The 115343-nt window shown below is 60.5% G+C and carries 86 protein-coding genes and 2 pseudogenes (2 of these 88 only partly in view); 40 read left to right on the forward strand and 48 right to left on the reverse strand.

All coding sequences use genetic code 11. The features are described 5' to 3' along the window. The 3 genes from cysC to msbA all read right to left on the reverse strand — a co-directional run. A protein-coding gene (gene cysC / locus QMK51_RS25910; RefSeq protein WP_320392444.1) for an adenylyl-sulfate kinase crosses the window boundary here: on the reverse strand, positions 1–33 show its start. The gene continues 573 nt to the left of window position 1, outside the view; the window shows 33 of its 606 coding nt (coding positions 1–33); its start codon is at positions 31–33; its stop codon lies beyond the left edge, outside the window. Then, the gene (locus QMK51_RS25915; RefSeq protein WP_258697859.1) at positions 26–730 is read right to left on the reverse strand and encodes a sulfotransferase family protein; all 705 of its coding nucleotides are present in this window, start codon (positions 728–730) and stop codon (positions 26–28) included. Before QMK51_RS25915 ends, cysC begins: the two co-directional genes overlap by 8 nt. Positions 731–915: 185 nt before the next feature. Beyond that, positions 916–2718 carry a lipid A export permease/ATP-binding protein MsbA gene (gene msbA / locus QMK51_RS25920; protein WP_320392445.1) on the reverse strand — a complete coding sequence of 601 codons (1803 nt, stop codon included), beginning with the start codon at positions 2716–2718 and terminating at the stop codon, positions 916–918. 151 nt (positions 2719–2869) lie between these two features. On the opposite strand from msbA, the gene QMK51_RS25925 reads away from it, so the two are divergent. Both QMK51_RS25925 and QMK51_RS25930 read left to right on the forward strand, forming a co-directional pair. Beyond that, positions 2870–4735: an O-antigen ligase family protein gene (locus tag QMK51_RS25925; protein ID WP_320392446.1), complete on the forward strand. Its 1866-nt coding sequence runs from the start codon at positions 2870–2872 to the stop codon at positions 4733–4735. Further along, positions 4735–5958: an acyltransferase gene (locus QMK51_RS25930; RefSeq protein WP_320392447.1), complete on the forward strand. Its 1224-nt coding sequence runs from the start codon at positions 4735–4737 to the stop codon at positions 5956–5958. The genes QMK51_RS25925 and QMK51_RS25930 overlap by 1 nt, the downstream gene beginning before the upstream one ends. 4 nt (positions 5959–5962) lie before the next feature. Here the strand turns inward: QMK51_RS25930 and QMK51_RS25935 are convergent, their stop codons facing one another. From QMK51_RS25935 to glnE, 17 genes are all read right to left on the reverse strand, one after another. Continuing rightward, positions 5963–6511, reverse strand: a complete 549-nt coding sequence (locus QMK51_RS25935) for a CatB-related O-acetyltransferase (protein ID WP_413817545.1) — start codon at positions 6509–6511, stop codon at positions 5963–5965. A 78-nt stretch (positions 6512–6589) separates the two neighbouring features. Next, the gene (locus QMK51_RS25940) at positions 6590–7474 is read right to left on the reverse strand and encodes a glycosyltransferase (RefSeq protein ID WP_258697864.1); all 885 of its coding nucleotides are present in this window, start codon (positions 7472–7474) and stop codon (positions 6590–6592) included. Further along, complete coding sequence (locus tag QMK51_RS25945; protein WP_320392449.1) at positions 7471–8625, reverse strand: glycosyltransferase family 4 protein; 1155 nt, start codon at positions 8623–8625, stop codon at positions 7471–7473. Before QMK51_RS25945 ends, QMK51_RS25940 begins: the two co-directional genes overlap by 4 nt. Beyond that, entirely contained in the window at positions 8622–9506 is an 885-nt protein-coding gene (locus tag QMK51_RS25950; protein ID WP_320392450.1) for a DUF6625 family protein, read from the reverse strand. The genes QMK51_RS25945 and QMK51_RS25950 overlap by 4 nt, the downstream gene beginning before the upstream one ends. A gap of 51 nt (positions 9507–9557) precedes the next feature. Then, positions 9558–10991 carry a PIG-L deacetylase family protein gene (locus tag QMK51_RS25955; RefSeq protein WP_320392451.1) on the reverse strand — a complete coding sequence of 478 codons (1434 nt, stop codon included), beginning with the start codon at positions 10989–10991 and terminating at the stop codon, positions 9558–9560. Between the two features lie 8 nt (positions 10992–10999). Continuing rightward, entirely contained in the window at positions 11000–11896 is an 897-nt protein-coding gene (locus tag QMK51_RS25960; RefSeq protein ID WP_258697868.1) for an antimicrobial resistance protein Mig-14, read from the reverse strand. Then, positions 11896–13026, reverse strand: a complete 1131-nt coding sequence (locus tag QMK51_RS25965) for a glycosyltransferase (RefSeq protein WP_320392452.1) — start codon at positions 13024–13026, stop codon at positions 11896–11898. Before QMK51_RS25965 ends, QMK51_RS25960 begins: the two co-directional genes overlap by 1 nt. Beyond that, positions 13010–14767 carry a carbamoyltransferase gene (locus QMK51_RS25970; RefSeq protein WP_320392453.1) on the reverse strand — a complete coding sequence of 586 codons (1758 nt, stop codon included), beginning with the start codon at positions 14765–14767 and terminating at the stop codon, positions 13010–13012. Before QMK51_RS25970 ends, QMK51_RS25965 begins: the two co-directional genes overlap by 17 nt. Positions 14768–14941: 174 nt before the next feature. Further along, positions 14942–15277 carry a YceK/YidQ family lipoprotein gene (locus QMK51_RS25975; RefSeq protein WP_258700799.1) on the reverse strand — a complete coding sequence of 112 codons (336 nt, stop codon included), beginning with the start codon at positions 15275–15277 and terminating at the stop codon, positions 14942–14944. Between the two features lie 240 nt (positions 15278–15517). Next, positions 15518–16969, reverse strand: a complete 1452-nt coding sequence (locus tag QMK51_RS25980) for a lipopolysaccharide kinase InaA family protein (protein ID WP_320392454.1) — start codon at positions 16967–16969, stop codon at positions 15518–15520. After that, on the reverse strand, positions 16969–17721 hold the full coding sequence (locus QMK51_RS25985) for a lipopolysaccharide kinase InaA family protein (protein ID WP_320392455.1): 753 nt from the start codon (positions 17719–17721) through the stop codon (positions 16969–16971). The genes QMK51_RS25980 and QMK51_RS25985 overlap by 1 nt, the downstream gene beginning before the upstream one ends. Further along, positions 17718–18452: a lipopolysaccharide kinase InaA family protein gene (locus QMK51_RS25990; protein WP_320392456.1), complete on the reverse strand. Its 735-nt coding sequence runs from the start codon at positions 18450–18452 to the stop codon at positions 17718–17720. Before QMK51_RS25990 ends, QMK51_RS25985 begins: the two co-directional genes overlap by 4 nt. Beyond that, entirely contained in the window at positions 18452–19258 is an 807-nt protein-coding gene (gene rfaP / locus QMK51_RS25995) for a lipopolysaccharide core heptose(I) kinase RfaP (protein WP_320392457.1), read from the reverse strand. Before rfaP ends, QMK51_RS25990 begins: the two co-directional genes overlap by 1 nt. Beyond that, on the reverse strand, positions 19258–20379 hold the full coding sequence (locus tag QMK51_RS26000) for a glycosyltransferase family 4 protein (protein ID WP_320392458.1): 1122 nt from the start codon (positions 20377–20379) through the stop codon (positions 19258–19260). Before QMK51_RS26000 ends, rfaP begins: the two co-directional genes overlap by 1 nt. Continuing rightward, on the reverse strand, positions 20379–21440 hold the full coding sequence (gene rfaC, locus QMK51_RS26005) for a lipopolysaccharide heptosyltransferase RfaC (protein WP_320392459.1): 1062 nt from the start codon (positions 21438–21440) through the stop codon (positions 20379–20381). Before rfaC ends, QMK51_RS26000 begins: the two co-directional genes overlap by 1 nt. A 1-nt stretch (position 21441) precedes the next feature. Further along, positions 21442–22476, reverse strand: coding sequence for a lipopolysaccharide heptosyltransferase II (gene waaF / locus QMK51_RS26010; protein ID WP_320392460.1), 1035 nt, complete (start codon positions 22474–22476; stop codon positions 21442–21444). Positions 22477–22771: 295 nt separating this feature from the next. Continuing rightward, on the reverse strand, positions 22772–25711 hold the full coding sequence (gene glnE / locus QMK51_RS26015; protein ID WP_258697878.1) for a bifunctional [glutamate--ammonia ligase]-adenylyl-L-tyrosine phosphorylase/[glutamate--ammonia-ligase] adenylyltransferase: 2940 nt from the start codon (positions 25709–25711) through the stop codon (positions 22772–22774). Positions 25712–26095: 384 nt separating this feature from the next. Between glnE and aceE the strand changes: the two genes are divergently transcribed. From aceE to msrA, 5 genes are all read left to right on the forward strand, one after another. Beyond that, on the forward strand, positions 26096–28741 hold the full coding sequence (aceE, locus tag QMK51_RS26020; RefSeq protein WP_253417082.1) for a pyruvate dehydrogenase (acetyl-transferring), homodimeric type: 2646 nt from the start codon (positions 26096–26098) through the stop codon (positions 28739–28741). An 11-nt stretch (positions 28742–28752) separates the two neighbouring features. Then, positions 28753–30732, forward strand: coding sequence for a dihydrolipoyllysine-residue acetyltransferase (aceF, locus tag QMK51_RS26025; RefSeq protein WP_320392461.1), 1980 nt, complete (start codon positions 28753–28755; stop codon positions 30730–30732). 408 nt (positions 30733–31140) lie between these two features. Continuing rightward, positions 31141–32535: an alkaline phosphatase D family protein gene (locus QMK51_RS26030; protein WP_320392462.1), complete on the forward strand. Its 1395-nt coding sequence runs from the start codon at positions 31141–31143 to the stop codon at positions 32533–32535. 232 nt (positions 32536–32767) lie between these two features. Continuing rightward, the gene (locus QMK51_RS26035) at positions 32768–35461 is read left to right on the forward strand and encodes a putative bifunctional diguanylate cyclase/phosphodiesterase (protein ID WP_320392463.1); all 2694 of its coding nucleotides are present in this window, start codon (positions 32768–32770) and stop codon (positions 35459–35461) included. Positions 35462–35645: 184 nt separating this feature from the next. After that, positions 35646–36293 carry a peptide-methionine (S)-S-oxide reductase MsrA gene (msrA, locus tag QMK51_RS26040; protein ID WP_052965113.1) on the forward strand — a complete coding sequence of 216 codons (648 nt, stop codon included), beginning with the start codon at positions 35646–35648 and terminating at the stop codon, positions 36291–36293. Between the two features lie 149 nt (positions 36294–36442). On the opposite strand, the gene QMK51_RS26045 is transcribed toward msrA, so the two are convergent. From QMK51_RS26045 to putP, 8 genes are all read right to left on the reverse strand, one after another. After that, positions 36443–37282, reverse strand: a complete 840-nt coding sequence (locus QMK51_RS26045) for a 23S rRNA (adenine(2030)-N(6))-methyltransferase RlmJ (RefSeq protein WP_010464314.1) — start codon at positions 37280–37282, stop codon at positions 36443–36445. Positions 37283–37529: 247 nt separating this feature from the next. After that, the gene (locus QMK51_RS26050; RefSeq protein ID WP_320392464.1) at positions 37530–37853 is read right to left on the reverse strand and encodes a hypothetical protein; all 324 of its coding nucleotides are present in this window, start codon (positions 37851–37853) and stop codon (positions 37530–37532) included. Positions 37854–38612: 759 nt separating this feature from the next. Next, positions 38613–38885 (reverse strand): hypothetical protein, encoded by a 273-nt coding sequence (locus QMK51_RS26055; RefSeq protein ID WP_320392465.1) that lies wholly within the window; start codon positions 38883–38885, stop codon positions 38613–38615. Continuing rightward, the gene (locus tag QMK51_RS26060) at positions 38885–39301 is read right to left on the reverse strand and encodes a hypothetical protein (protein WP_259695921.1); all 417 of its coding nucleotides are present in this window, start codon (positions 39299–39301) and stop codon (positions 38885–38887) included. The genes QMK51_RS26055 and QMK51_RS26060 overlap by 1 nt, the downstream gene beginning before the upstream one ends. Then, positions 39301–44100: an RHS repeat-associated core domain-containing protein gene (locus QMK51_RS26065; protein WP_320392466.1), complete on the reverse strand. Its 4800-nt coding sequence runs from the start codon at positions 44098–44100 to the stop codon at positions 39301–39303. The genes QMK51_RS26060 and QMK51_RS26065 overlap by 1 nt, the downstream gene beginning before the upstream one ends. Next, entirely contained in the window at positions 44100–44837 is a 738-nt protein-coding gene (locus QMK51_RS26070) for a DUF4123 domain-containing protein (protein WP_320392467.1), read from the reverse strand. Before QMK51_RS26070 ends, QMK51_RS26065 begins: the two co-directional genes overlap by 1 nt. Further along, positions 44827–46845, reverse strand: a complete 2019-nt coding sequence (locus QMK51_RS26075) for a type VI secretion system tip protein VgrG (RefSeq protein ID WP_320392468.1) — start codon at positions 46843–46845, stop codon at positions 44827–44829. Before QMK51_RS26075 ends, QMK51_RS26070 begins: the two co-directional genes overlap by 11 nt. Before the next feature lie 367 nt (positions 46846–47212). After that, positions 47213–48697, reverse strand: a complete 1485-nt coding sequence (gene putP / locus QMK51_RS26080) for a sodium/proline symporter PutP (RefSeq protein ID WP_320392469.1) — start codon at positions 48695–48697, stop codon at positions 47213–47215. A gap of 460 nt (positions 48698–49157) precedes the next feature. Between putP and putA the strand changes: the two genes are divergently transcribed. Together putA and QMK51_RS26090 are read left to right on the forward strand one after the other, a co-directional pair. Then, complete coding sequence (putA, locus tag QMK51_RS26085) at positions 49158–53111, forward strand: trifunctional transcriptional regulator/proline dehydrogenase/L-glutamate gamma-semialdehyde dehydrogenase (protein WP_320392470.1); 3954 nt, start codon at positions 49158–49160, stop codon at positions 53109–53111. Positions 53112–53367: 256 nt separating this feature from the next. After that, positions 53368–55170 carry an acyl-CoA dehydrogenase gene (locus QMK51_RS26090; protein ID WP_320392471.1) on the forward strand — a complete coding sequence of 601 codons (1803 nt, stop codon included), beginning with the start codon at positions 53368–53370 and terminating at the stop codon, positions 55168–55170. Positions 55171–55304: 134 nt separating this feature from the next. Here QMK51_RS26090 and QMK51_RS29075 read toward each other — a convergent pair whose 3' ends face one another. The 4 genes and pseudogenes from QMK51_RS29075 to QMK51_RS26105 all read right to left on the reverse strand — a co-directional run bounded on the left by QMK51_RS29075 (position 55305) and on the right by QMK51_RS26105 (position 57869). After that, positions 55305–56150: a methyl-accepting chemotaxis protein gene (locus QMK51_RS29075; RefSeq protein WP_413817546.1), complete on the reverse strand. Its 846-nt coding sequence runs from the start codon at positions 56148–56150 to the stop codon at positions 55305–55307. Between the two features lie 21 nt (positions 56151–56171). Beyond that, positions 56172–57284, reverse strand: a pseudogene (locus QMK51_RS29080) (cache domain-containing protein); the annotation flags it as partial. A gap of 55 nt (positions 57285–57339) precedes the next feature. Beyond that, positions 57340–57642 (reverse strand): cell division protein ZapA, encoded by a 303-nt coding sequence (locus QMK51_RS26100; protein WP_258697894.1) that lies wholly within the window; start codon positions 57640–57642, stop codon positions 57340–57342. Then, positions 57639–57869 (reverse strand): hypothetical protein, encoded by a 231-nt coding sequence (locus QMK51_RS26105; RefSeq protein ID WP_258697895.1) that lies wholly within the window; start codon positions 57867–57869, stop codon positions 57639–57641. Before QMK51_RS26105 ends, QMK51_RS26100 begins: the two co-directional genes overlap by 4 nt. A 290-nt stretch (positions 57870–58159) precedes the next feature. Between QMK51_RS26105 and QMK51_RS29085 the strand changes: the two are divergent. From QMK51_RS29085 to trxC, 6 genes and pseudogenes are all read left to right on the forward strand, one after another. Continuing rightward, positions 58160–58915, forward strand: a pseudogene (locus tag QMK51_RS29085) (MCP four helix bundle domain-containing protein); the annotation flags it as partial. Then, entirely contained in the window at positions 58907–59770 is an 864-nt protein-coding gene (locus QMK51_RS29090) for a methyl-accepting chemotaxis protein (protein ID WP_408980646.1), read from the forward strand. The pseudogene QMK51_RS29085 and the gene QMK51_RS29090, both read left to right, overlap by 9 nt. 287 nt (positions 59771–60057) lie before the next feature. Further along, complete coding sequence (locus QMK51_RS26115; protein WP_320392474.1) at positions 60058–61800, forward strand: potassium/proton antiporter; 1743 nt, start codon at positions 60058–60060, stop codon at positions 61798–61800. A gap of 33 nt (positions 61801–61833) precedes the next feature. Then, a complete protein-coding gene (gene mscK, locus QMK51_RS26120) occupies positions 61834–65184 on the forward strand; it encodes a mechanosensitive channel MscK (protein ID WP_320392475.1) in 3351 nt (1116 codons plus the stop codon). A gap of 48 nt (positions 65185–65232) precedes the next feature. Further along, on the forward strand, positions 65233–66696 hold the full coding sequence (gene selO / locus QMK51_RS26125) for a protein adenylyltransferase SelO (protein WP_320392476.1): 1464 nt from the start codon (positions 65233–65235) through the stop codon (positions 66694–66696). A 114-nt stretch (positions 66697–66810) separates the two neighbouring features. Next, positions 66811–67245, forward strand: a complete 435-nt coding sequence (gene trxC / locus QMK51_RS26130) for a thioredoxin TrxC (protein WP_320392477.1) — start codon at positions 66811–66813, stop codon at positions 67243–67245. Positions 67246–67375: 130 nt separating this feature from the next. Here the strand turns inward: trxC and QMK51_RS26135 are convergent, their stop codons facing one another. Further along, entirely contained in the window at positions 67376–68146 is a 771-nt protein-coding gene (locus QMK51_RS26135) for a ParA family protein (RefSeq protein WP_320392478.1), read from the reverse strand. A 359-nt stretch (positions 68147–68505) separates the two neighbouring features. Between QMK51_RS26135 and QMK51_RS26140 the strand changes: the two genes are divergently transcribed. From QMK51_RS26140 to QMK51_RS26240, 21 genes are all read left to right on the forward strand, one after another. Further along, positions 68506–69231 (forward strand): beta-ketoacyl synthase chain length factor, encoded by a 726-nt coding sequence (locus QMK51_RS26140; protein ID WP_320392479.1) that lies wholly within the window; start codon positions 68506–68508, stop codon positions 69229–69231. After that, entirely contained in the window at positions 69207–70019 is an 813-nt protein-coding gene (locus QMK51_RS26145; protein ID WP_258697903.1) for a lysophospholipid acyltransferase family protein, read from the forward strand. The genes QMK51_RS26140 and QMK51_RS26145 overlap by 25 nt, the downstream gene beginning before the upstream one ends. Further along, entirely contained in the window at positions 69997–70272 is a 276-nt protein-coding gene (locus QMK51_RS26150; RefSeq protein ID WP_320392480.1) for a phosphopantetheine-binding protein, read from the forward strand. The genes QMK51_RS26145 and QMK51_RS26150 overlap by 23 nt, the downstream gene beginning before the upstream one ends. 9 nt (positions 70273–70281) lie before the next feature. Then, positions 70282–70536 carry an acyl carrier protein gene (locus QMK51_RS26155; protein ID WP_007936741.1) on the forward strand — a complete coding sequence of 85 codons (255 nt, stop codon included), beginning with the start codon at positions 70282–70284 and terminating at the stop codon, positions 70534–70536. Beyond that, complete coding sequence (locus tag QMK51_RS26160) at positions 70533–71078, forward strand: hypothetical protein (protein ID WP_258697905.1); 546 nt, start codon at positions 70533–70535, stop codon at positions 71076–71078. The genes QMK51_RS26155 and QMK51_RS26160 overlap by 4 nt, the downstream gene beginning before the upstream one ends. Beyond that, a complete protein-coding gene (locus QMK51_RS26165; protein ID WP_320392481.1) occupies positions 71075–72757 on the forward strand; it encodes an AMP-binding protein in 1683 nt (560 codons plus the stop codon). The genes QMK51_RS26160 and QMK51_RS26165 overlap by 4 nt, the downstream gene beginning before the upstream one ends. Before the next feature lie 131 nt (positions 72758–72888). Continuing rightward, a complete protein-coding gene (locus QMK51_RS26170; protein WP_320392482.1) occupies positions 72889–73623 on the forward strand; it encodes a glycosyltransferase family 2 protein in 735 nt (244 codons plus the stop codon). Further along, on the forward strand, positions 73620–74567 hold the full coding sequence (locus QMK51_RS26175; RefSeq protein ID WP_258697907.1) for a glycosyl transferase: 948 nt from the start codon (positions 73620–73622) through the stop codon (positions 74565–74567). The genes QMK51_RS26170 and QMK51_RS26175 overlap by 4 nt, the downstream gene beginning before the upstream one ends. Next, a complete protein-coding gene (locus QMK51_RS26180; RefSeq protein ID WP_320392483.1) occupies positions 74548–76092 on the forward strand; it encodes an aromatic amino acid ammonia-lyase in 1545 nt (514 codons plus the stop codon). Before QMK51_RS26175 ends, QMK51_RS26180 begins: the two co-directional genes overlap by 20 nt. After that, a complete protein-coding gene (locus QMK51_RS26185; protein ID WP_258697909.1) occupies positions 76085–76510 on the forward strand; it encodes an acyl-CoA thioesterase in 426 nt (141 codons plus the stop codon). Before QMK51_RS26180 ends, QMK51_RS26185 begins: the two co-directional genes overlap by 8 nt. Further along, the gene (locus QMK51_RS26190; RefSeq protein WP_258697910.1) at positions 76507–77109 is read left to right on the forward strand and encodes an outer membrane lipoprotein carrier protein LolA; all 603 of its coding nucleotides are present in this window, start codon (positions 76507–76509) and stop codon (positions 77107–77109) included. The genes QMK51_RS26185 and QMK51_RS26190 overlap by 4 nt, the downstream gene beginning before the upstream one ends. Then, the gene (locus QMK51_RS26195; RefSeq protein WP_320392484.1) at positions 77093–79432 is read left to right on the forward strand and encodes an MMPL family transporter; all 2340 of its coding nucleotides are present in this window, start codon (positions 77093–77095) and stop codon (positions 79430–79432) included. The genes QMK51_RS26190 and QMK51_RS26195 overlap by 17 nt, the downstream gene beginning before the upstream one ends. Further along, positions 79432–80589: a sodium:proton antiporter gene (locus QMK51_RS26200; RefSeq protein WP_320394565.1), complete on the forward strand. Its 1158-nt coding sequence runs from the start codon at positions 79432–79434 to the stop codon at positions 80587–80589. The genes QMK51_RS26195 and QMK51_RS26200 overlap by 1 nt, the downstream gene beginning before the upstream one ends. Then, on the forward strand, positions 80576–81823 hold the full coding sequence (locus tag QMK51_RS26205; RefSeq protein ID WP_320392485.1) for an NAD(P)/FAD-dependent oxidoreductase: 1248 nt from the start codon (positions 80576–80578) through the stop codon (positions 81821–81823). The genes QMK51_RS26200 and QMK51_RS26205 overlap by 14 nt, the downstream gene beginning before the upstream one ends. Then, a complete protein-coding gene (locus QMK51_RS26210; protein ID WP_320392486.1) occupies positions 81820–82545 on the forward strand; it encodes a class I SAM-dependent methyltransferase in 726 nt (241 codons plus the stop codon). Before QMK51_RS26205 ends, QMK51_RS26210 begins: the two co-directional genes overlap by 4 nt. Before the next feature lie 122 nt (positions 82546–82667). Continuing rightward, the gene (locus tag QMK51_RS26215; protein WP_320394566.1) at positions 82668–83165 is read left to right on the forward strand and encodes a DUF3261 domain-containing protein; all 498 of its coding nucleotides are present in this window, start codon (positions 82668–82670) and stop codon (positions 83163–83165) included. Next, on the forward strand, positions 83162–84358 hold the full coding sequence (locus QMK51_RS26220; RefSeq protein WP_320392487.1) for a beta-ketoacyl-[acyl-carrier-protein] synthase family protein: 1197 nt from the start codon (positions 83162–83164) through the stop codon (positions 84356–84358). Before QMK51_RS26215 ends, QMK51_RS26220 begins: the two co-directional genes overlap by 4 nt. Then, positions 84355–84813: a hotdog family protein gene (locus tag QMK51_RS26225; RefSeq protein ID WP_258697916.1), complete on the forward strand. Its 459-nt coding sequence runs from the start codon at positions 84355–84357 to the stop codon at positions 84811–84813. The genes QMK51_RS26220 and QMK51_RS26225 overlap by 4 nt, the downstream gene beginning before the upstream one ends. Further along, positions 84813–85541: a 3-oxoacyl-ACP reductase FabG gene (gene fabG / locus QMK51_RS26230; RefSeq protein WP_258697917.1), complete on the forward strand. Its 729-nt coding sequence runs from the start codon at positions 84813–84815 to the stop codon at positions 85539–85541. Before QMK51_RS26225 ends, fabG begins: the two co-directional genes overlap by 1 nt. Continuing rightward, positions 85541–86767, forward strand: coding sequence for a beta-ketoacyl-ACP synthase (locus tag QMK51_RS26235; protein ID WP_320392488.1), 1227 nt, complete (start codon positions 85541–85543; stop codon positions 86765–86767). The genes fabG and QMK51_RS26235 overlap by 1 nt, the downstream gene beginning before the upstream one ends. 29 nt (positions 86768–86796) lie before the next feature. Next, complete coding sequence (locus QMK51_RS26240) at positions 86797–87243, forward strand: excinuclease (RefSeq protein ID WP_320392489.1); 447 nt, start codon at positions 86797–86799, stop codon at positions 87241–87243. 141 nt (positions 87244–87384) lie between these two features. On the opposite strand, the gene QMK51_RS26245 is transcribed toward QMK51_RS26240, so the two are convergent. Continuing rightward, the gene (locus tag QMK51_RS26245; RefSeq protein WP_008009190.1) at positions 87385–88287 is read right to left on the reverse strand and encodes a LysR family transcriptional regulator; all 903 of its coding nucleotides are present in this window, start codon (positions 88285–88287) and stop codon (positions 87385–87387) included. A gap of 118 nt (positions 88288–88405) precedes the next feature. On the opposite strand from QMK51_RS26245, the gene QMK51_RS26250 reads away from it, so the two are divergent. Beyond that, positions 88406–89680, forward strand: coding sequence for an MFS transporter (locus QMK51_RS26250; RefSeq protein WP_258697925.1), 1275 nt, complete (start codon positions 88406–88408; stop codon positions 89678–89680). Positions 89681–89854: 174 nt separating this feature from the next. Here the strand turns inward: QMK51_RS26250 and hemE are convergent, their stop codons facing one another. The 11 genes from hemE to QMK51_RS26305 all read right to left on the reverse strand — a co-directional run bounded on the left by hemE (position 89855) and on the right by QMK51_RS26305 (position 105784). Beyond that, a complete protein-coding gene (hemE, locus tag QMK51_RS26255) occupies positions 89855–90922 on the reverse strand; it encodes a uroporphyrinogen decarboxylase (protein WP_258697926.1) in 1068 nt (355 codons plus the stop codon). 235 nt (positions 90923–91157) lie between these two features. After that, positions 91158–92576 (reverse strand): FAD-dependent oxidoreductase, encoded by a 1419-nt coding sequence (locus tag QMK51_RS26260; RefSeq protein ID WP_105340576.1) that lies wholly within the window; start codon positions 92574–92576, stop codon positions 91158–91160. Positions 92577–92609: 33 nt separating this feature from the next. Next, positions 92610–97055: a glutamate synthase large subunit gene (gene gltB / locus QMK51_RS26265; RefSeq protein WP_320392490.1), complete on the reverse strand. Its 4446-nt coding sequence runs from the start codon at positions 97053–97055 to the stop codon at positions 92610–92612. Positions 97056–97561: 506 nt separating this feature from the next. Continuing rightward, positions 97562–99145, reverse strand: a complete 1584-nt coding sequence (locus tag QMK51_RS26270) for an AAA family ATPase (RefSeq protein WP_320392491.1) — start codon at positions 99143–99145, stop codon at positions 97562–97564. Positions 99146–99155: 10 nt separating this feature from the next. Continuing rightward, positions 99156–100256, reverse strand: coding sequence for a 3-dehydroquinate synthase (aroB, locus tag QMK51_RS26275; protein ID WP_258697929.1), 1101 nt, complete (start codon positions 100254–100256; stop codon positions 99156–99158). Between the two features lie 150 nt (positions 100257–100406). Next, positions 100407–100925, reverse strand: a complete 519-nt coding sequence (gene aroK, locus QMK51_RS26280; protein WP_258697930.1) for a shikimate kinase AroK — start codon at positions 100923–100925, stop codon at positions 100407–100409. A gap of 4 nt (positions 100926–100929) precedes the next feature. Further along, the gene (gene pilQ, locus QMK51_RS26285) at positions 100930–102996 is read right to left on the reverse strand and encodes a type IV pilus secretin PilQ (protein WP_320392492.1); all 2067 of its coding nucleotides are present in this window, start codon (positions 102994–102996) and stop codon (positions 100930–100932) included. A 13-nt stretch (positions 102997–103009) separates the two neighbouring features. Continuing rightward, positions 103010–103537, reverse strand: a complete 528-nt coding sequence (locus tag QMK51_RS26290) for a pilus assembly protein PilP (protein WP_320392493.1) — start codon at positions 103535–103537, stop codon at positions 103010–103012. Then, positions 103534–104157, reverse strand: coding sequence for a type 4a pilus biogenesis protein PilO (gene pilO / locus QMK51_RS26295; RefSeq protein ID WP_320392494.1), 624 nt, complete (start codon positions 104155–104157; stop codon positions 103534–103536). The genes QMK51_RS26290 and pilO overlap by 4 nt, the downstream gene beginning before the upstream one ends. After that, complete coding sequence (locus QMK51_RS26300; RefSeq protein WP_320392495.1) at positions 104154–104720, reverse strand: PilN domain-containing protein; 567 nt, start codon at positions 104718–104720, stop codon at positions 104154–104156. The genes pilO and QMK51_RS26300 overlap by 4 nt, the downstream gene beginning before the upstream one ends. After that, positions 104720–105784 (reverse strand): pilus assembly protein PilM, encoded by a 1065-nt coding sequence (locus QMK51_RS26305; RefSeq protein ID WP_320392496.1) that lies wholly within the window; start codon positions 105782–105784, stop codon positions 104720–104722. Before QMK51_RS26305 ends, QMK51_RS26300 begins: the two co-directional genes overlap by 1 nt. 218 nt (positions 105785–106002) lie before the next feature. Between QMK51_RS26305 and QMK51_RS26310 the strand changes: the two genes are divergently transcribed. Then, a complete protein-coding gene (locus QMK51_RS26310; RefSeq protein WP_413817547.1) occupies positions 106003–108441 on the forward strand; it encodes a penicillin-binding protein 1A in 2439 nt (812 codons plus the stop codon). Between the two features lie 259 nt (positions 108442–108700). Here QMK51_RS26310 and QMK51_RS26315 read toward each other — a convergent pair whose 3' ends face one another. The 3 genes from QMK51_RS26315 to rpmE all read right to left on the reverse strand — a co-directional run bounded on the left by QMK51_RS26315 (position 108701) and on the right by rpmE (position 111195). Then, a complete protein-coding gene (locus QMK51_RS26315) occupies positions 108701–109969 on the reverse strand; it encodes a malic enzyme-like NAD(P)-binding protein (protein ID WP_258697937.1) in 1269 nt (422 codons plus the stop codon). 183 nt (positions 109970–110152) lie between these two features. Continuing rightward, positions 110153–110935, reverse strand: coding sequence for a thermonuclease family protein (locus QMK51_RS26320; RefSeq protein WP_320394567.1), 783 nt, complete (start codon positions 110933–110935; stop codon positions 110153–110155). 41 nt (positions 110936–110976) lie between these two features. Then, a complete protein-coding gene (gene rpmE, locus QMK51_RS26325) occupies positions 110977–111195 on the reverse strand; it encodes a 50S ribosomal protein L31 (protein ID WP_258697938.1) in 219 nt (72 codons plus the stop codon). Positions 111196–111485: 290 nt separating this feature from the next. Between rpmE and QMK51_RS26330 the strand changes: the two genes are divergently transcribed. Then, positions 111486–113705 carry a primosomal protein N' gene (locus QMK51_RS26330; protein ID WP_320392498.1) on the forward strand — a complete coding sequence of 740 codons (2220 nt, stop codon included), beginning with the start codon at positions 111486–111488 and terminating at the stop codon, positions 113703–113705. A gap of 239 nt (positions 113706–113944) precedes the next feature. Next, a protein-coding gene (gene argS, locus QMK51_RS26335; protein WP_320392499.1) for an arginine--tRNA ligase crosses the window boundary here: on the forward strand, positions 113945–115343 show its 5' portion. The gene runs 338 nt beyond the window's last position; 1399 of the gene's 1737 nt are visible here — the first part of the coding sequence; its start codon is at positions 113945–113947; its stop codon lies beyond the right edge, outside the window.

Below are 115343 nucleotides of genomic sequence, written 5' to 3' on the forward strand. Positions count from 1 at the left end.
CCGGGGAATCGGCATCGACCGGCCCTCATTCATAACCGAGCATTTCGTAATCGCGCTGGTACACCCGGCGCACCAGCCGACGGGTACGCACCGAGCAGAAATCACGGGCAAGCATCGGGCGCCGCTGCTGCGAACCGTTGACGTGGGGCAGCACCGCCGAGTGGCCCAGCTGTTCGCAGACCAGCCGGAAATCCCGCTCCAGATGCTCCTGATAGCCAATGAAATCCAGCGCCAGATGCCCCAGGGAATCGGTGAGAAAGTCTGTTTGCGCGGCAAAATGCATTTGGCGGCTGATCGTCTCCGAATGCAGCCAGCGAGCGACGAAATCATCGAAGTCACGGTAGTGGCTGACCAGCTTCTGCGCCGCCTGATCGCGCCGGCCCAACTCGTTGCCCCGCAGAAAAGCATAAGCCGAGTAAGCCCTTTCCAGAGGATCACGAACGAAGGCGAACTTGAAACTGGCGGCAAACTGCTCCGGAAATTGCTGCTCGTACCAGTACAACGGCAGGTGCCCCGGGCTCCAGCCATCGAACATCGCGGCACACACGCTGCTCCCGGCACATTTGGGAACATGAATGAATAGACAGGAACGCTGTTCGAAGGCCTGGGGGAAACTCAGGTTGGCCGACATCGACTTGTTGATCACCTGCCGATCCACGACCGACAGGCGCCCCAGCAAAAAAGCCCGCTGCGGCTTGGGCAAGAGCTTCCAGAGATAACGTTGCAGCATGGCAATACCCGCGCGAAAGGGATGGCCCCCTCGATTGAAGTCAAAGTTCGTTCAGGAACCTTAACAAGCGCGTTGCCGAGATTTATTCCGGTTTGGTCAAGAAGCGTAAAGGTCTGGATACAATCCACCGGACGCGTTGCACGCCGGTGAATGCGAGGGTAAGCCAGGCTTACCCTCGCATCGGGTCAGGCAATGTCTTCAGCCGGGGCGTCGAGGCCCATGGCGTTCAGGCGGGCGTAGTAGCCATTCTGCGCCAGAAGTTCGGCATGGGTGCCACGCTCGACGATCCGGCCCTGATCCATGACCAGAATCAGGTCAGCCTTCTCGATGGTCGACAACCGGTGAGCGATCACCAGGGTGGTCCGGCCTTTCATGACTTGGTCCAGCGCAGCCTGGATATGCCGCTCGGATTCGGTATCGAGGGCCGAAGTCGCTTCGTCGAGGATCAGCAACGGCGCGTTCTTCAGCAGGGCCCGGGCAATCGCCAGGCGCTGGCGCTGACCGCCGGACAACAACACGCCGTTCTCGCCGACCTGGGTGTCCAGGCCTTCGGGCAACTGCGCGATGAAGTCCATCGCGTAGGCGTCTCTTGCCGCTTTTTCGATGTCTTCGCGGGGTGCGCCAGCCAGATCGCCATACGCGATGTTGTTGGCCACGGTGTCGCTGAACAGCGTCACATGCTGGGTCACCTGAGCGATGTGCTTGCGCAGGTTCAGCAATTTGTATTGTTCCACTTCAACGCCATCGATCAGGATCTCGCCCTTGTCGTGGTGATAGAAGCGCGGAATCAGGTTGGCCAGGGTCGACTTGCCACTGCCCGAGCGCCCCACCAGTGCCACCATTTGCCCCGGCTCGACCGAGAAGCTGATGTCATCGAGTACCTGGCGCTCGGTGCCCGGGTAGGTGAAGCTCAAGTGACGCACGTCCAGCCGACCGCTGACCGCATCGCGCTCGATGGTGCCGGTATCGACTTCGGGTTCGACATCCAGTTGCTCGAAGATACTCTCGGCGCCGGCCACACCTTTCTGGATGGTCGAGCTGACTTCGGACAATTGGCGGATCGGCTTGGGCAACAGGCCCGCCAAAGTGATGTAGGCCACCATGTCACCGGCGGACGCATCGCCACGCAGGAACAGTACCAGGAACATCAGCACCGCCATGGCGCTGTAGATCACCAGTTGCAGCAGCGGCGTATAGATGGCGCCGGTGCGGGTCATGCGCAGTTGCTTGTCGGTATTGCCTTGGCTGGCGTTGAAGAAACGCTTTTCTTCGTAGACTTCGCCGCCGAAACTACGCACCACGCGATAGCCCTGGATGGTTTCCGAAGCCACATGGGTCACGTCGCCCATGGCAGCCTGGATCTTCTTGCTCTGTTTGCGAAATTTCTTGCTCGCGGTGCGCACCATCAAGGCGATCAACGGCAGGATCGCAACCATGACCAGCGTCAGGCGCCAGTTCATGAACAGTAGCGAGATGAATAGAAAGATCACCGTCATACCTTCACGGATTACGACCTTGATCGCATCTGTCGCCGCCCCCGTGACCATAGTCACGTTGAAGGTGATGCGCGAAATCAGATGACCCGAGTTATGCTTGTCGAAGTAGCGGTTGGGCAAGACCAGCAGGTTGTTGAACAACTGTACGCGCAAGTCATGGACCAGCCCGAGGGAAACCTTGGCCAGGAAGTAGTTGCCCAGATAAGATCCCAGCCCCTGCCATGCCGCAATCAGGATGATCAGCAAAGGCACAGCCTGCAGCAGTTGCAGGTCACGCAGGTAAGGCACGCTAGGAAATAGCGCCGCTTCAGGGTTGGACAGGCCGTCGACGAAGTATTTGAGGATGTAGCCAAGCATTGGCTGAGTCGAAGCGAAAATCAGAAAACCGACAATGCTGATCAGGAACAGACTGATGTACGGCCGGACATAGCCGAGCAGGCGGAAGTAGATTTTCAAGCTCGATGGGCTTGCGCAGAGACTGGAGTCGGTCATATCACGCGAATGTCGATAAAAAGGACGCTGACTTTAGCACAGCTTCTTCAGGGTTCTGGCAATCGCATAAAGGCTGTTATTGTAAGCTTCACAATCAACATCAAATAGCCATCATCCCGAAATGACCGATCACAGGATTGAATCTCTCAGCATGCAACTCAGTGGTTTCAACAGCACGTCCAATCGAGTATTCGATTTCATTTGCCTCTGGATTCTTCCACTCGGCTACTTCCTGCTCCTGTGTGCGCTGTTCTTTCTGCCGGGGCGCAGCCTGCATCACAAGCTTTTTTATGGCCTGTTCAGCATTCCATCGTTTATCGCCCTTTGCCTGCGTCCCCGTGAACTCAAAGAGTTGCTGCGCGAACCGATTGTCGTCGCGGCGCTGCTGTTCGCCGCCTGGGCCTTGCTCAGCCTGAGCTGGGGACCGCCGATGGAGCACAGCGTGATTGGCCAGTTCAAACCCGCCGTGCACACACTGTTGCTGTTCGCTGGCTGCTACCTGCTGGTGCGCCACCGAAGCGAGATCGTCCAGCCCTTACTGTTCAGTGCCGCGATGGTCGGGCTGATCGCTTCGGTCTACAACCTGTTCATGTTTGCCCGCATCTACGAGCCGGGCATGCGCCTGATCGGGGGTGGCGCATTCGACAATCCACTGCTCAGTTCCCACGCATTCGGCTTTTTTTGTACCTACTGGCTGAGCTTGAGCATGACCAGCAAGCGTCGCCAGATGCTCTGGCTGAGCGTCCCGGCGATGGCAATCATGTTCGCCGCAGTGATCGCCACCGGCTCCAGAACTCCGCTGGTTGCATTGACACTGGCTGCGCTCTGGCTGAGCTTCATCAGCTGGAACCGTCGCTCTTTTGTATTGCTGAGTGCCCTGTTGATCAGCGGCGCAGCGGTTGCCGTACTGTTTTCGCGGATGATCATCGAACGCGGCGACTCCTATCGTTTTGAAATCTGGCAGCTGGCCTTGCACAAAATTGCCGATCACCCGTGGATCGGTCATGGCTACAACGCCACCCTGACCCTCGATCCCGGCATCGGTTACACCTTGCAAGAGCCTCATAGCTTCGCCTTGGGGGTGCTCTATTACGTCGGTATTTTCGGCTTGCTGCCGTGGCTGTTCTTCCAGGTCTGGAGCTTGCTGAACAGCTGGCGGTATCGCCTGCAACCGTTGTTCATCATCACCTCGACCTGGCTGGTATTTGGCATCGGCGCAGGCCTGACCGAAGGTGGCGGGATCATCTCCCGGCCCAAGGAGCACTGGTTCCTGCTGTGGATACCGCTGGCACTGATCGCCGCCCTGAGCATCAACCAGCGTGCCAGACGCCTGTTGGCGATGCCGATCAAGATGTTGACGCCGACGGCCCTGCAACAGTTGACCGCCAATGCCCAGGTGATCGAAGAAGACGGGCTGGGGCCTAAAGTCCTGCGTCTGGTCGATGGTAGCTTCCTCAAGCTGTTCCGTCGCCGCCGCTGGTACACCTCGGGCAGCTTCAACCCCTATTCCGAACGTTTTGCCACCAACAGCCAGCAATTGCGCAACATGGGTATCCCGACCCCGCAAATTCTGGACCTGTACCGACTCAAAGACGGTAGCAGTGCCGTGCACTATTCACCGCTGCCGGGCAGTACCTTGCGCCAGGTTCTTCAAGGCATAACCGCGCCCGCGGTGCGTCAGGCGCTGGTTGAGCGTTTCGGCAAGTTCATGGCGCAACTGCATGAACAAGGCGTCTATTTCCGTTCCCTGCACCTGGGCAACGTACTGGTACTGGATGACGGTGAATTCGGCCTGATCGATCTGGCGGATATGCGCATCTATCCGTCATCGCTGAGTCTGTCCCTGCGTCGGCGCAACCTGCGTCATATGCAGCGTTACACCGAGGATCGACGCTGGCTGTTCGAAGACTACTTTGACGCGCTACTCCAAGGCTACGCCGTGATAGCGTCGAAATCCGCTGCGGATAACCTGCACAGGCAAGTGCTGGCCGGGAGCCATCCGGCCCGGGCTCATTAATGGTTGAAACCAACCCGCTTATTGCGCTGGCAGCCTACCTGTTGGCCATCGCGACCGCCGCGCTGCTGTTGCGCGCCGTTCCGAAAATCGCCCGACACCTCTGGCATGCCGGTGAGAGCCGCTATGCCAGCATCGATGGGCTGCGCGGCTATCTGGCTTTCGGCGTGTTCGTGCACCATTCAATCATTACCTGGATCTTCCTGCGGACCGGCGTGATCGAATTTCCACCGAGCAATTTCTACTCACAGCTTGGTCAGGCCAGCGTCGCGCTGTTTTTCATGATCACCGGCTTTCTGTTCTGGAGCCGATTGCTCACCCAGGGGCGCCAACACGACTGGCTGGCCTTCGCGATATCGCGGCTGTTTCGTCTCTACCCGCTGTACCTGCCGCTGATGTTGATTGTGTTTGTCACCGTGTTCTACCTGCAGAACTGGGAATTCAACGAACCCGCGACGCAACTGATCGGCCAGACGCTGGCCTGGCTGACCTTCGACCGACCGGACGTCAATCAGTACCCGCAAACCGGCATGCTGATCTCCAACGTCACCTGGACACTGGGCTACGAAGTGTTCTTCTATCTGGCCCTGCCGCTGGCCGCCATGGTGTTCATCTATCGCGGCAGCTGGCTGCAAGTGGGGCTGTGCCTGATCGGCATTTATGCCCTGTATCAATTGGTCGGCTGGGAGCACTCGCTGAAAAAGCACTTCCTGGCCAGCTTCCTCGGCGGCATCGGCGCCGCGTACTGGATTCGCCGGCCGCACCTTGTGGCCTGGAGTCAGACCCGACTGGCGGGGATCATCGCCTTGCTGGCCCTGGCGATTGCATTTACGGCATTCAACCGCGCGTTCGACCTGATGCCACTGCTGTTGCTCTCGCTGTTTTTTGTGATCGTTGCGTCTGGCAACACACTGTTTGGCGCCCTCAAACCGCGCAGCATTCGCTGGCTTGGAGAAATCAGCTACAGCGTCTATCTGCTGCACGGGTTCGTGCTCTGGGCGATAGTGCAGCGCCTGCCGTTGGTACTGCAGCTGGATACCCGGGAAACCTGGATATTCCTACCGTTGCTCGCCCTGTGCAGTTGCCTGCTGATCATCATCAGCAGCCTGACATTCCTGTACATCGAAAAGCCGGGCATCAATGCAGGAAAGAAAACCGTGAAGTGGCTGCGCCAAAAAAGGAAAGGGCAGAAAAAGCTCTCGGAGACAATCGCTCAACAACGTTGAACAATCATTGGGGCTGCCGCTGACGGGCATACGCAAGGAAGCCTTCGATATCATCGCTGCAAAGTTTGTCGGCCAGGCCGCACAACTCAGCCTCCGGCCAGTCCCACCAGGCACTCTGGAGGAGCAGCAAACGCTGCTCCTCGGGGAAACGCCAACGCAGAAAGCTCGCCGGATTGCCACCGACCACCGCGTAGGGCTCGACATCGCGAGTCACCAGCGCACCCGCCGCGACGATTGCGCCATCCCCCACCGTCACACCCGAGAGTATTGTGCTGTTGGAACACAGCCACACATCGTTGCCGATGTTCACATCGCCGTTGGTGCCACTGTAACCACTGATATGCGAGGCCTGTGCAACCATCGCCGGGAACGGAAACGTGGTGACCCAGTCCGCACGGTGATGCCCACCGAGAAAAATCTGCACGCCTTCAGCGATCGAGCAATACGCGCCAATGCTCAGCGTCGAACCTTCCTTCCAGTCATGAACGTGCGGCAAGCCGTAACTGCCACGACCGAAGGTGTACTCCGGGTATCGCAGCTTGAAACGCGCCATACCCCGCTCGATCTTCGGCAACTTGCGAATCGCCCGCTTGGCGCGCTTTTCTCGATAGCGTTGTATCCAGCCCATGTCTCAGTCCTTTTCCAAGGGTGAGAAAAACAACCGCCCCAGCCCTCGCCAGGTCTTCTTGTTCCAGGCCTTGAACGGTATCTGCGCCAGCAGCTCCCGCGCCAGCTTGCGGTCGCGATTGGCGGTTTTCAGAAACATCGAGCTGAGGAATTTGTAACGCACCTCGTCGTACAGCGGATGATCGCTGAACAGCGCGTAGGAGCGCAGGATGTTGTCGACCATGAAGCGGTGATTCTTGTAGGAGTTGGTGGCGTGCTTGCGATAGCGCGCCATCAGCACATTCAGGCCATCGATGAAGTAACCGGCGCGGGTCACTTTCAACTCGATCAGCAAATCCTCCAGACGAATGTTCGGATCGAAGCCGCCTACCTTGTCCAGCGCTTCACGACGGATCATCAAGGTCGGTGCCGGCGGATAGGGCTTGCGCTCCAGGAACATATCCTCGAAATCCAGACGGCGGAACGGCACATCGCGGCGCTGACGCTTCTCCGGGTAGAGGTTGCCGTCAGCATCGATCAGCTCGATGTTGCCAGCGCAGATCCCGACCTCGGGCTTGCCATCCATATAGGCCACCTGAATGGCGATCCGCTCCGCCAGCATGATGTCGTCGGAACCGAACGGCACGATCAGGCTGCCCTTTGAACGAGCGATGGCGCCATTGAGGGTGTTGGTCAGCCCCTGGTTCTGCTGAACCCGAAAATCGAAGCCGTGCAGCGCCTGCAAGGCATTGATCCGCTCGACGCTGTCATCGCTGGAGCCGTCATCGACGACCAGCAGTTCGATATTTTCGTAGGTCTGGTTGAGGACGCTGAGAATGCTTTCCTCGATATAGCGGCCGTGGTTGTACGACGCAATGATGACCGTGACGAGAGGTTGCGCGTCGCTCATGGTTGTTCCTTGCGGGCCAGGCTCAAGCCGGAGTCGATCAGGTTCAGGTATTCCTGACGGAACACCTCGATGTCGTGTTGTTCCTGCAGATAACGGTAGGCCTGTTCGCCCTTGGCCTTGAGCTCGTCGTCCGACAGGCTCAGGTAGTTATCCAGTGCCGCGACCAGCGTCGGCACGTCCGCCGGGGTAATCGCCAGACCGCCCGCGCCCTGAATCAGCGGCAACATGGCCGGCACGTTCGAGGCGATCACCGGTAGATGCCCGCTCATGCCCTCGAGCAACGCCAGCCCCAGGCCTTCAGCCAGGGATGGCATGGTCCAGATGTCGAACGCCCGAACATACTGCAAGGCGTTTTCCCTGAACCCCAGCAAATGCGCGCGGCCGGTCAGCCCCAGGCGCTCGATTTCGGCGGCCAGGCGCGACTCTTCGCGCCCCGCCCCGATGATTGCCAGTTGGGTGTTCGGGTATTTGTCCTTGAGGGCGGCAAAGGCCTGCAACAGATAGGTGTGGCCCTTGACCGGCACCAACCGGCCCAATGCGCCGATCAAACGCACCGACGGGTCGATGCCCAACAACTCCCGGGCACGCTCGCGGCTGTGCTGCAAACCTTCGGCCTGTTCGATGTCGATGGCGTTGGTGATCGCGTAGGTATTCTGATCGGTAAAGCCGCAGTCACATTCGAGCAGGTACTGTTTGACCGCTGGCGACACGCCGACAAAGCGCCAATGGCGATCGATCAGGCGTTGGGTCTGGCGACGCCGGTAAAACCGGTCGTACTCGCCAAAACCGTGGGAGATGCCGATGCACAGCGGTACTTTCAACCAGCGATTGAGCGCCAGCATCATGTTCACCGGTTTGAAGCGGTTGCAAATCACCACATCGAATTTTTCTGTGCGGCAGAACTTGTACAACTCCCACATGGCGCGCAGGCGCATGCCCTTGAGGGACTTGTCGGAAAACTCGAAATACACCGAACGGTCCGCGCGGCTCACCGCCTCGCCAGGCCCGGGTTTGCCGCGCAGGAACGCCGCGGTCACTTCATAGCGATCGTTCGGCAGGGCCTTGACGATCTGCTCCGCGAGGTCGGCAAAATCATGGGCTTTGACGTTGTAGTCAGGTTGCAATTGCAGAACCTTTGACCGTTGACTCATAACTCTCCCCGGTGAAAACCAGTCGCATCGATGACCCAGGCCGGTTCGGCGGCGAGGCGCCTGATCTCGGCCGGATCGGGTGGGGGCAACCGTGACCATTCGTTGCGTTTCCAGCAGACGAAGTGGAAATACGGAAACCGGCGATCGCCATCGCGATCGTTACTCAAACAACCATTGCGCCAGTACCAGTGATGTGGAAAGTCATCCGTGCCGTCATGCCACTTGATGCAGCCACCCGGAGTGCTGAACGCTTCGGTGAATTCGCTGCGTCGACGCCACGGATTGAACTTGCCCACCAGGGAGAACAAAGGCTCGGGGAAATTCTTGCGCCAGAGGAAGATTCGACTGAACGCCCCCTCGTCCAGCGCGTGATGCGCCTGATCGGCAAAGCGCGCTTGCCAGTCCTTCATCTGCATGAACAACTCACGCTTGCGGGCGGTGTTGCGCATCAGGCAGAGATGCCCCGCCACCCGTCGTTCATGGGTGGAGAACAGGTCATAACTGGCCAGCCGATCGGCAGTGAAATAACTTCGCAGGTCACCATACACCAGATCAATATCGCCGAACGCCCAGAAATCATAGCCTTGCAGGCGGTCGACATGGATATGCCCCAGGGCCGGCTTGATGTCGCAGAGCTTGTACGCGGTATCAGGCGCAAAGTCGATATTCAGTCGCCGCGACACCAGCGCGCAGTACTCACTGAAGCTCATGGCCTCGACAGTCACATTGGGCGGCAGATTCTCGGGCGTACCACAGTCACTGAACAGCAACCAGTCGATATTGGCGTTGCGTCGGCAGCTCTCGAGGAAAAACGGCATCCAGAACGGCCAATGACCGAAATACGGGATCAAGAAAAGAATACGCGGGCATGGATTGATCACAGAAATACTCACTGCTGCTTATATACGGGCCATGCTAGGCCGCGTTGTACTTCATTTCTGTCGCCCAAATGTTTCATCATGCTTCAGAAGCCAGAACAACTCGTGGCGCCTGACCGCTTTGCGAAAGAAATCGTTCTCTCCATAGATAGCTGGCACTCTACTGGCCAGCAACCACTGTATCAACCGTCGCAAACGTCGCTTGAACGGCAGGGTCGGTTGCAGATCGTGCATCATGCCCAACGCCATGGCCTTATCACGCTGAAGCGCCAAGGGCATTGGCAGGCAGCAAGGCTGCATCGACGTTGCCGAATCGAATGCCGGCGGCAGGGCGATGCCATGCCCGGCGTCGCCCATTGGCCAGCGATCGTTGTCATGCAGATGATTGGCGTAGCCGAGCACGGTGGTCGGCTGCCATTCAAGCCCCTTTAATGCCTCAAGGACCGCTTCCTGTGCACAAATGTGGTCGGGGTGCGGATCGAGGGTCGGGTGTGGCAATACGATCACTTCCGGACGGGCTCGCAGCAACAATTCACGCAGATCGGCCAGCAAATTGTTCCAGGTCGGCGCACCGTTGACATCGCCCGGCAGAACAAATGGATTCAACTGACGGAACAACCGGGTGTCGCTCAAGTCTGCTTCCCGCGACCCCACAGGCGTGTCCGGCGCGGCCTGCATCGCTGCCAGTTGCAGACAGAAATACCCCAGCTGTACGCAATGGGCTTCAGGCACCCCGGCCCAGCGCGGCACGGCGATACTGTCCCAGGCGCGCAAACGGCCCTTGAGACGAGCCGACTCGACCTTGTTCAGGCCCATTTGCTGATAGTGTTCGGCTTCGATCTCACCCGCGGTCAGGGTGACGATCCAGGCTTCGTCGGCTTGGCTGTACAAACCGTAGGCGGCCAATTCGGCGTCATCAGCATGGGGTGCAATCACCATCACTCGCTGACGACGGTAGTCCGGTTGCTCGAACGCCCAGAGCACAGGTTCGCCAAGCAATCGGCAGAATCGCCCGCGCAAACGCAGCTCGCCTTTCGACAGCACGTGCGCCTGACCACTGAGGTTGAGGTAACGCAGGCCGTTTACACCGCGTTCGAAGGTTTGTCGGTCGGGATTATCGCCCCCCGACAATTCGACCACCGGATCGATAAAGCGCCCCAGCCAAGTGCTTTTCACCCGCAGCGCCAGCACCAGCGTAGCGTCATCGACCAGCATGACGCCCTCGTCCAGCCGCAGCCGTTCACCGTCCAAGTGAATTTTTGGCTGCGGTGTGTACGGCGGGAAGCTGTATTGGTAATCGTCTTTGGGCGAATAAAACAGATGGTCGGCGAACCACGCCTCGTGGGCGATCCAGCCCAGCACCGCGAGCACCAGCGGCAGCCACCAGGCCACCAGCACACCGATGGCGATCAACAGCATCAACGCGATCAACAGACCGATACGTTTGTTGCGCCGATGGCGTTTGAGCAGTTGCTGTTTGCGGCTCATGGGTTGGCTCATACGGTGAAGACCGGCACAGAATTGCACCAGCGGTCCTTGTACTCACGGTCGGTCCGACCAAAGGAAAACCGCAGGGGCTTACCCAACGCGCGTGCGTGCTCCCAGGCGCTTTGGGTGTTGAGGAAGCTCAGTACGCTGCCGGGGCTGAACTCGCGGGTCTCGGGATCGACACCGCCGTTGACGTACTCGACGCTGATCCACTCCGGCGCCTCGACGCGGTACACCAGTTGAATCGCAATCGGTGCGTCGTTGAGGAAAATCACCGAGCCGATCAGCAACTCACGCAGCAATTCGATCACTTCGCCCATGCGCTCGGCACCGGTGGCCGGAAACCCCCAGCGACGCTGGAACAGGTCACAATAGATAACCGCCAGTTCACGGCTGGAAAATTCGGCAACCGGCCGCACCACGCCGCCCGCCTCTTCCAGCAGACGCAATTCCCGGCGCTGGTTGTAGCGAAACTTCTTCGACAGCTCTTCAGGTGTCCGGGCCAACGCCAGCTGTTCGGTCTGCAACTTGATGCCGGTGAAGCGGCCTTCGCTCAGCGCCGACAGGTAACGCCCGCGATGGCGCAGCGGTGCCTGGGCATCAGCGGCGGCCGGCAGGATCAACTCGGCATTGCCGAGGTCAAACAGGCCTTTTTTACCACTGCGCTTGAGCACGTCCTTGGACAGCGCCAGGTCGCGCCCCCAGGTTGGAATGGCGGCTTTCAGTTCGCCGTCCTGCTCCCACGCCAGATAGCGCACCGGGATGTCGGCCAACTGTGCCAGACGTTCGACCACCAGAGGATGAGTTGCGACGCTGCCGCCAAAACGTTGCCAGGCCTGTGCATAAGCCGAGGCGTCGACCTGCGCCCAGCCACGTTCGCGCCAGCTTTGAAATCGGTTGAGCATCAGCCCCTCGGTGCCAGTTCGGTAACGTGCGGCAAATGCCAGAAAGCGTCGCGCACCGCGCGATCGGAGAAGCGCTCACGCAAGCGGTCAAACATCAGCTCGGCACATTGGCGACGTTGCTGCTCGTCCATCGCGGCCAGATGCTGCAACCCTTGCGCCAGGTGCTCGGCATCACCCAGCGGGAACAGAATGCCCACGCCTTCGACCACTTCCCTGGCCCCACCGCACGCGGTGGCGAGCAACGGCACACCGGCGGCCATGGCCTCCAGCAACACCATGCCGAACGGTTCGTGATCGGAACTGAGGGCAAACACATCGAAGGCGCGGAAGTAACGACGCGCCTCTGGCACCTGACCGAGGAACAACACGCGATCACCGATACCCAGTTCACGCGCCAGGGCCTTGAGGTCCTGCTCCAGCCGACCGCTGCCCAGGATCACCAACTGACTGTTGGCCGGCAACCCCGGCAATGCCGCGGCGAAACCATGCAGCAACGTGGTTTGGTCCTTGTCCGGATGCAGGCGCCCGACGTTGCCGACAATCCAGGCATCCATCGATAGACCGAGGGTTTCCCGGGCCTCACGAACCGATACCTGACTGGTCTGCAACGCTGGCACATCGATACGGTTATAGAGCGTCTGAATCCGCCCGGCCGGCCATTTCGGCAAGCAACGGCGCATGTCGTCACGTACCGCATCGGAGACGCCGATCAGGCTCAGGCGCTTGCGGAAAATATTCGCGAAAAATTTGCGGGTGCTGCGCTGGTAATCGCCAAACGCATGATGCACGCCAATGACCGGCAACGAAGTACCGAGCAAGGCGATGTAGATCGGTTTGAAACGGTGAGCAATGCAGAAGCTGAAGTTGCGCGACGCGGCGATCTTGCGCAGATCGCCGATGGCGCCCAGCTTCAGGCCACGAATGGCCTTGGAGCTGTACTCCATGAACAGCACTTCATCGGAAGCGCAGCTCGCGGCGACTTGGCTATCTGCAGCCCCGGTCAAAAACACCGTGGTCACGCGATAACCGGTCCCCGCAAACAGGCTGGCGTACTGCCGGGCGCAGTCCAGAAACGGCCCGTCATAGCCGTGACAAAACTGCAGCACATGGCGTTCAGCCGAGCGTGTCATAAGCGTCCGCGCCCTCTTTGACCACCAGAATGTCTTCCATGATCAGGTACTGCAGGTCGGAACCAAAGAACATGTTCAAGGCGTCGGTCGGCGAGCAGATCATCGGCTCGCCACGACGGTTGAGCGAGGTGTTCAGCGACACGCCGTTACCGGTCAGCACTTCCAGCGCCTTCATCATGTCGTAGTAGCGCGGGTTGTATTCGCGCTTGAGCACCTGGGCCCGGGACGTGCCATCCTCATGGACGACTTCCGGCACACGGGTTTTCCACTCTTCAGCCACTTCGAAGGTGAAGGTCATGAACGGCGCCGGGTGATCGATCTTGATCATCTGCGGAGCCACGGTGTCGAGCATCGACGGGCAGAAAGGCCTCCAGCGCTCGCGGAACTTGATCTGATGGTTGATCCGGTCAGCCACGCCGACAGCACTCGGGCAACCGATGATCGAACGACCACCCAAGGCGCGCGGACCGAACTCCATGCGGCCCTGGAACCAGGCCACCGGGTTGCCGTCGACCATGATTTTGGCGATGCTTTGCGGCATGTTCTCAAGCTTGCGCCACGCGGGCTTGCTCGGGTGACGGGCACAGGCAGCGAGCACGTCTTCGTTGCTGTAGGACGGGCCGAGGTAGACGTGTTCCATCTTCTCGACCGGTACACCACGGGCGTGGGACACGTAAGCCGCAGCGCCGACCGCGGTACCGGCATCGCCGGAGGCAGGCTGAACGAACAGTTCTTTGATGTCGTCGCGGGCAATGATTTTCTGGTTCAGCTTGACGTTCAACGCACAGCCACCGGCGAAGGCCAGTTTGCCGGTTTCCTTGAGCACATCACCCAGGTAGTGGTCGATCATCTGCAACGCCAGTTTCTCGAACAGCGCTTGCATGCTCGCGGCGTAGTGGATGTACGGCTCGTCGGCGATATCGCCTTCACGCTTCGGACCCAGCCACTCGATCAGTTTCGGCGAGAAGTAGAAACCCTTGCCCTTCTCTTTATAACGACGCAGGCCGATGACGTTGGCGTAGTCGGTGTTGATCACCAGCTCGCCGTTCTCGAACGAGGCCAGACGCGAGAAATCGTATTTGCTGGCGTCGCCGTATGGCGCCATGCCCATGACCTTGAACTCACCGTCGAGCATCTCGAAACCGAGGAACTCGGTGATTGCGCCATACAGGCCGCCGAGGGAGTCCGGATCGAAGAATTCCTTGATCTTGTGGATCTTGCCGTTTTCGCCGTAACCGAAGAAGGTCGTGGCGTACTCGCCCTTGCCGTCGATCCCCAGGATCGCGGTTTTCTCTTTGAAACCGGAGCAGTGGTAAGCGCTGGAGGCGTGGGCCAGGTGGTGCTCGACCGGCTCGATCTTGATTTTCTTCGGATCGAAGCCCAGTTGCTCGAGGCACCAGACAATCTTGTTGCGATAGCGCTTGTAGCGACGATTGCCCATCAGGATCGCGTCGAGGGCGCGGTCCGGGGCGTACCAGTAACGCTTGGCGTAGTGCCAGCGCGCCTTGCCGAACAGGCTGATCGGCGCGAACGGAATCGCCACCACATCAACGTCGGACGGCTTGATGCCAGCCTGCTCGAGGCAGAACTTCGCCGATTCGTAAGGCATGCGGTTCTTTGCATGTTTATCGCGCACGAAGCGCTCTTCTTCAGCCGCCGCGACCAGCTTGCCGTCGATATACAAGGCTGCGGAAGGATCATGGCTAAGGGCGCCGGACAGGCCAAGAATCGTCAATGCCACAGGGGTCTAGCCTCTTTAGTCTGCATGCAGGCGCAATGCGCCTCAAAAATTAATGTGCCCTCGCAAGGGGCGAGAGACAGCTAAAGGGCGGGATTATAGCGTAAACGTGGCGGGAATGACCCTGCCCTTATCAGCGCCGTGAAGATGACGCCGAGCCCAAGCGTTCTCCTTTGCTCATCCAGGACCCGCCCGCCAGTAAATCCTGATATTGCCGTCCGTAGCCTGCCGGTAAATCGTGTAGGGCAAGGAAATCGTGTCGAAGGCACCCGAAAGGGTCAGATCCAGCAATACGAACGGCACCAGAATACCGGTGGGATCGGGCGGTGCGTTCAATACGCAAAAATCGTGAGCCAGACCGCTATAGATGCGAGGGATGGACTGGCAGTAGGTCTTTTGCTTCCTGAGGCCACGGGCGACCTCTTCGTCATCCTGCAGCACCGTGACAGCGGTCCCGCAGCCGGATAACGCCAGTGAGAAAGTGCTCAGCAACACAGCCATTTTTATCGTCAAAATCTGCCCTCCGGGAACGTCGGGCAAACTAGCATCGTGGCTATTCAGGGCACAGTTCATGGGCTCTGCAGATCATGTAGGACGATTCATAAAAACTTGTCCGTCTCTACCAGCAGGGGACTTGGCTGACAGTTCCGGCCTCTTCGCGAGCAGGCTCGCTCCCACACTGGATCGGTGTCGTACACCTATTTTGTATACGACCGAGAACTACTGTGGGAGCGAGCCTGCTCGCGATGGGATTCAGGCAGCGCTAGAGATAGCTTTGGGCAACCGCTGATCAATCACTTGGTACAGCGCACTGCCCTCGGGCCAGTTACGCATGAACCGCGCCCGGTCCCGCGCATAGGCAGGGGCGAAACTACTGACCGAGGCATGCTGACACATCGAATCCAGATCGATCAGCGCCCAGCGATCCTGCTGCCAGAACAGGTTATGGCCTTTGAAATCGCCATGGCTGATCCGCTCGCGAATCAGCTCGGCAAACAGATAATCCAGGGCCTGCAACTCGGCCTGCGGCGCTTCACCGCTTTCAACGTACGGCGCAAAGCGCTCGATGATGTCCGGCCCCGGCAAATACTCGGTCACCAGGTACGCCCGACTGCGCAGCCAGAGAAAACGCTTCTCCAGCAAGGCCAATGGCTTGGGCGTGGCGATGCCCAGGAACGCCAGGCGATTGCCTTCACGCCATGAGTGCCAGGCGCGACTCGGGCGCCAGAAACGCTTGAGCCAGTGAGCAAAGCCTTTGATGTTGTAACGCTTGATCACTAACGTGCGCCCCGCCACGTCGACCTTGCCGACGCTCGCCGCGCCGCCGGTCTTGTACAGATGGCCCTGATCGAGCAAGGCATCGGCCTGCTCCAGCACTGGCAGCATCGCGGCCTCTTCGTCACGGCGAATCGCCCGCAAGCCGAACGCTCCGCGCTGGACACTGAATAGCGTGCATTCGCGGCCGACCTTGATCAGGAAGTCCTTCAAACGCCAGCGGCGAACCTTGTCGATCTGCTTCTGCAACGCTTCCATGGGCAAGGCATGCTCACCGTTGCCCAGCAAGTAATACACCAGCAACTCTTCGGTGAAGGGCTCCAGCGATTTGGGCAACTGGGCGAAAAACACCCCGAGGTTTTCCAGGACTTTGTGCTGCGACAGCGGCTTGCCAGCCGTCTCGGCACAGATCCCTGCACCATCGATCAAATACAATTGACCGCCGTGGCGCAGCAGGTTGTCCAGGTGCAAATCTTCCTGCCACAGGCCTTTGCTGTGCAGTTGCCCAATGGCGCCCAAGGCGTCGGCCAGCACCGCCGATTGTTCATCCGCCAACGCGGGCAAGTGTTCGACCTGTTTCCAGGCATCCCCCAGGCTCTCGGCGCCCTCAAGGAAATCGAACAATAGCCAGCCACCCTCACCGTCCTTCAGGCCATCGGCCAATAGCAACGGCGTGGTTAGCCCCTGCGCAGCGAGCAAACGCACACCATCCAGCTCACGCTGAAAATGCCGCGCCGCTTTACCGCCAACCAGCAACTTGGCCAACACCGGCCGGCCGCGCCAGACGCCAGCGCCAACGTAACGCTGCCCCGGCAACACCCGCAGCAGACTCAGCAACTGCAACTCGGCAGGCCCCGCGGCATCGGCCAGTGGAATGCTCAGCGGCAGGCTTGGGCTACGTCCGGCGTTTTTCAGTTCGGACAAACGCATCAACGCGCCTCCTTATGACTGCGCCGTGCACTCAGGCGCGATACCCAGCGGTCCACCAGCGAACTGTTCAGCGGCTGATCCAGATATACCGCCAACAACTCGCGCAGCTGACTTTCGCTCCATTCCGGCGCCCGCCGCAGCAACGGCTCCAGGTCCTTGATCCGATCACGCTGGCCGAAAAACAGCGGCCGGGTTTTTTCCAGGTCGATCAACTGAGCCTGATAACCGTCACCGGTGGCCTGAAGAAAAATGTGCTTGGGGTAGAAGCAACCGTGAACCTGACGTACCTCATGCAGGCGTCGCGCCAGTCGCCCACAGGCCTTGAGAATGGCCGAGTGCTGTGCCGCGCTCAGATCCGACCAGCGCTGCAACAGCGAATCCAGATCATCCCAACCATCCAGCGCGCGGGTCAGCAGAATCGCCCGGACTTCGCCGTCGACCTTACGCTCGCCGAAGAACGCCGCCTGCAGCGCCGGAACACCCAACTTCTGATAATGGCTGATGTTGCGAAACTCACGGGCAAAACTCGGCTCGCCAAAGGGTGAATGCCAAGTGCGCGTCAGGTAGTTGCTCTGGCGCTTGAGGTAGTAGCCATGGCCTTCCAGATCCAGCCGAAACACACTGCTCCAGCCACCCCGACCGGTGTTGGGTTCGTCCACCGCGTCGAGCTGTTTGGCCCAGAGCGCGTCAAAGGTGCCGAGGCCATGGCGCTCGAACAGCGCACGCTCTTCAGCAGCCAGAAAATCAGTCATTCGCGCCCCTCGAAAAATCTCACCACGTGCCGAATCCGTTTTTTGTCGGCGGCATTCAGCCGGTCACACTGACGGTATTGCAGGTAAAAGCGCAGGCGCTGGGTGGCCGACAAGTGATACTTGGCGACCTTGTCCAGGCAGGCCAGGTCTTTGGTGATCCGGTACTTGAGCCAGAAGCCGTGCCAGAAATCGCCATTGGGACAATCGATCAGAAACAGCCGGGCCTCATCGTCGATCAGCAGGTTGCGCCACTTCAAATCGTTATGGGTAAAACGGTTGTCGTGCATGGTCCGGGTATAACCGGCCAATTGACGACTGACGCTGTCGACCCAGGCGCGGTCCGCCAGCTTCGGATCATGCCGGTTGGCCAGGGCCGACAAGTCTTCGGTATGCGGCAGCTCGCGAGTGATCATCGCCCCACGGGCGTACGCCACACCGTGCCGCTCCAGCCCCCAGGCCACCACTTCGGCGGTGGGAATGCCCCACTTGGCGAAACGCTTGAGGTTCTGCCACTCGGCTTTCACCCGGGGTTTGCCCAGGTAGCGGCGCAGGCCTTTGCCGGCACTGACGTAGCGTTTGACGTAATAGTTGAGGCCATTGCGCTGGACGCGAATGACCTCGGACAGCGGATCGCAGGTCACTTGCTCGCCCTTGAGGGCAAACACCGCGTCAAGACTGCCGAAGTCCTCCGCCAGATCGCTGTAAGCCGGTTCCAGAGTCCACCCCGACATCAGAGCGCATCCCCGTATCGCTGTTTACGTGCGTAGAGCTTGTTGGCCTTGCCTTCGAGCCACGCCAGCAACCCGGCTTCTTCAGCCAGAATCTGGCGCAGGGGTTGCTGGAAGTAACCCTTGAGAAAACGCAGCTTGTCGCGACGGGTCAAACCGATATCCAGGGCCGAAAAATACAGCGCCGCCAGGTCCTTGTTGCGCCAGCGCGTGGTAATTGTCGGGCGGGTCTGGGCGCGGTGCAGGTCGATCACCGACAGCTTGAAATCATCGCATGTCACTGGTTTGTCGGTGTGCAGCAGGAAGTGGCAGATGTAGCAATCGCGATGGTTGACCCCGGCGCGGTGCATCATGCCGGTCATGCGCGCGACTTCGGCGATCAGGGCACGCTTTAGCTTTGGCTCCGGCGGGTGCTTAACCCAGTCGATGCTGAAATCTTCAAGGCTGACGGTGGGTGCCAGCTCTTGCGTGACGATGAACGAATGCTGGTCCGCCGGGTTGCTGCCCTTTTCGCCATAAGCGACGGCGGTCATGGTCGGCACGCCGACTTCCTGCAGACGCTGAATGGCCTTCCACTCCTGGCCCGCGCCCAGCACCGGCAGCTTGGCGGTCAGCAGGTTCTTGAAAATCTCACCCCAGCCGATGCCCCGGTGGATCTTCACAAAGAACCCGTAGCCGTCCACTTCAGTACGCAGTGTCCGGCGCGCTTCAAGCTCGCGGTACACCTCGCCCTTGAGGCCCTCGACTTCGGCGAACGGGTCGCGTCCGGCCCAGAGGCTCTTGAACGGTTCAGCCAGCATCAACTTCATTAAGCGTGCTCCGCCAGAATCACATCGGCCGCGTGCTGCGGCATGCTGTAGAGGTCGGCCGTCTCGGCGAAGGCCAGACCGTTGCGGCTCCAGGCCGCCCGTGCATTTGCGTCGTTCAACATGCCGGTCAGGTATTGAATCAATTGCGCCTGATCGAAGGGCTCGTCCAGCACCAGACCCGCGTCGGCCTCGGCGATGTAATGGGCGTAGCCGCACACCGCACTCACCAGCACCGGCAAGCCAGCCACCAGAGCCTCAAGCAATACCGTCCCGGTATTTTCGTTGTACGCCGGGTGGATCAACAGATCGGCACCGAGCAGGAAACGCGGGATATCGCTGCGCCCCTTGAGGAACTGCACGTTGTCGCCGAGCCCCAATGTGGCGCTCTGCAACTGGAATACTTTGGGGTCGTCCTGGCCAATTACAAACAGTCGGGTGCGTTTTTTCAGCTCGGCGGGCAGCGCGGCCAGCGCCTTGAGACTGCGGTCCACGCCTTTGGTCTTGAACCCGGAGCCGATCTGCACCAGCAGCAGCTCATCGTCCTTCAGGTTGAATTCGGCTCGGAACCCGGCGCGAATGTCATCCGCGTCCGCTGGGCGACGACGGTCCTGGGCGATGCCCGGTGGCAGCAGATGAAAACGTTCGATCGGCGTGTCGTAATGCTTGATGAACAGCGGCTGCTGGACTTCGGAAATCATCAGCACTTCGGTCTTGGCGTCCTTGGCGAACACCGCGCGCTCGTACTCGGCGAAGTGCCGGTAACGGCCCCAGCGACGGTACAGGGAGTTGCGCAGGTTCTGCGCCTTGTCTTCGAAGCAGCCGTCGGCGGCGTAATAAACGTCCAGGCCGGGCATTTTGTTGAAACCGATCAGGCGGTCCACCGGACGCTTGGCCAGATCGGCCTCCATCCATTCGGTGAGTTTCTCATTGCGCCGATGATTGAAGAACGCCTTGACCGGCGCCACCAACACTTCGAAACCCGGCGGAACGTCACCTTCCCAGATCAACGTGTAGACGCGAATCCGATGGCCGCGCTGCTGACACTCCAGGGCGATGCGCATGAAGTCGCGCTGCAAGCCCCCGAATGGAAAGTACTTGTACAGGACAAATGCCAATTGCATCAGCGCAGCTCCTCAGCCAGTAACAACGTGCTCAGTCGGCTCGCGACACGCTCGGGATTCAGACGCGTGAAGCACAGGGGCCACTCGCGCTTCAGGTCGAACCGACGGGCATCGTCGGCCGTCGGTTGATAGGTGCATTTCTTTTGCAGGCACGGCGCGCAAGGGAAGTCGCTGGCCATGTGAATCTGCGACTTGCCGTACGCGCCGGTCAGGCCCGGGTTGGTCGGACCGAACAGCGACAGGGTCGGCACGTCCAGCGCTGCGGCCAAGTGACCGAGACCGGTGTCCACCGCCACGCAGGCTTGCGCCCCGGCCAGGACTTTGCCGACACCCGCCAGGTTCAGCTTGGGCAGCACTTCGACGTGTTTCATGTCTTTGGCTATGCGCTCGGCGCGGGCCTTTTCGATTGGGTTGCCCCACGGCAGCTTCACCGCCACGCCGAGATAACCCACCCGCTCGGCCAGCTCACGCCAATAGGCTTCGGGCCAGTGCTTGGTGTCCCAAGTGGTGCCGTGGAGAAACACCACGTACGGATTCTTGCGCGGCAATTCCACCAGCCGTTCGACGCTCAGGCCATAGTCGCCCAGCCCTTTAGGCAGGTCGTAACCCAGGGCCACCGCGAACAGCTGACGCACTCGTTCAACCGCGTGCTGCCCACGGGCCACGGCCAGACGCCGGGAATAGAAGCGCGCGGCGATCGGCTCACGGGCCGAGTTCTTGTCCAGCCCAGCCACCGGGGCTTTGGCATAGCGGGTCAGCAACGCGCTTTTCAGCAGGCCCTGGGCATCGATCACCAAGTCATATTTCGTTGCGCGAACGCTTTGCTTGAAGCGCTTCCACTCGCCACTCTTGATGGCCTGCCAGATGTTCTTGCGCCAGCGACGGATCGCCACCGGAATCACCTTGCCCACGGCAGGGTGCCAGGTCGGGATCTCGGCGAAGCCTTCTTCCACCACCCAGTCGAACTTGATGCCGGGGATCGCCCGCGCCGCGTCGGTCAACGCTGGCAACGCATGAATCACGTCGCCCAGCGAAGAAGTCTTGATCAACAGTACCCGCAAACTATTTGACCTCGACCACAGTGCCCAGCAACCGCTGCAAGGCTTCGTTCACCGCTTGCGGCATGAGTTGGCGCAAGCAATTGTAATGACCGAAACGGCAGGTGCGATCGAAGCACGGACTGCATTCGATGCCCAGGCGCACGATCTCGACATGTTCGGCCAGCGGTGGCGTGAAACCCGGCGACGTCGAGCCGTACACCGCCACCAATGGACGGTTCAGCGCCGCTGCCACGTGCATCAGGCCAGAGTCGTTGGAGACTACCGCATCGGCACAGGACAGCAGATCGATGGCCTCGGCCAGGGAAGTTCCACCACTGAGGTTCACCGACTCTTCACGCAGACCGGGAATCAGCCGCGCTCGAATGTCTTCGCCCACCGCATGATCGTTTTTCGAGCCGAACAGCCAGACCTGCCAGCCCTCACGAATCCTCGCTTCGGCGACCTTGGCGTAGTGCTCGGACGGCCAGCGCTTGGATTCGCCGAACTCGGCGCCGGGGCATAGCGCCAATACCGGACGGTCGAGGGCCAGACCGAACTTGGCCAGTGCGGCGTCGCGGGTCACCGGGTCGATCTGCAGGCTCGGCCGTGGATACGGCTTCGGCAGGTCAATACCGGGATCAACGGCCAACACCATGAAACGCTCGATCATCAGCGGGTAGCGTTCTTTGTCGAGCGTGCGCACGTCATTGAGCAGGCCGTAGCGGAACTCGCCGCGCCAACCGGTGCGTTTCGCAATACCGGCAAAAAATGGCACCAGCGCCGATTTCAGGGAGTTGGGCAGCAGGATAGCCTGGTCGTATTGCCCGGCCAGGGATTTACCGATGCGCCGACGCGTCGCCAGCTCCAGCACGCCATGGCCGAGCGGAAAGCTCAAGGCCTGGCGCACTTCGGGCATGCGTTCGAGAATCGGCCGGCTCCACTCGGGGGCCAGCACGTCGATTTCGCATTGCGGGTGGCGCTGTTTAAGACACTGAAAAAGTGTCTGCGCCATCACCATGTCACCGACCCAACTGGGCCCAACGATCAGAATTTTCATGTGGTTTCCAAAAACGAGCCGGGGAGGCATACGCCTCCCCGCCTCGAGAATCCAGCACCTTCGGGGTGAGCCGTCAGGTCATTTGGACGAGCCGATTGGGGCTCGTCGGATCAGTTTTGTGCACATCCAGTGCGGTGCAGCTTAACTCCTCAATCTATCAAACACCGCAGATCCAGTGTGGGAGCGAGCCTGCTCGCGATGGCGGCCTGACAGTCAGCATAAATGTTGAATGTGACGGCCTCATCGCGAGCAGGCTCGCTCCCACAGGGGTATCAGGTGTTGCAAATATCCCGTTTCAGCTTAACCCCAGCTCGCGCCAGATCCGCATGACCTGCCGCCGTTCATCCACGAACTGGTCGCCCGGTATCACCCCGGCGTCCTTCTGCAAGGCCTCCCGGTGAGCGGCGGAGCGGTAGGCTTTATAGGCCTCACGCAACAGGCTGGCGTCTTCGGCGGGTATCAACCCCTCCTCTTCCAGCCCTTCCAGAATGCGGATATTGTCGGTATAGCGCAGTAAGGACGGATGCGCCTCAGACCACGCCAGAGCCGCGTATTGCACCATAAATTCAATATCGACGATACCTCCGGCGTCCTGCTTGAGATCGAACGGCGCCGTGGCCTCGAAGGCATTTGCCGCCGTGCCGGCCGCCGTGCTCTTGCTGCCGAGATTATCGCGCATCTTGGCGCGCATCTCGCTGACCTCCTGGCGCAAGGTCGACAGATCCCGCGATTTGGCCAATACCGTCGCGCGAACCTTCTCGAACGCCTGGCCGACATCCTGACTGCCCACCAGCACCCGCGCCCGCACCAGCGCCTGATGTTCCCAGGTCCAGGCTTCGTTTTCCTGATATCGGGAAAATGCCCCCAATGAACTCACCAGCAAACCGGACGCACCGGACGGCCGCAGGCGCATGTCCACTTCATACAGCTGACCGGAGTTGGTCTGGGCCGTCAGCAAGTGAATGATCCGCTGCCCGAGCCGGGTAAAGAACTGTGCGCTGTCAATGGGTTTCGGGCCGTCGGTTTCCGCTTGCGGATCCGCGTCATGAATGAACACCAGGTCCAGGTCCGAACTGTGCCCCAGTTCCAGACCGCCGACTTTCCCGTAACCGACAATGATGAAGCCAGGGTCGCACAAGGTGCCGTCGGAGCACAGCGGCGTACCGTACTTGGCCACGGTCTGGCGCCAGGCCAGGGCCAGCACTTGTTCGAGGATCGCTTCGGCGAGCCAGGTCAGGTAATCACTGACCTTCATCAATGGCAGGCTGCCGGCGATTTCCGAGGCCGCGACGCGCAAGCGGTGCGCCAGTTTGAAATGTCGCAGCGCCTCCATTTGCTGCTCAAGGTCGTCTTCGGGAATCCGCGTCAAACGCTCGCGCAACTCGGCCGCCAGTTCCGGCGCCAACGGCGGCTTGAACAACCGGCCTTCGTTGAGTAATTCGTCGAGCAGCAACGGGAAGCGCGTGATCTGTTCGGCAATCCACGGGCTCGCGGCGCACAGTGTCAGCAAGCGACGCAAGGCGCCGGGGTTCTCGGTCAACAACACCAGATAGGCGGAGCGACGCGCCACGGCTTCCACCAGCGGCAGCACCCGCTCCAGCACCAGATCGGGATTGGCATGTTCCACGGCCTGAGCCAGCAAGCGTGGAATAAAAGCATCGAGACGTTCACGCCCCAGGCGCTGCATGGCGCGCAATTGCGGACTGCTGCGCAGGCTGGCCAGGGCTTTCAACGCCTTGGTGGCATCGGCGAAACCGCCCTCTTCGAGTTGACGGCACGCGGCCTCTTCATCCTGCGCCTCTTCCCATAGCGGCAGCCATTCCCCGCCGACTACCACCTCGTTCCTGGCACCTTCCTCTTCGTCGGGATCGGCGATCACCTGACCGAAGTGCCAGGCCACCCGTCCACGCCAGTACATCAGTTGTTCGTGGAACGCCGTCCAATTGGCAAACCCGAGCATAAAGGCAATGCGCGCCTGATCCTGCGGGCCATCCGGCAGCATCTGGGTCTGGCGGTCGGCAATCGCCTGGATCGCGTGCTCGGTGTAACGCAGGAATTCGTAGCCTTCACGCAATTCGCTGACCACCGCCGCCGGCAGGTAGCCCTGCCCCTCCAGGGTGCTCAGTACTTTTAATAGAGGACGTTGTTGCAGGCTCAGGTCGCGGCCACCATGAATCAGCTGGAAGGCCTGGGCGATAAACTCGACTTCACGGATGCCGCCGGAGCCGAGCTTGATGTTATCCGCCATGCCCTTGCGCCGGACTTCCTGCTGGATCAGCTGCTTCATGGTGCGCAGCGCTTCGATGGCCGAGAAGTCCAGGTAACGCCGGTAGACGAACGGCCGCAGCATCTCGAGCAACTGGGCGCCGGCCACCTGATCGCCGGCCACCACCCGTGCCTTGATCATCGCGTAGCGTTCCCAGTCGCGCCCCTGATCCTGGTAATACTGCTCCAGCGCGTTGAAGCTCAGCACCAGGGCACCGGCCGAACCGTAAGGCCGCAAGCGCATGTCGACGCGGAACACGAAACCGTCGACGGTCATCGGGTCCAGCGCCTTGATCAGCCGCTGGCCGAGGCGAATGAAAAACTCCTGGTTATCCAGCGACCGCTTCACGCCGACGGTTTCGCCGCCCTCGGGGTAGGCGAAGATCAGGTCGATGTCCGACGACAGATTCAGCTCCACCGCGCCAAGCTTGCCCATGCCGAGGATGACCATCTGCTGCGGCTCGCCGCTGCGTCGCCCGGTGGGCGTGCCGAACTGCTGGCAATGCCGCTGATACAACCACTGATAGGCCTGATCGATGCTGGCATCGGCCATGTCCGAGAGGTCGCGACAGGTCTGGATCAAATCCGCCTGGCGGGTCAGGTCGCGCCAGATGATCCGCACTTGCTGGCGTGCGCGCTGGCGACGCAGGGCGCGGCCAAGTTGGTCGTCGGTTTCGGCGGCGCTCACCGCCGTCGCAATCTGTGCGCACAATTCGCCCGGAGCAAAAGCGCGGTCCAGTTCGCCGGACTGCACCAGCTCCAGCAACATCAAAGGGTCACGCAGACTCTGTTCAATCACAAAGTCACTGGCAGCGGTGACGCGAGCAAATTGCGCCCAGCGCTCAGGCGTCCAGGTGGACAGGCCATGGTCGCCGGGAAGAACCCCGACCGTCGTACGGAACGACTGCTCGGCACGGGTGACCAACGGCAGGAGTACGCCGGGCAGTTCGGCAAGCGAAGGATGGCTCATGGTCTATCCTTGATCGGCGTGCGAAGGGCTGCATGTAGTGTTTTGTGAAAATACACTACGTAATCAACTGTCGAACAAAGGTTAGAAATAGCTGAAATATCTTTATTTTTGGCAGCGACCATCAAGCTTTCACCTTTTATGGTTGGCAAAAGACCAACCTTAACGATTATTCTCACAACGCAGCCGGAGGCCACAAGCCAATCATCTGTAGTTTTACTACTCGTCTATACATTCGAAAGGCTGAAATGCCCGAAGATTTGTAGTAAAACTACACGCCGCCGGAACAACCTATCGGCAATCCAAGAATTTATAATCGTCTGCCCACAAGGCCAGTCGCAAACTCAGGCAACCGATTCTGGAAGCCTTTCCGCCCTGGAGCAAGCCATGCAAGACCTCGATCCCGTCGAAACCCAGGAATGGCTGGACGCCCTGGAATCGGTTCTCGACAAAGAAGGCGAAGACCGTGCTCACTATCTGATGACCCGTATGGGCGAACTCGCAACCCGTAGCGGTTCGCAATTGCCTTACGCCATCACCACGCCATACCGCAACACCATTCCCGTTACCCACGAAGCACGCATGCCTGGCGACCTGTTCATGGAACGCCGCATTCGCTCGCTGGTACGCTGGAACGCGATGGCCATGGTGATGCGCACGAACCTGAAAGATTCTGACCTGGGCGGTCACATCTCCAGCTTCGCCTCCAGTGCAACCCTGTACGACATCGGCTTCAACTATTTCTTCCAGGCCCCGACCGACGAACACGGCGGCGACCTGATCTACTTCCAGGGCCACACCTCGCCAGGCGTTTACGCCCGTGCATTCATGGAAGGCCGCATCACCGAAGACCAGATGAACAACTTCCGCCAGGAAGTCGACGGTCAGGGCCTGTCGTCCTACCCGCACCCTTGGCTGATGCCTGACTTCTGGCAGTTCCCGACCGTATCCATGGGCCTGGGTCCGATCCAGGCGATCTACCAGGCACGCTTCATGAAGTACCTGGAACACCGTGGCTTCATCCAGCCGGGCAAACAGAAAGTCTGGTGCTTCCTGGGCGACGGCGAGTGCGACGAGCCGGAATCCCTGGGTGCCATCTCGTTGGCCGGCCGCGAGAAGCTGGACAACCTGATCTTCGTCATCAACTGCAACCTGCAGCGCCTTGACGGCCCGGTTCGCGGCAACGGCAAGATCATCCAGGAACTCGAAGGCGTGTTCCGCGGTGCTCAGTGGAACGTGACCAAAGTCATCTGGGGCCGTTTCTGGGACCCACTGCTGGCCAAGGACGTCGACGGCATCCTGCAACGCCGCATGGACGAAGTCATCGACGGCGAGTACCAGAACTACAAAGCCAAAGACGGCGCATTCGTGCGCGAACACTTCTTCAACACGCCAGAACTCAAGGCGATGGTTGCCGATCTGTCCGATGACGAGATCTGGAAGCTCAACCGTGGCGGCCACGACCCGTACAAGGTCTACGCGGCGTACCACGAAGCGGTCAACCACAAAGAACAACCGACTGTCATCCTGGCCAAGACCATCAAGGGTTATGGCACCGGTGCCGGCGAAGCGAAAAACACTGCGCACAACACCAAGAAAGTCGACGTCGACAGCCTGAAGTTGTTCCGTGATCGTTTCGACATCCCGGTCAAGGACGACGAACTGGAAAACCTGCCATTCTTCAAACCGGAAGAAGGCAGCGCCGAAGCCCGTTACCTGAGCGAGCGCCGTACCGCACTGGGCGGTTTCGTGCCTCAGCGTCGCGCCAAGAGCTTCAACATCCCGACCCCTCCACTGGACACCCTCAAGGCGATCCTGGATGGCTCGGGCGACCGTGAAATCTCCACCACCATGGCCTTCGTGCGGATCCTCGCGCAACTGGTCAAGGACAAGGAAATCGGCCCGCGCATCGTCCCGATCATCCCGGACGAAGCCCGTACCTTCGGTATGGAAGGCATGTTCCGCCAGTTGGGCATCTACTCCTCCGTCGGCCAGCTCTACGAGCCAGTCGATAAAGACCAGGTGATGTTCTACAAGGAAGACCAGAAGGGTCAGATCCTCGAAGAAGGCATCAACGAAGCGGGCGCCATGAGCTCCTTCATCGCTGCCGGCACTTCGTACTCCAGCCACAACCAGCCGATGCTGCCGTTCTACATCTTCTACTCGATGTTCGGCTTCCAGCGTATCGGCGACCTGGCTTGGGCCGCTGGCGACAGCCGTACCCGTGGCTTCCTGATCGGCGGCACCGCCGGCCGTACCACCCTGAACGGTGAAGGCCTGCAACACGAAGACGGTCACAGCCACCTGCTGGCTGCCACCATCCCGAACTGCCGCACCTACGATCCAACCTACGGCTACGAGCTGGCGGTGATCATTCAGGACGGCATGAAGAAGATGACCGAAGAGCAACAGGACGTCTTCTACTACATCACCGTTATGAACGAGTCCTACCAGCAGCCAGCCATGCCGGCCGGTGCCGAAGAAGGCATCAAGAAAGGCATGTACCTGCTCGAGGAAGACACCCGCGAAGCGGCGCACCACGTTCAGCTGATGGGCTCCGGCACCATCCTGCGTGAAGTCCGTGAAGCGGCGAAGATCCTGCGTGAAGAGTTCAACGTCGGCGCTGACGTGTGGAGCGTTACCAGCTTCAACGAACTGCGTCGCGATGGCCTGGCCGTTGAGCGTACCAACCGTCTGCACCCTGGCCAGAAGCCTAAGCTGAGCTATGTCGAAGAGTGCCTGAACGGCCGTAAAGGTCCGGTCATCGCCTCTACCGACTACATGAAGCTGTTCGCCGAGCAAATTCGTCAGTGGGTCCCGTCCAAGGAATTCAAAGTCCTGGGCACCGATGGTTTCGGCCGCAGTGACAGCCGCAAGAAGCTGCGTCACTTCTTCGAAGTCGACCGTCATTTCGTGGTGTTGGCAGCCCTGGAAGCCTTGGCTGACCGTGGTGACATCGAACCTAAAGTGGTGGCTGAAGCCATCGCCAAGTTCGGTATCAACCCGGAAAAACGCAACCCACTGGACTGCTGAGGAGACACTCTGTGAGCGAACTCATTCGCGTACCTGACATCGGCAGCGGTGAAGGTGAAGTAATTGAACTGTTTGTGAAGGTCGGCGACCGTATCGAAGCCGATCAGAGCATCCTGACACTGGAATCGGACAAGGCGAGCATGGAAGTGCCTGCGCCTAAGGCCGGCATCATCAAGAGCCTGAAAGTGAAGCTGGGCGATCGCCTGAAAGAAGGCGACGAACTGCTGGAACTGGAAGTCGAAGGTGCCGCTGCCCCGGCCCCTGCGGCTGCCGCTGCGCCAGCTGCCAAGGCTGAAGCCAAGCCGGCTGCTGCACCTGCGCCGGCGGCTCCTGCTGCCGCGCCGGCTGCCGCGCCGGCTGCCGCGCCGGCTGCCGCCAGCATTCAGCAAGTGCACGTGCCGGACATCGGTTCGTCGGGCAAGGCCCAGATCATCGAGATCCAGGTCAAGGTCGGCGACACCGTCGAGGCTGATCAGTCGCTGATCACCCTGGAATCCGACAAGGCCAGCATGGAAATTCCTTCGCCCGCTGCGGGCGTGGTTGAAAGCATCAGCGTCAAGCTCAACGACGAAGTCGGCACTGGCGACCTGATTCTGGCCCTGAAAGTGGCGGGTGCTGCTGCACCGGCCGCTGCCGCGCCAGCTCAGGCTGCTGCGCCTGCTGCCGCTGCTCCGGCGCCTGCCGCCGCAGCCCCGGCGGCACCGGCTGCCGACAGCGTTCAGGATATTCACGTCCCGGACATCGGTTCGGCGGGCAAGGCCAAGATCATTGAAGTGCTGGTCAAGGCTGGCGACACCGTCGCTGCCGACCAGTCGCTGATCACCCTGGAATCCGACAAGGCGAGCATGGAAATTCCATCGCCTGCCGCCGGTGTGGTGGAAAGCATTTCCATCAAGCTGGATGACGAAGTCGGTACCGGCGACCTGATCCTGAAGCTGAAAGTCAAAGGCGCGGCGCCTGCTGCGGCCCCGGCTCCAGCCGCTGCTGCTCCGAGCGCTCCTGCTGCACCTGCTGCTCAGGCTGCAGCCGCGCCTGCAGTTGCCGCCCCGGCCGCTGCTCCAGCCAAGCCTGGCGCCAAGGTTCACGCAGGCCCTGCGGTGCGCCAACTGGCCCGTGAATTCGGCGTCGAGCTGAGCGCGGTCAGCCCAAGCGGCCCGCACGGTCGTGTGCTGAAAGAAGACGTGCAGGTTTACGTCAAAGCCATGATGCAGAAGGCCAAGGAAGCACCGGCCGCTGGCGGCGCAACTGGCGGCGCGGGCATCCCGCCGATTCCGGTCGTGGACTTCAGCCGCTTCGGTGAAACCGAAGAAGTGCCGATGACCCGCCTGATGCAGGCCGGCGCTGCCAACCTGCACCGCAGCTGGCTGAACGTGCCACACGTGACGCAATTCGACTCGGCGGATATCACCGAGCTGGAAGCGTTCCGTATCGCGCAGAAAGCCGTGGCCGAGAAGGCTGGCGTCAAGCTGACCATCCTGCCGCTGCTGCTCAAGTCCTGCGCTCACTTGCTCAAGGAACTGCCGGACTTCAACAGTTCGCTGGCGCCAAGCGGCAAGGCGATCATTCGCAAGAAGTACGTGAACATCGGTTTCGCGGTCGACACCCCGGATGGCCTGCTGGTACCGGTCATCAAGAACGTCGATCAGAAGAGCCTGTTGCAATTGGCAGCCGAAGCCGCGGCCCTGGCTGAAAAAGCCCGGACCAAGAAGCTCTCGGCCGACGACATGCAAGGCGCCTGCTTCACCATTTCCAGCCTCGGCCACATTGGCGGCACCGGCTTCACGCCGATCGTCAACGCGCCGGAAGTGGCGATCCTCGGTGTTTCCAAGGCAACCATCCAGCCAGTCTGGGACGGCAAAGCCTTCCAGCCGAAACTGATGCTGCCCCTGTCGCTGTCCTACGATCACCGTGTGATCAACGGTGCCGCCGCTGCACGCTTCACCAAGCGTCTGAGCGACCTGCTGGCGGACATCCGCACCATCCTGCTGTAACACCGGCTGGCCCTCCTTGACCGGAGGGCCCGTCGCGTTCCATGTTTTCCGAGCGCCACGCTCGTACCTCAACCCCGCCAATTTGGCGGGGCTTTTTTTTGCTTTAAACGCAATCCATGTGGGAGCGGGCTTGCTCGCGAAAACGGTGTATCAGGCGACATCAATGTTGAGTGTGCCACCGCCTTCGCGAGCAAACCCGCCCCCACAGATTCCGCACCTTGATTGACGGGTGTTGAGCCCTCCTCTACGCGTTCTTCCTACATCCAAGGCTTACGTTGCTTACAACTCAAGTCCACTTCTGCCCGATATTTTTCGCGAACCAATAACTAGTCTTAGTTTCGAGGATTCCCAATAGGAACTTCGATTACTTAATCAGCTTAGTTAGCATTACCTCGAACGGATTCGAATATGTTCAAACCTACTGTCGGCCCTATCATTGGCCACACCACAACTAACCATGCCCGCATTTTCTTGCGCGGAGAGTCACAGGACAATGCCTTGGTATTTGCAGGCATCCGTTATCGACGCACTGGCGAGGAACACTGGTCCAAAGGCCTATTTGCAAAACTGACCATCGTGCGGGATATGTCTGATGTGATGACACTCAACGATCTTGCCAGCGATACCGACTATGAATACCAGGCCGGCTGGTTCAGCCCCATGAGCCCGGTGCATACCGTGGAGACGGTTCAGGAGTTGCCGCTGCAATGGCCGCGGGAGATCTACCGCTTTCGCACTCAGTCCAGCAAAACCACAACGCCACGGGCGTATATCGTCGGCTCATGTCGTTACTTGCGAATGACTGCTGGCATTGCGTCGGCACCGCATCTGGGCGACCGGATTTTTGCCTCGATCACAAACCTGGCGGAACGCGCCGAGCCGCCCATCAGCGCCATGCTGATGACGGGTGACCAGATTTACGTCGACGACCTGAACCTCTTAGCCCCCGACCGGGAATACAAAGACATCCTCAGCAAGTACCGCACGGCTTTTTCGCAGCCTCATATCTCGAAGTTAATGTCCGGCGTGCCGACTTACATGATCCTCGACGACCATGAAATCGAAGACAACTGGCCGACCAACAAAAGCAAGGCCGATGATTACTTATATAAAAACGCCATTGCAGCGTATGAGTTATATCAAGCCAGCCACAGTCCCGCCCATGAACTGCTTGGCAACGGGCAAGTAAGCAGAAGACTGGAACAGTATTGGTATCAGTTCTGCGAGGGCGATATCGAATGGTTTATTACCGACAGCCGAACCCGACGCAATCTGTCAGCCAACGACCGGCGCATCCTTGACGAAGAACAGGAACAGGCGCTGCTCAAATGGCTCATCAACAGCCCTGCCCGGGTCAAATTCGTGGTCACCAGCGTCATGTTTTACCCCGACCGCAAAAGCTATGGCGATGACGCCTGGAAAGCCTTCCCGGAACAACGGCTACGGCTGCTGGAGACGATTCGCACGCGCGGCATCAAGAACGTCTTCTTCATTTCCGGCGATGTCCACGGCTCCCTGACCAGCCGCCTGACCCACACCGAGGATTCGGATTTCGAAGTTCACACCATCGTGTCTTCACCGCTGTGCAACAGCAAACTGCTGCCGTATGCCAAGGCATCGACCTTCATCCTCGATCAAGCGCTGGCCCGAACAGCCGCCGGAGACTATCGGCACGAATTGACCAGTGAAGTGATCAGCCTGGACAACTTTGCCCATCTGATCGTCGAGGCCGAACAGGTTCGCGTCAATTATCACGATCGGGATGGCAAGCCATTACAGTCGATCAGCATCAAATTGCGTTGAACCCGAAAAGATCGCAGCCTTGGACAGCTCCTGCGGGCTGCGATTTTTCGGCCCACACCACTACTTTCATCCATGAATTGGAGAAATCTTCGCCCCTGCCGACATATTCTTATAGCACTTGGCCTTCATGTCTCTTGTCAGTCGGTGTCGCAATGATGCAACCTTGCCGCAGGCGACAGTAAAGAGGGCGAGAGCCCGGCGCGATCAGCATATTCGAAGCGAGTTTCCCTCCATGAAAAGCCAACCCGATGCCGCCAGCCGTATGGTGGCCGAGGTAGTGACGCAGTTGCCTGTGCCCTCGCGGCTCGGCATGCTGCGTTTCGAACGGCTGAATGAACCGAGCTGGGCACTGCTGTTTCTCGATCCCAATTGCGAACGACAGTTCGGCCTGCCGGCCGTGGAGCTCTGTGCCCTGGTCGGCTCGCCCTACGCCAGCCTGATGGAGCCCGAGGCGCGCTATCAACTGCACGACACGATCCAGCAGCAACTCACCGCAAACCCGCATTATCTGATCCGCTACACCTTGCACACCGCCGCCGGCGAACTGAGCCTGCTGGAACTGGGCGAAGCTTACAAACAACACAATCGGCACCTTCTGCGCGGCTACCTGATGGTCGTAGACGGCTTGTTCATCGATGACCCCCTGCTGCCGGTGCTGGATCTGGAAACCCAGAATTCGCGCCTGCAAATCGCCCTGGAACTCAATCAACGTGCCCAGCAGGAACAACTCCAACACCTGGAGCGGGTGCGCGCCCAGCAAGACCTGATTCTGCTGCTGACCCGCCAGCGCTACAGCACCAACAACTCCCTGCAAGAAGCCGCCGAGCTGATCACCCGTAGCGCCTGCGATATCTATGAAATCGACTGCGCCAGCCTGTGGAACCTCGACGGTTCGCTACTGACGCCGATCTCGGCCTATCACCGCGCCACCCGCAATCACAAACTGCCGGAACCGATCGACGTCAGTGGCTTTCCCGATTACCTCGACGCCTTGCACACCGGCCGCGCCATCGACGCCCATAACTCCATGCGTGACCCGCGCACCCGGCACATGGCCGAGAGCCTGCGCCCCCGCGACGTCAACGCCATGCTCGACGCCAGCATCCGTATCGATGGCCAGGTGGTCGGCGTGCTCTGCCTGGAACAATCCGGTGTGACCCGCGCCTGGCAGTCGGACGAAATCGCCTTCGCCGGCGAACTGGCGGATCAGTTCGCCCAGGTCATCAACAACCACAATCGCCGAACCGCCACCAACGCCCTGCACCTGTTCCAGCGTGCAGTGGAGCAAAGCGCCAACGCCTTTCTGCTGGTCAATTGCGACGGCGTGGTGGAGTACGTCAACCCAAGCTTCACGGCGATCACCCAGTACACCACCGAAGAAGTCCACGGCCAGCGGCTGTCGGAACTGCCGGCGCTGGAAAACCTCAGCGAACTGCTGTTCGACGCGCCGTCTGCACTGGCCAAGAGCAACAGCTGGCAGGGCGAGTTCAAGAGCCGACGCAAAAACCTCGAACCCTACTGGGGCCAGTTGTCGATTTCCAAGGTCTACGGCGACAACCGCGAACTGACCCACTACATCGGCATCTACGAAGACATCACCCAGACCAAGCTCGCCCAGCAGCGCATCGAGCGCCTGGCTTACACCGACAACCTGACCAACCTCGGCAACCGCCCGGCGTTCATTCGCAACCTCGACGAACGTTTCGCCCGAGACAGCGATACGCCGATCAGCCTGCTGCTGGTGGACATCGACAACTTCAAGCGGATCAACGACAGCCTCGGCCACCAGACCGGCGACAAGCTGCTGATCAGCCTGGCCCGGCGCCTGCGCAACAGCCTGAGCCCGAGCGGCAGCCTGGCGCGTTTTGCCAGTAACGAATTCGCGGTGCTGCTGGACGACACGGACCTCTCGACTGGCCAGCAGGTCGCCAACCAATTGTTGGCAACCCTCGACAAACCGATGTTCGTCGACAACCAGTTGATCAGCGTCACCGGCTCCGTGGGCCTGGCCTGCGCGCCGCTGCACGGCCGCGACCCACAGACGCTAATGCGCAACGCCGGCCTGGCGCTGCACAAGGCCAAGGCCAACGGCAAACACCAGGTACAGGTGTTCACCGAAGCGCTGAACGCCGAGGCCAGCTACAAACTGTTCGTCGAAAACAACCTGCGTCGCGCCCTGACCCAGAACGAGCTGGACGTGTTCTACCAACCCAAGCTGTGCCTGCGCAGCGGTCGTTTGCTGGGGATGGAAGCGCTGCTGCGCTGGAACCATCCGGAAAAGGGCATGATCCGCCCGGACCAGTTCATCAGCGTGGCCGAAGAAACCGGGCTGATCATCCCCATCGGCAAATGGATCGCCCGCCAGGCCTGCCGCATGAGCAAAGACCTGACCGCCGCTGGCCTGGGCAACCTGCAAGTGGCGATCAACCTGTCGCCCAAGCAGTTCTCCGACCCGGACCTGGTGGCGTCCATCGCCAACATCCTCAAGGAAGAAGAGCTGCCGGCCAACCTGCTGGAGCTGGAACTGACCGAAGGCCTGCTGCTGGAGGCCACCGAAGACACCCACTTGCAGCTCGACCAGCTCAAGCGTCTGGGCCTGACCCTGGCCATGGACGACTTCGGCACCGGTTACTCGTCACTCAGCTACTTGAAAAAATTCCCGATCGACATCATCAAGATCGATCGAAGCTTCATCCACGAAATCCCGGACAACCAGGACGACATGGAAATCACCTCCGCCGTAATCGCCATGGCCCACAACCTGAAACTCAAGGTCGTGGCTGAAGGCATCGAGACGGCCGAGCAGCTGGCCTTCCTGCGCCGCCACCGCTGCGACGTCGGCCAGGGCTACCTGTTCGACCGACCGATCCCGGGTTCCGAGCTGATCGAAAAGCTCAAACGCTACCCGCGCGGCCCACTCGCCTGAGCACACCGCAATCCCTGTGGGAGCGAGCCTGCTCGCGATAGCGATCTATCAGTGACGTGGATTCTGACTGACACACCGCTATCGCGAGCAGGCTCGCTCCCACAGGGATAGTGCGTAACTGACCGGCATTAGGCACACTGGCAGTCTGTTTATTTACATCTCAACCTGACTGAGAGGACTGATCATGGTTCTGCGCTCGGAAATTCTGGTGAACAAAAACGTGCTCCCGACTAAAGAACAAGCTCTGCCTGGCCGTGAAACCCCGATGACCGTACCGGAGAAACACTTCGTTCACGACGCGCCGTTGCTGGGCCCGTTCGCGATGGACGTGGATTTCGCGATCTTCGGCCTGGGCTGCTTCTGGGGCGCGGAGCGCAAGTTCTGGCAGCGCGAAGGCGTGGTCAGTACGGCGGTGGGTTACGCCGGCGGCTTTACGCCAAACCCGACGTATGAAGAAGTCTGCTCGGGCCTGACCGGCCACAGCGAAGTGGTACTGGTGGTCTACGAGCCGGCAAAAGTCAGCTACGAACAGTTGCTGAAGATGTTCTGGGAACTGCACAACCCGACCCAGGGCATGCGCCAGGGCAACGACATCGGCACCCAGTACCGCTCGGTGATCTATGCCACCAACCCGGCACAACTGGCTGCGGCCAAGCACAGCGAGCAAGTATTCCAGGCCGAGCTGACCAAGGCTGGCAAAGGCACCATCACCACCGAAATCGAAGAAGCGCCAACGTTCTACTTCGCCGAGGCGTATCACCAGCAGTACCTGGCGAAAAACCCTGAAGGGTATTGCGGGATTGGCGGTACTGGCGTGACTTGCCCGATCTGATCTCAGGCCCCAAAAAGCTTCGCGAGCAAGCCCGCTCCCACACTGGATCTGTGCCTGACCACACCCTTGTGATCGACATAGCCCCCTGTGGGAGCGGGCTTGCTCGCGAAGGCGTCCTTTCAGACGCCATCAATCCATCTGATCAGCAATCAACTCTCAGCAATCAACCAATCCATCTGCCACCCACCCTGAGTCTGACCAAGCTTCTTGGACAACCACGGCAGCAACTCACGCAATTCCTCTTCCAGCCCCCAAGGCGGATTGGCAATCGCCAACCCCGAGCCATTCAGGCTATTGGGCGTATCCAGCGGATGCACCAACAACTCCACCCGCAACAACTTCGGCGCGCCCGTGCCGGCCAAGTCCTGATAGAACCGCCGCAACATGCGCTGATCCTTCACCGGGTACCAGATCGCCGCCACCGTCTGCCGCATCCGGCCAATCGCCTCTTTCAGCGACGCCGCACAACGCTGCATCTCATCGAGCTGCTCGAACGGCGGATCAATCAACATCACCGCCCGCTTCTCCTGCACCGGCAACATCGCCCGCGGCACATGCCAGCCTTCACCCAAGTGAACCTTCACCCGACGATCACCGGCCATGTTGTCCTTGAGCAGCAAGCCGTCTTCGGGGTGCTTCTCATTGAGCATCACCCGATCCTGCGGCCGCGTCAGCCGCCGCGCCAGCTCCGGCGATCCCGGGTAATAGCGCAACTGGCCATCCGGGTTCATGTCGTGCAGCACCTTCATGTAATCGGCGGTCAACGCCGGCAAATCCGGCTGATCCCACAACCGCGCGATGCCTTCCAGGTACTCACCGGTACGACTGGCCTGATCGCCCTGAAGGTCATACAGACCAATACCGGCGTGAGTGTCGAGATAGGCAAACGGCTGCTCCTTGCGCGACATCAGGGCGATGATGCGGGTCAAAGTCAGGTGTTTGAACACATCGGCGTGATTGCCGGCATGGAAGGCGTGACGATAATTCATGATTGCTCCTGCGAAGGCCGGGAAGTTTACCTTGTACGGCGCAGAACGTCAGGGGTTCGCGGCTGAGCGGGCAATCCTGATGCCGCCAACTCTACACGGTGATCGTTCCCACGCTCCGCGTGGGAATGCCTCAAGGGACGCTCCGCGTTCCAGCCACGCAATCGAATTCGCGCCTGACACCGATGTGACGCAGAGCGTCACGGGCTGCATTCCCACGCAGGAGCGTGGGAACGATCATTCTGCGGCGTTACTCCGAAGGCCGAGCCCGCAATCGTCGCCCAATCACATCCAGCACGTCACAGCCATCGCGCAATGGAATAGCGCAGAGCAAGGCAAAGTCACTGAGAATGAAGGACTCACACTCGACTGAACCGCGCATCGACATGTTCTCCAGCACCTGCGTGACGGCGCGAATTCGATAGTTGGCGGCGTCGCATAAAACATCGAGCGGCGCGTGGGTATCGACGAACAGTGTGGGCATGTCGGTGCAGTTGCTGGTGAGCGCCATGAAGCGGCTTTCGGGGTGTGGGATTGGCTTTTCGTAGGGAGGATCGGGGTGAAGTGCTTTCATTTTCAAATTCCAGAGGCAGTAAATAGGAACTGCCATCAGCCTTCCTACAGGCTGGGGTGGCAGCTATGCGCGGGGTAGGAATATCGAGGCCTTTGGAAAACTCGACCACGCCGAAGCGTGCCCGCGCACAACCGCCGCAACTGATCTTACGGACGCACGTTAACGGCCGCAAACCAAGCTTCGACGCTAATACATTTCCAACGACTTTGAAGGGTTCCTACACCCCGCCACTGAATTTTCAGTGACCACCAGAGACTATCGATGGAAAACATTTCACACCAGTTCATGGAAACCGATACGAGTTGAAGGAAACTTCCGAAGACCTTGCTCAGAAATTTCGCTCAAAAAAGCAAATGTGACGAAAGGCTTCACTGACGCTTGGCTTGATTTCGCCACCTGTTGAATCCACAACCTATAGCTGCCGCTCAGCAACGACAGAATTCGGCCCAGAGTGTGTAAAAACGCCTACCACTTTCTTGCCGCCGAATTCAGACGGAGCAGAATGCCAAGCTATCAAGATCTATCTCGGCGTAGCTCCCCAAATCGCCTTTGTAGAGATAGATCTTGGACACTCCTAGCTCGTATTGTAAGAACTCAACAAGTTTTCTAAGGCTACCGTTTTTAGACATTGTAGTCGGACGTACTACCGTTGCCTGTCCGGGTTCGTCATCGTAAATTCTGATCAGAAACACATCCTCTTCGTTCTGTATGTCGTAGTTATAACCACGGTACTCATATCCAAAATCGTGGTCGACATCATCAAAGCGAGTAGCCTTCACTATCTTCAAAGTAGCAGCCCGTTAAACGCCACTGATAAACATAGATGGATATACTTATTTTGTCAGTATACTTCCAGGTTGGTTTTTCCGTCGTATAACCACTGACTACTATCACCAAAACAACATAACTGTCGCGAGCAAAGGTAAAGCCGTAGCTAACTCCTACTTTTAATAGAAAGGGGACGGATTTATTTATTACTCTTGAGAATGCCGACGCGTGGGAGTCCAGACTGACAGGCACCACCTTATCCATCACCAACTGTCCCGATCTTCAAGACTCGCCAAAAGAAGATCTTCCTTCCATGCCTCCTGAGCCAACATATAGACATCTTGAAGAAATCCACGGGGATCCTCCAATGCATACCACTCACCACGCGGCCAACTACCTGCATCTTCTTCATCTATATCAAACAAACTCTGAAAATCATAAGACGCATCGCTTAGCTTTTCCGCTAGAAAATCCATCAGCACGAGCTTATGTCTATAGGACAGATAACCTAGATTCAAGCTGTATCTTTTGATCAGCTCCGCTCTGTCAAAGCGGTCATTAGGATTAAATACTTCCAGTTCCGCACCCCGAGTCTCCTCGCGATCATAAACATCAAAAACGCCAATAAACCACATCAAATCTGGCTGAAACTCTTCATTTAAAAATGGATCTCGCAACATCATTTTCTCCCCGAAGGATAAGCAGTAAAAGGCCGCAGCACATTATCCTTATCGAACTTAACTTCAAACCAATTCAGATCTTCATTTAGTCTTGGGCTACTAACGTCTTTCTTGTTTGGCCTATAACCACGCCCGGCCCCAGGTAGTTCCATCCTTACAATCGGATACTGATTGTGGTCCTTCCCTGTATGCGGGCTCAAACCTAACGCTTCCCTTGTCATAGCTTTATTCAACGCCCCCAAATGCATACGCCAGTTTCTGAATTGAGAGCTCGAGTTCCCTTTAGCGCCTTTCGGAACCTCACCGGTATGAGGATCGGCCCCATTAACTGCTCGTTGTTTGAGCGCTTGGTCAGATATTTCTGAGCTGTGTTTTTTGACTGTGTGCATATCGTATTTTGCTTCCATTTCTTCAACACGGCGCTTCGCATTCGCCTCAGCCAACTCATCAATCCGCGCCCTCCGCTGATCACCTGTCAGCTTCGGCAGCGCCGGCTCACCGTCATCAACCTTAGCGCCAGTCGTATCATCCGGCGCCCCACACCCAGGTTTGTTCGGTGGCGGACAGTTCCCGCTCAACCCCAACGGATCAACCCACCCCGTCGGATTCGGGGTGTATTGATACTGGTTCAGCCCACCCGCCAACTTGATCGGATCCGGCGTCAGATACCGCCCCACCTCCGGATCATAGTACCGATGCCGGTTATAGTGCAGACCACTCTCTGCGTCGAAGTACTGCCCCTGAAAGCGCAGCGGCTGGTCGAGCTGCTCGCCCCCACCGAACGCCAGACGCGTGACCTTGCCATAGGCGTTGTACTTCGCCGACCAAACGATCTCACCACCGTAATCCGTCAGTTCCTGCGGCGTACCGAGGTGATCGAGTTGGTAGTAGAACGGGCAAGCCTTTTTCGGGCCTTTGCCGTCAAGCATCGCCAACGGACGAAAGCTGCCGGGTTCATAGACGTAGCTGCGGTAGTGCTCGCGGCTGCTTTCAGCGACGAGGTTGTCGCCCTGCCAGAAGAACTCGGTGGTCTTACCGTCGACAGCTTTCTTGATGCGGCGGCCGAAGGCATCGTAGCGGTAACTTGAACAACTGCCGTCCGGAGTAGTGACGCCGATCAGCCGATGCTGGCAGTCGTAGCGGTATTCGGTGACCAGTTTCTGCGCGGTGCCGCGGCGTTCGCGGATGAGGTTGCCGAAGGCGTCGTAGTCGTAATGACGGTCGCCTTGCATCAGCAGGCGATTACCCAGCACCTTCGCAACGCCGGGCCGGTTCTGCATCAGCAGGTTGCCGGCGGGGTCGTGGGCGAAGGTTTCCGGTGGGTCGTCGCGGGTGTGGCGCACGCAGGTCAGGCGGTTGAGTGCGTCGTAGTAATAGCTGCGCTGGCCATGACGGCTGTCGGCGATGGTTGCCAGGTTGCCATTGACTGCGTAGCTGTAGTGACGCATGTAAAACGGACGGGATTGCTGGTTGATGGCGTGGGCTTGCAACCGGCCTTGTTCGTCGTAGTGATATTGGCTGGTGAGCTGACCTTGTTGACGCTGCTGTTCGCGACCGAACGCGAATTGGTGGGTGGTGAGCCGCGCGCCGTTGAGGTCAATGGCCGTCAGCGCGCCACCCTTGGCGTGGTGGTAATCGAGTTTGCTGCCGTCCGGCAGGCGCAGGCGATTGAGCTGGCCGCAGGCGTCGTAGCCATAGCGCAAGGTGCCCCAGCCCTGGTGCTCGGTGATCAGGCGATCCTGCTGGTCGTATTCGAATTCCAGCGGATGGTCGTGGCCGTCGTCGACACTGATCAGTCGGCCCAGCGAGTCGTAGCGATAGTCGACCTGGATGCCATCGGGCAGGGTTTTGGTTAGCAACCGTCCGGCCGAATCCCGTTGATACCCGGTAACCCGCTGCGAGCCGTCATCGCCGAACTCGGTTTTCTCCAGCAAATGACCGTTGAGGTCGTAGGCGTACGCGGTGCGGCGGCCGTCGAAGCCGGTTTCCTGTCGGATCAGGCCGTTGGGCGTGTAGTCCAGCTGATAGTGTTCGCCGGATTCGTTTTCGATTTCCGTGAGCAACAGCTGCGCGTTGTCATAGCGGTACTGGAGCTGGGTGCCGTCGGGGTTGATCCGGCGGCTGACCAGGTGCAGGTCGTCGACGTATTCATAACGGGTGACGCGGCCCAGTTCATCGCGCTCGGCGGTGATCTTGCCGTAGGCGTTGTAGCTGAAGGCGCGAGTGGCGCCGGTAGGCAACGTCGTCTGGATCAGTCGGCCGACGGCATCCCATTGGTACTGGGTGACGGCACCATGTTCATCCTGACGGGTAATCTGCCGACCCAATACATCGTAGGAAAAGCGCCGCTGCCCACCGTCCGGCAGCGTTTCCTCGAGCAACTGGCCCAAGGCATTCCAGACGAACACATGGCGGCTGGTGTCCGGGTAGCGGATCGACAGCAAGCGTCCCTGAGCGTCGTAGTGATAATGGGTGACCTGCCCGTCCGGATCGGTGGCTTCGGTAACATCGCCCTGGGCATTGCGCTGATATTTCCACACCGCTTTGCCGCGAGAGCGCGCATGCAGGAAACCGTTGCGATATTCGTAGGCCGTCGGCTCGTCTTCCGGCGGAATCAGCGCCACCAACCGTCCGACTTCGTCATAGCGGTATTCAGTGACGGCGCCGAGCGGATCCTGCTCGGCCACCAACCGCCCCTGATCGTCATAGGCCTTGAGGTGTTCGCCACCATCCAGCTCGACCTTGCGCACCAGCCGCGCCCGGTCATCGTGGACGTAAACCTCTTCGCTGCCGTCGATGTTCTGGACGGTGACGCTACCCTCGTCATCCCAGACATAACGCGTGTCCATCTGCGAAAACGACGCCCAGTGGCGAATACATCTGGCCGACTTGCCAGACCGTTCCCACTCCCAGAAGAAACTCGCCCCACCGGCCAGTTGCCGCTGCAGGATCACGTGTTGGTCGTCGTAGTCGTAACGTTCGCTCTCGCCGGCGGCGTTGCTCGCCTCGATCAGTTGAGCGCATTCGTCGTAGCGGTAACTGACCAGCGTTTGCTCGGTGTGCCAGGCCTCGTCGAGGGTCTGCGCCGGGACAAACACCTGATAGTCGACGGCGATCAGATGCGCGCGGTGATAGCGCAACAGCAAGGCGCAACCGGCACCGTTGTCGAGGCGTTGAATGCGCTCCTGGCGGTCGCGGGTGATGCGCAAGCGGTTGCCGTACGCGTCGCTGATCGTGGTCAGCCGGCCGTTATGAAAGTGGTAAAAACGCGCGTCGTCGCCAGCCTGGGCGAGGATCAGTTCCTCGGGGTCAGCGCCGAGATAAATCGCGGCGCGCGCGAGGCTGTTGTGGATCGCCGGGCGTTCGTGGTTCGGCAGCGGGAAGGGGGTGCGGCGGTTTTCGTGGTCGATCCAGATGACGGTGTCGCCATCGATTTCCAGTCGATGGGCAAGCGAATGGCTCCAGCCAAATCCGAGGCCGCAGTCGATCTCGGCAGCGCTGGTGCGATAGAGCCGGGTGAAGTCAAACGGCAGGATGCCGTCCAGCACACCGTCGGTGAGGGTCAGCAGTTCTTCACCGGTAACCATCGATACCGGGCAGCCATTTTTGCAGGTCGACGGCGCGCAAGTGGCGCTGTCGCCGTTGGGGTTTTTCGCTTGATCGGGGGAGTCGTCGTGGTGTTCGTCTTTCTTCAGCGCAGCGTTGCGACGTGCGCTCCAGCTCAATTGCATCCGGCCTTTTTTCATGCCCGCCGCGATGCCACGCGCGGCGACTTTTTTGTAGCGGTCGACGTAGCTGATGAAGTTATTGATGATCGTGAAAATCGCCTTCACGAGACGCAGGACGGCACTGAGTAACTGCGCGGCTCGATCAGCCAAGCGCATCGTCAAATAGGCGATGCCGGCGCCCGCCCCGGCGAACGTCAGGACGATGCCAATCAGGATGTCGATCAACAGCTGCACCACCATCATCGACACTGCTTCGGCGGTTTTGCCGGCGATCTCGCTCGGTGGCAGCATGTCCAACCACAGGCTGGCGCAGCGCACCAGCAGGCACAGCGCTGCTTCGTCACTGGCTAGCAACTGGGCTTTTTCCATGACATCCGGTGCGGTTTTGGCGAGCTTTTCCAGCTCTGCGGCGCTTTCACCCAACCGCTCTGCGAACTTCGCCGGATCCTTGAGAATGTCTGACAGCAGGCTGATGCCGTCCCACACACCTTCAATGGCCGCCCAACTGCCCGCGAGCATTCCATTGCCTACAGCCACCGAAGACGACTGCGACCACTTCGGCTTGAACGTCCGCCACTCATCTCGCAGCCAGCTGTCGAGCTCCTTCGTCAGGCCATCGTAGGAAGAGAAAAGATCTTCAACTTGCTGTGGTGTGACTTCGTTGTGGACGTGAATGCGGTAGAGCTTGCCTTCTTCCCCTCGGAACGTTCCCTTGCCATTTTTATCGAGCGTGACCGGCGTCGACTTGCCGCCATCCATGGCAATCACATCGACCTGAATATTCCCCACGGGAATGTCATAAACCGATTCAAATTTGCTCTCGATCTCGAGCTTTCCACCTTTCGGGCACTGCACGACTGTGGAGAGAAAGTCGTCGTCGCCACTGCTCACCACGGTGCTGGCATTGCCGAATCTGATGATCCGTTCCATGCCCATCAGCGAAGGCAGATCGGCAGCGTGACTGGCCGTATCTGCCGCCCGGCTGAACCAGTGCTTGAGCTGTTCGCGGTAGAGCGTCAGGGTGTTCGGAAAACTGTCGAGCTCCTGCTCGATGCGCACAATCTGATCCATCAGCTCAGCTCCGCCATCAGGTAATCCTCCAACGCTTGTTTCGGTGCTTGGGGCAGGTCCGGCGCTTCAAGAAAACTCGCGGCCTTGCGCCGCAAAACGCTTTCGGAAAACGCTTCAAACAGGTCCGGGCGGTCTTCGCTCAGCCACTTCAGCAGGTTGTTGATTCGGGTGATTTCAGACTGTGCGGCGAGCTGTTCCAACAACGTCGCCGGGACTTTCCACCATGGAAAAACGAGGGAGGTTTTCAGCGCGCGACCACCGATCTCGTGCGCCTGACCATTGATCAGGCAACGCCCGATCAGCGGCAGCAGTTGCACGGAATCGACCTCGGCGGATTGCAGAACTGGCAGCAGATAGCGCCCATCCCAGAACCGAAAAAACACCTTGTCGCCATTGGGCAGCAGCGCTTGTGAGAGAGAGCGAAAGTGCTCGACCAGTGCTTGATGACTGGCCGCGGAAACCGCCAACCAGCCCCAGTCACGAGACTCAGTGGTAGCGACCCACTCCAGAAACTCACTGCCAGCAGCGACGATTCCGACATAGGGCATCACCGCTTCCCACTCGGCATACGCGGTGTCAGCCCAAATCGGGCTCGGCGCTTGAGCGGTGATTGAGCGTTGCCAGGCTTTGAACGGTTCAGCAGCACTGGCGCTGCTGAAAATCGCAAACAGTTGCTCCGCCGGTTTCAGCGGCTGGCGCTCCAGCCAGGCGTGAGGTGACAAGGCATCAGGCGGCACAAACACCGTCCTTGCAGCGCTCGCATTCTTCGCAGAACGGCGCGTCGCTTTGCAGGCTGAGTATTTGTGCGGCACTGAGCAGCGCCGCCGGGGCGGCGGCGAGTTTCAACGGAACATCCGGCAGGCTCGGCGCCGAAGCCATGGCCGCCATCGGCGCACCACCGACCTGAATCGGCACGCTACTGAAAATCCCGCCGGGGCCGATGTTGATCCACTGCCCGCCCGCCTGAATGGTCGCGCTGGCGCCGCCGTCGATGACCACTTGCTGGCCGGCGCTGACGTGAAACTGCTGACTGGCATTGAGGGCCTGACTGGTCACGCGAATGTGCCGGTCACCGGCCACCACCAAGTGATCGTCCAGCCGCACTTCGGTCTGGCGCTGACCGTGGGTGATGCGTTTTTCGTCAGCCTTCAGTTCATGGCGGGCGGTGCCAGTGACGACGATGCTGCGAGCGTTATCGACCTGCACCTGTTGATCATTCAGTACGTGCTGGGTCCAGTTTCGCTGGGCGCGCAGGTAGATTTCCTCGGCGCCCTTGCGATCCTCGATGCGCACTTCGTTGTAACCGCCGCCGCCGGGACTACTTTGGCTGCGGAAAATGCTGCGGGTCTTGTCCGCCGGCAGATCGAGCGGCACCGGGGTCGCCGCGTTGGGCAGGCAACCCATCACCAGCGGTTTGTCCGCATCGGCGTCGACGAACCCCACCAGCACTTCCATGCCGACGCGCGGAATCATCACGCTGCCGTAACGGTCATGCGCCCAGCCAGTGGCGACACGCAACCAGCAACTGGAGTGCTCGTTGAGCTCACCGTCACGGTCCCAGGCGAGCTGAACCTTGACCCGACCGTACTCGTCGCAATGGATTTCGCTGTCAGTCGGGCCGGTGACCATGGCAGGTTGATAGCCGAGCATGCGTGGCTTTTCTGGTCCCAGCGGCGGGCGAAAGGAAACGTCCCACGGCGTCGCCAGAAAGGTATTGCGATAACCCTGGAAATCATCCGGGCTGTCGCTGGTGGCCGACTCTTCCAGCACCTGCGGTTGCCGGCCCCGGTGCTCGATTTCGGTGATCAACCACAGGTCATTCCACGCCTGGCGCGGGTGTTCGGCGAGGTGTAGGAAATGCCCACTGACCAACGCAGATTCGTCACCGCGACCTTCGGCCTGGCGGTAATCTGCCCCGTGGCGCTCCAAGGCCCGTTGCGCCAGATGCTTGCCATGTTCGCGATCGGTGAATTGGCCGGGGAAGTGGTAGTCCTCGAGCACCGGTCGCTGCTCGCTGTCGTGGCGGCTTTCGAGTTGCAAACGCGGTTTACGGAAGTCGTAGTCCCGGCGAGTGACCGCTGTGGTCCGGGTTTCCAGCCGCACGTTGAAACGTTTGATCGCTGGCGCATCTGCCGCCATCCCACTGCCTGGCAGGTACAGCGTCGGCTCGGGCAGCCGGGGGAAAACCGTCTGGTCATCGCCGAACACCAACAGATGCCCGTCGGGGCTGTGCTGGAAGTGGTAGTGAATACCTACCTCGGCACACAACCGCTGGATGAACGCCAGATCGCTTTCGGCGTACTGCACGCAATACTCGCGCTCGGGGTAGTCGCTGCCGAGCCGGAACTCGAAGGCATCGCGCTGGATGCTGTGGTCTTTGAGGATTTGCGCGACGATAGTCGGCACGCTTTTGTGCTGGAAAATCCGCTGATTGATACGCTGACCGAGGTACGCCAGACGCGGCACGAGACTGATTTGGTAGCCCGTCAGACGCTGGCCGGAATCGCTCTGGCCGACGCGAAAAATCTGACCGTGAATACCGGAACCTTGCGCATCGAAACTCAGAAAGGCCTGACGATGCAGCAGGCTTTCGAGCTCCAGATCCGGGCGCTCGCTGACCAGTTCCAGGTCAAAGCGGTAGGGTTGGCTGATGGCTTCCTTGCCCGTGAACTCAAGTACCTTGAGCTCATTCTGGACGCCGTCGAGGGTCAACGTGAAACGCGGTTGATTGGCTGGCGCGAACATCCGATGTGTCTCTACAGAATGAAGGCGGGCGATTCTGCATGAGCGACAAGGGGTGTTGAGGGAGGGACAGGGAAATCAGATTTGTCCTGCTTTTTTAGGGATTTTTCCTTCAAAAACCAGTGTATTTAGCTACAGACAACTCCTTCAAAACCACCACCAAACAATGTGGGAGCGAGCCTGCTCGCGATTGTGCCGGATCAGTCGACATTAATGTTGCATGATCCACCGCTATCGCGAGCAGGCTCGCTCCCACAGGGAATTCATAGCGTTTCGAGATTTGCGTGGTCCAAAAAAAACGGCCCGCCTCCAATAAGGAAGCGGACCGTTTTCATGTTCAGCGAAAGGTCAGAGCATCAGCTCATCCCCATCACTGGTTCAGGCGGAAATCCTTCTCGGCCGCAGCAAAGCGATGAAGCATGCCGGCGGTCGGTGCGCCCCTTTTGCTGACGAAGTAGATCGCCAGGCTGGCGAAGATGAAACCAGGGATGATTTCGTACAGACCCAGCAGTTCGAAGTGTTTCCAGACGATCACGGTGATCGCGCCGACCAGGATGCCGGCCAGTGCGCCGTTGCGGGTCATGTCTTTCCAGATCACGGAGATCAGGACAACTGGACCGAACGCGGCACCGAAACCAGCCCAGGCGTAGCTGACCAGACCCAGTACACGGTTTTCCGGGTTAGCCGCCAGAGCGATGGCGATCAGGGCAACCAGCAGCACCATGGCACGGCCGACCCAGACCAGCTCAACCTGGGAAGCGGTTTTACGCAGGAAGGTTTTGTAGAAGTCTTCGGTCAGGGCGCTCGAGCACACCAGCAGTTGGCAGCTCAGCGTACTCATTACCGCCGCCAGAATGGCCGACAGCAACACACCGGCAACCCACGGATTGAACAGGATTTTCGCCAGTTCGATGAACACACGTTCGTGGTTTTCGGTCACGGGCAACGCCAGGGCAGGGTTTGCCGAGAAGTAAGCGATACCGAAGAAACCTACAGCGACGGTGCCGCCCAGGCACAGGATCATCCAGGTCATGGAGATGCGACGTGCCTTGGCAATCGACTTGACCGAATCCGCCGCCATGAAACGCGCCAGGATGTGCGGCTGACCGAAGTAGCCCAGGCCCCAGCCCATCAGCGAAATCACGCCGATGAAGGTGGTGTTTTTCAGCATGTCGAAGTTGCTTGGATCTTGTGCTTCGATGGCCAGGAACGTGGTGTCGATGCCGCCAGTGGCCAGCAGCACGATGATCGGCGTCAGCAATAGGGCGAAGATCATCAGCGTGGCTTGTACGGTGTCAGTCCAGCTCACTGCCAGGAAACCACCGACGAAGGTGTAGGCAATCGTCGCCGCAGCACCGGCCCACAGCGCTGTCTCGTAGGACATGCCGAAGGTGCTTTCGAACAGACGGGCACCGGCCACGATGCCGGAAGCGCAGTAGATGGTGAAGAACACCAGGATCACGACCGCGGAGATGATCCGCAGCAGGCCGCTTTTATCTTCAAAACGGCTGGAGAAGTAATCCGGCAGGGTCAGTGCATCGCCGTTGTGCTCGGTCTGCACGCGCAGACGGCCGGCGACGAACAGCCAGTTCAGGTAAGCACCGATGATCAGGCCGATGGCGATCCAGCTTTCGGAAAGACCGGACATGTAGATAGCGCCCGGCAGGCCCATCAACAACCAGCCGCTCATGTCGGAAGCACCCGCGGAGAGTGCGGTCACGACGCTGCCCAGGCTACGACCGCCCAGAATGTAGTCAGAAAGGTTGTTGGTGGAGCGATAGGCCATGAAGCCGATCAGCACCATTGCTGCGATGTAGATCACGAACGTGATCAGGGTTGGATTGCTTACGCTCATTGAGTGACGCCCTGGCATTGTTTTTATGTAGCGGCGGCCAGTGAACCGCTGGCAAACGACGACGTTTGACAGACGATTCGGGGGCCCGCGCATTTATGACTGATGTTTCCCCAGGAAAGCCATCAGCCGGTGCACCGATCTTTTTGACCGGTTGCACCTTGGCCGCGAATGCTATTCAACAAAGCAAATAAGGTGCAACCAGTTTCGCCAGAATAAGTTGCACCTAGTCGGATTATCTTGAAAAGGGTCGTTTTTTGCTCCTTTTCAGGGCGTTTTTCGCATTGCGCTAGAAGCAAAAGCACCAAGCAGGCGCGGGAGATGTGTACCAGAATTTATTTCCTGACGAGCCGCCGATTATTCCGACAAAAAAGGGTTGCACCCGGTTGCACCTCGACCAACGCACAGCTAATCTTGCCGCCAGCTGATGCCACGAGGTCGTGGCAAACATGAGGATAAAAATATGGCTACCACCACCCTTGGGGTCAAACTTGACGACCCGACCCGCGAACGCCTCAAGGCCGCCGCGACCTCGATTGATCGCACGCCGCACTGGCTGATCAAGCAGGCAATTTTCAATTACCTGGAAAAACTCGAGGGTGGTGCAACCCTGACCGAGCTGAGCGGTTTGACCGGCAAAGACGCCGACGACGCTGGCGAAGTCCATACCGATCACGCGCACCAGTGCTTCCTGGAGTTCGCTGAAAGCATCCTGCCGCAATCGGTGCTGCGTGCGTCTATCACTGCCGCTTACCGTCGCCCGGAACCCGAAGTGGTACCGATGCTGATCGAGCAGGCGCGCCTGCCGGCCCCGATGGCCGACGCCACCAACAAGCTCGCCGCCTCGATTGCCGAGAAACTGCGCAATCAGAAGAGCGCCGGCGGCCGTGCCGGGATTGTTCAGGGCTTGTTGCAGGAATTTTCCCTGTCGTCCCAGGAAGGCGTGGCACTGATGTGCCTGGCCGAAGCGCTGCTGCGCATTCCGGACAAAGGCACTCGCGACGCATTGATCCGCGACAAGATCAGCACCGGCAACTGGCAGCCGCACCTGGGCAATAGCCCGTCGCTGTTCGTCAACGCCGCCACCTGGGGCTTGCTGCTGACCGGCAAACTGGTCGCGACCCACAACGAAGCCGGCCTGACGTCGTCCCTGAGCCGCATCATCGGCAAGAGCGGCGAGCCGATGATCCGCAAGGGCGTCGACATGGCCATGCGCCTGATGGGCGAGCAGTTCGTCACCGGCGAAACCATTGCCGAAGCCCTGGCCAACGCCAGCAAATTCGAAGCCAAAGGCTTTCGCTATTCCTACGACATGCTGGGTGAAGCCGCACTCACCGAGCACGACGCCCAGAAGTACCTGGCCTCGTACGAACAAGCCATCCACTCGATCGGCAAAGCCTCCCACGGTCGTGGGATTTATGAAGGCCCGGGCATTTCCATCAAGCTGTCCGCCTTGCACCCGCGTTACAGCCGCGCCCAGTACGAGCGCGTGATGGACGAGCTGTACCCGCGCCTGCTGTCGCTGACTCTGTTGGCCAAGCAATACGACATCGGCCTGAACATCGACGCCGAAGAAGCCGACCGCCTCGAGTTGTCGCTGGATCTGCTGGAGCGCCTGTGCTTCGAGCCGCAACTGACCGGCTGGAACGGCATCGGCTTCGTGATCCAGGCTTACCAGAAGCGTTGCCCGTACGTGATCGATTACGTGATCGACCTGGCTCGCCGCAGCCGTCATCGCCTGATGATCCGCTTGGTGAAAGGCGCGTACTGGGACAGCGAAATCAAACGCGCCCAGGTCGAAGGCCTGGAAGGCTATCCGGTCTACACCCGCAAGGTGTACACCGACGTTTCCTACATCGCCTGCGCACGCAAACTGCTGTCGGTGCCGGAAGTCATCTATCCGCAGTTCGCCACGCACAACGCCCACACCTTGTCGGCCATCTACCACATCGCCGGTCAGAACTATTACCCCGGCCAGTATGAGTTCCAGTGCCTGCACGGCATGGGCGAACCGCTGTACGAACAAGTTGTAGGTAAAGTTTCCGAAGGCAAGCTGAACCGTCCGTGCCGCGTGTACGCACCGGTCGGTACTCACGAAACACTGTTGGCGTACCTGGTGCGTCGTCTGCTGGAAAACGGTGCGAACACCTCGTTCGTTAACCGCATCGCCGACCAATCTATTTCGATTCAGGAGCTGGTGGCCGATCCAGTGGCCAACATCGAGCAGATGGCGACGCTGGAAGGCGGCTTCGGCCTGCCGCACCCGCGTATCCCGCTGCCGCGTGATCTTTATGGTGCCGAGCGCGCCAACTCCAGCGGCATCGACATGGCCAACGAACATCGTCTGGCTTCCCTGTCGTGCGCCCTGCTGGCCACTGCTCACAACAACTGGAAAGCCGCGCCGATGCTCGGCTGCGCGTCCAGCACTGAAATCCCTGCGCCGGTATTGAACCCGTCGGATCTGCGTGACGTGGTTGGTCACGTACAGGAAGCCACCGTCGAAGACGTCGACAACGCGATCCAGTGCGCCCTGAACGCTGGGCCGATCTGGCAGGCCACCCCGCCGGCCGAACGTGCCGCGATCCTGGAACGTGCCGCCGATTTGATGGAAGGCGAGATCCAACCGTTGATGGGCCTGTTGGCTCGCGAAGCCGGCAAAACCTTCGCCAACGCCATCGCCGAAGTGCGTGAAGCCGTGGACTTCCTGCGTTATTACGCGGTGCAGGCTCGCAACGATTTCACCAACGATGCCCACCGTCCGTTGGGTCCGGTGGTCTGCATCAGTCCGTGGAACTTCCCGCTGGCCATCTTCAGTGGTCAGGTCGCTGCTGCCCTGGCCGCCGGTAACCCGGTACTGGCCAAACCTGCGGAACAAACCCCGCTGGTGGCCGCTCAAGCCGTGCGTTTGCTGCTCGAAGCCGGGATTCCGGAAGGCGTGCTGCAACTGCTGCCGGGCCGTGGCGAAACTGTCGGCGCCCGTCTGGTCGGCGACGATCGCGTCAAAGGCGTGATGTTCACCGGCTCCACCGAAGTCGCTCGTTTGTTACAACGCAATGTCGCCGGTCGCCTGGATGCCCAGGGCCGTCCGATTCCGCTGATCGCTGAAACTGGCGGCCAGAACGCGATGATCGTCGACTCCTCGGCGCTGACCGAACAGGTTGTGATCGACGTGGTGTCGTCGGCATTTGACAGTGCTGGCCAGCGTTGCTCGGCGCTGCGGGTACTGTGCCTGCAGGAAGATTCCGCCGACCGTGTCATCGAAATGCTCAAGGGTGCCATGGCTGAATGCCGTCTCGGCAACCCTGAGCGCCTGTCCGTGGACATCGGCCCGGTGATCGATGCCGAAGCCAAAGCCGGCATCGAGAAGCACATCCAGGCCATGCGCGACAAAGGTCGCAATGTGTATCAGGTGGCCATCGCCAACAGCGAAGAAGTCAAACGCGGCACCTTCGTGATGCCGACCCTGATCGAACTGGAGAGCTTCGACGAACTGCAACGGGAGATCTTCGGCCCGGTTCTGCACGTGGTTCGCTACAAGCGCAAAGAGATCGATCAACTGATCGGCCAGATCAACGCTTCCGGTTACGGTCTGACGCTGGGCGTGCACACTCGCATCGACGAAACCATCGCCAAGGTGATCGACAACGTCAACGCCGGTAACGTCTATGTGAACCGCAACATCGTCGGTGCCGTGGTCGGCGTGCAGCCGTTTGGTGGTGAAGGCCTGTCGGGTACGGGTCCGAAGGCCGGTGGTCCGCTGTACCTGTACCGCTTGCTGTCGACGCGTCCTACCGATGCGATCGAACAATCCTTCGCTCGCGGCGACGCCATCGCTGCACCGGACGTCCGCCTGCGTGACGCCATGAGCAAACCGCTGACCGCCCTGAAAGCCTGGGCCGACAGCAACAAGCTCGCTGACTTGAGCGCCCTGTGCGTGCAGTTCGCGGCGCAATCGCAAAGCGGGATCACCCGTGTACTGGCGGGCCCGACCGGCGAGCGCAACAGCTACGCCATCCTGCCGCGCGAACACGTGTTGTGCCTGGCGGACGTCGAAGGCGATCTGCTGACTCAACTGGCGGCGGTGTTGGCCGTCGGTGGTTCGGCGGTGTGGCCGGATGCTGAACCGGGCAAGGCCCTGTTCGCACGCCTGCCGAAAGAAATCCAGGCGCGGATCAAGCGGGTTGCCGACTGGACCAAGGACGAGGTGGTGATTGATGCGGTTCTGCATCATGGCCATTCCGACCAGTTGCGTGCGGTCTGCCAACAAGTGGCCAAGCGTGCCGGTGCGATTGTCGGGGTTCATGGTTTGTCGCAGGGCGAAACCAACATTGCACTGGAACGTCTGGTGATCGAGCGTGCGTTGAGCGTTAACACCGCTGCGGCGGGTGGTAATGCCAGTTTGATGACGATCGGCTAAAACCGATAATCCGGGCTGCCGCAATGGCCGCCCGGTATGCAATCCCCCTGTGGGAGCGAGCCTGCTCGCGATAGCGGTCTGTCAGTCACATCTGTTTTGGATGTGCCGCCGCCATCGCGAGCAGGCTCGCTCCCACATTTGTTTTGTGGCGCCTGCTAAGCCGCCGCTCTGCTGCACCATCACGCTCATCAATCATCCTGTTCAGCCTCTATTCCCACGCCTAGACTCGGTCCATTCCAAAATAAGGTAGGCCGCCATGTCCGAGACGTTGCTCAGTTCCCGTAATCTGGCTTTCGAGCTGTATGAAGTCCTCGATGCCGAGGGCCTGACCCAGCGTGAGCGGTTCGCCGAGCACAACCGCGAGACCTTCGATGCGGCCATCGGCACTGCCCGCAGCATCGCCGAGAAGTTCTTCGCCCCGCACAACCGCAAGGGCGACGAGAACGAGCCGCGCTATGAGGACGGTCAGGCGATTCTGATTCCAGAAGTGAAACCGGCGGTGGATGCCTTCCTCGAAGCCGGTTTCCTCAACGCCGCGCGCAATTTCGACGCCGGCGGCATGCAACTTCCTACGCTGCTGTCGCAAGCGTGCTTTGCGCACTTTCAGTCGGCCAACGCGGCGTCGACTTCTTACCCGTTCCTGACCATGGGCGCGGCCAACCTGATCGAAAGCTTCGGCACCGATGAGCAGAAGCAGCGCTTTCTGCAACCGATGATCGACGGCCGCTTCTTCGGCACCATGGCCCTCACCGAGCCCCATGCTGGCTCGTCGCTGTCGGATATTCGTACCCGCGCCGAGCCTGCGTCCGACGGCACGTATCGACTCAAGGGCAACAAGATCTTCATCTCCGGCGGCGATCACCCGCTGTCGGAAAACATCGTGCACATGGTGCTGGCCAAATTGCCGGACGCACCGGCCGGTGTGAAGGGCATTTCACTGTTTATCGTGCCCAAGTTCCTGGTCAACGATGACGGCAGTCTCGGCCAGCGCAACGACGTGTTGCTGGCCGGGTTGTTCCACAAGATGGGCTGGCGCGGCACCACGTCCACCGCGCTGAACTTCGGCGACAACGGCGAGTGTGTCGGCTATCTGGTGGGCAAGCCGCACCACGGCCTGAGCTACATGTTCCAGATGATGAACGAGGCGCGGATCGGCGTCGGCATGGGCGCGGTGATGCTGGGTTATGCCGGTTATCTGTACTCACTGAAATATGCCCGCGAGCGTCCGCAAGGTCGGGTGCCGGATAGCAAGGACCCGACCACCGCGCCGGTGGCAATCATTCAGCATGCCGACGTCAAACGCATGCTGCTGACCCAGAAAGCCTACGTCGAAGGCGCGTTCGACCTCGGGTTATATGCGGCGCGGCTGTTCGACGACACTACAACCCTTGAAGGCGAAGCCGAGCGCAAACAGGCTCATGAGCTGCTGGATTTACTGACACCGATCGTCAAATCCTGGCCGTCGGAGTTTTGCCTGAAGGCCAACGAACTGGCGATCCAGATCCTCGGCGGCCACGGTTACACCCGTGAGTATCCGGTGGAGCAGTATTACCGCGACAACCGCCTGAACCCGATCCATGAAGGGACTCATGGCATTCAGTCCCTGGACTTGCTGGGGCGCAAACTGGCGCAGAACGGTGGCGCGGGGCTCAAGCAACTGATCCGCCTGATCGCCGACACCGGCGAGCGGGCGCAGGTGTATGAATCGCTAACGCCGCTGCGAGAACCGCTGGAGAAACTGGTGGCGCGCCTGCAAGCCGTGACCATCGGCCTGCTGAGCGACCTGGCTCAGGGCAAGGTCAACAGCAGCCTGGCGAACTCGGCGCTGTACCTGAAAGTGTTCGGGCACACGGTGATTGGCTGGCGCTGGCTGGAACAGGCGATTCGGGCCGAGGAAGGGTTGACCAAAGGGAATGCGGCGGATGTGAGCTTCTATAAAGGCAAGCTGCAGGCGGCACGGTATTTCCTGACGTGGGAGGTGCCGGGTTGCCACCATGAGCTGGCGATTCTTGAGGCACGGGATGATGTGTGCCTGACGATGCGGGATGAGTGGTTCTGATCGAAGCCTTGTAGCGCTTCCGAAAACCAATCGCGAGCAGGCTCGCTCCCACATTTGAACGCGTTGTCTGGTTAGACGCGAACCATGTGGGAGCGAGCCTGCTCGCGATGGCGTCGGTACAATCAACGCGATTGTCAGCTCAACCGAAACCCACCCATCTGCCGAGCCAAATCATCCGCCAAGCGCTGCAACGTCTGACAGTCTTCACGGCAAGCCCTGACTTCCCCCGCCGTGGCCCGCGCCAAATCAGAAATCCCCTGTACATTGCGGTTGATCTCTTCCGTCACCACCGACTGCTCTTCCGTCGCCGTGGCCACCTGATGGTTCATATCGCTGATGCGCTCGACCTGCCCGGTAATCGCCGTCAGCGACGCCCCGGTGCGCTGACTCGACTCAACGCCCGTGCCGGTCGCCGCTTGCCCGGAATGCATGGAAGACACCGCATTCTCCGCGCCTTGCTTGAGACTGCCGATCATTTGCTGGATCTCGTCGGTGGACGACTGAGTCCGCCGCGCCAGGGTCCGCACTTCATCGGCCACCACCGCAAACCCGCGCCCCATGTCCCCGGCCCGCGCCGCTTCGATGGCGGCGTTGAGCGCCAGCAGATTGGTCTGCTCGGAAATCCCGCGAATCACCGCCAACACCTGATCGATGGACGCCACTTGATGAGCCAACTCGCCCACCGCACCGGCGGCGATACCAATCTCGTCGGACATGCTTTCGATATGCCGAATCGACCCGCCCACCACTTCCCGCGCCTGCAGCGCTTCATCCCGCGCGGTTTGCGAAGCGACGGCCGCGTTGCCGGCGTTCTGGGCGATTTCCTGCACGGTCAGGCCCATTTCGTGAACAGCGGTGGCGACCATGTCGGTCATTTCCTGCTGACGCCCCGAGCGTTCGGCCGTGTTGTCCACCACCCGCGCCACCTGGCCGACCGCCGTGCGCAAACGCTCACTGGTGGCCAGGACTTCGCCGATCATGTCGCGCTGACTTTCCAGGAAGCGATTGAAACCGCGAGCCAGGTCACCCAGCTCATCGGCGCGGCTGGAATCTAACCTGTGGGTCAAATCTCCACCACCGCTACCGATGGCTACCAGCGCCACTGTTACCTGACGGATCGGCCGTACCAGCCCACGGGCGAGCAACACCACTAATAAAAGACAGACCAGCGCCACGACCAGACCAATACCGCTGCTCATCCACATCGCCCGGCGAGCTTCGGCGTAGATCTGCGACTGCGGTACTTCGGCCACCAGGGTCCAGCCCAGATCACGCAGTGGCAGGCTCAAGGCCAGAAACTCTTCGCCATCGCGGGCAAAACTGCTGGTGGCAGCTTTTTGACCCATCACTGCTTGCGCCGCCGAAGCGCCGATTTGCTCGACCAGCGTACGTTTGCCGCTGAACTGCGCCTCGGGGTGAACCTGGATCAATCCGTCGGAACGCACGAGATAGACCTTGCCGCGCTCACCAAAGTTGAAATTCTGGATCAGCTCCGACAGTTCTTTCATGCTCAGGCCCAGCCCGGCGACGCCCACGACTTTACCGGCCTGCTCGACCTTGAGGTCGATGAACAGCGCCAACTCACCGGTGGCGGTGTCATTGTCGATATTGAGGGTGCGCGGCTGATTGCTGTCGAGGAATGAATAGAACCAGGCGTCGTTGGGATTGGAACGGCTGAGCGTCCGGTCCAGGCCTTTTTCAGTGATGTAATGGCTTGAAGCGGCGCCGATAATCAGCGCGGTAAAGGCTTTTTGCTCGGTGCGGATGCCTTCCAGATACTTCACGAATGTGTCGGTCTGGACACTGTTTTCGCCCCCGGCCAACCAGTCTCGCACCATGCTGTTACTGGCAATGTCCTTGGCGGCGGTGAGGGGTTGAACGAGGATTCGCTCGATGTCGTTGCGCATCGCTTCGATGCTCGACGGCAGCGCCTGCTCGACCAGATAGCGCTGGGCGAGGCGGTTGACCACGAGGGTATAAATGCCAACCACGATCAGAATACTGACCAGCAGGGCGGTGCCCATGCTCAGGATCAACTGCCATTGAATACTGCGTCGCCAGAACTGCATGGAGCACCCCCAAAGAATAAGAGGCTGAAACACTGCAACAGCCATGCCGATTGTATACAACTAAATCGACAATTTATTCTTTGGTTGTGCGCAAAGCCGCTCAGGCCTGGTTGATCGTCTTGGCGATCACTTCAACCGTGGCGCTGACTTGCTCTTGGTAACGGTCGAGTTCCTGCCGGTGACGCTTTTGCATTTCGATCTGCTGCGAGCACAGATTCATCGCCGCCAGCACCAGCAAGCGGTCACCGATCAGCGTCGGGTATTTCTTTTTGGTCTCGGCCAGGGCGGCCTTCAACATCAATGCAGCGTCCAGCAGGGTCTGCTCTTCCCCGGCTGGCGCCTTGATTGAATAGTCCTCGCCCAGAATCGAGACGACTTTTACCCCTGCGGCGCCGTAACTCATGCGCTGACAGGGCCGGCGCTGACGCGCTCAACCAAGGCCTGGATGCGTGCGACAGTGGCGCCTTGTTTCTCTTCCTGTTCCATCAGGCTCAGTTGCAGGCTTTCGTTTTCATCCTTGACCCGGGCCAGTTCTGCACTCAGGGATTGATGGGTGCCGAGCAGGGTCTGGTTCTGTTGCACCAGGTCGCTGACCAGCTGTTCCAATTGGCTTAGGGATGCTTCTAACATTTTGATTTTCCGGGCATTTTCAAAGGGCGCGTACGATAAAGAAAAGTCACTGTGGAAGCCAGGGTTATGCAGGCGCAAGGCCTTGATTTTCCTGGCGGTCGACCTTCCTCGCGAGCTTTAAAGACTGCGATTGACGGCTCTGGTTCCTGCACTTCGTCGTTGCGGCCCTTCTGCGACAAATGCGCGCAGCGACTCAAGACTTTAGTCGTATGACCGATAAGCCATGAATACAGCAGTCTCAGCGCCGCACGGATGCGCTTTTTTCGGTGAACACCATGTCCCTACGAAATATGAATATCGCACCGCGGGCGTTCCTCGGCTTCACCCTGATTGGCGTCATGATGCTGATCCTGGGTGTGTTCGCCCTGAACCAGATGAGCAAAATTCGCGGCGCCGCCGAGGAGATCACCTCGAACAGCGTACCGAGCATTAAAAGCCTCGATGAATTCACACAGCTGACCCTGCGTCTGCGCGTGCTGTCTTATCGCCTGTTGGTGAATCGTGAGCCGGACGTCCAGCTGAAAACCATGGACCTTCTGGAAACCCGTAACCAGCAGATTCGAACGGCTCAGACGGCCTACGAAAAGTTGATCGCCAGCCCGCAGGAACGTGCGGCCTATGATCAGTATGTGCAGTTGCTGGGGCAGTATCGCCAGATCGAAGACCGGATGAAGAGCCTGTCGCGCAACAATCAGGTCGATGAACTGCGCACACTGGTCAACACCGATTTGCTGAACAACTCTGAAGCCATCAACACCGTGCTCAACCGCCTGCTGGAGATCAATACCCAACAGGCCGACAACGCCAACCAGCAAGCCGCCGACCAGTACTCGTCAGCCTTCAACCTGGTAGTGACCCTGCTGGTGATCGCCACTGGCCTGACCCTGCTGTTCGCCTGGCTGCTGACCAACAGCATCACCAAACCCATCGCCAACGCCCTGAGCGCCGCCGAAGAAATCGCCGAAGGCAACCTGACCCGCCCGATCACGGTCGATGGCGAAGATGAAGCCGGTCGTCTGCTCGCCGCGATGGCGAAGATGCAGGAAAAACTGCGCGACACCCTGCAACGTATTTCCGGTTCGGCTACACAACTGGCGTCCGCCGCAGAAGAGCTCAACAGCGTCACCGACGAAAGCGCCCGTGGCCTGACCCAGCAGAACAACGAAATCGAACAGGCCGCCACCGCCGTCAATGAAATGACCAGCGCCGTGGAAGAAGTCGCCCGCAACGCGGTGAGCACCTCCGAAGCCTCGAAAAACGCCACCACTTCGGCGGGCGACGGTCGTGATCTGGTACAGGAAACCGTCAGTGCCATCGAGCGCATGAGCGCCGACGTACAGAGCACCGCCACCCTGATCGGCGATCTGGCCAACGAGTCGCGGGACATCGGCAAGGTGTTGGACGTGATCCGCGGTCTGGCCGACCAGACCAACCTGTTGGCGTTGAACGCCGCCATCGAAGCAGCCCGTGCCGGTGAAGCCGGTCGTGGTTTTGCGGTGGTCGCCGACGAAGTGCGTGCCCTGGCCCATCGCACCCAGCAGTCGACCAGCGAAATCGAACGCATGATCGGCAGCATCCAGAGCGGCACCGAACACGCTGTGGATTCGATGCGCAACAGCACCGAGCGCGCCGAATCGACTTTGAACATCGCTCGCGGTGCCGGCCTGTCGCTGGACACCATCAACAGCGCCATCGTCGAAATCAACGAGCGTAACCTGGTGATCGCCAGCGCGGCCGAAGAACAGGCCCAGGTGGCCCGTGAAGTGGACCGCAATCTGGTGAACATTCGTGACCTGTCGGTGCAATCGGCCACTGGCGCCAACCAGACGAGTGCGGCCAGCAGCGAGCTGTCGCGCCTGGCGCTGGACCTGAACAACATGGTCGGGCGGTTTAGCCTGTAACGGCTACACCACCTCTGTGGCGAGGGAGCTTGCTCCCGCTCGGCTGCGAAGCAGTCGCAAATCGGTCCAAGCATTGAACCTGATGCAACGCAGCGCCGGTTTGGGGTCGCTACGCGACCCAGCGGGAGCAAGCTCCCTCGCCACAGTGATCTCATCCAGCCGAAGCGGGTGTGGATGATCAGCGTTAAAAGCTTTTTGACAGCATCACATTTCAACAGGTTAGAATCGCTGGCACGCAGACTGCATGGTCAGTTTTCGCCCGCCTTTACGCTTCTGGAGTACTGCCTTTGAATGCGACGACCATCAACAGCCTGTTCTTGATCGGCGCGTTGCTGGTAGGTGCGAGCATTCTGGTGAGCTCACTTTCATCGCGCCTCGGGATCCCGATTCTGGTGATCATCCTCGCGGTGGGCATGTCGGCCGGTGTCGACGGCGCCGGCATTATTTTCGATAACTACCCCACGGCTTATTTGGTCGGCAACCTCGCCCTGGCAGTGATCCTGCTCGACGGCGGCTTGCGCACCCGGGTGGCAAGTTTTCGCGTGGCGTTGTGGCCGGCGCTGTCGCTGGCTACGGTCGGGGTGTTGATCACCACCGGGCTGACCGGGATGGCGGCGGCGTGGCTGTTCAACCTGAACCTGATTCAGGGCCTGCTGATCGGCGCCATCGTCGGCTCCACCGATGCCGCGGCCGTATTCTCGCTGCTGGGTGGCAAGGGCCTGAACGAACGGGTGACCGCGAGCCTGGAGATCGAGTCCGGCAGCAACGACCCGATGGCGGTGTTCCTCACCGTGACCCTGATCGACATGCTCGCCAGCGGCCAGACCGGCCTGCACTGGAGCCTGCTCGGGCACTTGCTGCGTGAGTTCGGTATCGGCGGCGTCATCGGCCTCGGCGGCGGCTGGTTGATGCTGCAACTGGTCAACCGCATCCATTTGGCCACCGGCCTTTATCCGATTCTGGTGATTGCCGGCGGCCTGGTGGTGTTTGCCCTGACCAACGCCCTGCACGGTAGCGGCTTTTTGGCGGTGTACCTGTGTGGCCTGGTGATCGGCAACCGCCCGGTGCGAAGTCGCCACGGCATTTTGCATATGCTCGACGGCATGGCCTGGCTGGCACAGATCGGCATGTTCCTGGTGCTGGGGCTGTTGGTCACGCCCCATGACCTGCTGCCGATTGCTTTGCCGGCGTTGGGCCTGGCGCTGTGGATGATTCTGTTTGCCCGTCCGCTGTCGGTGCTGGTCGGCCTGCTGCCTTTCAAAGCGTTCCATGGGCGCGAGAAGGCATTCATTTCCTGGGTGGGCCTGCGCGGCGCGGTTCCGATCATTCTGGCAGTGTTCCCGCTGATGGCCGGGCTGCCCAACGCTCAGCTCTACTTCAACCTGGCGTTCTTTATCGTGCTGGTGTCGCTGTTGGTGCAGGGCACAAGCCTGCCGTGGGTTGCCAAGCTTTTGAAAGTGACCGTCCCGCCAGAGCCCCTGCCCATCACCCGTTCGGCGCTGGAAGTGCATGTCACCAGCGAGTGGGAGCTGTTCGTGTATCGCCTCGGTGCCGAGAAATGGTGCATTGGATCCCCCCTTCGCGAGCTGAAAATGCCCGAAGGCACCCGTATCGCGGCCCTGTTTCGTGGCCAGCAACTGCTCCATCCGTCGGGTAGTACGGTGCTCGAAGTCGATGATTTGCTCTGCGTAATCGGCCATGAACACAACCTTCCGGCCCTTGGAAAACTCTTCAGTCAGGCACCGCAACGGGGGCTGGATTTGCGCTTCTTCGGCGACTTCGTTCTCGAAGGAGACGCCCAGCTGGGTGCGGTTGCTGCCCTGTACGGGTTGAAAGTCGAAGGCATCGATCCAAACATGTCCCTGGGCCACTTCATTGCCCAGAAAGTGGGCGGTGCCCCAGTCGTCGGTGACCAGGTGGAGTGGAACAACACCCTCTGGACCGTCGCGGTCATGGAAGGGAACAAGATCGGTAAAGTGGGCGTCAGATTCCCCGAAGGAAGTCGCCCCGGTCCCGGCTTGTTCCTCTAAACTCCATTCTTCATCTCGTTTCGATCGGTCTCTATGTCAACTCTGCGCACCTTTTTCATCATGGCCCTGCTGGGCTTGAGCCTTTCCATCAGCACGCTGCAAGCCGCCGAACCGCCGTCTAGCGAAGCCGTGCAGGCGAGCCTGAACAAGATCGCCGACCGCAAACTGCCGGAAGCCGACCAGAAAACCCTGCAAACCATCCTGCAGAGCACGCTCACCCAGCTCAACAACCTGCGCGATTACGATCAGAAGCTGATCGATCTCAAGCAGCAGTTGGCCAACGCTCCGAAGCAGAATATCGAGAACCAGCGCGAACTGACCCGCCTCAAGGCCACCAAAGTGGTGCCGGTGGGGCAACGCTATACCAAAGAGACTATTCAGCAGCTCGAACAACTGTTGACCGAACGCTCCACCCAGCAAAGCGATCTGCAGAAAGCCCTGGCCGAAGCGAACAGCCTGATCATCACCGCCCAGACCCGCCCCGAGCGCGCCCAGGCCGAGATCTCTGCCAGCCAGACGCGTATCCAGCAGATCAACAACACCCTCAAGCTCGGCAAGGACAGCGGCAAGACCTTGACCCCTGAGCAGCGCGATCAGCTCAATGCTGAACTCGCGGCACTGAACGCCTTGATCCCGTTGCGTCGCCAGGAACTGGCCGGCAACAGCCTGTTGCAGGACCTGGGCAACAGCCAGCACGACTTGCTGTCGGAAAAATCCGATCGCCTGGATCAGGAGATCCAGGACCTGCAAACCCTGATCAACCAGAAACGCCTGGCCCAGTCGCAAGAGACAGTGACCCAACAGTCCATCGAAGCGCAGAAGGCCGGCGGCAGCAGCCTGCTGGCCACCGAAAGCGCGGCCAACCTGAAGCTCTCGGACTACCTGCTCAAAAGCACCGACCGCCTCAATGAAGTCACTCAACAGAACCTGCAGACCAAGCAGCAACTGGACAGCGTGACCCAGAGCGATTCGGCACTGGACGAACAGATCAACGTACTCAAGGGCAGCCTGCTGCTCTCCAAGATTCTCTACAAACAGAAACAGGCACTGCCGCGTCTCAGGCTCGACCGCGACCTGGCCGACCAGATTGCCGACATTCGCCTGTATCAGTTCGAAGTCAGTCAGCAACGGGAACTGCTCAGCAACCCGATTGCCTATGTCGACAACCTGCTGGCAACTCAACCACCCGAGCAAGTCACCCCGCAACTGCGCAAGAGCCTGCTGGAACTGGCCACCACCCGCGCGGACCTGTTGGAGCGTTTGAATCGCGAACTGAGCGCGGTGCTCAACGAATCCATCACCCTGCAACTCAACCAGAAGCAACTGCTCAGCACCGCACAAAGTCTGCGGGCGACCCTCGACGAGCAAATGTTCTGGATTCCCAGCAACAAGCCGCTGGATTTTGAGTGGATGCACGGCGTGCCGGATCGCCTGCAACGCCAGGTCACCACCTTGCCGTGGGCCTCAAGCCTGAGCGAACTGACCGATGGCCTGACGCAGCGGCCGCTGCTGTTCCTGCCACTGGCCTTGCTGATCGGGGCTCTGCTATGGCGCCGCAAGAATCTCTATGCCCGCCTGAACAAAGTTCACCAGGACATCGGCCATTTCAAGCGCGACAGCCAGTGGCACACACCGCAAGCGATTCTGATCAATATCCTGCTGGCGATGCCGGTCTCTCTGGGTCTGGCCTTGTGCGGCCTGGCCTTGCAGATCGACGCCCGAGGGCAGAACACGAACATGGGTGCGGCGCTGCTGCAAATGGCCCAGGCCTGGCTGGTGTTCTACACCGCCTACCGCATCCTCGCGCCGGGCGGCGTGGCCGAACTGCATTTCCGCTGGGAAAAACCTCAGGTCGAGTTCCTTCAGGGCTGGATTCGCCGACTCGGGCTGGTGGTGATGGCCCTGGTGACCGTGGTGGCCGTTGCTGAACTGCAACCGGCGGCGCTGGCCGATGACGTGCTCGGCATGCCGGTGGTGCTGACTTGCTACGCCTTGATGGCCTGGCTGCTCAGCCGTCTGCTGATCAGCAGCCCGACCCACGAAAACGCCTCGCTGTTCCGCAAGGCCGTGGGAGTGCTGTTCACCGTCCTGCCGATCGCATTGTTCGTCGCCGTGTGCTTTGGCTACTACTACACCGCGCTGAAACTCAGTGACCGATTGATCAACACGCTGTACTTGCTGATGTTCTGGCTGGTGATCGAAGCGACCTTCGTGCGCGGCCTCAGCGTTGCGGCACGGCGCCTGGCCTATCAGCGCGCCCTGGCCAAACGCCAGGCAGCGAAAGAGGCCGGCGACGGCGAAGCGGTGATCGAAGAACCGACCCTGGACATCGAGAAGGTCAACGAGCAATCCCTGCGACTGATCCGTCTGGCCCTGCTCGGCGGTTTCATCGCTGCGCTGTATTGGGTCTGGTCGGACCTGATTTCGGTGTTCTCGTACCTGGACAACATCACCCTCTACGAATACACCAGCGGCACCGGCGCCAACATGAGCATGGTGCCGATCAGCATCGGCGACATGCTCGGCGCGCTGATCATCATCGGCATCACCTTTGCGCTGGCGCGCAACCTGCCAGGCCTGCTCGAAGTGTTTGTGCTGTCGAAGCTGAACCTGGCCCAGGGCAGCTCCTATGCCACGACCACGTTGCTGTCCTATGTGATCGCCGGCGTCGGTTTCGTCTCGACCCTGTCCACGCTCGGCGTTAGCTGGGACAAGTTGCAATGGCTGGTGGCGGCGCTGTCGGTCGGTCTCGGTTTCGGAATGCAGGAGATCTTCGCCAACTTCATCTCCGGGATCATGATCCTGTTCGAACGCCCGGTACGGATCGGCGACACCATCACCATCGGCAACCTGTCGGGCACGGTGAGCAAGATCCGCATCCGCGCGACGACCATCACCGACTTCGACCGCAAGGACATCATCGTCCCGAACAAAACGTTCATCACCGGGCAACTGATCAACTGGTCCCTGACCGACACCATCACCCGGGTGACCCTCAAACTCGGCGTCGATTACGGCTCGGACCTGGACCTGGTGAAAGAGCTTCTGCTCAAGGCGGCGCGCGATAACCCGCGCGTGCTGAAAGACCCGGAACCTCACGTGTACTTCCTGAACTTCGGCGAAAGCACCCTCGACCACGAGTTGCGCATGCATGTGCGTGACCTCGGCGACCGCAACCCGGTACTCGATGAGGTCAACCGTTTCATCAATCGCGAGTTCAAGAAGCAGCACATCAACATCTCGTTCCGGCAGATGGAGGTCTACCTCAAGAACCTTCAGGGCCAGGAATACAAAATGGTTCCGGTTGAGCCGGAAACCAAAACCATTGTTCCGGTACCCACCAGCAAACCGCGGCAAGAGCCACCGCCTGTCGAACTCGACTAAGCGCTCTATCCCTAGCAGAATGCTCGGACATTCTGCTGGAGATGGCCGTTGAAAGCCCTCGACGAACTGACCTTCGACAATCGCTTCGCCCGCCTGGGCGACGCGTTCTCAACCCACGTGCTGCCCGAACCCCTCGCCGCCCCACGGCTGGTGGTCGCCAGCCCCGCCGCCATGGCGCTGCTGGACCTGGACCCGGCCGAGGCCGAGACGCCGGTGTTCGCCGAGCTGTTCGGCGGCCACAAGCTGTGGGCCGAAGCCGAGCCACGGGCGATGGTCTATTCCGGACATCAGTTCGGCTCCTATAACCCGCAGTTGGGCGACGGTCGCGGCCTGTTGTTGGGCGAGGTCTATAACGAAGCCGGCGAGCATTGGGACCTGCACCTCAAGGGCGCCGGTCAGACGCCGTACTCACGCATGGGCGATGGACGGGCTGTGCTGCGTTCGTCGATCCGCGAGTTTCTCGCTTCCGAAGCCCTGCATGCCCTGAACATTCCCACCACGCGCGCACTGTGCGTGATCGGCTCCGACACGCCGGTCTGGCGCGAGAAACAGGAACGCGCGGCCATGGTCTTGCGCCTGTCGCCGAGCCATGTGCGCTTCGGGCATTTCGAATTCTTCTACTACACCAAGCGCCCCGAGCAGCAGAAAGAACTCGGTGAACACGTGCTGGCCATGCACTTCCCGCACTGCCTGGAACAGCCGGAACCGTATCTGGCGATGTTCCGCGAAATCGTCGAGCGCAATGCCGAGTTGATCGCCAAATGGCAAGCCTATGGGTTCTGCCACGGCGTAATGAACACCGACAACATGTCGATCCTGGGCATCACCTTCGACTTCGGCCCGTTCGCTTTCCTCGACGACTTTGACGCGCATTTCATCTGCAACCACTCCGATGACCAGGGCCGTTACTCCTTCAGCAACCAGGTGCCGATTGGCCAATGGAACCTCAGCGCCCTCGCCCAGGCCCTGACGCCGTTCATCAGCGTCGACGCCCTGCGCGAAACCCTCGGCCTGTACCTGCCTCTGTTCCAGGCCCACTACCTGGACCTGATGCGCCGCCGTCTCGGTTTCACCACGGCCGAAGACGACGACCAGAAACTACTGGAGCACCTGCTGCAACTGATGCAAAACAGCGGCGTCGACTACAGCCTGTTTTTCCGCCGCCTGGGGGATGAGTCACCCGAACTGGCCGTCGCCCGTTTGCGCGATGACTTCGTCGACATCAAGGGCTTCGATGCATGGGGCGAGCTCTACGTCGCTCGGGTTGCTCATGAAGGTGAGGTTGATCAGGAGCTGCGCCGGGAACGGATGCATGCGGTGAATCCGCTGTATATCCTGCGCAATTACCTGGCGCAAAAAGCCATCGATGCGGCGGAAAGCGGCAACTATTCAGAAGTTCGTCGTTTGCATGCAGTGCTGAGCAATCCGTTCAAGGAACAGCCGGGGATGGAGAGTTATGCCGAGCGGCCACCGGAATGGGGCAAGCATCTGGAGATCAGTTGTTCGTCGTGAGTGGGAAGGCCCTCTTCGCAATCGAAGAAGATAATGGTCTAAAACCTGTCGCCTTGATAAAGACCACCTTCGACTCCAGATCAGTTTCATAGACTGCCCAACTGAGAGCCAATCATGACCGAACCACTGCTCATCCCCTGCCCCCACTGCAACGGCCTCAACCGCATCCCCGCCGAACGCCTCAACGACCATCCAAAATGCGGCCGCTGCAAGGCCGAGGTCTTGCTGAGCAAACCGTTCGAATTGAAGCAAGGCGATTACGCCAGTCAGATCAAGGGTGACCTGCCGTTGCTGGTGGATGTGTGGGCGGACTGGTGCGGACCGTGCAAGTCGTTTGCGCCGGTGTTCGAGCAGGCGGCGGGGCAATTGGCGGGCAAGTGTCGGCTGGCCAAGCTGGACAGCGAGGCGAATCAACAGTTGTCGGCGCAATTGGGAATTCGCTCGATCCCGAGCCTGATTCTGTTCAAAAACGGTCGGGAAGTGGCTCGCCAGAGCGGGGCCTTCCCGTTACCGCAGTTGATGAGCTGGTTGCGTAGCCAAGGGATTTAGAGCCACCACAAATAAATGTGGGAGCGAGCCTGTTCGCGAAGCGGACTTCACATTCAACATCTCTGTTGACTGGACTTCCGCTTTCGCGAGCAGGCTCGCTCCCACAGTGGTTCGGTATTGTTTGCAGGAGTCAGGTGTTTTCGAGAAGGTTGTGCAAGTCGACGAATTGCTGGGTCAGTTTGTGCCGCGGGTCGAGGTGGATCAGCGGCGTGTTGGCCTGATGGGATTCGCGCATGCGCACCGAACTGGCCAGATACACCGGCAGTACCGGCAGGCCTTCGGCGATCAGCTCATCGAGGATTTGCTGGGGTAGGCTGGCGCGAGCCTGGAACTGGTTGACGACAATGCCTTCGACTTCCAGCCCTTCGTTGTGGTCGTCCTTCAATTCTTCGATTTCCGCCAGCAGACCGTACAGTGCCTGACGCGAGAAGCTGTCGCAGTCGAAGGGGATCAGCACACGGTCAGCGGCGATCAAGGCCGAGACGGCATAGAAATTCAGCGCTGGCGGGGTGTCGAGGTAGATCCGGTCGTAATCACCGTCCAACTCCTCGAGCAATTTACGCAGCTTGTTGATCTTGTGTTTGGCCTCAAGCTTGGGCTGCAAGTCTGCCAGCTCGGCGGTGGCAGTGATGACGTGAAGGTTGTCGAACGGAGTTTCGTAGATGTCGACCTGACCTTTCTTCGAGAACGGCCCGGAGGACAGGGTCTGCTTGAAGAAGTCGGCGATACCCATCGGGATATCGTCACCGGTGAGCCCCGTCAGGTACTGAGTGGAGTTGGCCTGGGCATCGAGATCCACCAACAGCGTGCGATAGCCTTCGCTGGCGCTGACCGCCGCCAGATTGCAGGCAATACTTGATTTGCCCACGCCACCTTTCTGATTGAACACCACGCGCCGCATGTCAAAACCTCCGTGTATCAAAGAATGACCGAGTGTAGTAGTCCATAACGCTGCTTAGCTACCTCGCCAGCATCTAGACTACACAGTCATTAGCAAATCTCCGGCTGAAGAAGCTGCCAATTCGTTCATCGACAGCCAATAGCGCCGACAGACATGCCCGCTGCACTGTGGATAATGGCCAAACGACAGCTTTTTTTCGCGAACCAGACGGTACATTTCGTTGCGCAAAATGTAACCAGTATTTGCTACACGCCCGCAGCACCGGGATAATGCGCGCCACTCGGCGCTAAGCGCCACGTCAGGTCAGCCGCGGTTCTTGCGACTCACCGCGTTAAAGGAAGCCCGCAGGGGCGGGATGAATGTCTGTGATCAACTTCAACATCGCCCAATGGCGCGCTTGGGCCCCTGGGCTTGAAAGCGTGGATGATTGGCAGGCCTGGAGCCGACAACCGGTCGTGCTCGAGCCCAGCGATGCCGCCCCGGATGTGTCGTTTCTGCCGGCCATGCAACGCCGGCGACTCAGCCGTCTGGCGCGGATGGCGTTCAGTGTCGGCTGGCCCTTGGCCGATGGTCACCAGGACCTACCGTTGGTCTTTATTTCCCGCCACGGCGAAACCCCGCGCACCTTCGAAATTCTCAGCGATCTGGCGACCGACCAACCGTTGTCGCCCACCCAGTTCAGCCTGTCGGTGCACAACGCGGTGATCGGCCTGTGGTCGATCATGCGCGGCGAAACCAGCGAAATGACCGCCCTCGCCGCGGCCGGCGATGGCCTTGAACACGGCATGCTGGAGGCGGCGGCACTGCTTGCCGAAGGCGCGCCTGCGGTGCTGCTGGTGGTGACCGAAGAGCAACCGCCCGCTGTCTATTCGACCTGGATCGACGACGTGCCATTCCCTTACGCGGTCGGCCTGTTGATCACCCCCGGTAATCAGTGGCAGTTATCGCTGAACAGCGCCCCCCACGCGTTGTCCAAAGCCCGCTGGCCCCACGCACTGAATCTGTTACGCACCCTGCTCGGTCAGCAGACTACCTGCCAACATGCCTGGAAAAATCGTGTATGGACCTGGCAACGCAACCTGTAACCGATAAAAACCGCGACGCCTACTACTGGCGCCTGCTGGCCACCGCCGCGAGCTTTACCCTGTTCGGGTTGGGCGGGCTATGCCTGCGACTGGTGGTGTTCCCACTGTTGAGCTGCCTGCCGGGAGACGCCCAGGCCCATCGTCAGCGTGCACGACAGACGGTCAGCCGGTGTTTCTGGTTTTTCATTCGGTTCATGGCTCGCAGTGGCGTGCTGACTTATGACATTCAAGGGGCGGAAAAGCTCGGACGGCCAGGCCAGATGATCGTCGCCAACCACCCCTCGCTGATCGATGTGGTGTTCCTGATCGGCCTTGTGCGCCACGCCAACTGCGTGGTCAAGAAAAGCCTCTGGGAAAACCCGTTCACCCGCGGTCCGCTGCGCTGTACCGAGTACATCAGCAACGATGGCAGCATGGACATGCTCGACGCCGCTGCCGACGCGCTGAAAAGCGGTCAGACCCTGATCATCTTTCCCGAGGGCACCCGCACCCAACCCGGCAAATCGCCGGCCTTTCATCGGGGGGGCGCGGCAATCGCCCTGCGCGGTGCGAGAATCCTCACCCCGGTGATCATCAAGGTCAACCCGACCACATTGACCAAGGCCGAACCCTGGTATCGAATCCCCAAACGCCGCGTGCACTTCAGTTTCCGCGTCGGGGCCGATATAGATCCACAGGCCTTCGCTACGCAGGGGCCTGCGCCCCAAGCCTCGCGCAAGCTCAATGATTATTTGCACCATTACTTTATTAAGGAGCTCGCCGAAGATGAGCGAACTGCACACCAATAGCCTGATGCTGGAAATCAAAGAGCTGATCATCGAAGCGCTGGGCCTCGAAGACATCAGCGTCGAAGACATCGGCGATGACCAAACGCTGTTCGGCGAAGGCCTGGGCCTGGATTCGGTAGACGCGCTCGAACTCGGCCTGGCCATCCAGAAAAAGTACGGCATCAAAATCGACGCCGACGCCAAGGACACCCGTAATCACTTCACCAACGTGGCGAGCCTTGCGGCGTTCGTCACTGCAAAACAGGCAGCTTGAGACCGGACCATGCAAACTCGTGACGACATTTTCAACACCCTGCGCGATGCTCTGGTCGAACTCTTCGAGCTGGACCCCGAGCGCATCAGTCTGGAATCGAACCTGTATCAGGATCTGGAAATCGACAGCATCGATGCGGTCGACCTGATCGATCACATCAAACGCCAGACCGGCAAGAAAATCGCCGCCGAAGAATTCAAATCGGTGCGTACCGTCAGCGACGTGGTCGAGGCGGTCTACCGTCTGGTTCAACCCGCCGCATGAGCCGACTGATCGGCCTTGGCCTGCTGCTGGCAGGCCTGCTGTACCCCTTTGCGGTGTATTTCGGCATGGAGCATTTTGCCCCGTGGCAGTTCGGTCTGCTGCTGGGTAGCCTGTGGCTGGCACGGGCGCTGACCGGCGAACGACGCCCTGGCAGCCTGTGGATGGCCACCGTCGCCATCGCGTTCTGCCTGCTGTTGGCGCTGTTCGACAGCCCGGTGCTGCTGCGCTGGTACCCGGTGCTCATCAGCGCGTTCATGCTGGTGCTGTTCGGCTTGAGCCTGAAATATGGCCCGCCGATGGCCGAACGCCTGGCCCGTCTGCGAGAGCCGGAATTACCACCCAGAGCCATTCGCTACACCCGCCAGGTGACGATTGCCTGGAGCGTGTTTTTTCTCTGCAACGGCTTGTGCGCCGCCGCCCTGACCCTTTGGGCGCCGCTGAGCTGGTGGATGTTGTACACCGGCCTGATCTCCTATGGATTGATTGGCCTGATGTTTGCCATTGAATGGCTCATACGACAACGGGTACGAGGCCGCCCATGAATTGGATAAAACTTGAGCAACTGCTGCTCAAGGCTCAGCCGGAGCGTGCCGTAACGGCCGAGCCGGCGTTGAATCATGCGCAATTGTGCGACCGGGCCCTGAGCCTGGCTGCCGGCCTGCAAACCCAGGGTGTGCAGCGCATCGCCGTGCACCTTGAAGACGCCGCCGACCTGGCCATCGCCCTGCTCGGCGCCTGGCGTGCCGGGGTCAGCGTGCTGCTGCCTGCCGACCTGCAAGCGCAGACTCGCCAGCGCTGGTCGACCGAAGTCGATCTGTGGCTGACCGACCAGGCCGACGATGCACACCTGAGCGATTATCGGCATTCACCGCTGCCGGCCAACCCGCTGGATCTGGACGGCTGTCAGCTGAGTCTGTGCACCTCCGGCTCCAGTGGCGAACCCAAGCGCATCGACAAAACCCTGCGCCAACTGGCCAATGAAGTCGAGGCCCTGGAGCACTTGTGGGGTGCGGAACTGGGCGAAGCCTGCATCATCGGCAGCGTCGCCACTCAGCACATCTACGGGCTGCTGTTCCGGGTGCTGTGGCCGCTGTGCGCCGGGCGTCCGTTCGTGCGCAAGCAACTGGCCTTCCCGGAAGACTTGCAACGCGCCAGCCGCGAACACCCGGCCTTCGCCTGGGTCGCCAGCCCGGCGCTGCTCAAACGCATGGGCGACAACCTCGACTGGCCAGCGTTGAGTGCGGTGCGCCGAGTGTTTTCCTCCGGTGGCGCGTTGCCCGCCGACGCCTCGCAAAGCCTGCACCAACGCCTGCAACAATGGCCGACCGAGATCCTCGGCAGCTCGGAAACCGGCGGCATCGCCTGGCGTCAGGGCCAGAATCTCTGGCAGCCCTTCGCCGACGTGGCGCTGAGCCAGGACAACGACGGGGCGCTGCTGATTGCGTCACCGTACCTGCCGGCCGGCCATATCGAACACACCGCCGATGCCGCGCGCATCGCCGCCGATGGCCGCTTCGAACTGTTGGGGCGGCTGGACCGGATCGTCAAACTGGAAGAAAAACGTATCTCTCTACCGATGCTCGAACACGCATTGATGGCTCACGCCTGGGTCGCCGAAGCACGGCTGGGGGTGGTTCAGGAAAACCGCGCCTCATTGGGCGCACTGCTGGTGCTCAGCGAGCAAGGCCTGCATGCCTTGCGCAATCAGGGGCGACGCGGCCTCACGCAAGCGTTGCGTCAGCATTTGAGTCAGCATTGTGAAACGCTGGCCCTGCCACGACGCTGGCGCCTGTTGCGGCAACTGCCGCTGAACGCACAGGGCAAATTGCCCCAGGCCGAGGTTGAAGCCTTGCTGCTGGCGCCCCGCCCAAAGACGCCGCAAGTGCTGGAGCAGGTCGAACTCGATGGCGAGTGGAGCCTGCAACTGGCCGTCCCGCCGGACCTGGCGTATTTCAGCGGGCACTTTCCCCAGGCGCCTGTATTGCCTGGCGTGGTGCAGGTGGATTGGGCGTTGAGCCTGGGCCAGCAATTGATGGACCTGCCGGCAAAATTCGCCGGCATGGAAGTGCTGAAGTTCCAGCAACTGGTGCGTCCCGGCGATGTAATCCAGTTGCACCTGCGCTTCGACCCAACGCGCGGCAAATTGTATTTCGCCTATCGCAACGAAACCGCCACCTGCTCCAGCGGGCGGATTTTGCTGGAGGCTGCCAGCGATGCATAACTTTGGTGAGTGCTACGCACTCAATCGCGAGCAGGCTCGCTCCCACATTGGATCTCTGTTAAACACGAATTCCCTGTGGGAGCGAGCCTGCTCGCGATACAGACACCTCGATCCTTCAGATGCACGCCATCATGCATAACCCCTGCGCCGTAATCCCGGTCTACAACCACGAAACCGCCATCACCGCCGTGGTCGATGCGCTGCTTGCCAGCGGCCTGCCGTGCATTCTGGTGGACGATGCCAGCAGCCCGGCCTGCGCCAAGGTGCTTGACCAACTGGCGCAGTGCGACAGGGTTTACCTGATCAGGCTCACCATCAATCAAGGCAAGGGCGGCGCGGTGATGACCGGTCTGCGGGAGGCCTCGCGCCTGGGCTTCAGCCATGCCTTGCAGGTGGACGCCGACGGCCAGCATGACTTGCAAGACGTCAAAGTCTTCATCGAGCATTCGCGCGCCCATCCCGAGGCGGTGATTTGCGGTTATCCGCAATACGACACCAGCGTGCCGAAGGGCCGTTTGTACGCCCGCTACCTGACTCACGTCATGGTCTGGATCAACACCCTGTCGCTGCAGATTCGCGACTCGATGTGCGGTTTCCGTGTCTATCCATTACCGCCAACCCTGGCACTGATCGACTCGGCCAGGATCGGCAAGCGCATGGACTTCGACTCCGACATCCTGGTGCGCCTGGCCTGGCGCAATCAGCCGATGCAATGGCTGAAAACCAGGGTTCATTACCCTTTGGATGGCGTCTCGCATTTCCGCCTGTTCCACGACAATGTTCTGATTTCGGGCATGCACACCCGGCTGTTCTTCGGCATGTTGCTGCGGGCACCGGTAATCCTCTGGCGACGGTGGCGAGCATGAGCGACAACACAGACAAACAGCACTGGGCCGACCGCCAGGAGCGTGGCAGTTTCTGGCTGATGAAGTTCACCGCGCTCTGTGCAAAAGTCTTGGGCCGCCGACTGTTGAGCCCACTGCTGTACGGCATCGTGCTGTACTTTTTCCTGTTCGGGCGCAGTGCTCGCCAAAGCGCCTGGCAATACCAGCAGCGGCTCGCCGACTGGAGCGGTCGCAACGAATTGCGCCCGACCCATTGGCGGGTGTTCGGCCAATTCATGGCCTTCGCCGACTCCATGCTCGACAAGCTCGATGTGTGGAACGGCAAGCTGAGCATCGAGCAGATCGAAATCATCGACCCGGCGCTGCTGCGCAACCAACTGCGCGGCACACGCGGGCAAATGCTGGTGGGCGCGCACCTGGGCAACCTCGAGGTCTGCCGGGCGCTGGCCGAGATCGGCGAGAAAGTCACCATGAACGTGCTGGTGCACACCAAGCACGCAGAGCAGTTCAACCGTTTGCTGGGCGAAGCCGGGGCGACCAATCTGCGGCTGATTCAGGTCAGCGAGCTGGGCCCGGTGATCATGCTGCAACTGCATGAACGCCTGGAACGCGGCGAATGGCTGGCGATTGCCGGCGACCGTGTGCCGCTGCATGGCGGGCGCAGCGTGACGGTGGACTTTCTCGGTCATCAGGCTGCGTTCCCCCAAGGCCCGTGGTTGCTGGCAGGCCTGCTGAAATGCCCGGTCAATCTGCTGCTGTGCCTGAAAAAACCCACGGGCGACTATCGACTGACCCTCGAGCCGTTCACCGAGGCGGTGGTGTGGAAACGCAGCGAGCGCGAACAGGTCATTCACCAGTGGGCCTCCCGCTACGCCGAACGCCTGGGTCACTATTGCCTCGAAGCGCCCCAACAATGGTTCAACTTTTACCCTTTCTGGAAGACCGATGACGACGCCAACGCTTGAGCCGGTAACCTTCGGCGAACTCCCTTTGCGCATCGAAGACGTGCTGGCCCTGGCCAACCGTCAAGTGCCGACGCAGCTGCAAGGCGACCCCGAGTTTCGCCAGCGCATTGCCAAGGGTCCGCAGTTCCTTGATTCCCTGCTGGACAAGGAAGGCGTGATCTATGGCGTGACCACCGGTTATGGCGATTCCTGCGTGGTGGCCGTACCGCTGCATCACGTTGAGGCCCTGCCCCGCCATTTGTATACGTTCCACGGCTGCGGCCTGGGCAAACTGCTCGACGCCCAAGCCACCCGCGCAGTGCTGGCGGCGCGTTTGCAGTCGCTGTGCCACGGCGTGTCCGGGGTTCGCGTGGAGCTGCTGGAGCGCCTGCAAGCGTTCCTCGAGCACGACATCCTGCCGCTGATTCCGGAAGAGGGTTCAGTGGGCGCCAGCGGTGATCTGACGCCGCTGTCCTACGTCGCCGCGACCTTGTCCGGCGAACGTGAAGTGATGTTCCGCGGTGAGCGCCGACAAGCCGCCGATGTGCACCGCGAACTGGGTTGGCAACCGCTGGTGCTGCGCCCCAAAGAAGCCTTGGCGCTGATGAACGGCACCGCCGTCATGACTGGCCTCGCCTGCCTGGCTTACGCCCGCGCCGATTACCTGCTGCAACTGGCCACGCGCATCACCGCGCTGAACGTGGTCGCTTTGCAGGGCAACCCGGAGCACTTCGACGAGCGCCTGTTCGCCGCCAAACCCCATCCAGGGCAGATGCAAGTCGCTGCGTGGTTGCGCAAGGATCTGGCGATCGATGCGCCGACCGCGCCGCTGCATCGCCTGCAAGACCGTTACTCTCTGCGTTGCGCGCCGCACGTGCTCGGTGTATTGGCCGACAGCCTGAACTGGCTGCGTTCGTTCATCGAGATCGAGCTCAACAGTGCCAACGACAACCCGATCATCGACGCCGAAGCCGAACGCGTGCTGCATGGCGGGCACTTCTACGGCGGCCACATCGCGTTCGCCATGGACAGCCTGAAAAACCTGGTGGCGAACGTAGCCGACTTGCTTGACCGTCAGCTCGCACTGCTGGTGGACGAGCGTTACAACCATGGCTTGCCGAGCAACCTGTCCGGCGCCAGCGCCGACCGCGCGATGCTCAACCACGGCTTCAAGGCAGTGCAGATCGGCACCAGCGCCTGGACCGCCGAAGCCCTGAAAAACACCATGCCGGCCAGTGTCTTCTCGCGCTCCACCGAGTGCCATAACCAGGACAAAGTCAGCATGGGCACCATCGCCGCCCGCGACGCCATCCGCGTGCTGGAGCTGACCGAACAGGTCGCCGCCGCCACGCTGCTGGCCGCCAACCAAGGCGTCTGGCTACGCGGCCAGGCTGAAGACGCGCGCCCACTGCCGCCGGCCCTGGCTGCGATGCACAAGGAACTGGCCAAGGACTTCCCGCCGGTCATCGAAGACCGCGCCCTGGAAGGCGAATTGCGCCTGTGTCTGCAACGCATCGCCGAACAACACTGGAGGCTGCATGCGTAGCAAGGGAGTGCTTCACACCGACACGGAAATCCTCGTCCCGTTCTTTGACGTCGACACCATGAACGTGGTCTGGCACGGCCATTACGTCAAATACCTGGAAGTCGCCCGCTGTGCGCTGCTGGACAGGATCGGCCACAACTACGACGCCATGGTGGCGTCGGGTTACGCCTGGCCGGTGATCGACTTGCAACTGCGCTATGTGCGCGGCGCCGTGTTCGGCCAGAAGCTGAATGTGCGCGCCAGCCTGGTGGAGTGGGAAAACCGCCTGAAGATCAATTACCTGATCAGCGACCTTGCAACCGGCGAACGTCTGACCCGCGCTGTTTCAGTGCAGGTCGCCGTCGATATGAGCAGCCGCGAAATGCAGTTGGCCTCGCCGAAGGTGTTCACCGATGCGGTTGAAAGGATGCTGCCATGAATTCGCTGTTCAAATGCCTCGGCGCTTTAGCGTTGCTCGGGATTTCATCATTGGCGCAGGCTTTCGATCTACAGCAACTCAGCGATCAACTGGCCAAACCCGATGTGATCCACGGCAGCTTCATCCAGGAAAAACACCTGCGCGCCCTGCCCCAGCCGCTGACCAGCAAGGGCACCTTCGTTTTGGCGAAGAATCACGGCCTGCTCTGGCTGCTGAAAACGCCACTGCAACAGGACTACCGCATCAGCGACAAGGGCATTGCCCGGCGTGATGCCAACGGTTGGCAAATGCTGCCGAACAAGAGTGCCGGCTCCGAACAGAACCGTTTGTTCCTCGCGGTGCTGCAAGGCGACAGCAGTGGCCTGCAACGGGATTTCGAACTGTCGCTGAGCGGCGATGCACAGAACTGGAAGCTGACCCTGACCCCGCGCTCGATGCTGCTCAAGCAGGTGTTCAACCAGATCAACATTGACGGCGGCGAACTGGTGCACAGCATCGAGCTGCTCGAAACCCAGGGTGACCGAACCTTGTTGCGCATGCAGGACAGCACCAGCGCCCAACCTTTGAGCGATGCGGAGCAACATGACTTTGCCGAGTGAACGGATGCTGCCGCGGCTGTTTCTGATCCTGCTGCTGGCAGTGCTTGCGCTCGCCGGTTGGCAGTGGCGCGACGGCACTCCGCTGTCGGCCAACCTGATGGAGCTGGTGCCAGGCACCGCTCCGGACGCGCTGGAGCTGCGCGCCGAGCAACGCATGCAAGAACCGCTGAACCGGGAAATGCTGGTGCTGGTCGGCCATAAAGACCGCCAGCAAGCCATCGCCATGGCACAAAAACTGGGTGAGCAGTGGCAGGCCAGCGGCGTGTTCGAAAAGGTCCAGTGGAACTTGCAGGCTGATTTGCCCGCACTGCGCACGCAGTTGCTGCAAGGCCGACTGGCGATGTTGTCGGCGGCCGACCGCCAGCAACTCATCGAGCACCCCGACGCCTTCATCCAGCAACGGGTGCAAGCCCTGTTCGACCCGTTCACCGGGTTTAGCCTGGTGCCGAGCCAGGACGACTGGCTCGGCCTGACCGGGCGCATCCAGAACAGCCAGCCCCAGCACGGTTCGGTGCAGCTGGACATCGGCAGCGGCGCGCTGGTGGCCGATGCCGACGGCAAGAGTTGGGTGATGCTGCGGGCGCGAACCGTCGGCAACGCGTTCGACATGAACCTGCCGCTGCAGGTGGCCGATCTGCTCCAGCACAGTCGCGAAGAAGCCGCCCAGGCCGATGTGCAACTGCTTGCCGCCAGCGGCCTGCTGTATGCCGCCAGCGGTCAACGGCAAGCCGCGCGGGAGATGACCTGGGTCGGTGGCGGCGCCACGCTCGGGATTCTGTTGCTGCTGTTGTTGGCCTTCCGCCGTTGGCGGGTATTGCTGGCATTCGTCCCGGTGCTGGTGGGCATGCTGTTCGGCGCGGTGGCCTGCGTGGCGCTGTTCGGTCACATGCATGTGATGACACTGGTGCTGGGCTCCAGCCTGATCGGCGTAGCAGTGGATTACCCGCTGCATTACCTGTCCAAAAGCTGGAGCCTGAAACCCTGGCACAGCTGGCCGGCGTTGCGCCTGACCCTGCCGGGGCTGACGCTGAGCCTGATCACCAGTTGCATCGGCTACCTGGCCTTGGCCTGGACGCCGTTCCCGGCCCTGACCCAAATTGCCGTGTTCTCCGCCGCCGGCCTGCTGGGCGCCTATCTGTCGGCCGTGTGCCTGCTGCCAGCGCTGCTCAAGGGCGCGCAACTGCGTCCGGCGCAATGGCCGATGCGCATCGCCGAGTCTTTGCTGGCGCTGCGTGAATCGCTGCTCAAATACGTACGCACGCCAGTGCTGCTGGCGCTGCTGATCGCCTTCTGTGTCGGCGGTCTGTTGCAGCTGCAGACCAAAAACGACATTCGCCAATGGGTCGGCGCCCCCCAGCATCTGACGGACGAAGCCCAGACCATCGCACGCATCACCGGCTATCAACCCACCAGCCAGTTCTTCCTGGTGCGCGCGGCCAATCAGCAGGAGTTGCTTGAACGCCAGACGGCACTGAGCGAGCGTCTGGATCAGTTGGTCAATCTGGAAAAACTCCAGGGCTACCTGTCGCTCAACCAGTTGGTCAGTCAGCCGAGCGAACAGCACAAAGTGCGTGATGCACTGGGCAAGCTGCCGCAATTCTGGCAACCGTTGCTCGACCTTGGCGTACCTGCTGACGCCCTGCAAGCCGAGTTGGTGAAGTTACAGGCGCTGCCCACCGAAGACATCGACGCGGCAATGGTCGGCCCATTGGCCGAACCCTACCGCACGCTGTGGCTGGGGCCGACCGATGACGGCGTGGCCGCGATGGTCAGCCTGCAAGGCTTGAACAATCCTGCGCTGTTGCGGGTCCAGGCGCTGGACTTGCCGGGCGTGGAACTGGTGGACCGCCTCGGCGATTTGAACAAGGTATTCGCCGCGACCCAAATCAGTGCCGCTGAATTGAAACTCGCCTCCTGCGTGCTGATCGTGCTGGTGCTGATCCTGCCATTCGGTTTCGGTGGCGCGTTGCGAATCGTCTCCTTGCCGCTGCTGGCGGCCCTGTGCAGCCTGGCCAGCCTCGGCTGGCTCGGTCAGCCGCTGACGCTGTTCAGCCTGTTCGGCCTGCTGCTGGTGACGGCCATCAGCGTCGACTACGCGATCCTCATGCGCGAACAGATCGGCGGTGCCGCCGCGAGCCTGCTGGGTACCCTGCTGGCAGCGGTGACCACGTGGTTGTCGTTCGGCCTGCTGGCAGTGTCCAGCACGCCGGCGGTGAGCAACTTCGGCCTGTCGGTGAGCCTCGGCCTGGCGTACAGCTTCATCCTGGCGCCGTGGGCCGGTCGACAAGCCCACGCCGCCCCGGTCGCGGAGCCGGCAGCGTGATGGTCGCGATGTTCTGGGTGATGGTCCTGGTGTTGTTCGCCGTGGCCACCCGTGTCGGCCGTCATTTCGGTCTGATTCCGATCGTCAGCCAGTTGCTGCTGGCGACCTTCGGCCTGCCGCTGCTGATGTACTTCTGGATCGAACCGGGCTGGCACCTCAGCGGTGCCGAACTGATCTCACCGAGCTGGCTGAAAAACCTCTACAGCCTGAGCTTTGCCTTGCTGCTGGGGCACATCCTCAGCGACGTGATCGACCTGCGGCTGGATCGCCAGAGCCTGAAAATCGCCCTGCCGAGCTTCTGCATTCCATTTGCCTGCGGGCTGGTGACAGCGGTCTGGCTGTTGCCGCCGCAGCCGTGGATCAGCTCGCTGGCGGTCGGCCTGCTGTTCGCCATCACCGCGATTCCGGTGTTGTATCTGTACCTGCGCCACATCGACTACCCGCCCGCCGCCACCCGGCGCTTGGTGCAGACCGCGATCCTGATCGACCTGACCTGCTGGACCCTGTTCGCGTTCGCCCAGGGCAGCCTGCACCTGAGCAGCCTTTTGCTGCCGCTGGCTGGCGCCTGCCTGCCGTTGTTGCTGCGACTGCTCGGCTTGCGTCAGCCGTTGCTGCACAGCGGCGGCTTCTTCGCGCTGTTGGTGGTCGCCGAACACTTCAAACTCAATGCGCTGATTTTCGGTATCGGTTACCTGCTGTGCATGGCTGCGCTCAAGGTGCCGCTGGTGCTGCCTTTGCCGGCGGCCTGGATGAACCGTTTACAGACCTGGATCGCCATCCCGCTGATCCTCACGTTCGGCATCGTGCAGATCAACTTGCACAGCGCCATCAACAGTCTCGGATGGGTGCAATTGGCCGCGCTCCTGCTGTTGCCGATTGCCAGCAAACTGTTGGGCAACTGGCTGGGCCTCGGCTGGGCTGGTGCCTCGTTTGAAGGTGCCAGCCGCTGGCGGGAAAGCCTTTTACTGAATATTCGCGGCTTGAGCGAGATCGTCTTTCTCAACCTGCTGCTGCAACAACAGCTCATCAGCCCGGCGCTGTACTTCGCGCTGATGCTGATGGGCCTGATCGCAACCCTGCTGCCGGCATTGGCCGGCATGCACCGAATCCCTTTGAACATCGCCGCCCCGGCAAGGAGCTCCCGTGCCAACAGTTGAAATGGAACGTCGTCAGGTGGTGGTGATCGGTGCCGGCCCCTCGGGCGCCATCGCCGCCGCGCTGCTCAAGCGTAAAGGTCATGATGTACTGATGATCGAGCGCCAGCATTTCCCACGGTTTTCCATCGGTGAAAGCCTGCTGTCCCACTGCCTGGATTTCGTCGAAGAAGCCGGCATGCTCGAAGCGGTGAACGCCGCCGGTTTCCAGCGCAAGAACGGTGCGGCATTCGCCTGGGGCGATCAGTACAGCGCCTTCGATTTCGGCGACACGTTCAGCAACGGCAAGCCGACGACGTTCCAGGTCCAGCGCGCCGATTTCGACAAGCTGCTGGCCGATCAGGCTGAACTGCAAGGTGTCGACGTCCGTTATGGCGAAGCCATCGTCAGCGTCGACTTCACTCTGCCAAAGCCGCAGCTCGATGTGCTTCGCGAAGACGGCAGCCAATACCGCGTCGAGGCCGATTTCGTGCTCGATGCCAGCGGCTACGGTCGTGTGCTGCCGCGCTTGCTGGACCTTGAGGCACCGTCGAACTTTCCGGTGCGCCAAGCCGTGTTCACCCACGTCGAAGACCGTATCGACAGCCCGGCTTTCGAGCGCGAAAAAATCCTCATCACCACCCATCCGAGCCGGCGTGACATCTGGTTCTGGACCATCCCGTTCAGCAATGGCCGTTGCTCGGTGGGCGTGGTGGCGGCCGCCGAACACTTCGAAGGCCGCACCGAGAATCTGGACGATTGCCTGCGCGGCTTCATCGCCGAAACCCCAAGCCTGGCCGGTGTGCTGAACAACGCCGTGTGGGATACGCCCGCGCGCTCCATCGGCGGCTATTCGGCCAACGTCAAAACCCTGCATGGCCAAGGTTTCGCCCTGCTGGGCAATGCGGCGGAATTTCTCGACCCGGTGTTTTCCTCCGGCGTGACCATCGCCATGCGTTCGGCAAGCATGGCCGCCGGGGTGCTGCACCGCCAACTGCAAGGTGAAAGCGTCGACTGGCAGACCGAGTTCGCCGAACCGCTCAAGCGTGGCGTCGACACCTTCCGCTGCTACGTCGAAGGCTGGTATGCCGGGACCTTTCAGGATGTGATTTTCTATCAGGGCGGCACAGCAGACATCCGCCGCATGATCAGCTCGATCCTCGCGGGTTACGCCTGGGATCAACGCAACCCGTTTGTCAGCGAGCCCAAACGTCGCCTGCGGATGATCTCGGACCATTGCGCAAGGGATGCGACATGAGTTATTTGAGCGATAACTACGTCGAAGAAACCCGTTTCGGTTTCTGGTTCCTGCGCAGCCACACCTGGCAGCACCATGTATTACGAGTGGCGATCAATGATTTGCGCGGCCTGTTCAGCGCGCCATTGCCCGACAATCCGGTATTGCTGGATGCCGGCTGCGGCCAAGGCAAGTCGTTTCAGTACCTGCGTCAGACCTTCGCGCCCAAGCGCCTGATCGGCCTGGATGCCGATCCTCACAGCCTGAACCTGAGCGGCGAAGAAGCGGCCCGCCAACGCATGGATGTGGAGCTGATCGGCAGTGACTGCGCCAGCATCAAAGTACCGGACGCCAGCGTCGATCTGCTGTTCTGTCACCAGACCTTCCATCATCTTGTCGAGCAGGATCAGGCCCTGGCCGAGTTCTATCGGGTGCTCAAGCCGGGCGGCTATTTGCTGTTCGCCGAGTCCACCGAGGCATACATTGATACGTGGGTGATTCGCTGGCTGTTCCGCCACCCGATGCACGTGCAGAAGAGCGCCGCCGGCTATCTGGAGATGATTCGTCGGCAGGGTTTCGAGTTCGGCCCGCAGAACGTGTCTTACCCTTACTTGTGGTGGAGTCGCGCCAAGGATTTCGGCCTGCTCGAACGCTTCGGCCTGCGCCAGCCAAAACCCTTTGGCCAACGGGAAGAGACCCTGGTCAATGTGGTCGCGCGCAAGCCCCTTGAAGGTGCTGATTGATGTCTAGCGCAATTCAAACCTGTGGGAGCGAGCCTGCTCGCGAAAGCAGTGTGTCAGTCAACAAAAGTGTTGGATGTACCGACGCATTCGCGAGCAGGCTCGCTCCCACAGGGTCTGCGGTGCTGATCCGCTTTCTGCTGCTCAGCTGTGCCCTGTTGCTGAGCGCCTGCGCCAGCCAGGCACCGCTGCCCGAGCGAACCCCGCACCTGGCATTGCCGCTGCAACTGCACATCGAACGGCAGATGGCCGAGCAACGTCAGGACTGGCTGCTGGTGATCCAGCGTGAAGGCCCTGGTATTCGCTGGTCGATGATGGACCCTTTGGGGATTCCCGTGGCACGGCAGAAACTGATCGATGGCCAGTGGCAGGCTGACGGCTTGCTACCGCCCAATCCGGAAGCCCGGGAACTGTTCGCCGCCTTGTTGTTTGCGCTGACCCCTGCAGGCGAGTTGCACGGCAACTATCCCGCCGCCCGCCAGCATGACGGGCAACGGTCCTTGTCACCACGCTGGAACATCCGTTATTCACCACCCGGCTTGTCACAACCACTGAGCTTTGAATTGAACGTGTCCCAAGGCCCACACTACCGCATCACTCCGTTAGGCGAGAACACGCCATGACCGCTTACCTGAACGCCCTCGGGGTGATCTGCGCCCTCGGCCGTGACAAGCAGGAAGTCGCCCGCAACCTGTTTGCCGGCGATTGCTCGGGCATGCGCAGCGAGGCCGGCTGGGTGGCGGAGCGCTCGTTGCCAGTGGCGGCGGTGCGTGGTGAGCTGGCGCCGATTCCAGCCGAGCTGGCTCGTCAAGGCAGTCGCAATAATCAATTGCTGCTGGAGGCCGCGCTGCAAATTCGCCAAGACATCGAACAGGCGATCCAGACCTACGGCCGCGACCGTATCGGCGTCATTCTGGGCACCAGCACCTCGGGCATCGATGAGGCCAGCCGCGGCCTGGCCCATTACATCCGTGAGCATCAGTTCCCCGCCGATTATGACTATCAGCAGCAAGAGCTCGGAGCACCGGCGACGTTTCTCGCCGACTGGCTGCAATTGAGCGGCCCGGCTTATGTGATTTCCACCGCCTGCACCTCCAGCGCCCGCGCGCTGATGAGTGCCCAACGCTTGCTCGACCTGGGTATGTGCGACGCCGTGTTGTGTGGTGGCGTCGACAGCTTGTGCAAGCTGACCCTCAACGGCTTCTCGGCCCTGGAAGCCGTATCCGAACAGCGCTGCAACCCGTTTTCGGCGAACCGCAACGGCATCAATATCGGCGAAGCCGCCGTGTTGTTCCTGATGAGCAAAACCGCCGACAGCAGCCAACCGATTGCCCTGCTCGGCAGTGGCGCCAGCTCCGATGCGTACCATATTTCCGCGCCGGAACCGACCGGCCGCGGCGCCCTGCAAGCGATGCGCAAAGCCTTGAGCCGCGCGGGCCTGCAATCACAGCAGATCGACTACCTGAACCTGCACGGCACCGCCACCCAACACAACGACGCCATGGAAAGCCTGGCCGTGACGACGCTGTTCCCGCAAGGCGTGCCCTGCTCGTCGACCAAACCGATGACCGGCCACACCCTCGGTGCCGCCGGTGCCCTGGAAGCGGCGTTCTGCTGGTTGAGCCTGAGCGCGGATAACCGCGAGCATGCCTTGCCGCCCCACGTCTGGGACGGTCAGCCCGACACCGAATTGCCAGCCTTGCATTGGGTGACCTCGTCCGACCACCTGACGTCCATTGCACCTCGCTACCTGATGAGCAATTCCTTTGCCTTCGGTGGCAATAACGTCAGCCTGATTATCGGAGACGCCCCATGATTGCCTGGCCGCTCGCCGAACTGCTGCCCCATGCCGGCGACATGATCCTCATCGAGCAGATCCTGTCGTTCGATGACGAGCAGATTCACACCCGACTCACCGTCAAACCCGGCGGCCTGTTCAATCGCCCCGACGGCAGTCTGCCGGCCTGGGTCGGCATCGAGCTGATGGCCCAGAGCGTCGCCGCTTACGCTGGCTGCCATGCGCGCCAGAAAGGTAATGCGGTGGAACTGGGTTTCCTGCTCGGCACCCGTAAATTCGAATGCAACGTGGAACACTTCCCCGCCGGCACCGAGCTGACCATCCACGGGATACGCTCACTGGAAGACGACAACGGCATGGGCGTGTTCGAATGCCACATCACCGCCCCCGGCATCCACGCCACCGCCCGGCTGAACGTGTTCCGCCCGCCTCAAGCCGCTCAATATCTTCACGAACCCCAAGGAGTCGAGTGATGACTGAATCCGTACTGGTCACCGGCTCCAGCCGTGGTATCGGCCGCGCCATCGCGTTGCGTCTGGCCCGGGCCGGGCATGACATCGTGCTGCACTGCCGCAGCGGCCTGGCGGACGCCGAAGCGGTTAAAGCCGAAGTCGAGGCCCTGGGGCGTAACGCGCGCATCCTGCAATTCGACGTCAGCGACCGAGCGGGTTGCAAGGCTATCCTCGAAGCCGATGTCGAAGCCCATGGTGCTTATTACGGCGTGGTACTCAACGCCGGCCTGACCCGCGACGGTGCTTTTCCGGCCCTGAGCGAGGAGGATTGGGATGTGGTGATGCGCACCAATCTCGACGGTTTCTACAACGTGCTGCACCCGGTGATGATGCCGATGATTCGTCGTCGCGCCGCCGGGCGGATTGTCTGCATTACTTCGGTATCCGGGCTGATCGGAAATCGCGGGCAGGTCAATTACAGTGCGTCCAAGGCCGGTTTGATCGGCGCGGCCAAGGCGTTGGCGATTGAACTGGGCAAGCGCAAAATCACTGTTAACTGCGTCGCACCCGGCCTGATCGACACGGCGATGCTCGATGAAAACGTGCCGGTGGAAGAATTGATGAAAATGATCCCCGCACAACGCATGGGCACCCCGGAAGAGGTGGCCGGTGCAGTGAATTTCCTGATGTCGGCGGAAGCGTCGTACATCACCCGGCAGGTTCTGGCCGTCAACGGAGGCCTGTGCTGATGAAGCGCGTCGTCGTCACCGGCATGGCCGGCATCACCTCACTGGGCAGCGACTGGGACACCATCGCCGCCAACTTCGCCGCCAACCGCAGCGGCATCCGTCGCATGGACGAGTGGGATCGCTTTACCGAACTCAACACCCGTCTGGCCGGGCCGATCGACGACTTCCAGGTCCCCGGCCACTGGACGCGCAAGCAACTGCGCAGCATGGGCCGGGTATCACGGCTGGCGGTCGGCGCGGCGGAACAAGCCTTGGCGGACGCCGGGTTGCTGGGCGACGAATCGATCAAGGACGGGCGCATGGGCGTATCCTGCGGCTCGTCCACCGGCAGCACCGACGAAATCAAGGCGTTCGGCAACATGCTGCTCAACTCGGTGGCCGAAGGCCTGAACGCCAACTCCTACGTGCGGATGATGCCGCACACCACGGCAGCGAATATCAGCATCTTCTTCGGCCTCACTGGCCGACTGATCCCAACCTCCAGCGCCTGCACCAGCGGCAGCCAGGGCGTCGGTTACGCCTACGAGTCGATCAAGTTCGGCCGCCTGCCACTGATGCTCGCCGGCGGCGCCGAAGAGCTGTGCCCGACCGAAGCCATGGTGTTCGATGCGCTCTACGCCACCAGCCTGAAAAACGATGCCCCGCAGACCAGCCCTCGCCCTTATGACAGCGGCCGCGATGGCCTGGTGATCGGTGAAGGCGGCGGCATGCTGGTGCTCGAAGAACTCGAACACGCCCTGGCACGCGGCGCCCGCATCCACGCCGAGATCGTCGGTTTCGGCAGCAACGCCGACGGTCAGCACGCCACCCGTCCGGAGCAGCTCACCATGCGCCGAGCCATGGAGCTCGCACTGGAAGATGCCGGACTGCAGCCTTCGGCCATCGGCTATGTGAATGGTCATGGCACCGCTACAGAACAGGGCGACATTGCCGAAACACTGGCGACCAGCGCGTTGTTCGGCGAACACATGCCGATCAGTTCGCAGAAGAGTTTCCTCGGTCACACCCTGGGAGCCTGCGGCGCGCTGGAATCCTGGTTCAGCATCGAAATGATGAACCGCGACCTGTACGTGCACACCTTCAACCTCGATGAGGTCGATCCGCAGTGCGGCAAACTTGATTATCTGCGCGGTGAATTCCGGCAGATGAGCAACCAGTATGTGATGAACAACAATTTCGCTTTTGGTGGGGTCAACACCTCGTTGATTTTCCGCCGCTGGTCGTAATCGAACTACTTAGGGTCAAGGAGACCTCCATGCACTTCAAGAAACTCGCTGCCGCCGCCACCCTGCTGATCTGCGCGTTGCCGGGCATCAGCCAGGCACGTGACACGGCGGTGTATCTGCCCTTTGACAAAGCAGTCGCCGAAGCAACCCGTGCCGGCAAAATCGATGGCAGCGTGAAGTTCTACCTGGCCGGCACCGCGCCGGCAGGCAACGTCACCGTCCTCAGCGCCGGTGCCGTGACCAACAAGAAAACCAACGCCTTCAACAAGTCTGACGAAGTGGCCTGCGAATGGGTCGCGCAATCGGCAATCATCAGCCTGCACCAAGCGGCGAAGAACGCCGGCGCCAACGCCGTGACCAACATCGTCAGCTTCTACAAGAAAAATGAGCGCAAAGATGCCAAGACCTATGAGTGCCACGCCGGGGCAATCATGGCGGGCGTTGCGTTGAAAGGGGATTTGGCGAAGGTTCAGTAACGCCTGAAACAGACTAGCCGCGACACACTCAGCCGTTACCGATTGCGTTGATGCCTGGGGGCTGGTGCACGATTGCAGGTGCAGGTCTCGGTGTAGTGCTTGGTAAAGAAAAACGGGTGACCTCACTGGGGTCACCCGTCGTTACGGCTTCAAAGGCTCTACCTTACGCGTCAACAACTCCACAAACGCCTTGGCCATCGGCGACTTCTGATCCTTGCGCTGCACCAGCCACACCGCCGACACCGCTTCCGGATCGAGCAAAGGCCGATACACCACACCGTCGATACGCATCCGCTGATAAGACGCCGGTAACACCGACACCCCAAGCCCCGCCGCCACCAGCCCGATGATGGTCATTGCCTCGCCAGCCTCCTGGGCGAAGTGCGGGCTGAAGCCGGCATCTCGGGCCAGGCTGAGCAATTGTGCATACAGACCGCTGCCATAGCTGCGTGGGAAAAATACGAACGGTTCGAGGGCAAGGGCTGACAGGAACAGGCCCTCTTCGCTGCCGTTCACCAGTGGATGCTTGGAGCTGAGTACCGCCACCAGTGGCTCGCGCATCAGTTCCACCACGCTGAGGGAGTCCGGCAACCCCAGTGGCCGCATGATGCCAACTTCGATCGACTCGTCCACCAGCGCATCGGCCACTTGGGTGCTGCTCATTTCCCTTAGGTTCAGGTGCACCGCCGGGAAGCGCTGGCGAAACGAAAAAATCGCCTGGGGAATGGTCGAGTTGAAGGGCGCCGACGAGGTGAAGCCGATCTTCAGTTCACCCAATTCACCGAGTTGTGCCCGTCGTGCCACATCCGCCGCTTTGTCGACCTGAGCCAACACCAGCCGCGCTTCTTCCAGAAACAGCCGGCCGGCCTCACTGAGTTCGACCCGACGATTGGTCCGTTCGAACAATCGCGCGCCCACCTCCTGCTCCAGCGCCTGAATCTGCTGGCTCAGCGGAGGTTGCGAGATGCCCAGCACCTGGGCGGCACGGCCGAAATGCAGTTCTTCGGCGACGGCGATGAAGTAGCGCAGGTGGCGCAATTCCATGAAAACTCCATTAGGTCGTAAAACCTATCAAACAGGTCGAACAATATATTGGATTGAATCATTAGCCAGCTATATGATTTTTTCATTGCCTGACCGGCTGCGCCCTCCGAGGTTCGAAGTGAAAACTGCTGTCGCCCCACTCGCCCATGAAATTCCGCCCGCCGCGCGGGACGATGTCGTCACCGAGCTAAACGAGATCTACATCGAAAAAGGCACGCCGATGTTCATGCGCACGGTGCTGGCGCTGTTCTCCGGCGGCTTCGCGACCTTTGCCCTGCTCTACTGCGTGCAACCGATGATGCCGCTGTTGTCCCGCGAGTTTTCCATCAACGCGGCCCAGAGCAGCCTGATTCTGTCGGTCGCCACCGGCATGCTCGCCATCGGCTTGCTGATCACCGGTCCCATCTCCGATCGCATCGGGCGTAAACCGGTGATGGTCGCCGCGCTGTTCGCCGCAGCCCTCTGCACCATGGCCAGCGCGATGATCCCGAGCTGGCAAGGCGTGCTGGTGATGCGGGCGCTGGTGGGGCTGTCGTTGAGCGGTCTGGCGGCGGTGGCGATGACTTACCTGAGCGAAGAGATCCACCCGCAGCACATCGGCCTGGCCATGGGTTTGTACATCGGTGGCAACGCCATCGGCGGCATGTGTGGACGGTTGATCGTCGGGGTACTGATCGACTTCGTCAGCTGGCACACGGCGATGCTGGTCATCGGTGGCCTGGCGCTGATTGCCGCAGCGGTGTTCTGGAAAATCCTCCCCGAGTCACGCAACTTCCGTGCTCGCTCGCTGCATCCACGCAGCTTGCTGGACGGCTTCACCATGCACTTTCGCGATGCCGGCCTGCCGTTGCTGTTTGTTGAAGCGTTCGTGCTGATGGGCGCGTTCGTCACCCTGTTCAACTACATCGGCTATCGCTTGCTGGCCGAGCCGTATCACATGGATCAGGCCTTCGTCGGGATGCTCTCGGTGGTGTACCTGTCGGGCATCTACAGCTCGGCGAAAATCGGCGCCCTGGCCGACCAGCTCGGCCGGCGCAAAGTGCTCTGGGCAACCATTGTGGTCATGCTCGCGGGCGTCGCCCTGACCCTGCTCACGCCGTTGCCACTGGTGATCCTCGGCATGCTGATCTTCGCCTTTGGCTTCTTCGGCGCCCACTCCGTGGCCAGCAGCTGGATCGGCCGCCGGGCGATCAAAGCCAAGGGCCAGGCGTCGTCGCTGTACCTGTTCAGCTATTACGCCGGGTCGAGTATCGCGGGTACGGCGGGCGGAGTGGCCTGGCACCTGGGTGGCTGGAACGGGATCGGGTTGTTTATTGGCGGGTTGTTGGTGATCGCGCTGTTGGTGGCGTTGAAACTGGCGAAGTTGCCGCCGTTGGGCGATGTAAAGGCCTGATGCAAAACCCTGTGGGAGCGAACCTGCTCGCGAAAGCGGTCTGTCAGCAAACATCTCTGTTGGATGTGCCGACCTATTCGCGAGCAGGCTCGCTCCCACATTGACCGTGTACGATCTGGTACCTCATACAAAAACGCCCGGCAGATGCCGGGCGTTTTCATTATCGGGCAGCGATCACTCGTGATACTGCGCCGACAGTTCATGCACCGCGCGCAGGAACGCCCCAGCATGTTCCGGGTCGACTTCCGGCGTGATGCCATGGCCAAGATTGAACACGTGGCCGCTGCCCTTGCCGTAGCTGGCGAGAATGCGGCCGACTTCGGTGCGGATGGCTTCTGGCTTGGCGTAGAGCACGGTTGGGTCCATGTTGCCTTGCAGGGCGACTTTGCTGCCGACGCGTTGGCGGGCTTCGCCAATGTCGCAGGTCCAGTCCAGGCCCAGCGCATCCGCGCCTGCGTCGGCAATGCTTTCCAGCCACAGGCCACCGTTTTTGGTGAACAGGATGACCGGCACTTTGCGGCCTTCGTGTTCACGGATCAGGCCGCTGACGATTTTGCGCATGTAGGCCAGGGAGAATTCCTGATAGGCCGCCGCCGAGAGGTTACCGCCCCAGGTGTCGAAGATCTGCACCGCTTGCGCACCGGCCATGATCTGGCCGTTGAGGTACGAGGTGACCGACTGTGCGAGCTTGTCCAGCAGCAGGTGCATGGCTTGCGGGTTGTCGTAGAGCATGGCCTTGGTCTTGCGGAAGTCTTTCGACGAGCCGCCTTCGACCATGTAGGTGGCCAGGGTCCATGGGCTGCCGGAGAAGCCGATCAGCGGCACGCGGCCGTTCAGTTCGCGGCGAATGGTGCTGACCGCGTCCATGACGTAGCCGAGGTCTTTCTGTGGATCAGGAATCGGCAGGGCTTCGATGTCGGCCAGGGTGCTGACGACTTTCTTGAAGCGCGGACCTTCTCCGGTTTCGAAGTACAGGCCCTGGCCCATGGCGTCGGGGATGGTCAGGATGTCGGAGAAGAGGATCGCCGCATCCAGTTGTGGATAGCGGTCGAGCGGCTGCATCGTGACTTCGCAAGCGAACGCCGGGTTCATGCACAGGCTCATGAAGTCACCGGCCTTGGCACGGCTGGCGCGGTATTCAGGCAGGTAGCGACCGGCCTGGCGCATCATCCACACGGGGGTGACGTCTACGGGTTGCTTGAGCAGGGCGCGAAGGAAACGGTCGTTCTTCAGGGCAGTCATGTCGGCATCCGGAAAAAAAGTGCGGGCATTTTCTCAGAGCGCGACGCAAAAGGCACGGCAAGAGCCGATCCTTTTGTCTATCGGGTCAATTTGTCGCGGTTTCACTCGCCAGATCGTTCCCACGCTCTGCGTGGGAATGCATCCTGTGACGCTCTGCGTCACGACTTTAAGAGCGGACGCAGAGCGTCCATGGGGGCATTCCCACGCGGAGCGTGGGAACGATCAGTGCGGGGGTTTAGACGCCCAGGTAATCCAGGATCCCTTCAGCGGCATTACGGCCTTCGAAGATCGCCGTTACCACCAGGTCGGAACCGCGCACCATGTCGCCACCGGCGAAGATTTTCGGGTTGCTGGTCTGGTGCTTGTATTGACCTTGCTCCGGCGCCACGACGCGGCCCTGGCTGTCGGTCTGGATGCTGAACTGTTCGAACCACGACGCCGGGCTTGGACGGAAGCCGAAAGCAATGACCACGGCATCGGCCGGGATGATCTCTTCGGAACCCGGGATCGGCTCGGGACTGCGACGACCACGGGCGTCCGGTTCGCCGAGACGGGTCTCGACCACCTTCACACCTTCGACGCGGTCTTCACCCACGATGGCGATCGGCTGGCGGTTGTAGAGGAATTTCACGCCTTCTTCCTTGGCGTTCTTCACCTCTTTGCGCGAGCCCGGCATGTTCGCTTCGTCACGACGATAGGCACAGGTCACCGACTTGGCGCCCTGGCGAATCGAGGTACGGTTGCAGTCCATCGCCGTGTCGCCACCGCCGAGCACCACGACCTTCTTGCCTTTCATGTCGACGAAATCTTCCGGCGACTTTTCAAAGCCCAGGTTGCGGTTGACGTTGGCGATCAGGAAGTCCAGCGCGTCATACACGCCCGGCAGGTCTTCACCGGCAAAGCCGCCCTTCATGTAGGTGTAGGTACCCATGCCCATGAACACGGCATCGTATTCTTCGAGCAATTGCTCGATGGTCACGTCCTTGCCCACTTCGGTGTTCAGGCGGAACTCGATGCCCATGCCGGTGAAGACTTCGCGGCGATTGCTCAGCACGGTCTTTTCCAGCTTGAACTCGGGGATGCCAAAGGTCAGCAGACCGCCGATTTCCGGGTTCTTGTCGAACACCACCGGGGTCACACCGCCGCGCACCAGCACGTCAGCACAGCCCAGGCCCGCAGGGCCTGCACCGATTACCGCAACACGCTTGCCGGTCGGCTTGACCTTGGACATGTCCGGGCGCCAGCCCATGGCGAACGCGGTGTCGGTGATGTACTTCTCGACCGAACCGATGGTTACCGCACCAAAACCGTCATTGAGGGTGCAGGCACCCTCGCACAGACGATCCTGAGGGCAAACCCGACCGCAGACTTCCGGCAAGGTGTTGGTCTGGTGCGACAACTCGGCGGCCTGGAGGATGTTGCCCTCGGCCACCAGTTTCAGCCAGTTCGGAATGAAGTTGTGCACCGGGCACTTCCATTCGCAATACGGGTTACCGCAACCCAGGCAGCGGTGGGCCTGGTCGGCCGACTGCTGGGGTTTGAACGGTTCGTAGATTTCCACGAACTCTTTCTTGCGTTGACGCAACAGTTTCTTCTTCGGATCTTTGCGCCCGACGTCGATGAACTGGAAGTCGTTATTCAGACGTTCAGCCATTGTTAAAACCTCATCAAACTCTTCAGGCGCATATCACTGCGGGTTGGCACGGGTGCTGGAAAGCAACGTTTTCAAGCTGGCAGCCTTGGGCTTGACCAGCCAGAAACGGCGCAGGTAGTCATCGAGGTTTTCCGCGAGTTCACGACCCCACTCGCTGTCGGTTTCCTCGACGTACTCGTTCAGCACGCGTTGCAGGTGGCTACGGTAGGCTTCCATCGCTTCGCCGCTGATCCGCTGGATTTCCACCAGTTCGTGGTTGACCCGGTCAACGAAGGTGTTGTCCTGGTCTAGCACGTAGGCGAAACCGCCGGTCATGCCTGAGCCGAAGTTGTAACCGGTCTTGCCCAAGACGCAGACGAAACCACCAGTCATGTACTCGCAGCAGTGATCGCCAGTGCCTTCCACCACGGTGTGAGCACCGGAGTTACGCACCGCGAAACGCTCGCCTGCGGTGCCGGCGGCAAACAGCTTGCCGCCGGTGGCGCCATACAGGCAGGTGTTGCCGATAATGGCACTGTCCTGAGTCTTGTAGATGCTGCCTTTTGGCGGAACGATGACCAGCTTGCCGCCAGTCATGCCTTTGCCGACGTAGTCGTTGGCGTCGCCTTCCAGGTACATGTTCAGGCCACCGGCGTTCCACACACCGAAGCTCTGACCCGCCGTCCCTTTGAAGCGGAAGGTGATCGGCGCATTGGCCATGCCCTGGTTGCCGTGCTTGCGAGCGATTTCACCGGAGATCCGCGCGCCGATGGAACGGTCGCAGTTGCAGATATCCAGGGCGAAATCGGCGCCGCTCAGGTCGTTGATGGCCGAAGTGGCCAGGTCGACCATTTTCTCGGCCAGCAGGCCTTTGTCGAACGGCGGGTTGCGGTCGACCTGGCAGAATTGAGGCTTATCTGCCGGGATATGATCGCTGCCGAGCAACGGGGTCAGGTCCAGGTGGTTTTGCTTGGCGGTCTGGCCTTCGAGGATTTCCAGCAGATCGGTACGGCCGATCAGTTCTTCGAGGGAGCGCACGCCCAGCTTGGCCAGCCACTCACGGGTTTCTTCGGCGACGTAGGTGAAGAAGTTCACCACCATGTCGACGGTACCGATGTAGTGATCCTTGCGCAGCTTCTCGTTCTGAGTCGCGACGCCGGTGGCGCAGTTGTTCAGGTGGCAAATACGCAGGTATTTGCAGCCCAGGGCGATCATTGGCGCGGTGCCGAAGCCGAAGCTTTCAGCGCCGAGGATCGCGGCCTTGATCACGTCGAGGCCGGTTTTCAGGCCGCCGTCGGTCTGTACCCGGACCTTGCCGCGCAGGTCGTTACCACGCAGGGTCTGGTGGGTTTCGGCCAGGCCGAGCTCCCACGGGGCGCCCGCGTATTTGATCGAGGTCAGCGGCGATGCACCGGTGCCGCCGTCGTAGCCGGAGATGGTGATCAAGTCCGCGTAGGCCTTGGCCACACCGGCAGCGATGGTGCCAACGCCCGCTTCTGCCACCAGCTTCACCGAAACCAGTGCCTTCGGGTTGACTTGTTTCAGGTCAAAAATCAGCTGCGACAAGTCTTCGATCGAATAGATGTCGTGGTGCGGCGGAGGCGAGATCAGGGTCACGCCCGGCACTGCGTAACGCAGCTTGGCGATCAGACCGTTGACCTTGCCGCCTGGCAACTGACCACCTTCGCCTGGCTTGGCACCCTGGGCGACCTTGATCTGCAACACTTCAGCGTTGACCAGGTATTCCGGGGTCACACCGAAGCGGCCAGTGGCGACCTGCTTGATTTTCGAGCTCTTGATGGTGCCGTAGCGCGCCGGGTCTTCGCCGCCTTCGCCGGAGTTGGAACGCGCACCGAGGCGGTTCATGGCTTCGGCCAGGGCTTCGTGGGCTTCCGGCGACAGAGCGCCGAGGGAGATGCCCGCGGAGTCGAAGCGCTTGAGCACCGATTCCAGCGGTTCGATCTCGCTGATGTCCAGCGGCGTGTCCAGGGTCTTGACCTTGAACAGGTCGCGGATCATCGACACCGGGCGGTTATCCACCAGTGACGTGTATTCCTTGAATTTGGCGTAGTCGCCCTGCTGCACAGCGGCTTGCAGGGTGTTGACCACGTCCGGGTTGTAGGCGTGATATTCGCCACCGTGGACGAACTTCAACAGACCGCCCTGCTGGATCGGCTTGCGCGGGCTCCAGGCTTCGGCCGCCAAGGCTTTCTGCTCAGCTTCGATGTCGACGAAACGCGCACCCTTGATGCGGCTTGGCACGCCGCGGAAGCTCAGCTCGCAGACTTCTTCGGACAGGCCGATCGCTTCGAACAACTGCGCACCGCGATACGACGTGATGGTCGAGATACCCATCTTCGAGAGGATCTTGAGCAGGCCTTTGGTGATGCCTTTACGGTAGTTCTTGAACACCTCATAGAGGTCGCCCAGCACTTCACCGGTGCGGATCAGGTCGCCCAGCACTTCGTAGGCAAGGAACGGATAAACCGCCGAAGCACCGAAGCCGATCAGCACCGCAAAGTGATGCGGATCGCGAGCAGTGGCGGTTTCTACCAGGATGTTGGAGTCGCAACGCAGGCCTTTTTCGGTCAGGCGGTGGTGTACCGCGCCGGTGGCGAGCGAAGCGTGAATCGGTAGCTTGCCCGGGGCGATATGACGGTCACTCAGCACGATCTGGGTGCGACCGGCGCGCACGGCTTCTTCAGCCTGATCGGCGACATTACGCACCGCCGCTTCGAGGCCGACGCTCTCGTCGTAGTTGAGGTCGATGATCTGGCGTTCAAAGCCTGGACGATCGAGGTTCATCAACGAGCGCCACTTGGCCGGGGAAACGACCGGCGAGCTGAGGATCACGCGCGAGGCGTGTTCCGGCGACTCCTGGAAGATGTTGCGCTCGGCGCCGAGGCAGACTTCCAGCGACATGACGATGGCTTCGCGCAGCGGGTCGATCGGCGGGTTGGTCACCTGCGCGAACTGCTGGCGGAAATAGTCGTACGGCGTGCGTACACGCTGGGACAGCACAGCCATCGGCGTATCGTCGCCCATCGAGCCGACGGCTTCGTAGCCTTGCTCGCCGAGCGGACGCAGCACCTGGTCGCGCTCTTCGAACGTAACCTGATACATCTTCATGTACTGCTTGAGCTGATCGACGTCGTAGAACGCCGAACCGTGGTCGTTGTCTTCCATGGTCGCCTGGATGCGCAGGGCATTCTTGCGCAGCCATTGCTTGTATGGATGACGTGACTTCAAGCGGTTGTCGATGGCATCGGTGTCGAGGATCTGACCGGTTTCGGTGTCCACGGCAAAGATCTGGCCCGGGCCAACGCGACCCTTGGCGATCACGTCTTCGGGCTGGTAGTTCCAGACACCGATTTCCGATGCCAGGGTAATGAAACCGTTCTTGGTGGTGACCCAACGCGCCGGACGCAGACCGTTACGGTCGAGCAGGCACACCGCGTAACGACCGTCGGTCATGACCACGCCGGCCGGGCCGTCCCATGGCTCCATGTGCATCGAGTTGTATTCGTAGAACGCACGCAGATCCGGGTCCATGGTTTCGACGTTCTGCCACGCAGGCGGAATGATCATCCGCACGCCACGGAACAGGTCGATGCCACCGGTAACCATCAGCTCGAGCATGTTGTCCATGCTGGAGGAGTCGGAACCGACGCGGTTCACCAGCGGGCCGAGTTCTTCCAGATCCATCAGATCGTTGGTGAACTTGGTGCGACGAGCCTGGGCCCAGTTGCGGTTGCCGGTGATGGTGTTGATCTCGCCGTTGTGGGCGAGGAAGCGGAACGGCTGCGCCAGCGGCCATTTCGGCAGCGTGTTGGTCGAAAAGCGCTGGTGGAACACGCAGATCGAGGTTTGCAGGCGCTGGTCGCTCAGGTCTGGATAGAAGGCGGTCAAATCCGCCGGCATCATCAGGCCTTTGTAAATAATGGTCTTGTGGGAAAAGCTGCAGATGTAGTGATCGACGTCGGCGGCGTTGGCCACGGACGAACGACGACGGGCGCTGAACAGCTTAATCGCCATGTCCTGATCGCTCAGGCCTTCACCACCGATGAACACTTGTTCGATCTGCGGCAGGCGCTCGAGGGCCAGGCGACCGAGGACGCTGGTGTCGATCGGCACTTTGCGCCAGCCGACCAGGGTCAGGCCTTCGGCCAGGATCTCGCGGTTCATGTTCTCGCGAGCAGCTTCGGCTTTTACCGGATCCTGGTTGAAGAAGACCATGCCCACGGCATATTGCTTGGGCAGTTCGACGCCAAAGGTTTCCTGGGCGATGGCCCGCAGGAACACATCCGGCTTTTGAATCAGCAGACCGCAACCGTCACCGGTCTTGCCGTCGGCGTTGATCCCACCGCGGTGGGTCATGCAGGTCAGGGCCTCAATGGCCGTTTGCAAAAGGGTATGACTGGGCTCGCCCTGCATATGGGCTATCAGGCCGAAACCGCAGTTATCCTTGAATTCATCTGGTTGGTACAGACCTGCTTTCATAGACACTTTCTCACCAGGCTGCCTCTTATCGAGGCAAATTTCTTTTCAATTCAACCAGTTACCATCCACACCGAACGTACGCCAGCTTTGCGGGGCAAAAGGGAGGTCATTGTACACACCGACACTGAGGCTCACAAATTTGACGACGAAATGTCGCAAATCTATGTCGCATTTGTGAAAGGTTTAAAGCGATATGCTGTGCTAGTCAAAACTTTTTTAATTTTGACCGCAGCGACTCAAAGACTACTGTGACGCAGACACCACAAGGCACGCGCCCCAGGGTCTGCTGGTGCTTGCTGACGAACCGCGTTGTGATGCCAACATGTGCGAGGCAAGGCGCGGGATGCTGCCAATGGCTCTTCCCTTGGCAAATCCCGCAACGCAGCCTCGCGCATGTTGGCGCGCAACGCGGTCGTCAGCAAGCGCCAGCGGACCCTTTAGGCAGCGCGCACTTGCAGAAATTTTGAGGTGCCGGGAGAGGCGGCCTGGGTAAGGCCGCCGAATCTTCAGCGAGTTGTTGCCAGTTCCTGTTGGACGCTGGCGACAGTGCGAGGCCAAGGTTTACCAGCCTGAACCTTCGCTGGCAAGGCCTTGATGGCAGTAACGGCTGCATCGCGGTTGGCGAAGTTACCGTAGGTGATGACGTAAAGCGGCTTGCCGTTGAGCACTTTCTTGAAATAACGGTACTCGCCGCCCTGCTCCTTGACGAAGCTCTGCGCGGTCACTTCAGAGCTGGTGCCAAGGATCTGCACCACGTAGTTACCCGGCGCCTGACCTGCGTACCAGCCGCCACCGGCGGCTTTGGCCACGGTGGCTGGCTTCTCGGCAGGTTTGACCGCGACGGCCGGCTTGGCGGGCGCTGGAGCCGGTTTGGCAACAGGCGCTACTGGCTTGGCGGTTGCGACCTGAGTCGGCGCAGGCGTCGGCTTGGCGGCCGGTGTCGGCGCAGGCCCCGCCGGAACGCCTGCCGGCGGCGCGGTGGTGGTCACGGTCGGCGGTGTGGCGCTGGAGCCTTCGACGGGTACGCCATCATCACCTTCGGTAATGCCACCGGCCGCTTCGGCCAACGGACCACGCATCACCGGCTGCGAGTTACCGACCAGCGGTAATGGCATCGGCTGCGAGTTACCCGCGAATTCCACGGCTGGAGCGCCGCTACTGTTAGGTTGTGGCGTGCCCTGGCCCAGCGGCAGTTGCGCCTGTTCGTTGGCAGGTGTGCCGGTGGTCGGTGCTTTGCTGCGACCCGGCATCAACCAGGCGGCGGCTACCGCGACCACGACGACGGCGGAAATCGCCAATACGTGTTTCTTCGGCATGTTGAACCCCATACTTGGACGCTTGACCGCTGAGCGGCTGGCAATCATGGCTTCGATCATCGCATCGCGGGCGACCTGGTTAATAGTGCCAGGCCAACCGTCGGAGCTTTCGTGAATATCAGAGATCTGATCCGCGGTGAAAAGTTCGATTCCCCGGCCGGCGCCTTCGAGACGCTGATCCAGGTATTCGCGGGTTTCTTCTTCGGTGTAAGGCTGCAATTCGATGACGTGGAAACGCTCTTCCTCGAGGCTCAGCGCTTCAAGTTGAGCAATCAGTGAGGACTCGCCGAACAGGAACACGTGCGGGCGACCTTCCGGTGCACCGGCAGCCAGGGCCAGCAAGGCTTCCAGCGCGGACTCGTCGAGTTGCTCGGCGTCATCCACCAGCAAATAGACTTCCTGCCCCGTGAGCGCAAGCTGCACCACTTGAGCCAGGATCGCACCGACCTCGGCCTGGGCAACGTTCAGCGCCTGAGCCACCTGATTCAATACACCAGCAGCATCGCCGGCGCCACGGGCGGAAACCACCACGCTCTGCACTGACTGTTTGTTGGTGCTGGCCACCAGGGCCTGACGCAACAGGGTTTTGCCGCTGCCTTGAGGGCCAGTGACCACCAGCAGCAACTGGCTGTAACGGGCCAGATGATGCAGCTGCCCCAGCACCGGTTTGCGCTGGGCCGGGAAAAATTTGAAGCCAGGCACCCGTGGAGCGAAAGGGTCATGACTTAACTGGTAATGGCCGAGGAAAGCCTCGTCGGCATGCAAACTAGTCATCGGGATCTTATTAACCTTTAAGCTGAGCCAGGGCGCGGTAATCCGCTCCCAGCGTGGCCTGTAAAACCTCTTTCGGATAATCGTCGGTCACCACTGCTTCGCCCATGTGGCGCAGCAGCACCAGGCGCAAACGACCGTCGATCACTTTCTTGTCAATTGCCATGTGTTCGAGAAAATCGGCTTCAGTCATCTCTTGCGGCGGGATGACCGGCAGGCCGGCACGCTGGAACAGACGAATACCGCGATCACGTTCCTGTTCGCTGATCCAGCCCAGGCGCGCGGACATTTCCAGAGCCATCACAGTGCCAGCAGCGACCGCTTCACCATGTAGCCAGACACCATAGCCCATATGGGTTTCGATCGCGTGGCCGAAGGTATGCCCCAGGTTCAACGTGGCACGCACGCCGGTCTCTTTCTCGTCGGCACCGACCACCGCAGCCTTGGCTGCGCAGGAGCGTTCGATGGCGTACGTCAGGGCGGCCTGGTCCAGGGCGCGCAGGCGATCGACGTTTTCTTCGAGCCAGGTCAGGAACGGCTCGTCGCAGATCAGCCCGTATTTGATGACTTCCGCCAGCCCGGCGGACAGTTCGCGGGCCGGCAGGGTGTTGAGGGTGGCGGTATCGATCAGCACCACATTGGGCTGATAGAAGGCGCCGACCATGTTCTTGCCGAGTGGGTGATTGATCCCGGTTTTGCCGCCCACCGAGGAGTCGACTTGCGACAACAGGGTGGTCGGCACCTGGATGAAATCAACGCCGCGCTGGTAGCAGGCGGCCGCAAAACCGGCCATGTCACCGATCACGCCGCCGCCGAGAGCGATCACTGTGGTGCGGCGGTCGTGCCGTGCGGTCAGCAGGCCATCGAAAATCAGTTGCAGGGTTTCCCAGGTCTTGAAGGCTTCGCCGTCGGGCAGCACCACGGAAATCACCGAGAACTGCGCGAGGCTGCGAGTCAGACGCTCGAGGTAGAGCGGCGCGACGGTCTCGTTGGAGATGATCGCCACCTGCCGTCCGCGGATATGCGGGGCCAGCAGCTCAGGCTGATCCAACAAACCTTCGCCAATATGAATCGGGTAGCTGCGCTCGCCTAGATCGACCTTGAGTGTCTGCATGTGTCCCCACAGTGAAGATGGAATCAGGCATCCTGCCTTGAGTTAACGAATTCCACGGCGTCCGCTGGTGTGACGCCGTTCGGTAGCCATCCGCCACAACCTTGAGCGGCTGCGACAGGACGCCGAGGATAGCGCATTTCGCGCCGCGCATTAACGGGGCGGTAGCTGCTGCAAGCGGTCGAGAATGTCGAGCACCACCATCCGCGGTGGCCGCTCATCGGTTTCCACCACAAGGTCGGCGATTTCCCGATACAGCGGATCACGGATCGCCAGCAAATCCCGCAGGGTCTTGGCCGGATCGGCCGTGCGCAACAGTGGCCGATTGCGATCGCGGGCCGTTCGACCCACCTGCTGCTCGACAGACGCATGCAGATAGACCACTCGACCACCGGCATGCAGCGCCCGGCGATTGGCTTCGCGCATCACCGCTCCGCCGCCGGTCGCCAACACCACACCGTCGGACGCGCACAGCTCGGCAATCATCGCTTGCTCGCGATCACGAAAGCCCGGTTCGCCTTCCTTATCGAAAATCCACGGGATATTGGCGCCCGTGCGCAATTCAATTTCCTTATCGGAATCTTTGAATGGCAGGCGCAGCTCTTTGGCCAGCAACCGGCCGATGGTGCTTTTTCCAGCCCCCATCGGTCCAACAAGAATCAAATTTCGCACAGAATCAATGACTCACAGCAATCGCCTGATTGTTCATGATACGCGGTGTGAGAAAGACCAGCAGCTCGGATTTTTTCTCCGAAACCACATCACGCCGGAAAAGGCGGCCAAGATACGGCACATCACCGAGAAATGGCACCTTATCTACAACCTTGCTCTGAGTATTTGAGAAAACCCCACCAATGACGATGGTCTCGCCGTCGTTGATCAGGACCTTGGCGTTGACTTCGTTTTTGTTGATCGGCGGCTGCCCAAGGACCAGGTTAGCGTAGTCCGGCTGATCCTTGGTGACCTTGACCTCCATGATAATGCGATTGTCCGGGGTGATCTGCGGGGTCACCTCCAGCGAAAGGACTGCCGGCTTGAACGTCACCGACGTCGCGCCGCTGGAACTGGATTCCGGATACGGAATTTCAGTACCTTTCAGGATCTTCGCGGTTTCCTTATCAGCCGTGACCACCTTGGGTTGCGAAACAATTTCGCCATTGCCGGTTTTTTCCATGGCGCTCAACTCGAGGTCCAGCAGCGTGTTGTCAGTGATAAAGGAAATGCCGATCCCGGACGTGGCACTTGTAGCGCCCAGATCAACAAAGGGTTGGCTGGTGCTTTGCCCTGTAATGGGGTTGCCGGGAGAAGCACCGCCCGACCCTGTCCAATTACCACCGGTCTTGCTTCCACCCCATCGCACGCCCAACTGCTTGTCATAATCAACGCTAGCTTCGACGATGCGCGCCTCGATCATTACCTGACGCACCGGAATATCCAGCTGCGCCACGATGCGGCGCAGTTCATCGAGGCGATCCTGGGTCTGGTAGGCAATGATGTTGTTGGTCCGCTCATCGACCGTGATTGAACCGCGCTCGTCTATTTTCGCCTCGGCACTGGTCACCGACTGGAACAGCTTGGCAATATCGGCGGCCTTGGCGTAGTTGACCTGCAACAGTTCGCGACGCAGAGGCGCCAGTTCGGCGATCTGCTTCTGCGACTCCAGCTCCTGACGCTCCCGGGCGGCAATTTCATCGGCCGGCGCCACCAGCAGCACGTTTCCGATCTTGCGCTTATCCAGGCCTTTGGTTTTCAACACCAGATCCAGCGCCTGATCCCACGGCACATTCTGCAGGCGCAACGTGATGCCGCCCTGCACCGTGTCACTGGCCACCAGATTGAGGTTGGTGAAATCGGCGATCAGTTGCAGCACCGAGCGCACATCGATGTCCTGGAAGTTCAGCGAGAGTTTTTCACCGCTGTAGGCAAAGCGTTCGGCGTTGCGCTTGTGCAAGTCGTCGACCGTCATCGGCCGGACGCTGATCGTCAATTTGTTATCGGTTTGATAGGTCGAATAATCAAAGGCGCCGCTGGGTTCGATGCTGATAATGGCCCGATCGCCCGTGGCACTGGCGTTGACGAACTGCACTGGAGTGGCGAAATCCTTGACGTCGAGGCGCACGCGCAACCGTTCAGGCAGTTGAGTCTTGGTGAAACCGACGATGATCTTGCCATCGTGCTCCTGGATGTCCGGGGCGATGGACGGATCCGACAGATCGATAACCACATTGCCTTCACCCTGGGTGCCGCGTTGGAAATCCACGCCCCGGATGGCTTTGCCCACGGGGGCATTGACCCTGGCGGGCGCTGGCGTCGCAGTGGCTGTGCGCGGCGCGCTGGTGATCGGTTTAGGCGCCTTGCTACCTCCCCCCTGCCCGACGACCACGAAAAGATTGTTGCCTTCGACGCGTGCGTTATACGGGGTTAACTGGGTCAGGCTGATGATCAGCCGTGTGCGGTTCTTGGCCTCCACCACCGTGGCGCTGCGGGCGTTGCCGCCGCCCAGGTCTCGATTCTTGTTCGCCAGCTGACTGGTGACCCCCGGCAGATCCAGCGCAATCCGCGCAGGCTGCTCTGTCGTATAACCCTGGGGCTGCGGCGGCGGCCCATCGAACGACAACTTCAACTCGACGCGATCACCGGGCAGCGCGGCGACATCCAGCGTTTTGAGGTTGGCCGCCTGTACCATCGGCGACAGAAACGCTATCCATAGCGAAATACCGAAGGTTGAGAAAATCCTGTTCATTATTCGAGTTCCACTATGAGTGCTCTTTCAAAGGGATGGTCCGCGGCCGCTCCAGCCAGGCGCCTTCGCCATCGGGAACGATTTCGACCACATCGACTTGCGAGCCGCTGATGGCGACAATCCGTCCATCGTTACGCCCCAGGTAATCGCCGACTTTCAGCCGATGCACACCGCCCGCCCCGCGCAACAGTGCAAAGGAGCCGGTCGCATTGGAGATCGTGCCGACCATTTCAAATTGCTCGATGTTGAAACCTTCGAGGTACTGCTTGACCCGATTGGGGTCGGGTTTGACGTTGCGCGAGCCGCGCTTCTGGCCAGCCAGATCGACCCTGACCTGCCGGGAGAACGGGCTACGCAGGTTGGCAGCGCTGTAGGTGAATGTCGGGTAAGACCGGAATGTCGGCGTTGGTTCAATCTTGCCGGGCGCACGCAGGCGCACTTCGTTCAGGTAGGCGTCCAGATCGCTGAAATCATTGCCGCCACCACAGCCGGCCAGGACGACCAGACACATCACCATCGACAGGCAACGAGCCGGGCTCATTTCTGCACTCCCTTGTCGTTGTAGCGGTAGGTCTTGGCAAGGATGCTCATGCGCAACTTCGGACCGCCTTCGGGATTGGCCGGCGCCAGATCGAAGTCATGCAGGGTGACGATCCGCGGCAGGCCGGCCACGCCGCTGACGAAAGTGGCCAGGTCGTGATACGCGCCGGTGACGGTGATCTGGATAGGGAGCTCGATGTAAAACTGCTGGGCGACCTCCGGGAGCAGCTTGATCTCTTCGAACTCCAGGCCGCTCCCCAGGCCGGTGCGGGTGATGTCTTCCAGCAGCCCGGGCACTTCGGTGTCGCTGGGCAATTGGCGCAGCAGAACGCCGAAGGAGTTTTCCATTTCCTTCATCTGTTGGGTATACAGCTCCAGATTAGCCGCCATGTGGCCTTTGGTCGCGAACTGCTCCTTGAGCGTCGACTCTTCCTCGCGCTTGAGTTCGAGGTGGTTTTGCAGGTCGCTGATCAAGAAGCTGTAGCCCAGCGCCAGCACCAGAACCATGAGCAGGACACTCGCCAGGGCCTTGATCGCCACTGGCCAGGACCCCATGTTGTTGGTGTCCAGATCGTTGATGTCAATCTTGCGCAGCCCTTCGAGCCATTCGGACGGCCTCATTTGGCACCCCCCTCAATGGCCGGCTGAGTCTGACGGACGGTCAACTGAAAAACATTGGTCTGATCCAGCTGACCGGCGGTGGTCGCTTTGACTTCCGTAAGGTTGGGTGCATCGAACCAGTCGGACGCATCAAGATTGCGCATCAAATCCGAAACACGATTGTTGGACTCCGCCGCACCGGTGATGGACAAGGTCTTGCCGACCATTTTCACCTCGGTGAAATACACGCCATCCGGCAAGGTACGCGCCAATTGATCGAAAATCCTCCCACTGATCGGCCGGTTGCCTTGCAGGTCCTGGATAATGCGCATGCGCTCGACGAGTTGCTGACGGCGAGCCTTCAGGTCGCTGATCTGTTTGATCCGCTCATCGACCACGGCAATCTGCCTGGCGATGTAATCGTTACGGGCAACTTGCCGATCAATGGCGCCGTTAATGACCTGATCCGTAATCAACAGCGCCCCCACTGACCCCACCAGCACACCGACCAATGCCAGCAAAAAGCGTTTGCGACGCCCTTCGCGCAACTCTTCGCGCCAGGGTAAAAGATTGATCCGCGCCATCAGTCAAAACTCCTGAGGGCCAGCCCACAGGCGATCATCAGCGCCGGGGCATCACTGGCCAGGGCACCGGCGTTGACCTTGCTGCCCAGGGTCATGTCGGAGAATGGATTGGCGACCTGGGTCGGCGTACCCAGGCGCTGCTCGATCAACCGATCCAGCCCGGAGACCGAGGCGGTGCCGCCGGCCAGAAGGATGTGATCGACCGAGTTGTATTGGCCGGAGGCAAAGAAAAACTGCAACGAACGCGACACCTGTTGCACCAACGCCTCACGAAACGGCTGCAAGACCTCGCTGACGTAATCGTCCGGCAAACCACCCTGCTTCTTCGCCAGCCCCGCCTGCTCGACCGTCAGGCCATAACGGCGCTGGATTTCTTCCGTCAGTTGACGGCCGCCGAACAATTGTTCACGGGTGTAGATGATTCGCCCATTGTGCAGCACGCTCAGGGTGGTCATGGTCGCGCCGATATCGACCACCGCCACGGTCAGACGCTCCTGAGAGGCGGCCAGCTGGGTTGCCAACAGGCTGAACGATCGCTCCAGGGCATAGGCTTCGACATCGACCACGCGCGCGGTCAACCCGGCCAGGGCCAAAGCCGCTTCACGAACCTCGACGTTTTCCTTGCGACAGGCGGCCAGTAGCACATTGACCCGCTCGGGGTTGCGCGCCGACACGCCCTGCACTTCGAAATCGATCGCCACTTCGTCCAGTGGATAAGGGATGTACTGATCGGCCTCGATCTTCAGCTGGTTTTCCATCTCGTCGTCGGAAAGACCGGCGTCCATCTCGATGATCTTGGTGATCACCGCCGAGCCGGCGACCGCCACGGCGACGTTCCTGAGGCTGGTTCTGGCCTTGACCAGCACGCGCGCAAGGGCCTGCCCCACACCTTCGAGCTCGGCGATATTTTTCTCGACCACGGCACTGGTGGGCAGCGGCTCGACCGCATAGGCCTCGACCCGGTAGCGGTCCCCCTGGCGACTTAGCTCCAGAAGCTTCACCGACGTGGAGCTGATGTCGATCCCCAGAAGCGTATTGGCCTTTTTATTGAAGAGTCCTAGCACTACCAATTCCCTATGACTATCCGTGAGTTACGGACTCTGTAATATCCATTGCGTTCAATACCCCCCGTCTTGACAGAAGCGCAAATGACGCTCCCCACGGAAAAATGCTTATAATGCCGAGCGTTTTTTCCGCTTTTACTGCAAGCGCGGGTCATTCTCTGTATAGCCTGAACCCTGATGCCTAATTCATTTTTTGCCTTGGATATCCAAAAGCCTTGATTCGTCTGCTGAAATTTTTCGGTTGGTCCATCGTCGCCGTTTTCTGCGGACTGCTCCTGGGTCTGAGTGGCGCTTTTCTTTACCTTAGCCCCGGATTGCCATCCGTGGAGGCGCTGAGAAGTATTCAGTTGCAGATTCCTTTGCGGGTGTACAGCAGCGACAACAAATTGATCGCAGAATTTGGCGAAATGCGCCGCACGCCAATCCGTTTCGCCGACATTCCCCCCAATTTCATCAATGCGTTACTAAGTGCTGAAGACGACAACTTCGCCAACCACTATGGCGTCGATCCCAGCAGCTTGATGCGTGCCGCTACCCAGCTGGTAAAAAGCGGGCACATTCAGTCCGGTGGCAGCACCATCACCATGCAGGTGGCGAAGAATTTCTTCCTGACCAGCGAACGCAGCTTCTCGCGCAAGACCACCGAAATCCTCCTGGCCCTGCAGATCGAACGGCAGTTGACCAAGGACGAGATCCTCGAGCTGTACGTCAACAAGATCTATCTGGGCAACCGCGCCTACGGCATCGAGGCGGCGGCGCAGGTTTATTACGGCAAGTCGATTCGTGACGTCAGCCTGGCACAGATGGCGATGATTGCCGGCCTGCCGAAAGCGCCGTCGCGCTTCAATCCGCTGGCCAACCCGGCCCGTAGCAAGGAACGTCGCGACTGGATCCTGGGGCGCATGTACAAGCTCGGCAAGATCACCGAAGCCGACTACACCGCTGCGATCAATGAACCACTGAACGCCAGCTACCATGTGCCGACCCCGGAAGTGAACGCACCGTACATCGCCGAAATGGCCCGCGCCGAAATGGTCGGCCGCTATGGCAGCGATGCGTACACCGAAGGCTTCCGCGTCACCACCACGGTGCCGAGCGATTTGCAGGAAATGGCCAACTCCGCGGTTCACGAAGGTTTGATGACCTACGATCAACGGCACGGTTATCGCGGCCCCGAGTCACGCCTGCCGGGTAAAACCCGAGAGGCCTGGACCCTGGAGCTGACCAAGCAGCGGACCATCAGCAGCCTCGAACCGGCAATCGTGACCCAGGTCGACAAGAACGGCGTGCAGGTGCTGACTCGCACCGGTGATGAACACGTCGCCTGGGACAGCATGAAGTGGGCCCGCCCATTCCTGAACACCAACAGCATGGGCGCCAATCCGAAGCAGCCTTCGGACGTCGCGCAGGTCGGCGATCTGATTCGCGTGCAGCGTCAGCCGGACCATTCGCTCAAATTCAGCCAGATCCCACAGGCCCAGGGCGCACTGGTTTCCCTCGATCCGCAGAACGGCGCCATTCGTTCGCTGGTCGGCGGTTTCGCCTTCGAGCAGAGCAACTACAACCGCGCGATGCAGGCCAAGCGTCAGCCGGGTTCGAGCTTCAAGCCGTTCGTCTACAGCGCCGCCCTGGACAACGGCTACACCGCCGCCAGCCTGGTGAACGACGCACCGATCGTGTTCGTCGACGAGTACCTGGACAAGGTCTGGCGCCCGAAGAACGACACCAACACCTTCCTCGGCCCGATCCGCATGCGTGAAGCGCTCTACAAGTCGCGCAACCTGGTATCGATCCGCCTGCTGCAAGCGCTGGGTGTCGACCGCACTATCGACTACATCAGCAAGTTCGGCTTCAACAAGCAGGACCTGCCGCGCAACCTGTCCCTGGCCCTGGGCACCGCGACCCTGACACCTATGGAAATTGCCACCGGCTGGAGCACCTTCGCCAACGGCGGCTACAAGATCAGCCCGTACATCATCGACAAGATCGAAAGCCGCAATGGCGACACGCTGTTCGTCGCCAATCCGCCGAGCGTCCCAAAAGGCGGAGTAGTCAGCGACGGCATCGCCGTACCGGCCTCCAACACCTTTACGGTCAACGCCACCCCAGGCGAAGCGCCGAGCGCCCAGACAGCGCCACAAACGCCAGCCGTGGCCGAGCGCATCGTCGACGGCCGCACCACCTACATCCTCAACAGCATGCTCGAGGACGTGATCAAACTCGGTACCGGCCGCCGTGCACTGGCCTTGGGTCGCAGCGACATCGCGGGCAAGACCGGCACCACCAACGAATCCAAGGACGCCTGGTTCTCCGGCTACAACGCCGATTACGTGACCACCGTCTGGACCGGATTCGACCAACCGGAAAGCCTGGGCAAACGCGAGTTCGGCGGCACCGTCGCCCTGCCGATCTGGATGAACTACATGGGCGCCGCCCTCAAAGGCAGGCCACCCCACACCCAGCCAGAACCCGAAGGCATCCTCAGCCTGCGGGTCGACCCGGTCAGCGGTCGTGCAGCCACCCCAAGCACCCCTGGCGCCTACTTCGAACTGTTCAAGGCCGAAGACACACCACCGTCGGTGAACGAGCTGGGTAACGGCAATGCGCCAGGCAGCCCGTTGCCAGCGGACGAGGCCGCGCCGATCGATTTGTTCTGATCCCGTAGCGCAACGCAAAAGCCCCGTTCTTCTCTGGAAGACGGGGCTTTTTGTTGCGCCTGGAATTTATGCACCGGCTGAAACCAGGGTTGCCTGTCTGGCCGCCTTCGCGAGCAAGCCCGCTTCCACATTGGAATGCATACCCCCGTGGGAGCGGGCTTGCTCGCGAAGAGGCCCTCAAAGACACCACAAAAACCGCAGGCAATAAAAAGCCCCGACTCGCGAGAGCCGGGGCTTTGTGTTGAAGCGCTACAACGGCTTAGCCGTTGAACACGTCATCCACGCTTTTCAGCGGGTAGTTCTTCGGATACGGCAGGGTCGCCACACCGGTCTCGATCGCAGCCTTGGCCACGGCATCGGAGATCAGGGTGATCAGACGGGCATCCATTGGTTTCGGAATGATGTACTCACGACCGAATTCCAGTTTGATGCCGCCGTAGGCGTCGCACACTTCCTGAGGCACTGGCAGCTTGGCCAGTTCACGCAGGGCGTTGGCGGCAGCCACTTTCATCTCTTCGTTGATGCGCTTGGCGCGAACGTCCAGGGCACCACGGAAGATGAACGGGAAGCCCAGTACGTTGTTGACCTGGTTCGGGTAGTCCGAACGGCCGGTGGCCATGATCACGTCGTTGCGAGTGGCGTGTGCCAGCTCCGGGGAGATTTCCGGATCCGGGTTCGAGCACGCGAACACGATCGGGTTGGCCGCCATGCGCAGCAGGTTCTCGGCGCTCAGCAGGTTCGGGCCCGACAGACCGACGAATACGTCGGCGCCATCCAGCGCGTCAGCCAGGGTGCGCTTCTCGGTCGCGTGAGCGAAGACAGCTTTGTACTGGTTCAGGTCGTCACGGCCGGAGTGGATCACGCCGGTACGGTCAACCATGAAGATGTTTTCGATATTGGCGCCCATGCTCACCAGCAATTTCATGCAGGAGATGGCGGCAGCACCGGCGCCCAGGCAGACGATCTTGGCTTCTGGCAGGGTTTTGCCAGCGATTTCCAGGGCGTTGATCATGCCGGCGGCGGTCACGATCGCGGTGCCGTGCTGGTCATCGTGGAATACCGGAATGTCGCACTGCTCGATCAGAGCGCGTTCGATCTCAAAGCACTCAGGTGCCTTGATGTCTTCCAGGTTGATGCCACCGAAGGTGATGGAGATACGCTTGACGGTGTCGATGAAGGCTTGCGGGCTTTCGGAGTCGACTTCGATGTCGAAAACGTCGATGCCGGCAAAGCGCTTGAACAGAACACCTTTACCTTCCATTACCGGCTTGGAAGCCAATGGGCCGAGGTTACCCAGGCCCAGAATCGCGGTGCCATCGGAAATGACTGCAACCAGGTTGCCTTTGCCGGTGTATTTGTAGGCCAGTTCAGGATCGCGGGCGATTTCGCGTACTGGTTCGGCTACGCCGGGGCTGTAGGCCAGCGACAGGTCGCGGGCGGTAGCGGTGGCCTTGGTGAGCTCGACACTCAGCTTCCCTGGACGGGGATGGGCGTGATATTCGAGAGCGGCAGTTTTCAGATCAGACATATGGGCATTCCGCTTTTTACTGTTGGACAGACGGACCGCCGAGGATACTCGCCTCGCAAAGTCCTCACAAGACTGACCAGTCACCCCTGTCAAGCGCCCGGCCCTACGACTTTGGGCCAAGAGCCACGAAACACAAGGGATAGACTGTTCACAATCAACAGAAAAAATGTCTACAATTTTTTCTTACGGCATCGCCTGCAACATCGCCGGATCGGTCAGCGGCAGAAGCCAGCGCGCCTGCCCCGGCTTCAGGCCGCCACGGCGGGAACGATCCACCACCCAGCCACGAGCCTCGATCTGCCTGCCTTTGAGCTGTTCAAGCGACGCGCCATCGAATTGCTCCAGCATATTGGGTGCAACCCGCAATACAACCGATTCCTGCAACTCGATCCAAACCCCGCCGCGATTGCGCTGAACCTTGCTCACACGGCCACTGAGCACGGCGAAGCCGGACGCGCTGATCTGCTCCGCTTTCAGTACAGGTGATTGTCGCCATAGCCCGAGGCCGGCCTGACGAGCACTGCGTTCCGCCGCTTGCTGACAACCGGCCAAATCGACGTTCGGTGCCACCGCCACCTGAAATCCGAGGCCTTCAGCGAGCATCTGCGCTTCAAGGTTGACGCCATCGACGCTGTAGACATGGGCCAGGGTACGGCCGTAATGGTCCTTGCTTTCTTTACCCGGCAGCAAACCGACCCGCCCGTCGCTGGCGGCCACCAGGGCTTCCAGGCGTTTGCGCGCAGCCACGGCAAACGGCTCGTCGGAACGGCCCTGCTTGCCCAGCTCTGGCGTGTTCAAACCGATCATGCGCACACTGCGGCCATCGCGCAGGCGCAAGGTGTCGCCATCCACCACCCGCTGCACCACAACCGGCGTCAGCCCGCTCGGCACCGGGCAGAAAGCCTGGGCACCGGAAAGCCAAATCGCAGATACAAAAAAGGCGCCCGCAAGGGACGCCTTTTTCATCAGTCTGGAGAAGCCGAAACGACTTTCCAAAATGATCGGCCTTAGGCCTTTTTCGGGCCAAAAGCACCGAAACGATCGGCGAACTTCTGAACACGGCCGCCGGTATCCAGAGTCTTCTGCTTACCGGTGTAGAACGGGTGGCATTCGTTGCAAACGTCGATCGACAGAGGCTTGGCGAAAGTCGAACGGGTTTCGAACTTGTTGCCGCAGCTGCAAGTTACGGCAACTGCTGGGTATTCTGGATGGATATCGGCTTTCATGGTGTTTTCCTCAGGCTAGCGTGCCGCCACCCAACACTATTGTTGAATACCGCACGTAATTAGGCCGCGGATTCTACCAGACCTTTGCAAACACGCAAGCTGTCACTGAGTCCGACCGTCTGCTAGGCTCCCGACCCAAGTCGCCGTCTCTGTGGGAGCGGGCTTGCTCGCGAAAACGGTGTGTCGGTCAGCATTTATGTCGTCTGAAGCACCACTTTCGCGAGCAAACCCGCTCCCTCAGGATATGCAACAACCTTTCATTTATTGCCCGCCCAAAGAGATCCCCCCGCGTGCCCGACGCCATTCTGCGCCTCGCCCTGCCTTCGCCCCTGCGCCGCCTGTTCGACTACCGCGCTCCGGCCGGAGTCCTGCGCGCCCAGCTACACTCGGGCATGCGTTTGCGGGTGCCGTTCGGGCGGCGGGAGATGATCGGCATTCTGGTGGAGGTCACCGATCACAGCGAAGTCCCGGCGGAAAAGCTCAAACCGGCCCTGGCCCTGCTCGATGCCGTGCCGCCGCTGCCGCCCGCGCTGTTCAAGCTGTGCCTGTGGACTTCCCAGTATTACCAGCACAGCCTCGGCGACACGTTGAGCTGGGCGCTGCCGGTGTTGCTGCGTCAGGGCGAACTCGCCGAAGCACGCCAGGAGCGTTTCTGGTCCGCCGCGCCCGGCGCCAGCCTCGATGATCCGCGCATCGCCCGCGCACCGCGACAGCGTGAAGCCCTGGCGACCCTGGCCCAGCACCCACACGGCGTCGCCCATCAGTTGCTGAGCAAACTGATGCTGAGCAAAGACAGCCTCGACCTGTTGCTGGCCAAGGATCTGGTTCAGGTAGACATCCGCAAACACGCCCCCGGCGCTCGCCACGAGCATTGGCTGGCGCAACCGGAATTGCCGCTCAACCCCGAGCAGCGCGCCGCTTATGAAGCGATTCGCGCCGGGTTCGACAGTTATCACGCGTTTTTGCTGGCCGGCGTCACCGGCAGCGGCAAGACCGAAGTCTATTTGCAGCTGATCCGCGAAACCCTCGAGGCCGGCAAGCAAGCCCTGGTGCTGATCCCGGAGATCAACCTCGGCCCGCAAACCCTGGCGCGCTTCGAACAACGCTTCAATGCGCGCATCGCGCTGATCCACTCGGCGGTCAACGACCGCGAGCGCCTGGACGCCTGGCTGGCGGCACGGGATGGCGAGGCCGACATTATTATCGGCACCCGTTCGGCGCTGTTCACGCCGATGAAGAACCCCGGCCTGATCATCATCGATGAAGAGCACGATGGTTCCTATAAGCAGCAGGAAGGCCTGCGCTACCACGCCCGCGACCTGGCACTGGTTCGCGCCCGGCAGGAAAACATCCCGATTGTCCTCGGTTCCGCCACGCCTTCGCTGGAAAGCCTGCAAAATGCCTACACCGGTCGTTACGGCCTCTTACGCCTGAATGAGCGGGCCGGTGGCGCCAAACAGCCACGCTTCCTGCGTCTGGACGTGAAAAGTCGCCCACTGGACAGCGGCATTTCCGGGCCGATGCAGCAAGCCATCGGTCAGACCCTCGCCGCCGGCCAGCAGGTTCTGGTGTTCCTCAACCGCCGAGGATTCGCCCCGACGCTGCTCTGCCACGACTGTGGCTGGATGTCCGAATGCCAGCGCTGCGACGCGCGCATGACCGTGCACCAGCGCTCGGGCGAACTGCGCTGCCACCATTGTGGCTATGTCGAACGAGTGCCTCGGCATTGCCCGAAGTGCGGCAAGGTCGATTTGCGACCGGTGGGCGCCGGTACCGAGCGCGCCGAGGAACGCCTGGGGATTCTGTTCCCGGACGTCCCGGTGCTGCGGGTCGACCGCGACAGCACCTCGCGCAAAGACGCGATGAATCAGTTATTCGCGACCATCCAGAAAGGCCAGCCGTGCATTCTGGTCGGCACACAGATGCTTGCCAAAGGGCACCACTTTCCTCGAGTGACCCTGGTGTCGATTCTCGATGCCGACGGCGGCCTGTTCTCCGGCGACTTCCGCGCCAGCGAGCGCATGGCGCAGTTGATCGTTCAGGTCGCCGGGCGCGCGGGGCGGGCCGAAGAGCCGGGCAAGGTGATCATCCAGACGCACCTGGCGGACCACCCGCTGCTGGTGCAGTTGACCGAACAGGGCTATTTCGCCTTTGCCGAACAGGCGTTGAGTGAACGCCGCTCCGCCGGGCTGCCGCCGTTTGCGCATCTTGCGTTGCTGCGGGCCGAAGCACACAAACCGGGGCAGGCCGAAGGCTTCCTCGATGAGGCGTGTAGCGAAGCCGAGCGACTTCTGGCCGAGCAGCATCTGACCGGTATCGAGTTACTGGGGCCGGTGCCGGCGCCCATGGAACGCCGGGCCGGGCGTTATCGCGCGCAGTTGTTGCTGCAAGCCACGGCCCGGGCGCCGTTGCATCGATTGCTGAGCAGTTGGTTGCTGGCTTTGGAGCAGATGCCGAGCGGGCGGGCGGTGCGTTGGTCTCTGGATGTCGACCCGGTCGATTTGTATTGATTTCAAAATCGCCATCGCGAGCAGGCTCGCTCCCACGATGGGTCTGTGGCGTTCATTGGTTTTGTGATCAACGCCTATCCCCTGTGGGAGCGAGCCTGCTCGCGATGGGTGCCGAATAGTCACCACATATCCATAACCTGCCCGCTATAGTTGGCAAGCTCGTCTTCGCAACGGATAATGCCCAGTTTTTCCACCAGCGCATTGAAGCGCCGCCGCGCTTGCGGTCGAAAGAGAAGACCATGAAAGACACCATTCGCCAGCTGATCCAACAAGCCATCACCCAACTCGTCAACGAAGGTGTGTTGCCTGAAGGCCTGTCGCCGGCGATCCAGGTGGAAAACTCCCGTGACAAGACTCACGGCGACTTCGCCAGCAACATTGCGATGATGCTGGCCAAACCGGCCGGCATGAAACCCCGCGACCTGGCCGAGAAAATCATCGCGGCGCTGCCGGCTGACGAGAACGTCACCAAAACCGAAATCGCCGGCCCTGGCTTCCTGAACTTCTTCCAGAACACCCAAGCCCTGGCGACCCGTCTGGACGCGGCCCTGGCCGACGACCACATCGGCGTGCGCAAGGCCGGTCCGGCGCAGCGCACCGTCGTCGACCTGTCGGCGCCGAACCTGGCCAAAGAGATGCACGTCGGCCACTTGCGCTCGACCATCATCGGCGACGGCGTGGCCAGGGTTCTGGAATTCCTCGGTGACGCTGTGATCCGTCAGAACCACGTCGGCGACTGGGGCACCCAGTTCGGCATGCTGATGGCTTATCTGCAGGAAACCCCGACTACCAGCGACGAACTGTCGGACCTGGAGAACTTCTACCGTGCCGCCAAACAGCGCTTCGACGAATCCGAAGAGTTCGCCGATCGCGCCCGCGGCCTGGTGGTCAAGCTGCAAGCCGGCGACCCGGACTGCCTGGCACTGTGGACCAAGTTCAAGGACATATCGCTGTCCCACTGCCAAAAAATCTACGAACTGCTGAACGTCAAACTGACCATGGCCGACGTGATGGGCGAAAGCGCCTACAACGACGACCTGATCAATGTGGTCAACGATCTCAAGGCCAAAGGCATGCTGGTCGAGAGCAACGGCGCCCAGTGCGTGTTCCTCGACGAATTCAAGAACGCCGACGGCGAGCCGCTGCCGGTGATCATCGTCAAGGCCGACGGCGGCTACCTCTACGCCACCACCGACCTAGCGGCCGTGCGCTACCGCAGCGGCGTGCTCAAGGCTGATCGCGCACTGTATTTCGTCGACCAGCGCCAGGCCCTGCACTTCCAGCAAGTGTTCGCCGTCGCGCACAAGGCCGGTTTCGTGACCCATCCGATGGAAATGGAGCACATGGGCTTCGGCACCATGAACGGCGCCGATGGTCGTCCGTTCAAGACACGTGACGGCGGCACCGTGAAGCTGATCGACCTGCTGATCGAAGCCCAGGAGCGCGCCTACACGCTGGTGAAGGAGAAGAACCCGGAGTTGGCCGAAGACGAGTTGCGCAATATCGCCAAGGTCGTGGGCATTGGCGCGGTGAAATACGCCGACCTGTCCAAGCACCGCACCAGCGACTACAGCTTCAACTTCGACCTGATGCTCAACTTCGAAGGCAACACCGCGCCATACCTGCTGTACGCCTACA

Source organism: Pseudomonas sp. P9_31 (assembly GCF_034008235.1).
In the GTDB taxonomy this organism is placed as follows: domain Bacteria; phylum Pseudomonadota; class Gammaproteobacteria; order Pseudomonadales; family Pseudomonadaceae; genus Aquipseudomonas.

What these genes read in the sequence shown, in the direction of transcription:
- QMK51_RS26150 (WP_320392480.1), top strand. Translation starts at nt 69,997, where the DNA reads ATGAGCGAACTGCACACCAATAGCCTGATGCTGGAAATCAAAGAGCTG.
- QMK51_RS26245 (WP_008009190.1), bottom strand. Translation starts at nt 88,287, where the DNA reads ATGGAATTGCGCCACCTGCGCTACTTCATCGCCGTCGCCGAAGAACTG.
- QMK51_RS29075 (WP_413817546.1), bottom strand. Translation starts at nt 56,150, where the DNA reads ATGATCGGCGAAGTCCTGGCCACCAGTGAGCGTTTGCGCACGGCGGTC.
- QMK51_RS26210 (WP_320392486.1), top strand. Translation starts at nt 81,820, where the DNA reads ATGAGTTATTTGAGCGATAACTACGTCGAAGAAACCCGTTTCGGTTTC.
- QMK51_RS26165 (WP_320392481.1), top strand. Translation starts at nt 71,075, where the DNA reads ATGAATTGGATAAAACTTGAGCAACTGCTGCTCAAGGCTCAGCCGGAG.
- hemE (WP_258697926.1), bottom strand. Translation starts at nt 90,922, where the DNA reads ATGACTGCCCTGAAGAACGACCGTTTCCTTCGCGCCCTGCTCAAGCAA.
- QMK51_RS25945 (WP_320392449.1), bottom strand. Translation starts at nt 8,625, where the DNA reads ATGAGTCAACGGTCAAAGGTTCTGCAATTGCAACCTGACTACAACGTC.
- QMK51_RS26290 (WP_320392493.1), bottom strand. Translation starts at nt 103,537, where the DNA reads ATGAGCCCGGCTCGTTGCCTGTCGATGGTGATGTGTCTGGTCGTCCTG.
- QMK51_RS26075 (WP_320392468.1), bottom strand. Translation starts at nt 46,845, where the DNA reads ATGTTCGCGCCAGCCAATCAACCGCGTTTCACGTTGACCCTCGACGGC.
- QMK51_RS26175 (WP_258697907.1), top strand. Translation starts at nt 73,620, where the DNA reads ATGAGCGACAACACAGACAAACAGCACTGGGCCGACCGCCAGGAGCGT.
- QMK51_RS26030 (WP_320392462.1), top strand. Translation starts at nt 31,141, where the DNA reads ATGTTCAAACCTACTGTCGGCCCTATCATTGGCCACACCACAACTAAC.
- aroB (WP_258697929.1), bottom strand. Translation starts at nt 100,256, where the DNA reads ATGCAGACACTCAAGGTCGATCTAGGCGAGCGCAGCTACCCGATTCAT.
- QMK51_RS26155 (WP_007936741.1), top strand. Translation starts at nt 70,282, where the DNA reads ATGCAAACTCGTGACGACATTTTCAACACCCTGCGCGATGCTCTGGTC.
- gltB (WP_320392490.1), bottom strand. Translation starts at nt 97,055, where the DNA reads ATGAAAGCAGGTCTGTACCAACCAGATGAATTCAAGGATAACTGCGGT.
- QMK51_RS26045 (WP_010464314.1), bottom strand. Translation starts at nt 37,282, where the DNA reads ATGAATTATCGTCACGCCTTCCATGCCGGCAATCACGCCGATGTGTTC.
- QMK51_RS26160 (WP_258697905.1), top strand. Translation starts at nt 70,533, where the DNA reads ATGAGCCGACTGATCGGCCTTGGCCTGCTGCTGGCAGGCCTGCTGTAC.
- QMK51_RS26145 (WP_258697903.1), top strand. Translation starts at nt 69,207, where the DNA reads ATGGACCTGGCAACGCAACCTGTAACCGATAAAAACCGCGACGCCTAC.
- QMK51_RS26055 (WP_320392465.1), bottom strand. Translation starts at nt 38,885, where the DNA reads ATGGATAAGGTGGTGCCTGTCAGTCTGGACTCCCACGCGTCGGCATTC.
- rpmE (WP_258697938.1), bottom strand. Translation starts at nt 111,195, where the DNA reads ATGAAAGCCGATATCCATCCAGAATACCCAGCAGTTGCCGTAACTTGC.
- QMK51_RS26270 (WP_320392491.1), bottom strand. Translation starts at nt 99,145, where the DNA reads ATGACTAGTTTGCATGCCGACGAGGCTTTCCTCGGCCATTACCAGTTA.
- QMK51_RS26140 (WP_320392479.1), top strand. Translation starts at nt 68,506, where the DNA reads ATGTCTGTGATCAACTTCAACATCGCCCAATGGCGCGCTTGGGCCCCT.
- putA (WP_320392470.1), top strand. Translation starts at nt 49,158, where the DNA reads ATGGCTACCACCACCCTTGGGGTCAAACTTGACGACCCGACCCGCGAA.
- fabG (WP_258697917.1), top strand. Translation starts at nt 84,813, where the DNA reads ATGACTGAATCCGTACTGGTCACCGGCTCCAGCCGTGGTATCGGCCGC.
- QMK51_RS25965 (WP_320392452.1), bottom strand. Translation starts at nt 13,026, where the DNA reads ATGACACGCTCGGCTGAACGCCATGTGCTGCAGTTTTGTCACGGCTAT.
- QMK51_RS26105 (WP_258697895.1), bottom strand. Translation starts at nt 57,869, where the DNA reads ATGTTAGAAGCATCCCTAAGCCAATTGGAACAGCTGGTCAGCGACCTG.
- QMK51_RS26240 (WP_320392489.1), top strand. Translation starts at nt 86,797, where the DNA reads ATGCACTTCAAGAAACTCGCTGCCGCCGCCACCCTGCTGATCTGCGCG.
- QMK51_RS25940 (WP_258697864.1), bottom strand. Translation starts at nt 7,474, where the DNA reads ATGAGCGACGCGCAACCTCTCGTCACGGTCATCATTGCGTCGTACAAC.
- QMK51_RS26300 (WP_320392495.1), bottom strand. Translation starts at nt 104,720, where the DNA reads ATGGCGCGGATCAATCTTTTACCCTGGCGCGAAGAGTTGCGCGAAGGG.
- trxC (WP_320392477.1), top strand. Translation starts at nt 66,811, where the DNA reads ATGACCGAACCACTGCTCATCCCCTGCCCCCACTGCAACGGCCTCAAC.
- aceE (WP_253417082.1), top strand. Translation starts at nt 26,096, where the DNA reads ATGCAAGACCTCGATCCCGTCGAAACCCAGGAATGGCTGGACGCCCTG.
- QMK51_RS26000 (WP_320392458.1), bottom strand. Translation starts at nt 20,379, where the DNA reads ATGCAATTGGCATTTGTCCTGTACAAGTACTTTCCATTCGGGGGCTTG.
- QMK51_RS25990 (WP_320392456.1), bottom strand. Translation starts at nt 18,452, where the DNA reads ATGTCGGGGTGGACTCTGGAACCGGCTTACAGCGATCTGGCGGAGGAC.
- pilQ (WP_320392492.1), bottom strand. Translation starts at nt 102,996, where the DNA reads ATGAACAGGATTTTCTCAACCTTCGGTATTTCGCTATGGATAGCGTTT.
- QMK51_RS26315 (WP_258697937.1), bottom strand. Translation starts at nt 109,969, where the DNA reads ATGTCTGATCTGAAAACTGCCGCTCTCGAATATCACGCCCATCCCCGT.
- QMK51_RS26235 (WP_320392488.1), top strand. Translation starts at nt 85,541, where the DNA reads ATGAAGCGCGTCGTCGTCACCGGCATGGCCGGCATCACCTCACTGGGC.
- QMK51_RS26100 (WP_258697894.1), bottom strand. Translation starts at nt 57,642, where the DNA reads ATGAGTTACGGCGCCGCAGGGGTAAAAGTCGTCTCGATTCTGGGCGAG.
- putP (WP_320392469.1), bottom strand. Translation starts at nt 48,697, where the DNA reads ATGAGCGTAAGCAATCCAACCCTGATCACGTTCGTGATCTACATCGCA.
- QMK51_RS25925 (WP_320392446.1), top strand. Translation starts at nt 2,870, where the DNA reads ATGCAACTCAGTGGTTTCAACAGCACGTCCAATCGAGTATTCGATTTC.
- rfaP (WP_320392457.1), bottom strand. Translation starts at nt 19,258, where the DNA reads ATGAAGTTGATGCTGGCTGAACCGTTCAAGAGCCTCTGGGCCGGACGC.
- QMK51_RS26050 (WP_320392464.1), bottom strand. Translation starts at nt 37,853, where the DNA reads ATGAAAGCACTTCACCCCGATCCTCCCTACGAAAAGCCAATCCCACAC.
- QMK51_RS25985 (WP_320392455.1), bottom strand. Translation starts at nt 17,721, where the DNA reads ATGACTGATTTTCTGGCTGCTGAAGAGCGTGCGCTGTTCGAGCGCCAT.
- QMK51_RS26195 (WP_320392484.1), top strand. Translation starts at nt 77,093, where the DNA reads ATGACTTTGCCGAGTGAACGGATGCTGCCGCGGCTGTTTCTGATCCTG.
- QMK51_RS26260 (WP_105340576.1), bottom strand. Translation starts at nt 92,576, where the DNA reads ATGGCTGAACGTCTGAATAACGACTTCCAGTTCATCGACGTCGGGCGC.
- QMK51_RS26060 (WP_259695921.1), bottom strand. Translation starts at nt 39,301, where the DNA reads ATGTTGCGAGATCCATTTTTAAATGAAGAGTTTCAGCCAGATTTGATG.
- QMK51_RS26200 (WP_320394565.1), top strand. Translation starts at nt 79,432, where the DNA reads ATGGTCGCGATGTTCTGGGTGATGGTCCTGGTGTTGTTCGCCGTGGCC.
- QMK51_RS26065 (WP_320392466.1), bottom strand. Translation starts at nt 44,100, where the DNA reads ATGGATCAGATTGTGCGCATCGAGCAGGAGCTCGACAGTTTTCCGAAC.
- QMK51_RS29090 (WP_408980646.1), top strand. Translation starts at nt 58,907, where the DNA reads ATGCAGGAAAAACTGCGCGACACCCTGCAACGTATTTCCGGTTCGGCT.
- pilO (WP_320392494.1), bottom strand. Translation starts at nt 104,157, where the DNA reads ATGAGGCCGTCCGAATGGCTCGAAGGGCTGCGCAAGATTGACATCAAC.
- glnE (WP_258697878.1), bottom strand. Translation starts at nt 25,711, where the DNA reads ATGAGCCATCCTTCGCTTGCCGAACTGCCCGGCGTACTCCTGCCGTTG.
- QMK51_RS25980 (WP_320392454.1), bottom strand. Translation starts at nt 16,969, where the DNA reads ATGCGTTTGTCCGAACTGAAAAACGCCGGACGTAGCCCAAGCCTGCCG.
- QMK51_RS25915 (WP_258697859.1), bottom strand. Translation starts at nt 730, where the DNA reads ATGCTGCAACGTTATCTCTGGAAGCTCTTGCCCAAGCCGCAGCGGGCT.
- QMK51_RS26190 (WP_258697910.1), top strand. Translation starts at nt 76,507, where the DNA reads ATGAATTCGCTGTTCAAATGCCTCGGCGCTTTAGCGTTGCTCGGGATT.
- QMK51_RS26185 (WP_258697909.1), top strand. Translation starts at nt 76,085, where the DNA reads ATGCGTAGCAAGGGAGTGCTTCACACCGACACGGAAATCCTCGTCCCG.
- msbA (WP_320392445.1), bottom strand. Translation starts at nt 2,718, where the DNA reads ATGACCGACTCCAGTCTCTGCGCAAGCCCATCGAGCTTGAAAATCTAC.
- waaF (WP_320392460.1), bottom strand. Translation starts at nt 22,476, where the DNA reads ATGAAAATTCTGATCGTTGGGCCCAGTTGGGTCGGTGACATGGTGATG.
- QMK51_RS25930 (WP_320392447.1), top strand. Translation starts at nt 4,735, where the DNA reads ATGGTTGAAACCAACCCGCTTATTGCGCTGGCAGCCTACCTGTTGGCC.
- QMK51_RS26180 (WP_320392483.1), top strand. Translation starts at nt 74,548, where the DNA reads ATGACGACGCCAACGCTTGAGCCGGTAACCTTCGGCGAACTCCCTTTG.
- msrA (WP_052965113.1), top strand. Translation starts at nt 35,646, where the DNA reads ATGGTTCTGCGCTCGGAAATTCTGGTGAACAAAAACGTGCTCCCGACT.
- QMK51_RS26320 (WP_320394567.1), bottom strand. Translation starts at nt 110,935, where the DNA reads ATGAAAAAGGCGTCCCTTGCGGGCGCCTTTTTTGTATCTGCGATTTGG.
- mscK (WP_320392475.1), top strand. Translation starts at nt 61,834, where the DNA reads ATGTCAACTCTGCGCACCTTTTTCATCATGGCCCTGCTGGGCTTGAGC.
- QMK51_RS26135 (WP_320392478.1), bottom strand. Translation starts at nt 68,146, where the DNA reads ATGCGGCGCGTGGTGTTCAATCAGAAAGGTGGCGTGGGCAAATCAAGT.
- QMK51_RS25955 (WP_320392451.1), bottom strand. Translation starts at nt 10,991, where the DNA reads ATGAGCCGCAAACAGCAACTGCTCAAACGCCATCGGCGCAACAAACGT.
- QMK51_RS26035 (WP_320392463.1), top strand. Translation starts at nt 32,768, where the DNA reads ATGAAAAGCCAACCCGATGCCGCCAGCCGTATGGTGGCCGAGGTAGTG.
- QMK51_RS26220 (WP_320392487.1), top strand. Translation starts at nt 83,162, where the DNA reads ATGACCGCTTACCTGAACGCCCTCGGGGTGATCTGCGCCCTCGGCCGT.
- QMK51_RS26090 (WP_320392471.1), top strand. Translation starts at nt 53,368, where the DNA reads ATGTCCGAGACGTTGCTCAGTTCCCGTAATCTGGCTTTCGAGCTGTAT.
- QMK51_RS26225 (WP_258697916.1), top strand. Translation starts at nt 84,355, where the DNA reads ATGATTGCCTGGCCGCTCGCCGAACTGCTGCCCCATGCCGGCGACATG.
- QMK51_RS26170 (WP_320392482.1), top strand. Translation starts at nt 72,889, where the DNA reads ATGCATAACCCCTGCGCCGTAATCCCGGTCTACAACCACGAAACCGCC.
- QMK51_RS25960 (WP_258697868.1), bottom strand. Translation starts at nt 11,896, where the DNA reads ATGCTCAACCGATTTCAAAGCTGGCGCGAACGTGGCTGGGCGCAGGTC.
- QMK51_RS25935 (WP_413817545.1), bottom strand. Translation starts at nt 6,511, where the DNA reads ATGGCGCGTTTCAAGCTGCGATACCCGGAGTACACCTTCGGTCGTGGC.